The 107,413-nt window shown below is 71.3% G+C and carries 137 protein-coding genes and 2 pseudogenes (2 of these 139 only partly in view); 27 read left to right on the forward strand and 112 right to left on the reverse strand.

Annotated elements, in window-relative coordinates; all coding sequences use genetic code 11:
* The 4 genes from J421_RS26160 to J421_RS26175 all read right to left on the reverse strand — a co-directional run.
* On the reverse strand, positions 1-572 hold the 5' portion of the coding sequence (locus tag J421_RS26160; RefSeq protein ID WP_236646376.1) for an AAA family ATPase. It extends 460 nt beyond the left edge of the window; only the first 572 of its 1,032 coding nucleotides appear in the window; its start codon is at positions 570-572; its stop codon lies off the left edge, out of view.
* Between the two features lie 97 nt (positions 573-669).
* A complete protein-coding gene (locus tag J421_RS26165) occupies positions 670-1,467 on the reverse strand; it encodes a DUF4159 domain-containing protein (protein WP_104023312.1) in 798 nt (265 codons plus the stop codon).
* The gene (locus J421_RS26170) at positions 1,464-4,082 is read right to left on the reverse strand and encodes a tetratricopeptide repeat protein (protein ID WP_025414078.1); all 2,619 of its coding nucleotides are present in this window, start codon (positions 4,080-4,082) and stop codon (positions 1,464-1,466) included. The genes J421_RS26165 and J421_RS26170 overlap by 4 nt, the downstream gene beginning before the upstream one ends.
* A complete protein-coding gene (locus tag J421_RS26175) occupies positions 4,079-4,870 on the reverse strand; it encodes a hypothetical protein (protein ID WP_025414079.1) in 792 nt (263 codons plus the stop codon). The genes J421_RS26170 and J421_RS26175 overlap by 4 nt, the downstream gene beginning before the upstream one ends.
* A gap of 30 nt (positions 4,871-4,900) precedes the next feature.
* Here J421_RS26175 and J421_RS33120 point away from each other — a divergent pair, with 30 nt between their 5' ends.
* A complete protein-coding gene (locus J421_RS33120; protein WP_158508909.1) occupies positions 4,901-5,038 on the forward strand; it encodes a hypothetical protein in 138 nt (45 codons plus the stop codon).
* A 106-nt stretch (positions 5,039-5,144) separates the two neighbouring features.
* Here J421_RS33120 and J421_RS26180 read toward each other — a convergent pair whose 3' ends face one another.
* Positions 5,145-7,466: a VWA domain-containing protein gene (locus tag J421_RS26180; RefSeq protein WP_158508910.1), complete on the reverse strand. Its 2,322-nt coding sequence runs from the start codon at positions 7,464-7,466 to the stop codon at positions 5,145-5,147.
* Positions 7,467-7,928: 462 nt separating this feature from the next.
* On the opposite strand from J421_RS26180, the gene J421_RS26185 reads away from it, so the two are divergent.
* Together J421_RS26185 and J421_RS26190 are read left to right on the forward strand one after the other, a co-directional pair.
* Complete coding sequence (locus J421_RS26185; protein ID WP_148306545.1) at positions 7,929-8,444, forward strand: hypothetical protein; 516 nt, start codon at positions 7,929-7,931, stop codon at positions 8,442-8,444.
* A 152-nt stretch (positions 8,445-8,596) separates the two neighbouring features.
* Complete coding sequence (locus J421_RS26190) at positions 8,597-10,909, forward strand: serine/threonine-protein kinase (RefSeq protein WP_025414082.1); 2,313 nt, start codon at positions 8,597-8,599, stop codon at positions 10,907-10,909.
* 40 nt (positions 10,910-10,949) lie between these two features.
* Here the strand turns inward: J421_RS26190 and J421_RS33125 are convergent, their stop codons facing one another.
* Together J421_RS33125 and J421_RS33130 are read right to left on the reverse strand one after the other, a co-directional pair.
* Positions 10,950-11,219 (reverse strand): SemiSWEET family sugar transporter, encoded by a 270-nt coding sequence (locus J421_RS33125; protein ID WP_025414083.1) that lies wholly within the window; start codon positions 11,217-11,219, stop codon positions 10,950-10,952.
* The gene (locus tag J421_RS33130) at positions 11,216-12,028 is read right to left on the reverse strand and encodes a haloacid dehalogenase-like hydrolase (protein WP_025414084.1); all 813 of its coding nucleotides are present in this window, start codon (positions 12,026-12,028) and stop codon (positions 11,216-11,218) included. The genes J421_RS33125 and J421_RS33130 overlap by 4 nt, the downstream gene beginning before the upstream one ends.
* A gap of 358 nt (positions 12,029-12,386) precedes the next feature.
* Here J421_RS33130 and egtB point away from each other — a divergent pair, with 358 nt between their 5' ends.
* The 3 genes from egtB to J421_RS26215 are packed head-to-tail and all read left to right on the forward strand — an operon-like array spanning position 12,387 to position 16,179.
* Positions 12,387-13,676 carry an ergothioneine biosynthesis protein EgtB gene (gene egtB / locus J421_RS26205; protein ID WP_025414085.1) on the forward strand — a complete coding sequence of 430 codons (1,290 nt, stop codon included), beginning with the start codon at positions 12,387-12,389 and terminating at the stop codon, positions 13,674-13,676.
* Positions 13,673-14,632 (forward strand): L-histidine N(alpha)-methyltransferase, encoded by a 960-nt coding sequence (gene egtD, locus J421_RS26210; RefSeq protein WP_025414086.1) that lies wholly within the window; start codon positions 13,673-13,675, stop codon positions 14,630-14,632. Before egtB ends, egtD begins: the two co-directional genes overlap by 4 nt.
* Before the next feature lie 35 nt (positions 14,633-14,667).
* Positions 14,668-16,179, forward strand: coding sequence for a serine hydrolase (locus tag J421_RS26215; RefSeq protein ID WP_025414087.1), 1,512 nt, complete (start codon positions 14,668-14,670; stop codon positions 16,177-16,179).
* 194 nt (positions 16,180-16,373) lie between these two features.
* On the opposite strand, the gene J421_RS26220 is transcribed toward J421_RS26215, so the two are convergent.
* The 3 genes from J421_RS26220 to J421_RS26230 form a co-directional block, all read right to left on the reverse strand.
* Positions 16,374-16,742: a VOC family protein gene (locus tag J421_RS26220; RefSeq protein ID WP_025414088.1), complete on the reverse strand. Its 369-nt coding sequence runs from the start codon at positions 16,740-16,742 to the stop codon at positions 16,374-16,376.
* Positions 16,739-18,742: a serine hydrolase domain-containing protein gene (locus J421_RS26225; protein ID WP_025414089.1), complete on the reverse strand. Its 2,004-nt coding sequence runs from the start codon at positions 18,740-18,742 to the stop codon at positions 16,739-16,741. The genes J421_RS26220 and J421_RS26225 overlap by 4 nt, the downstream gene beginning before the upstream one ends.
* Before the next feature lie 233 nt (positions 18,743-18,975).
* The gene (locus tag J421_RS26230; protein ID WP_025414090.1) at positions 18,976-19,302 is read right to left on the reverse strand and encodes a hypothetical protein; all 327 of its coding nucleotides are present in this window, start codon (positions 19,300-19,302) and stop codon (positions 18,976-18,978) included.
* 100 nt (positions 19,303-19,402) lie between these two features.
* On the opposite strand from J421_RS26230, the gene J421_RS26235 reads away from it, so the two are divergent.
* The 3 genes from J421_RS26235 to J421_RS26245 all read left to right on the forward strand — a co-directional run bounded on the left by J421_RS26235 (position 19,403) and on the right by J421_RS26245 (position 22,587).
* Positions 19,403-20,482, forward strand: coding sequence for an aromatic ring-hydroxylating oxygenase subunit alpha (locus J421_RS26235; protein ID WP_025414091.1), 1,080 nt, complete (start codon positions 19,403-19,405; stop codon positions 20,480-20,482).
* 128 nt (positions 20,483-20,610) lie between these two features.
* Positions 20,611-21,303, forward strand: a complete 693-nt coding sequence (locus J421_RS26240) for a PEP-CTERM sorting domain-containing protein (RefSeq protein WP_025414092.1) — start codon at positions 20,611-20,613, stop codon at positions 21,301-21,303.
* Positions 21,304-21,624: 321 nt separating this feature from the next.
* Positions 21,625-22,587, forward strand: a complete 963-nt coding sequence (locus tag J421_RS26245) for an ATP-binding protein (protein WP_025414093.1) — start codon at positions 21,625-21,627, stop codon at positions 22,585-22,587.
* Between the two features lie 91 nt (positions 22,588-22,678).
* On the opposite strand, the gene J421_RS34555 is transcribed toward J421_RS26245, so the two are convergent.
* Positions 22,679-23,146 carry a cold-shock protein gene (locus J421_RS34555; RefSeq protein ID WP_025414094.1) on the reverse strand — a complete coding sequence of 156 codons (468 nt, stop codon included), beginning with the start codon at positions 23,144-23,146 and terminating at the stop codon, positions 22,679-22,681.
* 394 nt (positions 23,147-23,540) lie between these two features.
* On the opposite strand from J421_RS34555, the gene J421_RS26255 reads away from it, so the two are divergent.
* Complete coding sequence (locus J421_RS26255; RefSeq protein ID WP_025414095.1) at positions 23,541-23,975, forward strand: OsmC family protein; 435 nt, start codon at positions 23,541-23,543, stop codon at positions 23,973-23,975.
* Between the two features lie 60 nt (positions 23,976-24,035).
* On the opposite strand, the gene J421_RS26260 is transcribed toward J421_RS26255, so the two are convergent.
* From J421_RS26260 to J421_RS26320, 14 genes are all read right to left on the reverse strand, one after another.
* Positions 24,036-26,660 (reverse strand): ADOP family duplicated permease, encoded by a 2,625-nt coding sequence (locus tag J421_RS26260; protein ID WP_025414096.1) that lies wholly within the window; start codon positions 26,658-26,660, stop codon positions 24,036-24,038.
* A gap of 13 nt (positions 26,661-26,673) precedes the next feature.
* Positions 26,674-27,012 (reverse strand): PadR family transcriptional regulator, encoded by a 339-nt coding sequence (locus J421_RS26265; RefSeq protein ID WP_236646342.1) that lies wholly within the window; start codon positions 27,010-27,012, stop codon positions 26,674-26,676.
* 62 nt (positions 27,013-27,074) lie between these two features.
* Complete coding sequence (locus J421_RS26270; protein ID WP_025414098.1) at positions 27,075-27,743, reverse strand: HD domain-containing protein; 669 nt, start codon at positions 27,741-27,743, stop codon at positions 27,075-27,077.
* Positions 27,740-28,333, reverse strand: coding sequence for a hypothetical protein (locus tag J421_RS33135; RefSeq protein WP_025414099.1), 594 nt, complete (start codon positions 28,331-28,333; stop codon positions 27,740-27,742). The genes J421_RS26270 and J421_RS33135 overlap by 4 nt, the downstream gene beginning before the upstream one ends.
* Before the next feature lie 153 nt (positions 28,334-28,486).
* On the reverse strand, positions 28,487-29,089 hold the full coding sequence (locus J421_RS33140; RefSeq protein ID WP_025414100.1) for an orotate phosphoribosyltransferase: 603 nt from the start codon (positions 29,087-29,089) through the stop codon (positions 28,487-28,489).
* 11 nt (positions 29,090-29,100) lie between these two features.
* Positions 29,101-29,358 carry a hypothetical protein gene (locus tag J421_RS33145; RefSeq protein WP_025414101.1) on the reverse strand — a complete coding sequence of 86 codons (258 nt, stop codon included), beginning with the start codon at positions 29,356-29,358 and terminating at the stop codon, positions 29,101-29,103.
* The gene (locus tag J421_RS26285) at positions 29,358-29,624 is read right to left on the reverse strand and encodes a DUF2277 domain-containing protein (protein WP_025414102.1); all 267 of its coding nucleotides are present in this window, start codon (positions 29,622-29,624) and stop codon (positions 29,358-29,360) included. The genes J421_RS33145 and J421_RS26285 overlap by 1 nt, the downstream gene beginning before the upstream one ends.
* Entirely contained in the window at positions 29,614-30,423 is an 810-nt protein-coding gene (locus J421_RS26290; RefSeq protein WP_025414103.1) for a ribosomal maturation YjgA family protein, read from the reverse strand. Before J421_RS26290 ends, J421_RS26285 begins: the two co-directional genes overlap by 11 nt.
* Positions 30,424-30,430: 7 nt before the next feature.
* Complete coding sequence (locus J421_RS26295; RefSeq protein WP_236646343.1) at positions 30,431-30,820, reverse strand: MmcQ/YjbR family DNA-binding protein; 390 nt, start codon at positions 30,818-30,820, stop codon at positions 30,431-30,433.
* Positions 30,817-32,694, reverse strand: a complete 1,878-nt coding sequence (locus J421_RS26300; RefSeq protein ID WP_025414105.1) for an NAD(P)-binding protein — start codon at positions 32,692-32,694, stop codon at positions 30,817-30,819. Before J421_RS26300 ends, J421_RS26295 begins: the two co-directional genes overlap by 4 nt.
* Entirely contained in the window at positions 32,691-33,311 is a 621-nt protein-coding gene (locus tag J421_RS26305; protein WP_025414106.1) for a 3-keto-disaccharide hydrolase, read from the reverse strand. The genes J421_RS26300 and J421_RS26305 overlap by 4 nt, the downstream gene beginning before the upstream one ends.
* Positions 33,312-33,379: 68 nt before the next feature.
* Positions 33,380-34,408, reverse strand: coding sequence for a serine/threonine-protein kinase (locus J421_RS26310; RefSeq protein ID WP_025414107.1), 1,029 nt, complete (start codon positions 34,406-34,408; stop codon positions 33,380-33,382).
* Positions 34,392-35,276, reverse strand: a complete 885-nt coding sequence (locus J421_RS26315; protein ID WP_025414108.1) for a hypothetical protein — start codon at positions 35,274-35,276, stop codon at positions 34,392-34,394. Before J421_RS26315 ends, J421_RS26310 begins: the two co-directional genes overlap by 17 nt.
* Positions 35,273-36,091, reverse strand: coding sequence for a maleate cis-trans isomerase family protein (locus J421_RS26320; protein WP_025414109.1), 819 nt, complete (start codon positions 36,089-36,091; stop codon positions 35,273-35,275). Before J421_RS26320 ends, J421_RS26315 begins: the two co-directional genes overlap by 4 nt.
* Positions 36,092-36,321: 230 nt before the next feature.
* Between J421_RS26320 and J421_RS26325 the strand changes: the two genes are divergently transcribed.
* Entirely contained in the window at positions 36,322-37,533 is a 1,212-nt protein-coding gene (locus J421_RS26325; protein WP_025414110.1) for a DUF2911 domain-containing protein, read from the forward strand.
* Between the two features lie 6 nt (positions 37,534-37,539).
* Here J421_RS26325 and J421_RS26330 read toward each other — a convergent pair whose 3' ends face one another.
* The 11 genes from J421_RS26330 to J421_RS26380 form a co-directional block, all read right to left on the reverse strand.
* The gene (locus tag J421_RS26330) at positions 37,540-39,690 is read right to left on the reverse strand and encodes a S9 family peptidase (protein ID WP_025414111.1); all 2,151 of its coding nucleotides are present in this window, start codon (positions 39,688-39,690) and stop codon (positions 37,540-37,542) included.
* Positions 39,691-39,700: 10 nt separating this feature from the next.
* A complete protein-coding gene (locus J421_RS26335) occupies positions 39,701-40,162 on the reverse strand; it encodes a GNAT family N-acetyltransferase (protein WP_025414112.1) in 462 nt (153 codons plus the stop codon).
* A gap of 30 nt (positions 40,163-40,192) precedes the next feature.
* Positions 40,193-40,363 (reverse strand): hypothetical protein, encoded by a 171-nt coding sequence (locus J421_RS33150; RefSeq protein ID WP_158508911.1) that lies wholly within the window; start codon positions 40,361-40,363, stop codon positions 40,193-40,195.
* Positions 40,364-40,626: 263 nt separating this feature from the next.
* Positions 40,627-41,046 carry a hypothetical protein gene (locus J421_RS26345; protein ID WP_025414114.1) on the reverse strand — a complete coding sequence of 140 codons (420 nt, stop codon included), beginning with the start codon at positions 41,044-41,046 and terminating at the stop codon, positions 40,627-40,629.
* Between the two features lie 6 nt (positions 41,047-41,052).
* Positions 41,053-41,454 carry a hypothetical protein gene (locus J421_RS26350; RefSeq protein WP_148306547.1) on the reverse strand — a complete coding sequence of 134 codons (402 nt, stop codon included), beginning with the start codon at positions 41,452-41,454 and terminating at the stop codon, positions 41,053-41,055.
* A 68-nt stretch (positions 41,455-41,522) separates the two neighbouring features.
* Entirely contained in the window at positions 41,523-42,011 is a 489-nt protein-coding gene (locus tag J421_RS26355; protein ID WP_025414116.1) for a hypothetical protein, read from the reverse strand.
* A gap of 25 nt (positions 42,012-42,036) precedes the next feature.
* Positions 42,037-42,573 (reverse strand): DinB family protein, encoded by a 537-nt coding sequence (locus J421_RS26360; RefSeq protein ID WP_025414117.1) that lies wholly within the window; start codon positions 42,571-42,573, stop codon positions 42,037-42,039.
* Positions 42,574-42,586: 13 nt separating this feature from the next.
* Positions 42,587-43,174, reverse strand: coding sequence for a DUF1801 domain-containing protein (locus J421_RS26365; protein ID WP_158508912.1), 588 nt, complete (start codon positions 43,172-43,174; stop codon positions 42,587-42,589).
* 2 nt (positions 43,175-43,176) lie between these two features.
* Positions 43,177-43,686 (reverse strand): hypothetical protein, encoded by a 510-nt coding sequence (locus tag J421_RS26370; protein WP_148306549.1) that lies wholly within the window; start codon positions 43,684-43,686, stop codon positions 43,177-43,179.
* Positions 43,683-44,255, reverse strand: a complete 573-nt coding sequence (locus J421_RS26375; protein WP_025414120.1) for a dihydrofolate reductase family protein — start codon at positions 44,253-44,255, stop codon at positions 43,683-43,685. The genes J421_RS26370 and J421_RS26375 overlap by 4 nt, the downstream gene beginning before the upstream one ends.
* A 3-nt stretch (positions 44,256-44,258) precedes the next feature.
* Positions 44,259-44,609 (reverse strand): hypothetical protein, encoded by a 351-nt coding sequence (locus J421_RS26380; protein WP_025414121.1) that lies wholly within the window; start codon positions 44,607-44,609, stop codon positions 44,259-44,261.
* A 141-nt stretch (positions 44,610-44,750) separates the two neighbouring features.
* Here J421_RS26380 and J421_RS26385 point away from each other — a divergent pair, with 141 nt between their 5' ends.
* Positions 44,751-46,340 carry a family 43 glycosylhydrolase gene (locus J421_RS26385; protein ID WP_025414122.1) on the forward strand — a complete coding sequence of 530 codons (1,590 nt, stop codon included), beginning with the start codon at positions 44,751-44,753 and terminating at the stop codon, positions 46,338-46,340.
* A gap of 43 nt (positions 46,341-46,383) precedes the next feature.
* Here the strand turns inward: J421_RS26385 and J421_RS26390 are convergent, their stop codons facing one another.
* From J421_RS26390 to J421_RS26415, 6 genes are all read right to left on the reverse strand, one after another.
* Positions 46,384-46,641, reverse strand: coding sequence for a hypothetical protein (locus tag J421_RS26390; RefSeq protein WP_148306550.1), 258 nt, complete (start codon positions 46,639-46,641; stop codon positions 46,384-46,386).
* Between the two features lie 55 nt (positions 46,642-46,696).
* Positions 46,697-47,107, reverse strand: a complete 411-nt coding sequence (locus J421_RS26395; protein ID WP_025414124.1) for a VOC family protein — start codon at positions 47,105-47,107, stop codon at positions 46,697-46,699.
* Positions 47,104-47,589, reverse strand: coding sequence for a VOC family protein (locus J421_RS26400; protein ID WP_025414125.1), 486 nt, complete (start codon positions 47,587-47,589; stop codon positions 47,104-47,106). The genes J421_RS26395 and J421_RS26400 overlap by 4 nt, the downstream gene beginning before the upstream one ends.
* A gap of 78 nt (positions 47,590-47,667) precedes the next feature.
* Positions 47,668-48,072: a GNAT family N-acetyltransferase gene (locus tag J421_RS26405; RefSeq protein WP_025414126.1), complete on the reverse strand. Its 405-nt coding sequence runs from the start codon at positions 48,070-48,072 to the stop codon at positions 47,668-47,670.
* Positions 48,073-48,083: 11 nt separating this feature from the next.
* Positions 48,084-48,491, reverse strand: a complete 408-nt coding sequence (locus J421_RS26410) for a hypothetical protein (protein WP_025414127.1) — start codon at positions 48,489-48,491, stop codon at positions 48,084-48,086.
* 350 nt (positions 48,492-48,841) lie between these two features.
* Positions 48,842-49,141 (reverse strand): antibiotic biosynthesis monooxygenase, encoded by a 300-nt coding sequence (locus J421_RS26415; RefSeq protein WP_025414128.1) that lies wholly within the window; start codon positions 49,139-49,141, stop codon positions 48,842-48,844.
* Positions 49,142-49,283: 142 nt separating this feature from the next.
* On the opposite strand from J421_RS26415, the gene J421_RS26420 reads away from it, so the two are divergent.
* Both J421_RS26420 and J421_RS26425 read left to right on the forward strand, forming a co-directional pair.
* Entirely contained in the window at positions 49,284-50,447 is a 1,164-nt protein-coding gene (locus J421_RS26420; protein ID WP_025414129.1) for a hypothetical protein, read from the forward strand.
* Positions 50,444-51,919: a phenylacetate--CoA ligase family protein gene (locus J421_RS26425; RefSeq protein WP_025414130.1), complete on the forward strand. Its 1,476-nt coding sequence runs from the start codon at positions 50,444-50,446 to the stop codon at positions 51,917-51,919. The genes J421_RS26420 and J421_RS26425 overlap by 4 nt, the downstream gene beginning before the upstream one ends.
* A 59-nt stretch (positions 51,920-51,978) precedes the next feature.
* Here J421_RS26425 and J421_RS26430 read toward each other — a convergent pair whose 3' ends face one another.
* The 5 genes from J421_RS26430 to J421_RS26450 all read right to left on the reverse strand — a co-directional run bounded on the left by J421_RS26430 (position 51,979) and on the right by J421_RS26450 (position 54,722).
* Positions 51,979-52,743, reverse strand: coding sequence for a nucleotidyltransferase domain-containing protein (locus tag J421_RS26430; protein ID WP_025414131.1), 765 nt, complete (start codon positions 52,741-52,743; stop codon positions 51,979-51,981).
* Positions 52,744-52,746: 3 nt separating this feature from the next.
* The gene (locus tag J421_RS26435) at positions 52,747-52,932 is read right to left on the reverse strand and encodes a hypothetical protein (RefSeq protein ID WP_025414132.1); all 186 of its coding nucleotides are present in this window, start codon (positions 52,930-52,932) and stop codon (positions 52,747-52,749) included.
* Positions 52,933-53,011: 79 nt separating this feature from the next.
* The gene (locus tag J421_RS26440) at positions 53,012-53,410 is read right to left on the reverse strand and encodes a DUF2255 family protein (protein WP_025414133.1); all 399 of its coding nucleotides are present in this window, start codon (positions 53,408-53,410) and stop codon (positions 53,012-53,014) included.
* Positions 53,411-53,649: 239 nt separating this feature from the next.
* The gene (locus J421_RS26445; protein WP_148306551.1) at positions 53,650-53,982 is read right to left on the reverse strand and encodes a hypothetical protein; all 333 of its coding nucleotides are present in this window, start codon (positions 53,980-53,982) and stop codon (positions 53,650-53,652) included.
* A 158-nt stretch (positions 53,983-54,140) separates the two neighbouring features.
* A complete protein-coding gene (locus tag J421_RS26450) occupies positions 54,141-54,722 on the reverse strand; it encodes a YdeI/OmpD-associated family protein (RefSeq protein WP_025414135.1) in 582 nt (193 codons plus the stop codon).
* A gap of 530 nt (positions 54,723-55,252) precedes the next feature.
* Between J421_RS26450 and J421_RS26460 the strand changes: the two genes are divergently transcribed.
* The 5 genes from J421_RS26460 (at position 55,253) to J421_RS26480 (ending at position 58,302) form a co-directional block, all read left to right on the forward strand.
* Entirely contained in the window at positions 55,253-55,696 is a 444-nt protein-coding gene (locus tag J421_RS26460) for a MarR family winged helix-turn-helix transcriptional regulator (protein WP_025414137.1), read from the forward strand.
* A 70-nt stretch (positions 55,697-55,766) separates the two neighbouring features.
* Positions 55,767-56,096 (forward strand): hypothetical protein, encoded by a 330-nt coding sequence (locus J421_RS32325; protein WP_148306552.1) that lies wholly within the window; start codon positions 55,767-55,769, stop codon positions 56,094-56,096.
* Entirely contained in the window at positions 56,096-56,560 is a 465-nt protein-coding gene (locus J421_RS34155) for a hypothetical protein (protein WP_025414139.1), read from the forward strand. Before J421_RS32325 ends, J421_RS34155 begins: the two co-directional genes overlap by 1 nt.
* Positions 56,485-57,237: a baeRF10 domain-containing protein gene (locus J421_RS34160; protein WP_236646377.1), complete on the forward strand. Its 753-nt coding sequence runs from the start codon at positions 56,485-56,487 to the stop codon at positions 57,235-57,237. Before J421_RS34155 ends, J421_RS34160 begins: the two co-directional genes overlap by 76 nt.
* A gap of 12 nt (positions 57,238-57,249) precedes the next feature.
* Complete coding sequence (locus J421_RS26480) at positions 57,250-58,302, forward strand: hypothetical protein (RefSeq protein ID WP_148306554.1); 1,053 nt, start codon at positions 57,250-57,252, stop codon at positions 58,300-58,302.
* Between the two features lie 326 nt (positions 58,303-58,628).
* Here the strand turns inward: J421_RS26480 and J421_RS34165 are convergent.
* The 5 genes and pseudogenes from J421_RS34165 to ftsH all read right to left on the reverse strand — a co-directional run.
* A pseudogene (locus tag J421_RS34165) lies at positions 58,629-58,823 on the reverse strand (SDR family oxidoreductase); the annotation flags it as partial.
* A gap of 6 nt (positions 58,824-58,829) precedes the next feature.
* Complete coding sequence (locus tag J421_RS26490) at positions 58,830-59,033, reverse strand: hypothetical protein (RefSeq protein WP_025414142.1); 204 nt, start codon at positions 59,031-59,033, stop codon at positions 58,830-58,832.
* Between the two features lie 268 nt (positions 59,034-59,301).
* Positions 59,302-59,982: a trimeric intracellular cation channel family protein gene (locus J421_RS26495; protein ID WP_104023412.1), complete on the reverse strand. Its 681-nt coding sequence runs from the start codon at positions 59,980-59,982 to the stop codon at positions 59,302-59,304.
* Positions 59,982-61,259 carry an amidohydrolase gene (locus tag J421_RS26500; RefSeq protein WP_025414144.1) on the reverse strand — a complete coding sequence of 426 codons (1,278 nt, stop codon included), beginning with the start codon at positions 61,257-61,259 and terminating at the stop codon, positions 59,982-59,984. The genes J421_RS26495 and J421_RS26500 overlap by 1 nt, the downstream gene beginning before the upstream one ends.
* Before the next feature lie 210 nt (positions 61,260-61,469).
* A pseudogene (gene ftsH / locus J421_RS34840) lies at positions 61,470-63,571 on the reverse strand (ATP-dependent zinc metalloprotease FtsH).
* Between the two features lie 157 nt (positions 63,572-63,728).
* Here ftsH and J421_RS26510 point away from each other — a divergent pair.
* The gene (locus tag J421_RS26510; protein WP_236646344.1) at positions 63,729-66,506 is read left to right on the forward strand and encodes a cation-translocating P-type ATPase; all 2,778 of its coding nucleotides are present in this window, start codon (positions 63,729-63,731) and stop codon (positions 66,504-66,506) included.
* Positions 66,507-66,546: 40 nt separating this feature from the next.
* Positions 66,547-67,122, forward strand: coding sequence for an NADPH-dependent FMN reductase (locus tag J421_RS26515; RefSeq protein ID WP_025414146.1), 576 nt, complete (start codon positions 66,547-66,549; stop codon positions 67,120-67,122).
* Positions 67,123-67,259: 137 nt separating this feature from the next.
* On the opposite strand, the gene J421_RS26520 is transcribed toward J421_RS26515, so the two are convergent.
* The 31 genes from J421_RS26520 to J421_RS26685 all read right to left on the reverse strand — a co-directional run bounded on the left by J421_RS26520 (position 67,260) and on the right by J421_RS26685 (position 85,058).
* On the reverse strand, positions 67,260-67,751 hold the full coding sequence (locus J421_RS26520; protein WP_148306555.1) for a YybH family protein: 492 nt from the start codon (positions 67,749-67,751) through the stop codon (positions 67,260-67,262).
* Positions 67,752-67,878: 127 nt separating this feature from the next.
* Complete coding sequence (locus J421_RS26525; RefSeq protein WP_025414148.1) at positions 67,879-68,229, reverse strand: hypothetical protein; 351 nt, start codon at positions 68,227-68,229, stop codon at positions 67,879-67,881.
* Positions 68,230-68,254: 25 nt separating this feature from the next.
* Entirely contained in the window at positions 68,255-69,058 is an 804-nt protein-coding gene (locus J421_RS26530; RefSeq protein WP_148306556.1) for a hypothetical protein, read from the reverse strand.
* Positions 69,059-69,173: 115 nt separating this feature from the next.
* On the reverse strand, positions 69,174-69,305 hold the full coding sequence (locus J421_RS34410; protein ID WP_260525864.1) for a hypothetical protein: 132 nt from the start codon (positions 69,303-69,305) through the stop codon (positions 69,174-69,176).
* 228 nt (positions 69,306-69,533) lie between these two features.
* Positions 69,534-69,965, reverse strand: coding sequence for a GNAT family N-acetyltransferase (locus J421_RS26535; protein ID WP_158508914.1), 432 nt, complete (start codon positions 69,963-69,965; stop codon positions 69,534-69,536).
* A 181-nt stretch (positions 69,966-70,146) separates the two neighbouring features.
* Positions 70,147-70,443, reverse strand: a complete 297-nt coding sequence (locus J421_RS26540) for a hypothetical protein (RefSeq protein ID WP_025414151.1) — start codon at positions 70,441-70,443, stop codon at positions 70,147-70,149.
* A gap of 122 nt (positions 70,444-70,565) precedes the next feature.
* Positions 70,566-71,066 carry a GNAT family N-acetyltransferase gene (locus J421_RS26545; protein WP_025414152.1) on the reverse strand — a complete coding sequence of 167 codons (501 nt, stop codon included), beginning with the start codon at positions 71,064-71,066 and terminating at the stop codon, positions 70,566-70,568.
* Between the two features lie 19 nt (positions 71,067-71,085).
* Positions 71,086-71,406: a hypothetical protein gene (locus J421_RS26550; RefSeq protein ID WP_025414153.1), complete on the reverse strand. Its 321-nt coding sequence runs from the start codon at positions 71,404-71,406 to the stop codon at positions 71,086-71,088.
* A 455-nt stretch (positions 71,407-71,861) separates the two neighbouring features.
* Entirely contained in the window at positions 71,862-72,401 is a 540-nt protein-coding gene (locus J421_RS26555) for a histidine phosphatase family protein (protein WP_025414154.1), read from the reverse strand.
* A gap of 114 nt (positions 72,402-72,515) precedes the next feature.
* Positions 72,516-72,842, reverse strand: coding sequence for a hypothetical protein (locus tag J421_RS26560; RefSeq protein ID WP_148306557.1), 327 nt, complete (start codon positions 72,840-72,842; stop codon positions 72,516-72,518).
* Positions 72,843-72,950: 108 nt separating this feature from the next.
* Entirely contained in the window at positions 72,951-73,283 is a 333-nt protein-coding gene (locus J421_RS26565; protein WP_025414156.1) for a hypothetical protein, read from the reverse strand.
* A gap of 107 nt (positions 73,284-73,390) precedes the next feature.
* On the reverse strand, positions 73,391-73,786 hold the full coding sequence (locus tag J421_RS26570) for a hypothetical protein (protein WP_148306558.1): 396 nt from the start codon (positions 73,784-73,786) through the stop codon (positions 73,391-73,393).
* Positions 73,787-74,296: 510 nt separating this feature from the next.
* Entirely contained in the window at positions 74,297-74,602 is a 306-nt protein-coding gene (locus J421_RS26580) for a hypothetical protein (protein ID WP_025414159.1), read from the reverse strand.
* A gap of 198 nt (positions 74,603-74,800) precedes the next feature.
* Complete coding sequence (locus tag J421_RS34720; RefSeq protein ID WP_025414160.1) at positions 74,801-75,106, reverse strand: ASCH domain-containing protein; 306 nt, start codon at positions 75,104-75,106, stop codon at positions 74,801-74,803.
* 420 nt (positions 75,107-75,526) lie between these two features.
* A complete protein-coding gene (locus tag J421_RS26595; protein WP_025414162.1) occupies positions 75,527-75,892 on the reverse strand; it encodes a YrdB family protein in 366 nt (121 codons plus the stop codon).
* 111 nt (positions 75,893-76,003) lie between these two features.
* The gene (locus tag J421_RS34845) at positions 76,004-76,336 is read right to left on the reverse strand and encodes a ClpX C4-type zinc finger protein (RefSeq protein ID WP_104023320.1); all 333 of its coding nucleotides are present in this window, start codon (positions 76,334-76,336) and stop codon (positions 76,004-76,006) included.
* A 118-nt stretch (positions 76,337-76,454) separates the two neighbouring features.
* Positions 76,455-76,841 (reverse strand): nuclear transport factor 2 family protein, encoded by a 387-nt coding sequence (locus J421_RS26605; RefSeq protein WP_025414163.1) that lies wholly within the window; start codon positions 76,839-76,841, stop codon positions 76,455-76,457.
* Positions 76,842-76,969: 128 nt separating this feature from the next.
* Positions 76,970-77,350 (reverse strand): ExbD/TolR family protein, encoded by a 381-nt coding sequence (locus J421_RS26610; protein ID WP_025414164.1) that lies wholly within the window; start codon positions 77,348-77,350, stop codon positions 76,970-76,972.
* A 262-nt stretch (positions 77,351-77,612) separates the two neighbouring features.
* Positions 77,613-78,158 carry a P-loop nucleotide/nucleoside kinase family protein gene (locus tag J421_RS26615; protein ID WP_025414165.1) on the reverse strand — a complete coding sequence of 182 codons (546 nt, stop codon included), beginning with the start codon at positions 78,156-78,158 and terminating at the stop codon, positions 77,613-77,615.
* A 950-nt stretch (positions 78,159-79,108) separates the two neighbouring features.
* Positions 79,109-79,429: a hypothetical protein gene (locus tag J421_RS26625; RefSeq protein ID WP_025414167.1), complete on the reverse strand. Its 321-nt coding sequence runs from the start codon at positions 79,427-79,429 to the stop codon at positions 79,109-79,111.
* Between the two features lie 216 nt (positions 79,430-79,645).
* Positions 79,646-80,041, reverse strand: a complete 396-nt coding sequence (locus tag J421_RS26630; protein ID WP_148306559.1) for a hypothetical protein — start codon at positions 80,039-80,041, stop codon at positions 79,646-79,648.
* Between the two features lie 102 nt (positions 80,042-80,143).
* A complete protein-coding gene (locus J421_RS26635) occupies positions 80,144-80,446 on the reverse strand; it encodes a hypothetical protein (RefSeq protein WP_025414169.1) in 303 nt (100 codons plus the stop codon).
* Between the two features lie 166 nt (positions 80,447-80,612).
* Positions 80,613-80,879 (reverse strand): hypothetical protein, encoded by a 267-nt coding sequence (locus J421_RS26640; RefSeq protein WP_025414170.1) that lies wholly within the window; start codon positions 80,877-80,879, stop codon positions 80,613-80,615.
* 605 nt (positions 80,880-81,484) lie between these two features.
* Entirely contained in the window at positions 81,485-81,832 is a 348-nt protein-coding gene (locus J421_RS26650; protein ID WP_025414172.1) for a hypothetical protein, read from the reverse strand.
* Positions 81,833-82,121: 289 nt separating this feature from the next.
* Positions 82,122-82,526 (reverse strand): hypothetical protein, encoded by a 405-nt coding sequence (locus tag J421_RS26655; protein ID WP_025414173.1) that lies wholly within the window; start codon positions 82,524-82,526, stop codon positions 82,122-82,124.
* 116 nt (positions 82,527-82,642) lie between these two features.
* Positions 82,643-82,957: a hypothetical protein gene (locus J421_RS26660; RefSeq protein WP_025414174.1), complete on the reverse strand. Its 315-nt coding sequence runs from the start codon at positions 82,955-82,957 to the stop codon at positions 82,643-82,645.
* A 117-nt stretch (positions 82,958-83,074) separates the two neighbouring features.
* Positions 83,075-83,329 (reverse strand): hypothetical protein, encoded by a 255-nt coding sequence (locus tag J421_RS26665; RefSeq protein ID WP_148306560.1) that lies wholly within the window; start codon positions 83,327-83,329, stop codon positions 83,075-83,077.
* A 143-nt stretch (positions 83,330-83,472) separates the two neighbouring features.
* A complete protein-coding gene (locus J421_RS26670) occupies positions 83,473-83,658 on the reverse strand; it encodes a type II toxin-antitoxin system HicA family toxin (RefSeq protein ID WP_025414176.1) in 186 nt (61 codons plus the stop codon).
* A gap of 13 nt (positions 83,659-83,671) precedes the next feature.
* Positions 83,672-83,893, reverse strand: coding sequence for a type II toxin-antitoxin system HicB family antitoxin (locus tag J421_RS26675; RefSeq protein ID WP_025414177.1), 222 nt, complete (start codon positions 83,891-83,893; stop codon positions 83,672-83,674).
* A 161-nt stretch (positions 83,894-84,054) separates the two neighbouring features.
* Entirely contained in the window at positions 84,055-84,510 is a 456-nt protein-coding gene (locus J421_RS26680) for an SgcJ/EcaC family oxidoreductase (RefSeq protein WP_025414178.1), read from the reverse strand.
* Positions 84,511-84,725: 215 nt separating this feature from the next.
* On the reverse strand, positions 84,726-85,058 hold the full coding sequence (locus J421_RS26685; RefSeq protein WP_025414179.1) for a DUF1963 domain-containing protein: 333 nt from the start codon (positions 85,056-85,058) through the stop codon (positions 84,726-84,728).
* An 80-nt stretch (positions 85,059-85,138) separates the two neighbouring features.
* Between J421_RS26685 and J421_RS32330 the strand changes: the two genes are divergently transcribed.
* Positions 85,139-85,453: a hypothetical protein gene (locus J421_RS32330; protein WP_148306561.1), complete on the forward strand. Its 315-nt coding sequence runs from the start codon at positions 85,139-85,141 to the stop codon at positions 85,451-85,453.
* 754 nt (positions 85,454-86,207) lie between these two features.
* Here the strand turns inward: J421_RS32330 and J421_RS26695 are convergent.
* The 15 genes from J421_RS26695 to J421_RS26775 form a co-directional block, all read right to left on the reverse strand.
* A complete protein-coding gene (locus J421_RS26695) occupies positions 86,208-86,564 on the reverse strand; it encodes a VOC family protein (RefSeq protein ID WP_312845244.1) in 357 nt (118 codons plus the stop codon).
* Between the two features lie 313 nt (positions 86,565-86,877).
* Positions 86,878-87,237, reverse strand: a complete 360-nt coding sequence (locus J421_RS26700) for a hypothetical protein (RefSeq protein WP_025414181.1) — start codon at positions 87,235-87,237, stop codon at positions 86,878-86,880.
* A 261-nt stretch (positions 87,238-87,498) separates the two neighbouring features.
* Positions 87,499-87,888, reverse strand: coding sequence for a type II toxin-antitoxin system death-on-curing family toxin (locus J421_RS26705; RefSeq protein WP_025414182.1), 390 nt, complete (start codon positions 87,886-87,888; stop codon positions 87,499-87,501).
* Between the two features lie 13 nt (positions 87,889-87,901).
* Entirely contained in the window at positions 87,902-88,045 is a 144-nt protein-coding gene (locus tag J421_RS26710) for a DNA-binding protein (RefSeq protein WP_148306562.1), read from the reverse strand.
* Positions 88,046-88,252: 207 nt separating this feature from the next.
* Positions 88,253-89,011, reverse strand: a complete 759-nt coding sequence (locus J421_RS26715; protein WP_025414184.1) for a hypothetical protein — start codon at positions 89,009-89,011, stop codon at positions 88,253-88,255.
* Between the two features lie 757 nt (positions 89,012-89,768).
* A complete protein-coding gene (locus tag J421_RS26725; protein ID WP_148306563.1) occupies positions 89,769-90,029 on the reverse strand; it encodes a hypothetical protein in 261 nt (86 codons plus the stop codon).
* A 257-nt stretch (positions 90,030-90,286) separates the two neighbouring features.
* The gene (locus J421_RS26730; RefSeq protein ID WP_025414186.1) at positions 90,287-90,943 is read right to left on the reverse strand and encodes a hypothetical protein; all 657 of its coding nucleotides are present in this window, start codon (positions 90,941-90,943) and stop codon (positions 90,287-90,289) included.
* Positions 90,944-92,118: 1,175 nt separating this feature from the next.
* Entirely contained in the window at positions 92,119-92,520 is a 402-nt protein-coding gene (locus J421_RS26740) for a hypothetical protein (RefSeq protein ID WP_025414188.1), read from the reverse strand.
* 128 nt (positions 92,521-92,648) lie between these two features.
* Positions 92,649-93,050, reverse strand: a complete 402-nt coding sequence (locus J421_RS26745; protein ID WP_148306564.1) for a hypothetical protein — start codon at positions 93,048-93,050, stop codon at positions 92,649-92,651.
* A 113-nt stretch (positions 93,051-93,163) separates the two neighbouring features.
* Complete coding sequence (locus J421_RS26750; RefSeq protein WP_148306565.1) at positions 93,164-93,616, reverse strand: hypothetical protein; 453 nt, start codon at positions 93,614-93,616, stop codon at positions 93,164-93,166.
* Positions 93,617-93,812: 196 nt separating this feature from the next.
* Positions 93,813-94,172, reverse strand: a complete 360-nt coding sequence (locus tag J421_RS26755) for a hypothetical protein (protein ID WP_025414181.1) — start codon at positions 94,170-94,172, stop codon at positions 93,813-93,815.
* Between the two features lie 260 nt (positions 94,173-94,432).
* Positions 94,433-94,879: a carboxypeptidase-like regulatory domain-containing protein gene (locus tag J421_RS34415; protein WP_104023413.1), complete on the reverse strand. Its 447-nt coding sequence runs from the start codon at positions 94,877-94,879 to the stop codon at positions 94,433-94,435.
* Positions 94,880-95,013: 134 nt separating this feature from the next.
* A complete protein-coding gene (locus tag J421_RS26765; RefSeq protein ID WP_025414192.1) occupies positions 95,014-95,418 on the reverse strand; it encodes a hypothetical protein in 405 nt (134 codons plus the stop codon).
* 148 nt (positions 95,419-95,566) lie between these two features.
* Positions 95,567-95,872 carry a hypothetical protein gene (locus tag J421_RS26770; RefSeq protein ID WP_025414193.1) on the reverse strand — a complete coding sequence of 102 codons (306 nt, stop codon included), beginning with the start codon at positions 95,870-95,872 and terminating at the stop codon, positions 95,567-95,569.
* A gap of 115 nt (positions 95,873-95,987) precedes the next feature.
* Complete coding sequence (locus tag J421_RS26775; protein WP_025414194.1) at positions 95,988-96,350, reverse strand: hypothetical protein; 363 nt, start codon at positions 96,348-96,350, stop codon at positions 95,988-95,990.
* A 225-nt stretch (positions 96,351-96,575) separates the two neighbouring features.
* Between J421_RS26775 and J421_RS26780 the strand changes: the two genes are divergently transcribed.
* The 3 genes from J421_RS26780 (at position 96,576) to J421_RS26790 (ending at position 97,855) form a co-directional block, all read left to right on the forward strand.
* A complete protein-coding gene (locus tag J421_RS26780; protein WP_025414195.1) occupies positions 96,576-97,043 on the forward strand; it encodes a YaiI/YqxD family protein in 468 nt (155 codons plus the stop codon).
* Between the two features lie 169 nt (positions 97,044-97,212).
* Positions 97,213-97,503: a nucleotidyltransferase family protein gene (locus J421_RS26785; protein ID WP_025414196.1), complete on the forward strand. Its 291-nt coding sequence runs from the start codon at positions 97,213-97,215 to the stop codon at positions 97,501-97,503.
* A 37-nt stretch (positions 97,504-97,540) separates the two neighbouring features.
* Positions 97,541-97,855, forward strand: a complete 315-nt coding sequence (locus J421_RS26790) for a HepT-like ribonuclease domain-containing protein (RefSeq protein WP_104023324.1) — start codon at positions 97,541-97,543, stop codon at positions 97,853-97,855.
* 495 nt (positions 97,856-98,350) lie between these two features.
* Here J421_RS26790 and J421_RS26800 read toward each other — a convergent pair whose 3' ends face one another.
* From J421_RS26800 to J421_RS26855, 13 genes are all read right to left on the reverse strand, one after another.
* Positions 98,351-98,665, reverse strand: coding sequence for a hypothetical protein (locus tag J421_RS26800; protein ID WP_025414174.1), 315 nt, complete (start codon positions 98,663-98,665; stop codon positions 98,351-98,353).
* A gap of 119 nt (positions 98,666-98,784) precedes the next feature.
* Entirely contained in the window at positions 98,785-99,348 is a 564-nt protein-coding gene (locus tag J421_RS26805) for a hypothetical protein (protein ID WP_025414198.1), read from the reverse strand.
* Between the two features lie 676 nt (positions 99,349-100,024).
* On the reverse strand, positions 100,025-100,342 hold the full coding sequence (locus tag J421_RS32335) for a hypothetical protein (protein ID WP_148306566.1): 318 nt from the start codon (positions 100,340-100,342) through the stop codon (positions 100,025-100,027).
* Positions 100,343-100,487: 145 nt separating this feature from the next.
* The gene (locus J421_RS26810) at positions 100,488-100,802 is read right to left on the reverse strand and encodes a hypothetical protein (RefSeq protein WP_025414199.1); all 315 of its coding nucleotides are present in this window, start codon (positions 100,800-100,802) and stop codon (positions 100,488-100,490) included.
* Positions 100,803-101,243: 441 nt separating this feature from the next.
* Entirely contained in the window at positions 101,244-101,588 is a 345-nt protein-coding gene (locus J421_RS33160; protein ID WP_025414200.1) for a YggL family protein, read from the reverse strand.
* Positions 101,589-101,712: 124 nt separating this feature from the next.
* Complete coding sequence (locus tag J421_RS33165; RefSeq protein ID WP_025414201.1) at positions 101,713-102,060, reverse strand: hypothetical protein; 348 nt, start codon at positions 102,058-102,060, stop codon at positions 101,713-101,715.
* A 136-nt stretch (positions 102,061-102,196) separates the two neighbouring features.
* On the reverse strand, positions 102,197-102,592 hold the full coding sequence (locus J421_RS26820) for a type II toxin-antitoxin system RelE/ParE family toxin (RefSeq protein ID WP_312845245.1): 396 nt from the start codon (positions 102,590-102,592) through the stop codon (positions 102,197-102,199).
* Positions 102,505-102,771: an addiction module protein gene (locus J421_RS26825; RefSeq protein ID WP_025414203.1), complete on the reverse strand. Its 267-nt coding sequence runs from the start codon at positions 102,769-102,771 to the stop codon at positions 102,505-102,507. Before J421_RS26825 ends, J421_RS26820 begins: the two co-directional genes overlap by 88 nt.
* A gap of 600 nt (positions 102,772-103,371) precedes the next feature.
* Positions 103,372-103,815, reverse strand: a complete 444-nt coding sequence (locus J421_RS26835) for a hypothetical protein (protein ID WP_025414204.1) — start codon at positions 103,813-103,815, stop codon at positions 103,372-103,374.
* A gap of 154 nt (positions 103,816-103,969) precedes the next feature.
* A complete protein-coding gene (locus J421_RS26840) occupies positions 103,970-104,356 on the reverse strand; it encodes a hypothetical protein (protein WP_148306567.1) in 387 nt (128 codons plus the stop codon).
* 181 nt (positions 104,357-104,537) lie between these two features.
* The gene (locus J421_RS26845; protein ID WP_236646345.1) at positions 104,538-104,882 is read right to left on the reverse strand and encodes a type II toxin-antitoxin system PemK/MazF family toxin; all 345 of its coding nucleotides are present in this window, start codon (positions 104,880-104,882) and stop codon (positions 104,538-104,540) included.
* Complete coding sequence (locus J421_RS26850) at positions 104,873-105,124, reverse strand: AbrB/MazE/SpoVT family DNA-binding domain-containing protein (protein WP_025414207.1); 252 nt, start codon at positions 105,122-105,124, stop codon at positions 104,873-104,875. Before J421_RS26850 ends, J421_RS26845 begins: the two co-directional genes overlap by 10 nt.
* 257 nt (positions 105,125-105,381) lie before the next feature.
* Positions 105,382-105,777 (reverse strand): YybH family protein, encoded by a 396-nt coding sequence (locus J421_RS26855; protein WP_158508917.1) that lies wholly within the window; start codon positions 105,775-105,777, stop codon positions 105,382-105,384.
* Between the two features lie 237 nt (positions 105,778-106,014).
* Here J421_RS26855 and J421_RS26860 point away from each other — a divergent pair, with 237 nt between their 5' ends.
* Complete coding sequence (locus J421_RS26860) at positions 106,015-106,305, forward strand: nucleotidyltransferase family protein (RefSeq protein WP_025414196.1); 291 nt, start codon at positions 106,015-106,017, stop codon at positions 106,303-106,305.
* Between the two features lie 37 nt (positions 106,306-106,342).
* Positions 106,343-106,693 carry a HepT-like ribonuclease domain-containing protein gene (locus J421_RS26865; RefSeq protein ID WP_025414209.1) on the forward strand — a complete coding sequence of 117 codons (351 nt, stop codon included), beginning with the start codon at positions 106,343-106,345 and terminating at the stop codon, positions 106,691-106,693.
* A gap of 479 nt (positions 106,694-107,172) precedes the next feature.
* Here J421_RS26865 and J421_RS26875 read toward each other — a convergent pair whose 3' ends face one another.
* Positions 107,173-107,413, reverse strand: the 3' portion of a protein-coding gene (locus J421_RS26875) for a hypothetical protein (RefSeq protein WP_025414210.1). Its footprint extends 56 nt past the window's final position; only the last 241 of its 297 coding nucleotides appear in the window; the start codon falls outside the window, past its right edge — the gene reads right to left on this strand; the stop codon is at positions 107,173-107,175.

The raw sequence follows: 107,413 nt of genomic DNA on the forward strand, positions 1-107,413 counted from the left end.
ATCTCGAACATGAAGCGATCGAGCTGCGCCTCGGGAAGCGGGTACGTTCCCTCGAGCTCGATGGGGTTCTGCGTCGCGAAGACGTGGAACGGCTCGGCGAGCGGATAGACGCGCCCCTGCACCGTGACGCGGTGCTCCTGCATCACCTCGAGCAGCGCGGCCTGCGTCTTCGGCGGCGTGCGATTGATCTCGTCGGCGAGCACCACGTTCGCGAAGATCGGCCCCGGCGCGAACACCATCGAGCGATGCCCGGTGGCGTTGTCGATCTGCAGGATGTCGGTGCCCGTGATGTCGCTCGGCATCAGATCCGGCGTGAACTGGATGCGCGAGAACGTGAGGTCGAGCACGCGCGACAGCGTCTGCACCAGCAGCGTCTTCGCGAGCCCCGGCGCGCCGAGGATCAGGCAGTTGCCGCCCGAGAAGAGCGCGACCAGCGCCTGCTCGATGACCTCCTCCTGGCCGACGATCACGTGCCGCAACTCGCTCATGATCGCGTCGCGCGCCGTGCGCAGTCGCTCGGCGAGGGCCACGTCGTCCTGCTGCGTCTCGAGCTTCGGTCGCTCGGCGGGGATGGTCGTCACTAGGTCCCTCGAAAGGAGAGTTCATTCTCTGCTGCGTTGCTGCGTGGCTGCGTAACGGCTCACGCAGCCACGCAGCCACGCAGCGTCTTCAGTGCGTCATGCCGTAGATCACGTAGTTCACGCCCAGCTTGTACGCCTCGTTCGACTCCGACACCGGGTACGACCCCGTCGCCGAGAACTCCCAGAAGTCGGAGACGTCGGTGTTGAAGTTCGCGATCACCATCAAGCGCTTCGTCGGGTCGTTGTCCTCGAAGATGCCGCGGAAGATCGGCCGTCCGGCGTCGTACGACTGCGGCACGATGCCGAGCGACGGGATCTCGAAGAACGAGTGGTACACGGGCATCGACGGGTCGAGGTCGACCCACCGCGCGTCGGGGAGCACGCGCTTCATGTTCGACTCCACGTGGGCCCACCCGCCGCCGCCGCGGCCGAAGCCGCCGTCGCGGAAGTCGTCCATGATGAGAAAGCCGCCCTTCTGCAGCCACCCGCGCAGCGACACCGCGTCGCTGTCGCTCATCATCCAGAAGCCCCCCTCGGTCATGTACGCGACGGGGTACTTGAAGAACTCCGGGTCGCTCACCGCGAGCACGTTGCTCTCCTCGATGCGCGGCGCGATGTCGCTCACCTCGCCGAGGATCTGCATGAGGTCGCGCTCGGCCCGCGGGAAGCCGTGCGCCCACGCGGGCAGGCCGCGGTAGTAGTAGCCGCCGTCGCCCGTCACGTAGCGCACGCGCGCGAACGTGAAGCGGCCGTCGTACTGCACGTTGTGGATCAGGCTCTCCTCGTCGACGGGGGCGAAGCTGCCGCGGAAGCGCCCTTGCGCGAGCAGCGCGCCGCCGGCGAGCGTGAGCGCGCACAGCGCGACGACGGTCTCGCGCATTCTCATTGCCCGCCCCCCACGAGCTGCAGCAGCAGCTCCTGCGCCGGCGCGAACGTCGGCGCGCGCTCGAGCGACCGCAGCACCTCGCGCTTCGCCTCGTCGCGCTGGCCCGCGTCGAACAGGGCGCGCGCGAGCTGGTACCGCGCGCCGGCCACGTCGACGGGTGCGAGCGCGAGGATCGCGCGCCGCTCCCGCACCTCGCCCGCGCGGTCGCCGAGCCGCGCGGCGAACGTCGCGAGACGGTCGTGCACCGCGGCGTCGTACGGCGAGATCCAGATCGACTCCTCGAGCGCCTTCGCGGCACCCGCGGTGTCGCCCACCTGGGCGCGCAGCTCGGCGAGCTTGAGCTGCGCGGGCAGGTGCGACGCGTTGTGCGCGGTGAGCTGCGCGAGCTCCGCGGCCGCGCCTTTCACGTCCCCCTTCGCCTCGCGAATCGCCGCGATGCGCCAGTACGCGTTGTCCTCGCCCGACGCGAAGTCGGGGAAGATCGCCTTCGCGCGCTCGAGCACGCGGAGCGCCGAGTCGGGCTGCTGCGCGCCGACGAAGGCCTCCGCCGAGTCGAGCCGCGTGACGTACGGGCCCGACGTGCCGCCGAGCGCCGCCCCGATCGCGGTCGCGAAGCGCTGCTTCACGTACTGATCGAAGCGCGCGTCGAGCGTCGGCAGGTCGACCTTGAGCGCACGCTGCACGGCGGCCGGCGTGGCGAGGCCGTCGCGGTACGCACCGAGCAGCGCGTTCACCGCGCCGGGCCCGAAGTCGCGCTCGATGAGCTCGCACAGCAGCGACGCGGCGTAATACGAGAACAGCACCTGCTCGGGGAACGCGGGCCGCACGAACCCATCGTTCAACCGGCTCGGCGGCGGCACCTTGCCCTGCGCGTACGCGGCGAGGAACGCCGGCGTCGGGCCCTCGCCCCAGCCCGGGCGCGCCCGCCGCTCCTCGAGCGTCGAAAGCCCCTCGGAGAGCCACCGCGGCACGCGGTCCTCCGTGACGCCCAGCGTGAACGTGTGCGCGAGCTCGTGCCACGCCGTGGCGCCCCAGTGGAACTCGCCCGCCGCGCGCGCCGACGGCGCGTCCATCGCGAGCACCGGCCCGAAGCTCACGCCCAGCGCGCCGAGCCCCGTCAGGCCCACCGAGCGCACGGAGAAGTCGGCGTGCGTGCGATACAGCTCGAGGCGCACGGGGCGCGTGGGCGTGTACGCGTAGCGCTTCGCGAACTCCGTGTAGCCGCGCTCGAGCAGGTCGCCGAGGTAGAGCGAGAGCAGCGTGGCCTCGGTGCTGTCGGCGACGATCTCGAAGTGCGGCGTGCGGCTCGTGCGGTAGCTCTTCGCGGCGTCGAGCAGGTCGAGCGTGTTCTTCGTCCACACGTCGAAGGGGTCGCCCTTGAACGCGACCTCGAGGCTCGCGCGCGCCGAGTCGACGTGGCCGAGCCGCAGCTGGTTGATGCCGCGCAGCGCGTGGCTGCGCCACGACGCGGAGTCGAGCGCGACGCCGCGCTCCGCGAAGCGCGCCGCGGCGGCGTACTGGCGATGGCGCGCCGCGAGCTCGGCGAGCGTGGCGAACAGCTCCGCGTGCTTCGGGTCGCGCGCGAGCACGCGCCGCGTGACATCGTCGAGCCCCGCGCGGTCGCCCTGCAGGTAGCGCACGGCGCCGAGCAGCGTGAGCGCGTCGAGCGACGTGGAGTCGACGGCGAGCGCGCGGCGCACGCTGGCCTCGGCCGCGATGTAGTCCTCCGCGTCGAGTCGCGCCGCGGCGACGAACAGCAGCGCGTCGGTGTAGCGCGGGTTGCTCCCGAGGCTCGAGTCGGCGAGCGCGACGGCGCCCGGCGCGCCGTCGGCGTCGAGCACCTTCGCGAGACCGAGCAGCGCGCGGGGGTTCGTGGGACTCGCGCGCAGCACCGACTCGAACGACTTGCGCGCCTCGGGGGCGTTGTACTTCTCGAGGAACAGGTCGCCGGCGCGGAGCTTGGGCTCGGGGTCCGCCGGCGCATCGGCAGCGGCGCGGTCGTAGGCCTGGAGCGCGAACCGATAGCGCGCCGACTCCTCGCGCGCGAGCATGCGCTGCGCGTCGCCGACGGCGAGCCACTGGGTTCCCGTGAGCCGCGCGCCGGCCGATGCGGCGCCGACCACGCGTCGGAGCTGCGCGCGAGCGGAGTCGCGCGCGCCGCTCTCGCTCTGGAGCTTCGCGATGCCGACGCGTGCGGTCAGCGAGTCGTCGCTCCGCGCCGCGAGCGCGCGCTCGAACGCGAGGCGCGCCGAGTCGCGCGCGCCTCGCTGGAGGAGCAGCTCGCCCAGCGCGGCCGGCGAGGCCCAGCGGCGCGCGTCCGCCTCGGCACGCGCATCGAGCCCCGCGTCGGCGAACGCGCGCGCGTAGGCCAGCCGCGCGGCCGCGTCGCCGCGGTCCGCCGCGTCGCGCAGGAGGCCGAGCGCGTCGGCCCAGCGCTTCTCGGCGACGGCGCGGTTCGCGGCGGTCAGCGTCGGCGCGTCGAACTGCCGCGACTGCAGCGCCGACGACACCGCGCGGGCGAGCGCGGCGTTCGACGTGTCGGCCGGCGCGTTAGGCGGCTGCGCCGCAGCCGTCGACGCGGCCGCGCTCACGAGAAGAAGCAGCAGGCGCTTCATGGCTGCACCCCGCCCGCCGCGCGGACCGCGTGCGCGGTGCGCGCGAGATCCACGAGCACCGTCTCCATCTGCTGCCAGTACGCGGTGGAGTCCATCGACGCGCGGCGGCGGCGCAGGTCGGCCACCTGCAGCTCGAGCGCGCGGCGCTTCGCGACGAGCGGCCCGACGCGCGGGTCGGCCGACGCGGGGACGCCGCCCAGCACGAGCGACGCCGCCAGCCGCCCGTCCGGCGCGTCGACCGACGGCGTCGTGGACGCGTTGCCGTCGCCGTCGTCGTCGAGCTGCGCGTGCTCGGTCTGCAGCCGGTTCTCCACCTCGTACGAGCGCGCGGTCTCGCGCTGCGCGTACGTGAACGCCTCGAGCAGCGACACACCGCCGTCCTTGTCGAGGTCCGCGGCGCCGGTCGCGAGCGCGGCGGCGAAGTAGCGCGCGAAGCGGGTCGCGTTGCGCTCGCCCGCGGCCTTCGTCGCGGTGACGATCGCGCGGTTCGGGCCGGCGAGCGCCTTCGCGAAGTCGGCGCTCGCGCTCGACGCGTCGACGAACGCGACCGACTGCTGGCGGAACGGCGCGAGCAGCCGCGCGAAGTCGGCGGCGGTCATGTCGGGGCCCGGCAGGTTGAAGCGCGGCGCGTCGCCCTCGGAGCTGCCGTGGCCGACGAGCACGACCCACACCTGGTCGCCGGGCGCGACGCGCGCGGCGAGATCGGTGAACGCGCGCTCCACGTTCTCGCGCGTCGAGCGCGCCGCGATGCGCCCGCGCGCGCGCGCGTCGTGTCCTCGGCCAGCCACACGACCTCCGCGGCGGGGACGCCGTAGCGCGTGCGCGCCGCGCTGTCGATCTGCGCCGCGGCGCGATGGAACGCGTCGGCGTACTGCGGCTCACCCGACGCGCCGACGACGATCACGACATGCGCGGTGCCGGGACCCGGGACTCGGGACTCGGGACTCGTGCGCTGACCGCCCACGAGTCCCGAGTCCCGAGTCCCGAGTCCCGGTCGCTGAGCATGCGCCACGGCCACGACCGACGTCGCGGCGAGCACGCCCAACCATGTTAGGCGCCCTCTCACGCGAGCCCCTCGCGGCGGCGCAGCGCCCACTCCCCGGCGAGCAGTCCGCCGAGCAGGAGGAACGTCGCCGGCAGATCCCAGAGATCCTTGCGCTCGGTGACCGTGACGCCGCCCTTCGCGTAGCGCAGATCCTCGGGGAGCGAACCGACGGTGGCCGGCGTGTAGTAGCGGCCTCCCGTTTGCGTCGCGAGCTGGCGCAGCAGCGGCGCGCGCAGCGCCGACTCGAAGTACTCCTCCCGCGACGGCATCGCGTCGAGGTCGATCGCGGCGGAGTCGGGGCCGCCGCGCGTGGCGGTCACCGTGTACGGTCCCGCCTCCGCGGCGACGAACGAGCCACGATACTCGCCGTCGCGCGCCACGCTCCACGTGAGCGGCACGTCCTTCGCCGCGCCCGTCGGCCCCTGCACGCGCGCGACGACGCTCGCGCCGTTCACCGGGACGTAGAGGGAATCGCGCACGCTCGCGCGCAGCTCCACCGTCTCGCCGGGCGCCGGGTGGTCGTCCGACGCGACGACCTCCACGGGCCGCGGGACGTCGGCCGTGAGCCACCGCAGCAGCTGCCGCCACAGCAGCTCGTGCGTCATGTCCTCGACGGGGATGCTCGCGTGCATCTGCCACAGCCACGTGTCCTGCACCGGGAACGCGACCACCTTGCCGCGCCCGTAGCGCTGGTAGGCGAGCACGACGCGGTCGTCGCCGCCGCGGGTGGAGTCCCTCGTCTGGCCCGTGAGCAGCACCGTCGCGCCGGGGCGCACGCGCTTCACGAGGTTCACGGTCGTGAGCGGCGGGAGCGTGCGCCACCGCTCGAGCGACGCGCGCTCGTCGGGGGCGACCTGCAGCGGCACGTGCGCGGCCCCGGCGGCCGTGAGCCGCACCGCGACCTCGGTGGCCGGGATGCGGTCGGAGCCGGCGCTGCCTAACGGGCGCTCCAGCACCACCGGCATCGCCTCCTCGAGCGGCGTTCCGGCGAACCCCCCCTCGGCGAACGCGCGGCGGCCGCCGAGCAGCACGAGACTCCCGCCGCGCACGCTCACGAAATCGGCCAGCATGCGCAGCTGCTCGACGGTGAACGCGCTCGCCTCGACGGAGCCGAGGATGACGGCCTTGTACTTGAACAGCACGTCGCGGCTCGTCGGGAACCCGCCCACGAGATCGAGGCTGTCCTCGACGCCGAGGCGCAGGTACTTGCCCTCGGCGGTGCGCTGCAGGAGCACGACGCGGAGCCCCTGATCGTCGGCCACCGCACGGCGCAGGAACTTCGCCTCGAACCGCGGCTCGCCCTCGAAGTAGAGCACCTGCTCGCGCTCGTCGCGCACGTCGAGCAGGAGATCGCGCGCGTTGTTCTCCGCCACCGGCTCGCCACCCACCGGCGGCACGCGGACCGTGAGGCGGTGCAGCCCGGCGTCGGGAAGCGGGAGCGGGACGCGCACCGACACGGCATCGCCCGCGTTAGGCAGCACGACCGCGCGGCGCGCGAGGATGCGCCCGTCCTCCTCGACGAGCACCGCCGCCGAGTCGCCGGCCAGCCCGCGGTGCGCGAGCACGACGTCGACCGCGACGGTGGAGCCCTTGAGCGCGCGGCGCGGCGCCTCCACGCGTCGCACCTCGACGTCCTTCCCCGTCGCCTCGGCGCCCACGCCGACGGCGAACACCGGCGTGCCGCGCGCGCGGAGCGCCGTCGTCGCGTCGGCGAGCGCGGACGGCGCGCCGTCGGCGCCGTCGCTCACGACCACCACGCCGGCGAGCGGCACGCCGTCGAGCTCCTCGCGCACGCGGTCGAGCGCGGCGCCGAGGCGCGTGCGGTCGCCCGCGAACGCCAGCGCGCCGACGCTGTCGACCGGCGCGGCGACGTCCGAGAAGCGGTAGACGCGCACGGCGAACTGCTCGCCTAACGCGCGGCGGAGCGGCGACGCGCTGCCGAGCATGGCGCGCGCGAAGTCGGCGCGCGGTCGCCCGTCGAAGTCGCGCACGCGCATGGAGCGCGAGTCGTCCACCAGCACGGCGACGGTGTTGCGGCGCGGCACCGCCGCGTCGAGCACGAGCACGGGGCGCAGCAGGCAGACGACGAGCAGCACGATCGCCGCGGCGCGCAGCGCGGCGAGCAGCGGGTGCGCTCGGCGCCTCACGGGGGATCCCACGGTCGATCCGACGCGGAGCGCGCCGCCGCGATACGCGGTGACGGCGACCGCGACGAGCACCGTGCCGACGAGCGCGAGCGCCCACGCCGCGGGACGCGGCGCGTCGAACGCCAGGCGTCCCTGCGCGTACAGCGCGGGACGGTACTTGAGCAGCAGCTCGAGTGCCCGGTCGAGGCTCACGGTCATCGCTGATGGCCCGGATCGCATTCGACGGCCGCCGTGGTGCAGCCGTCTCCTTAAGACGTATGGCACGGACCGGGCGTTGCCCACCGCCCGCGGCCGGCGCCCTCACGATTCCCGCGCGTACCCCGGGGGGCCGGCGAGGTTCGCGGCCGGCCGAGTTCGGTTTCGGGACGCCCGGTGTCGCTCTCGGGAGAGTCGCTCGCGGTACGAGGCGCGGCAATCCCCTCGGCGCGCGCCGATGGCGACCGTGTGACGGCGACCCATGCACCGCGACCCACACCGTTCGTCACATCGGCCGGCGCGCGGCCGTTAGGACGGCAACCGGTCGACGCGCGACTTTGTCCAATGACGCACGAGCTCCCCGGCCGGGCAGCCCTCGAGGTTCGCGATGACGCACGCGACAGCCGCGTACGTCGCGCGAACGCACACTCGACTTCGTGTCGTCTGATGGAGGGCATCATGGTCCCGTCTTCCGCGCCGCGGCCGGCGTTGGGCACCCGCACGCACGCCCAGCACCTCGCGCGGGTCCTCTCCGCGTGCACCGCGCTCACCGCGCTCGCCACACTCACGGCCTGCGCCACCGGTGCGTCCCGCTACGCGTCCTATGACGTCGCGCCGAGGCGCGCGCCGACGGCGACGCCGGGCACCACCCTGCGCACGCTCGACGCGAGCGCGCTGCGTCGCACGCCGTACGACTTCCTGTTCGACGCGGTGAACGCGTACTGGCCCACCGTGGGCAATCCACCGTTCACCGTGACGTCGCTCGCGACGAGCGCCGCGGAGCCGGTCGGCGTGTACGCGAACGGCATGTTCATCGGCGGCCTCGACGCGCTGCGCGAAGTGCGCGTGAACGAGGTCGCCCGCGTGCGCCGCATCACGACGGCCGAGGAGAACCTCCAGTTCGGACGGCAGCACCGCGCGGGCGCGATCCTCGTGGAGTGGTTGCGGGCGCCGGCGAGCAAGGCACCTCGTTAGGCGCGGCCGCCTGCGGCGGCGAAACGACGGAAGAGGGGCCGAAACGGCGGATCGCCTCCACGCTCCGGCACGAGGCCATCCGCAATTTCGGCCCTTTCCGCCGTTTCCGCTTTCCGCGGAGAGGTATATTTCATCGGAACCCCTGCGTCCCGATGGAATCCCCACCCGCCCCGCCGCTCGATCACTCGCCGCTCGCGCCCGGCGCGCCGTTCGCCGAACGGTACGCGATCGAGCGCGAGATCGGGCGCGGCGGCATGGCCACCGTCTACCTGGCGGAGGAGCGCAAGCACGGGCGCCAGGTCGCGATCAAGGTGCTGCGCCCCGATCTCACCGCGTCGGTGGGGGCCGAGCGGTTCCTGCGCGAGATCGGCATCGTCGCGCGTCTCACGCACCCGCACGTCGTGCCGCTCATCGACTCGGGCGAGGAGCGCGATCCGCGCGGCGCGTCGCTGCTGTACTACGTGTCGCCGTACGTCACTGGGGGCTCGCTGCGCGACCGGCTCGTGCGCGAGGGCGCGCTTCCCGTGGCCGACGCGCTCCGCATCGCGGCGGACATCGGCACCGCGCTCGACTTCGCGCACCGCGCCGGCTTCGTGCACCGCGACGTGAAGCCGGAGAACATCCTGTTCGCCGATGGGCACGCGCTCCTCGCCGACTTCGGCGTCGCGCGCGCGCGCACGGCCTGCGACGAGGACGGGGCCCGCGCGCCTAACGCGAACGCCATCACCGACGTCGGCTTCACGCTCGGCACGCCGGAGTACATGAGCCCCGAGCAGGCGAGCGGCGAGCGCGACGTCGGCGTGGCGAGCGACGTGTACAGCCTCGCGTGCGTCGTCTACGAGATGCTGGCCGGCGAGCCGCCGTTCCGCGGACCGAACGCGCGCGCGACGATGGCGCGCCACGTCACCGCGCCGCCGCCGTCGGTGCGCACCGCGCGCCCGGACGCTCCCGGCGGCATCGACGAGGCGCTCGCGAAGGCGCTGTCGAAGGCCCCCGAGCAGCGCCACCCGAGCGCCGCGGACTTCATCGCCGCGCTGCAGGCCGGCGCCGCCGCCGGAGCCGCCACGCGTCGCGCGCTCGTCGCCACGCGCACCGTCGCCGTGCTCCCGTTCGTGAACGCGAGCCCCGACCCGGAGAACGAGTACCTCAGCGACGGCATCACCGACGAGCTGATCGACGCGCTCGCGAAGCTCGACGGGCTGCGCGTCGCGTCGCGCACGTCGGTGTTCGCGCTCAAGGGCAAGCCGCTCGACGTGCGCGCGATCGGCGCGCTGCTCGGCGCGTCGGCGGTGCTCGAGGGCAGCGTGCGCAAGGCCGGGTCGCGCCTCCGCGTCACCGTGCAGCTCACCTCCACCGACGACGGCCGGCTGCTCTGGTCGCGCCGCTACGACCGCGACGCGGACGACGTCTTCGCGGTGCAGGACGAGATCGCGCAGACGATCGTCACCACGCTGCGCGCGACGTGGCTCGCCGACCTCGAGGATCCGCGGCGGAAGCACTACACGCGCAACCTCGCCGCGTACGGCCTCTACCTGCGCGGCCGCTTCGCGCTCAGCAAGCGCACGCAGGAGGGCGTGGCCGAGGGGATCGAGTACTTCGAGCGCGCGATCGCGGAGGACCCGAACTACGCGCTCGCGTACACCGGCCTCGCCGACGCGTACGCGCTGCACGTCGACTACCGCAGCGTGCCGGTCGCCGACGGCCTCGCCCGCGCGAACGCGTACGCGCGCCGCGCCATCGAGCTCGACGACGGCCTCGCCGAGGCGCACGCGTCGCTCGCCTGGCGGCTGTTCATCTACGACTGGGACTGGGCGGGCGCCGAGCGCGAGTTCCGCCGCGCGATCGAGCTCGACCCGGGCTACGGCCCCGCGCATCAGTGGTACGCGACGCTGCTCGTGTCGCAGCGCCGCAGCGAGGACGCGCTCATCGAGGCGCACACCGCGCTGGAGCTCGACCCAGGCTCGGTCTCGGCGCGGCGCAGCGCGGGGTGGGTGCACTGCTACGCGCGCCGCTTCGACCAGGCCCGGCGGCATCTCGCGCGCGCGATCGAGATGAACCCGACGGCGGAGGAGACGTTCCGCGTGCTCGGGCTCACGCTCGCGTTCGACGGGAAGCACGAGGAGTCGGTGATGGTGCTGCGCGGCGCGCAGCAGATGCCGGGCGCGGGCACGTTCACGACCGCCACGCTCGGCTACGCGCTCGCCCGCGCCGGCGAGCGCGACGAGGCGCTGGCGGTGCGCGACGCGTTGCTCGAGCGACACGCGCGCGAGTACGTCTCCCCCGCGGCCATCTCCGCGGTGCACATCGGCCTCGGCGAGTACGACGCGGCGCTGGACTGGGCCGAGCGCGCGCACGCCGAGCGCCGCGGATGGCTCGCGTACCTCGCGGTAAATCCCATCTTCGACCCGATGCGCGCGATGCCGCGGTTCCAGGCGCTGCTGGACGCGATGCGGCTGCCGCGCTGACCGGCCGCTGCGCCGACGGGCCGCCGGACTGACGCGCTGCCTAACGGTAGCGGATCTTCGCCGCCGCGAGCGCCGCGTTCAGCGCCACCATGCCGCCGTTCGTCGCCACCACCGGCCAGTCAGCGGCGAGCGCGCCGTAGATCATCCACAGGGTGCCCGAGGTGATGAGCAGCGCGAACGTGCCGAGCGACAGGTCGCGCGTGCGCCTCGTACGCCACGCGCGCACGACCTGCGGCACGAACGACGCGACGGTCAGCACGCCCGCCACCGTGCCGAGCAGCGGCGGGCGCGCCGAGGGGCCGCCCGTCATGCGGAGAGCTCGGTCGGCGGCGGCTCGGCGCCGTCGCGGAACGTGAGCCAGTCCGTGCGCACGCGGCCCCACTCCTGGATCGTCACGCCGTGCCGCTCGAGCAGCCGGCGGATCTGGGCGCGCGGATAGCCGGCCAGCTCCTCGAGGACCGGCACGAGCACACTCAGCGCGTCGTCGCTCACCACCGTGCGCCGCGCGATCTGCGCGATGTGCCGCGCCTCGGAGGCGGCAATCGTGAGGCCATCGCCACGGTTGACGTGCAGCATCACGTGCAGATCCGACGAGCCGTCGCCGACGTACACCACACGGTCGGTCGGGATGTTGAGCGCGAGGCGCAATTCCTCCACCGCGGTCACCTTGCCATAGCCGGCGGCCACGCGCTCGACGGACTCGATCTCCCCCGACACCGCGTCGTAGCCGAAGCGCGTGGCGACGATGTGGTCGGGCGGCACGAGGTCGCGCAGCGCGGCGTGCACGACCTCTTCCGGCGCGGCGGACACGACGTAGAAGTCGAAGTGGAAGCCCTCGATCCCCGACGCGAGACACTCGGCGAGCAGCGCGATGTTGGCCTTCAGCCGGATCGCCGCGCCGGCGGCGGAGAGGTCGGCGCGTCGCACGCGTCGGTACTCCGGATCGTGGCGCAGCAGGTACGTCAGCTCCGCACCCTCCTGCACGAGGTTTAGCCGCGACAGCCCGGCGACCTTCGCGTCGAAGCCGTCGATGCCGAGCATCCGGCTCAGCGTGTGCCCCGAGTCGTCGAAGCTGAGCGTCTGATCGAAATCGCTGACGAAGAGATAGCGCTTGCGCATGAGGCAGCCTCCAGAAAATCGAATCGCCCTCGCGTCCACGTCGGACGCGAGGGCGAGATTGCGTGCAGCTCACACTGCTCAACCCGATCGCGTCCGTGGTCGTGGGTGCTGCTGTTGCTGGAGCGGCATGGCGATGCGAGGCGCGGCGTGAGCGGGGTGTCATGACGGACGTCCAACGCAAGCTGACCGGGCTGCAGGGATCGCGCCACGCGTCGCGCGGGCACGCGACGGAATCGTTACGGGGCGGCGCCATTCGTGCACACCTTGCACGAACCGCGGCTCCCGTCCGATACTGCGCGCCCGGGAACCTTCGCGCCTGGCGCGGTATTCTGATTCATCCCGCCCTCGAGGAGCACCGATGACCGTGGTCGACGTGGGACCGGTCGCCGCCCCACCGGCCGGCGCGACGCTCGCGGAGCGCTACGCCGCCGTGCGCGCGCAGACCGAAGCGCTGTGCGCGCCGCTGGAGACGGAGGACTACGTCGTCAGCACGATGACCGACGTGAGCCCGACGAAGTGGCACCTCGCGCACACGAGCTGGTTCTTCGAGACGTTCGTGCTCGCACCGAACGACGACGCGTACGTCTCGCCGAACCCGCGCTACGCGTTCCTGTTCAACTCGTACTACGTGCAGGCGGGCGAGCGGCACTGTCGCGCGAAACGCGGCATCGTCACCCGCCCCACGGTGGCCGAGGTGTTCGCCTATCGCGCGCACGTCGATGCCGCGATGCACCGCCTACTCGCCGAGGTCGGCGACGACGCGTCGCATCCGGCGTACGGCGTGATCGAGCTCGGGCTGCACCACGAGCAGCAGCATCAGGAGCTGCTCGTCACCGACATCAAGCACGTCTTCTGGATGAACCCCTTGCGCCCCGCGTATCTCCCGCGGGTGCCGGAGCGCGCCGCGGCGGCGCCGCTCCGTTGGGCATCGTTCGACGAGGGCGTGCACCACGTCGGCTTCGCCGGGCCCGGCTTCTCGTTCGACAACGAGACGCCCGCGCACCGCGTGCTCGTCGGCGCGTTCCGTCTCGCGTCGCGATGCGTGACGAACGGCGAGTGGCTCGCGTTCGTCGACGACGGTGGCTACCGCAAGCCCGAGCTGTGGCTGTCGAACGGGTGGGCCACGGTGCAGGAGCGCCGCTGGGAGGCGCCGCTGTACTGGGAGCGCACGCCCGACGGCTGGACCGAGTTCACGCTCGCCGGCACCGCGCCGCTCGCCCTCGCGGAGCCGGCGTGCCACGTGAGCTACTACGAGGCGGACGCGTTCGCGCGGTGGGCGGGCCATCGCCTGCCGACGGAGGCGGAGTGGGAGGTCGCGGCCGAGCGCGTGCCGGTCGACGGCCGCTTCGTCGACGCGCGCCGCTTCCATCCCGGGCCGGCGCCGAGCGTGCCTAACGACGTCGGGCTCGCGCAGCTCTACGGCGACGTGTGGCAGTGGACGGGGAGCGCGTACGTGGCGTACCCGGGGTTCCGACCGTCGCCCGGCGCGATCGGCGAGTACAACGGCAAGTTCATGTGCGACCAGTGGGTGCTGCGCGGCGCGTCGTGCGCCACGCCGCGGTCGCACGCGCGGCGCACGTACCGCAACTTCTTCCCGTCGGACGCGCGGTGGCAGTTCACCGGCGTGCGACTCGCGGGGGAGCCGTGACCGCGCCGCTCGCCCGTCCACTCGGCGACGACCCGGTGCTCGTCGAGATCCTCGCCGGCCTGCGCGGCTCGCCGAAGACGCTCCCACCGAAGCTGTTCTACGATGCCGCGGGCGCGGAGCTGTTCGAGCGGATCTGCGAGCTGGACGAGTACTACCTCACGCGCACCGAGCTCACGATCCTGCGCCGCCACGTCGGCGAGATCGCGGCGCTCGCGGGACCGCGCGCGGCGCTCGTCGAGTACGGCAGCGGCGCCGGCGTGAAAGTGCGTCTGCTGCTCGACGCGATGGAGGATCCCGCAGCCTACGTGCCGATCGACATCTCGCGCGAGCAGCTCGCGCGCGTCGCCAGCGAGCTCGCGGCCGAGTACCGGACCGTGCCGATCCTGCCGGTGTGCGCCGACTACACGGCGCCGGTCGTCATCCCCGACCTGCCGCAGCGCGCGCGGCGCGTCGCGTTCTTTCCCGGCTCCACGATCGGCAACTTCCACCCGCCGGAAGCGACGGCGTTCCTCCGCCGCGTGCGCCGCACGCTCGGCCGCGACGGGCTGCTGATCCTCGGCGTCGACCGTCGCAAGGACGCCGCGACGCTGCATGCTGCGTATGACGACGCGCAGGGCGTCACCGCGGCGTTCAACCGCAACATGCTCGCACGGCTGAACCGCGAGTACGGCGCCGACTTCGATCTCGCGCGCTTCCGCCACCGCGCGGTGTGGAACGACGAGGCGAGCCGCGTGGAAATGCACCTCGTGAGCACGGCCGACCAGTGCGTGCACGTCGCGGGGCAGACGTTCCACTTCGCGCGCGGCGAGACGCTGTGGACGGAGAGCTCGTACAAGTACGATCGACAGCGGCTGGACGCGCTGGCGTCGGGCGCGGGGTTCTCGGTCGCGCGGCTGTGGACGGATGAGGGAGAGCGGTTCTGGGTCGCGGCGCTGGAGGTGCGGCCCGACGTCTGAGGGTGCACCTTCATCTCACCCCGCCGCATACCAGCATGCGACTGCACCGGCTCGCGTTTCTACTCGCGCTCCCGTTCACCGCCGCCGCTCAACGTCCGGATCCCCTGCACGGCTTCGACGCCTACGCCGAGCAGGCGCGCAAGGAGTGGCGCGTGCCGGGCATGGCGGTCGTCGTCGTGAAGGACGACAGCGTGGTGTTCATGAAGGGCTTCGGCGTGCGCGAGCTCGGGAAGCCCGACTCCGTCGGCGTGCACACGCGCTTCGGCAACATGTCGACGACGAAGGCGTTCACCGCGATGCTCGTCGCGATGCTCGCCGACAGCGGCCTGCTGCGGTTCGACGACCCGGTCGCCGCGTACGTGCCCGATCTCCGGCTCGCCGACCCGTACGTGACGCGCGAGCTCACCGTGCGCGACCTGCTCACGCATCGACTCGGCTTCCCGGATCCGTACTACCTCTGGGACAACACCACGCTCGGCTTCGACGAGATCGTGCGCCGACTGCGGCTGGTGCCCGTCGCGTCGAGCTTCCGATCGCGCTTCGCGTACAACAACGTCGGCTATGGGCTCGCCGGCACCATCGCGGGGCGCGCGGGGGGGACCACGTGGCAGACGCTGCTCCGTCGGCGGATCCTCGGCCCGTTAGGCATGACCGAGACCGCCGTCGATGGCGCGGAGCTCGCCGCGTCCGGCGTGACCGACGTGACGGCGCCGCACGGGATCGTGCGCGACACGGTGCGCGTGCTCCCCGCCTCCGCGGCGGTCATCGACCCCGTGGCACCGGCGGGATCGATGTTCTCGACGGCGTCGGACATGGGGCGCTGGCTTCGCTTCCTGCTCGACTCGGCACGCGTGAACGGCCGCCGCCTCGTGAGCGCCGAGAGGTTCGCGGAGCTGTTCACGGCGCAGCAGATCGTCCCACCCGAGGAGTTCTATCCCACGATGCGCCTCACGCGGCCGCACGTCGCCGCGTACGGCATGGGATGGTTCCTCGAGGACTACCGCGGCGAGTTCGTCGCGTTCCACACCGGCAGCATCGAGGGACGCTCGGCGATCGTGGGGCTCATCCCCGACCGGCGGCTCGGCGTCGCGGTGTTCACGAACCTCGACCACGCCGAGGTGCGCCACGCGCTCATGTACACCGTGTTCGACCGCTACCTGCCGGCGCAGGCGCGGCCGCACGACTGGAGCGCGGAGCTGCGCACGCTCTACCGCGCGATCGCCGACAGCGCGACGCAGCGGCGACGCGACCGCGACGCGAAGCGCGTGACCGGCACGCGTCCGTCGCTCCCGCTCGATCGCTACGCGGGCACCTATGCCGACAGCCTGTTCGGCATCGCCACCGTGACGCGCGACGGCGACCACCTGACCCTGCAGGTCGGCACGCAGACCGGCACGCTGGAGCACTGGCAGTACGACGTGTTCCGCGTGCACTGGCGCGACCCGTTCCTCGGCACCGACGACGTCGCGTTCGCGCTCGATCCGGACGGAGTGGTCGGGGCGCTGCGGTTCGTGGACGCGCCTAACCGATATCAGAGAAGTCGATGAGGCGGCGCTGGAACGGCGGCGCTGGAACGGCGGCGCTGGAACGGCGGCGCTGGAACGGCGGCGCTGGTAACGCGCGGTATCAGTGCCGTTCCAGCGCCGCCGCACCAGCGCCGAGGTATCAGCGCCGCCGCACCAGCGCCGCGGTATCAGCGCCGCCCCACCAGCGCCGAGGTATCAGCGCCGCCCCACCAGAATCACGCCATGTCGGTATCCGGCAGCGCCGTCGGATGGCGCGGCTCGTAGATCCCGAGCTCCATCCCGCCCGGAAGCCGCAGCGCGGTGACGCGCCCCCATCCCTGATCCGTGATCGGCCGCGTGAACTCCACGCCCTTCGCGGTCAGCTCGCGCACGGTCGCGTCGACGTCGTCGCACATGAAGTAGAGCTCGTGCGTGCCGTGGCCGCCGTCCTCCTCGGGATGGATGCCCAGCTCCGCCGGCGGCAGCGTGAAGATGAGCCATCCCTGGCCGGCGTCGACGTGCGACAGGCCGAGGACGTCGCGGAAGAACGCGCGCACGGCGTCGGCCTGCGGCGTGTAGATGAGAGCGTGCGTGCCGGTGATCATCGCGTCGTGGGGGTGGAGTCCTGGCGCGCGAAGCGCACGTCGCGTACGCGGCCACTCGTCACGCGCAGCGCAGCCGGCCGCCCCGCGGCGTCGCGCTCCACGCGCACCGTGGCGATCGGCCACGCGCCGGCGAACGCGTCGCGCCCGGTGACCGTGAGCGTGACGTCCGGGTTGTGGCGGCGCCGCACGACGAGCGTCGTGCCGTCGGCGACGAGGTCGAGCGCGGCGTCGACCTCGGGGCTGTAGTAGCGGCCCGCGAGCGCGCCGATGTCGGCGGCGCTCGCGACGTACGGCGCGCGCCGTGTGAGCAGCAGCGTGCTGCCGTTCTGCGCGAGCCGCATCGTGTCGACGCCCGCCGCGCGGCGCAGGAACGTGAGCGTGGCGCCGACGTCCGCCACGTCGAACGTGGAGTCCGACGTCGCGCGCAGCACGCGCCGCTGCCCGCCGCGCGACTGCCCGACGAGTCGTTCGCCGTCGCGCGACACGGTGATCGCGAGCCCGTCCGCCGCCGCGAACTCGCCGACGAGCGCGTCGAGCCGCGCCCGATCGATCGTGATCGTCGGCGTCGACGTGTTGGACGCCGCGACCGCGCGCACCGGCGGACGTGCCGGGGCCGCGAACGCGTCGCCGAGGAACGCGTCGGCCACCTGCTGCGCCACGCCCGTCGGGTCGAACGTGCCGAGGTTGCTGAGCACGACCACCCCGGCGTCGATGTCGGGCAGGAACATGACGTAGCTGCGGAAGCCGGCGTCCGCGCCGCCGTGCTCGATACGACGCTGCCCGCGGTACGAGTCGACGGCGATGCCGAGCGCGTACGGCAGCGTGTCGCCCGACGTGCGCACGCCGCGCGTGAGGAGCATCTCGCGCGCCGCGGCGCCGCCTAACGCACCGGTGTGGAGGTTCTCGAGCCACCGCGCGAGATCCTCGACCGTCGTGAACAGGCTCGTCGCGCCGGCGTTCGCGTAGCTCAGTACCGCGTTCTGGTAGCCGCCGCTGGGGCCCGGCGCGTACGAGTACGCGCGCCCGGGGACGATCTCCTGGTGGTCCATGTGCACGCGCGTGTCGCGCATGCCGAGCGGCTCGAACACGCGCTCGCGCATGAACTCCGGGAACGGCTTGCCCCCGACGCGCTCGACGACCTTCGACAGCAGCATGAACCCGCTGTTCGAGTACAGGTACTCCGCGCCGGGCGTGAAGTTGAGCGCGTGCTGGCGCGTCACGAGGCGGAACAGGTCGTCCTGGGTGATGACGTCGTCCATGCGACCACCGGACATCCCCCACAGATCCCACTGGTCGCGGATGCCGCTCGTGTGGTTCAGCAGATGCCGCAGCGTGATCGTCGTGCCGTACTCGGGCAGCTCGGGGATGTACTTGTGCACGTCGTCGTCGAGCGAGAGCTTGCCGTCGCGCGCGAGCAGCACGATGGCGAACGCCGTGAACTGCTTCGACACCGACGCGACGTGGAACGGCGTGCGCGGCGTGATCGGCGCGGGGAACTCGAGCGACGCGCGGCCGTAGCCCTTCTCGAACACGAGCTTCCCGCCGCGCAGCACGCCGATCGCGGCGCCGGGGCCGTCGGCGTCGTACTGCGACATCAGCTGGTCCACCTTCCCCACCGCATCGGTGGCGAGGCGGTCGACGCGGCGGAGGTGCAGCGCGTAGTCGCCGCCGCTGTCGGCTCGGAACGCCGCGACGCGGATGCGATACGTCCCCGCCCGCTCCGCTGTGAAGGCGAACTTCTCGGGCCCCCGCGCAGGACCGTCGAACTGCCGCAGCTCGCGTCCGGCGGAATCGAGGATCGTGACGACGACGTCGAGGCCTCGCTGATCGACGTCCCCTTGCACGAGCGCGGGCGCGGCGATCGGCAGCGTGAACTCGTCTCGCCCGCCCGGACCGAGCGTCCGCTCGACGGTCGCGCCGCGCGACAGCGGCGTTGTCGGTTGTGCGGCGAGCTGCGTGCCTAACGCGAGCGCGACGACGAAGGCGCGGTGCGGCTTCATGGCAGGCGAGGCTGGGGTGAGACGGCCCGCTACGATACCGGCCCGTGCGACCGACGGCAACTCGGCGCGGAGTACGCATCATGCGGGGCTCCACGTACGAGTTTCTGCAGGACTGAAGAGGGACTGAAGGAGGACTGAAGAACGACCAACGACAACTTGTTCGTTGTTTGGTCCTCCTTCAGTCCTTCTTCAGTCCCACGAGCACACGTACGTGGAGTCCAGACTGGCGCGGCTCAGCTGATGATCGTGCCTAGCCCGATCGCCACGACCCCCGCGCCGAGCGCGAGCGCCGCGACGACGCCGAGCGTGGCGGCGGCCGCGCGGAGCGTACGGTTGCCCGCGCGGTCGGCGATCCCCCACAGGCCGAACGCGACGAAGCAGAGCGCGGCGCTCAGCAACAGGACCCACGCGGTCGGTCGCCAGAACAGCGCGGCCGCAGCGACGAGCACGCCGACGCCGACGTCGAGGGCGAGGCGGAGGTCGGAGGCTCGGCGGGCGCGGGCGGCGAGCAGCTCGGGGAGCGTCGCGTCGGCTGCCGGCGGAAGCGCGGAGTCGTTCATGGGTCCGTCTCCGAGAGTGGCGTGCGTGGGCTCATAACCTTCGCAACCCGACGCGCGCGCGGAAGGTCACGCGCGCCGGGGCCGGCGGTAAGTTTGTCGCATGCCCCTCGTCTTCCCGTTCGACCCGCGCATCGAGCGCGCCGCGACGATCCCGGCGCGACTGTACAACGATCCCGTCTACCTCGAGCTCGAGCGCGAGCGCGTGTTCGCGCACACGTGGCAGCTCGTCGGCCGCGCCGAGCAGGTGGCGGAGCACGGGCAGTACTTCACGGCGGAGGTGGGGAACGACTCCATCGTCGTCGTGCGCGACGGCGACGCGCTGCGCGCCTACCACAACGTGTGCCTGCACCGCGCCGGCCCGGTCGCGCAGGGCTGCGGGCGGCGCAACACGCTGCAGTGCCGCTACCACGGCTGGACGTACGCGCTCGACGGCACGCTGAAGCGCGCGCCCGAGATGGACGGCGTCGAGGGGTTCCGGCCGGAGGAGATGCGGCTCGTCCCGGTGCAGGTCGCGCGGTGGGGCCCGCTCGTGTTCGCGAACCTCGACGGCAAGGCGCCGCCGTTAGGCGAGGTGCTCGAGGACGTGCCGGCGCGCGTCGCGCCGTTCCGCTGCGAGGAGATGCGCTACGTCACGCGGAAGCACTGGGACATCGCGTGCAACTGGAAGGTCTACGTCGACAACTACCTCGAGGGCTATCACCTCCCCGTCGTGCATCCGGGGCTGCACAAGGAGCTCGACTACGACAACTACAAGGTCGAGCCGCATCGCTACTTCTCGATCCAGCACGCGCCGCTGCGGCCCGTGCACGGCGGACAGCCCGACCGCAAGTACGACCCGGCGGCGACGGACGTGCCCGAGGCGGTGTACGTGTGGCTGTTCCCGAACGTGATGCTGAACGTCTACATGGGGCAGATGCAGACGAACGTCGTGCTCCCGCTCGCGCACGACCGCACGCGCGTCGTGTTCGAGTGGTTCGCCGCGGAGCCGCCGGCCGCGGACGATCCGACCTGGACGAAGCTCCTCGCGTTCAGCGACGAGATCCAGGACGAGGACATCGAGATCTGCGAGGCGGTGCAGCGCAACCTGCGCTCACGCATCTACGACCGCGGCCGGTACTCGGCGGCGCGGGAGAACGGCGTGCATCACTTTCACGGGCTGCTGCACGAGTTTCTCACCTGAAGGCCTGAACGGCGGGACGAACCACCGCGGGACGTCGTCTGGGTCTTTCGACCCAAGACGCGGGCGCGGGATCGGGCCAGCTTGTCGTCCGCTTCCCCCCCCCGCGCCCACGCCAACCCGCTGGTCCCATGCGACGACTCGTCTCGCTCCTCGCCGCGGCGCTGCTGCTCGCCGCGCGCTCCACGCACGCCCAGGACGTCACGTTCGGCGGCTCCGTCGACGGCACCATCGGGTCGCCGTTCACGTTCTACAACTCGCCGATGCCGAACCGGTATCAGCAGATGTACGTCGGGTCCCAGTTCCCGCAGCCGGTGTGGATCGACGCGGTCCGGTTCCAGAACACGCGGGCGGTCTCGTACGGCACCGCCGGCCCGATCGCGCCAGGCAATTACCTCGTGCGCTTCGCGATCACGGACCGCGCGGAGAACGGCCTCACCGCCGACTTCGACGCGAACGTGACCGGGTACTCGGCCACGTTCTTCAGCGGCGCGATCGTCGGCAACACGCTGCGCATCGCCGGCGCGCCCTACCTGTTCGACCCGTCGCGCGGCAACCTGCTGCTCGACGTCACCGTGCTGTCGCAGGACTACGTGTCCTACTACGGCTTCGACTTCTCGCGGAGCACGACCGACGGCACGAGCCGCGTCTACAACAGCTCCGCGCTCCCCGGCGTCCCGTCCACCGTGCGGACCGACGCGCTCGGCCTGATCACGACGTTCGAGACGCGGCCGTACGTGACCACCCCCGAGCCGGCCACCCTCGCGCTTCTCGCCGGCGGGGTGGGACTGCTCGTCGTCGTCGCCCGGCGGCGGAGGGTCTGAGCCCGGTTCGGTCTCACGCGGAGGCGCGGAGCACGCGGAGAACTTCGACAGCAAAGACCTGGGGATGAAGAGGATCCCGGGATCTCGAGGGATCCTTTTCATCCCCGGGTCGTTGCTGTTCGAAGGGGCGGTTTTCCGCGTGCGCCGCGCGTCCGCGTGAGACGACCATGGCCCGAATCCGCCCGGCGCAGTAGATTGCATCACCACCGAACAGGACCCGAAGCGCCGCAGAGTGTCGCGGGCGGGAGTCGGCTTCGGGCGGTGGACGGATGGATGATCCGGACTGGACGCGTCGCGACGAATCCCGGGAGGACGAACGAGATGACGAAGCCCACGGCGGCCCACGCGGCCGCCCCCCTGCGCACGAGCTTCCTCGACCAGGTCGAGGACAGCACGCAGCTCGCGATGGGGGCCAAGATCCAGGTCTGGGGCGGCCCCGAGACCGGCAAGAGCCACGACGCCTACGAGAACCTCCCCCGGCCGCTCATCGTGGTCGACTCGGACGTCTCCGCGGGGCTGTTCAACGACGACCGGTTCGAGGGGTTCAAGCGCCTCGGGCCGGACAAGATCCCCGACATCGAGACGCTCATCGCGTTCCTCGACGAGTTCACGAGCGACGCGCGCTGGTACCGCACCTACAAGTCGCTCCTCATCGACTCGCTGACCCAGTTCGTGGACCCGAAGGTCGCGCAGCTCGGCATCGACATGACGTCGGCGGCCGAGAAGCAGGACGGGCGGGCGCAGGCCGACTGGGCGCGCGTGGCGAAGGAGCTCACGCGCCTCGTCCGGAAGGTCAGCGCGCTCGGCGTCAACATCTACGTCGTGGCCGAGGAGCGCACGCGGTTCGTCGGGAACCGGCCGGGTGACGGCGAGGAGGGGGCGAAGTCGTCGCTCTCGCCGAAGAAGTTCACGCACGCCTTCGACCTCATCCTGCAGAAGACGTCGAAGGGCGACGTCATCGTCCGCAAGACGCGCTACCGCAAGTGGACGAAGGACCAGAAGCTGGCCGGGTACCAGGCGCCCCGCGACCTCGCGCCGATCCTGCAGGGGACCGAGCAGAAGGCCGCGGGGCTCGAGGACTTCGACCCCGGCACGGCGGCGCACGAGGAGCTCATGGAGCTGCTGAAGGCCCTCGGCTCCGACGTGCGCGGCGGGAAGATCCCGCTCGCGAAGATGCGCGAGTACCTCGCGCTGGCGAAGAACAACGACGCCGGCGAGCCCGAGGTGCGCCGGTCGATCAACGAGATCAAGCGCACGTACGGCGACGCGGCGCGCGCTGCCTAGTCGGGACTCGGGACTCGGGACTCGGGACTCGGGACTCGGGACTCGGGACTCGTGGGCGAACAGCTCCCGAGTCCCGAGTCCCGCTTAGCGACTAGAAGTCGTCGTCGTCGCTGCGACCGCCGCGGCCGCCGCCGCCCCAGTCGCCGCCGCCGCTGCGCTCGCGCCGGCCGCCGCCTTCACCGCCGCGGCCGCCCCCACCGCCGCCGCCATAGCCGCCGCCGCCCCCGCCGCCGCCGTAGCCGCCCCCGCCGCCGCTGCCGCCGTAGCCGCCGCCACGTCCGCCGCGGCCACCACCACCGCCGCCGGCGCCACCGCCACCGCCGGCGCCACCACCGGCGCTCGGAGTGCCGCCGCCGAGGCGGACGACGTTCTCAGCCTGCGGACCCTTCTGCCCCTGGCCGACCTCGAACTCCACGCGCTCGCCTTCGTCGAGCGACTTGAAGCCCGAACCCTGGATCGCCGAGAAGTGCACGAAGCAATCCTTGCCGCCGTCGTCCGGCGCGATGAACCCGTATCCTTTCTCTGCGTTGAACCACTTCACCGTTCCGGTCGTGCGCATCGTGCCTCTCCAGGCGTGGTGTTCGGGTCTCGAGTTCGACGGGTCGGCCCGCGGCCGTGCGGGTGATTCGTCGGGCCCCGCGGATCCCCGTTGCCGATACGGGGGATCCGTCGAGTTGGGGCCAAGGGTTCACGAGACGCAGCTTCCGCTCCACTGGCGCCGAGGTCGGGTGTGACGCGCGGCGCCGTCCCCTCGATCGACTCCCGGGGCACCTGCCGAGAAGATACCAGCCCCGGGCCGGCCGTACAGACGGCGCCGCGTCAGAGTCTGTGACCTGGAGAGCTCGCGGAACATTCCCCGCTCCGTCGCCTAACGCGGTGGCGGTGGCCGCGGCGACCCCGTAACGTCCGCGGGTCTCGCACGACACCACCCTCAGAGCACGGAGCACGTCACCATGCAGCGATCGGGGAACGCCGTCTGGCGCGGCGCGGGGAAGGACGGGTCGGGGACGGTGAGCACGCCGAGCGGTGCGCTGAAGGAGCAGCCGTACTCGTTCCGCACGCGGTTCGAGGACGAGAGCGGACGCGCCGGGACGAACCCGGAGGAGCTGATCGCCGCCGCGCACGCGGGGTGCTTCTCGATGGCGACCGCGTTCCAGCTCGCCGGCGCCGGCTTCACGCCCGAGGAGCTGCGCACCGAGGCGCAGATCACGATGACCCAGGGCGCCGGCGGCTGGTCGATCAGCGCCGTGAAGCTCGTGCTCCGCGCCCGCGTGCCCGGCATCGACGACGCGAAGTTCCAGGAGCTCGCGAACAACGCGAAGGCCGGCTGCCCGGTGTCGCGGGTGCTGAACGCGCCGATCACGCTGGACGCGAAGCTGGAAGGCTGACGCGGCGTGGCTGCGTGGCTGCGTGGCTGCGTGGCGTTACGCATCCACGCAGCCACGCCGCTACTCGTTCCGCAGGACCCGCATCGGATCCACCCGCGCCGCGCGGCGCGCCGGAGCGTACGCGGCGGCGAGGCACGACAGCAGCACGACGGCGGCGCCGCCCACGTAGCCCGCGGCGTCGAACGTGTTCACGATCACGAGCACACTCTCGAAGAGGTGCGACACCGCGATCGCGAGCACCACGCCGGCGCCGAGGCCGACCGCGGCGAGGCGGAGCGACTGTCCGAGGACGCCGCCGACCACGCCCCGCGCGGCCGCGCCTAACGCCATGCGGATGCCGATCTCGCGCGTGCGCTGCGCCACGAGGTACGACAGCACGCCGTAGGTGCCGAGCACCGTGAGCAGGAGCGCGATCGCGCCGATGGCGCCCGACACCATCGAGAACGCGTGGAACGGGTAGCGCTGCACGGCGAGGTAGTCGTCCATCGTGTGGATCTCATCCACCCCGCCCGGCACCACGCCCGAGATCTCGCGATCGAGCCGCTCGCGCGCGTACGTCGCGTCGCCCGCCACCCGCGCGAGCACGCGCACGCCCGGCGCGTCGACGCTCACCGGGAAGTAGACCAGCGGCCGGTCGAGCCCCGTCCCGATCCACCCGCTGACCGCGTCGCCCGCAACGCCGATCACCTCCGCGGTGCGCACGCGGGCGAGCCGGCTCCCCGCCGTCGGCTCGGCGCCGAGCTGCACGTGCTGCCCGATCGGGTCGCGCCCGGGCCACAGCCGGCGCGCCGTCGCCGCGCTCACGACCGCCACCGCGGCGCCGGCGCGCTCCTCCGCGTCGGTGAACGTCCGGCCGCGCACGATCGGGATGCCGAGCACGGGAAAGTAGCCGCCGGATACGAAATCGTACGCCGTCTGCGCGAGCGGGCGTTCGCCGAGGGCGCGCATCGGCGTCGTCGGATAGCTGCCGTCGAGCGGCGCGGACACGGAGCCGGCGAGCTCCAGCACGCCGGCGTCGCGACGCAGAACGTCGAGCGCCGGCGCGCGCGACCGATCGTCGAGCGCCACCTGCACGCCGTGCGCGGTCCGCATCCCGGTCTCCAGATGCCGCGCCTTCTGTGCGCCGCGCAGCAGCACCCCCGTCGCGATGAGCAGCAGGGCGCAGACGGTGATCTGGCCGACGACGAGCGCGCTGCGCAGCCGTCCGGGCCGGAACTCGTTCTCGAAGTTCCCGCGCGCGGCCTGCACGACGCTCGGCCGCGTCGCCTGCAGCGCCGGCACGAGGCCGAACAGCAGCGCCGAGCCCAACGCCGCGGCGAGCAGGAAGAGGAACACGCGCGTGTCCGGCGCCAGCGGCACGACGCGCATGTAGGGCACGAACTCCTGCGGCATCGTCGCGAACATGACGCGCACGCCGGCGTCGATCGACCAGCGCGACAGCAGAAAGCCGAGCACCGCCGCGGGCAGCGCGAGCAGCGCGCTCTCGGTCAGCAGCTGCGCGACGAGCCGCCCGCGGCCGGCGCCGAGCGTGAGCCGGATGCCGATCTCGCGCTGCCGCGCCAGCGCGCGGGCGAGCATCACGTTCATCACGTTCGCGCACGCGATGAGCAGCACGAGCGCGAATGCGGTGAGGATCGGCGCGAACATCGCGATCGTCTCGGCGTTCCGCGGCATCGCGCTGGCGATCGACGTGAGCTCCGCACCGACGGCGCGCAGCGAGTCGGGATTGTCGTGGGTGAGACGCGCCACGAACGGCGCGAGCGTCGCGCGCGCGTCCGCGTCGCTGCGGCCGGGACGCAGGCGCAGCACGACGGTGAGCGACGGCTCGCCCTTCGGCCCGAACAGATCCGGCGCGCCGGTGAGACGGCTCGCGAGCGTGATCGGCACCCAGAAGTCGGGAGGCACGGCACTGATGCCGCCGAATCCCTTGTCCAGCACGCCCACGACCGTGAGCGCGATGCCGCGCACGAGCAGGCGCCGCCCGACGATGCTCGAGTCGCCGCCGAAGTGGGCGCGCCACGTGTCGTAGCTCAGCACCATCACCGGCGCGCCGACGGGGGGCTCGGCGTCCTCGGGCACGAGCGTGCGGCCCAACACCGTCGTCGCGCCGAGGATCCCCAACGCGTCGCCGGTCGTCGCGGCACCGAACAGCGGTCGGCCGTCGATGCGCGTCGCGACGCGCTGGTAGGCGAAGGCCGCGGTCGCGACGGGCAGCGCGCGTGCCGCCTCGTAGCCGGTCCAGGTGAACGCGTGGCCGTGCCCCATGCGGTCGACCCACCCCAGCTCGTACAGCGAGAACGGATCGCGCACGGCGATGGGCCGCAGCACGTACGCGTCGAAGATCGTGAACGCGGTGGTGTTGAGGCCGAGGGCGAGCGCGATCGTGAGCACGACCGTGGCGACGAACGCCGGGGCGCGCCGGAAGCTCCGCAGCGCGAAGCGCACGTCGCGCTGCGCGTCGGCGAGGCGGTGGACGCGCCACACGTCGCGGACGTCCTCCTTGTGCGCCTCCACGTCGCCGAACTCGTGCCGCGCGACGCGCCGCGCGTCCTCCGCGCTCAGCCCGCGCCGCATCAATCGCTCGGCGTCGCGCTCCAGGTGGTAGCGCAGCTCCTCGTCGAGCTCCGTCTCGGTGCGCGCGTGCCGTACGAGTGCGCGGGCGCGCACGAGGAATCGTCGGAGCATGTGCTGCCTGGTCTCAGTCCTGGTCGAGGATCAGGTCGAGCGCGGAGGCGAAGCGCTTCCACTCGTCGCGCTCCACGTCGAGCTGCCGCCGGCCGGCGGCGGTGAGCGTGTAGTAGCGCGCGCGGCGGTTGTTCTCCGACGTGCCCCACCTGGCCGTCACCCACCCCTTCCCCTCGATGCGCCGCAGCGCCGGGTAGAGCGTGCCGTAGTTCACGTCGAGCACGCCGCGCGACACGGCCTGGATGGACTGCGTGAGCTCCCACCCGTTCGCCGGGCCGGCGCGCAGCAGCTTGAGCACGATGAGGTCGAGCGTGCCTTGCAGCAGGTCGGTCTTCTCGCGGTCGCGGCTCACGCGTGCTCCCTTGAGCATCCCATAGGAGCCAACGTGCGGCCCCGCGCGCGTCCTGTCAACTCCTATGGGATGATCAAAGGAACCCCGAGCTCCTCGCCGTACGCGGCGAGCAGCGTGCGCATCACGGCCGCACGCCGCCGGGCCTCGGCACGCCCCGCTTCCGTATGGAACGTGTCGGGGAGGCGCAGAAGTTTCGTGAAGAAGTGGTCGATCGAGTACCGCGCGTCGTCGAGCGGCCGCGACCCGGCCCAGGGGTCGTCGGGGTGGCTGAACTGCGCGCCGAAGCGGACGCCGGTCGCGATGCAGCGGAACGTGCCGATCACGCCGAGCGCCTCGAGCCGGTCGGCGTCCTGCAGCGCGCGGCCTAACGGCGACGCGGGCACCGCGCCGCGCGTGAAGCTGTGGTCGCGCACCGCGTCCGCGACGAGCGTCGTCTCCGCGGCCGAGTAGCCTAACGTCGGCAGCAGCTCGCGCGCGACCGCGGCCGACAGCTCGCTCGCCCGCGCGCGCTCGGGGCTCGTCTTCGGCACGTTCACCACGTCGTGCAGCAGCGCCGCGGCGACGGCGAGCCGCGGATCGACCTCGGGGCCCCCGAGCCGCAGCGTCCAGTGCGCGACACGCAGCAGATGTCCCTCGTCGTGCGCCGCGTCGGTCGCCATGCGCGCGCGCACCTCGGCGAGGATGGCGCGCAGGGCCGGATCGGCGTCGATGACGTCGTGGATGGAGGTCACTGCGCCCCGCGATCCACCTCGGCCACGCGGCGCGCCGCCTCGGCCCAGTCCACCGCGGGCGCGACGTCGAGATCTTCCATCTCGAGCGTGGCGAGCGCGCGCTCGATCACGGGCGCGCCGAGCGCGGGGGGCAGCGCCTGGCCGAAGTCGAGCTCCGCGCGGCGGCAGAGCCGCTCCTCGCGCGGCATCTGCGACGGATCGTCGCCCGAGCCGAACGCCTCGCGCAGCGCGTGCACGCGCGCGTGCATCCCCTCGTGCACGATCGACGCGGCCACCGGCGCGGCGGTGATGTCGCGGCGCGCGAGGAAGGTCAGCTCCGTCAGGCACGCGCGCCCGTCGGGGAAGAACGCGCCGCGACACGGGAACCGCGCGACCCGGAACTCGCGCAGGTCGCGCCGCAGGTGGCGCAGCCGCAGCGGCGCGTGACGCTCGATCAGGGCGAGCGCCTCGTCGAGCCGCGCGATCACGTCGGCCGTCGCGATGTCGGGGCGCGTGTTCTCCACCACGACGCGGAACCCGCGCACCTCGCGCACCTCGGGCTCGGGCGCCGCCGGACGTCCCAGCAGCGCGGAGATGATCTTGGACAGCATGCGAACCTCTGTTGAAGCGGCGCTGATACCTCGGCGCTGATCGTGCGGCTCTGATACGGCGGCGCCGATACCACGCCTTATCAGCGCCGCGGTTCCAGCGCCGAAGTTACAGCGCCGCCGTATCAGCGCCGCCCCACCCACAATATGGCGTCCTCAGCTCGCGGCGTCCTCCAGCGGCGCGCCGGCCGCGCAGAGCGGACACTCGCCGGGGTTCCACAGCGCGTACGCGGAGCGCGCCGGCGACACGACCGGAATTCCCTGCGCGTCGAAGTGCGCTGCGCCCGCGTCGCCGAGGACGAGCAGCGCGCCGACGACCACCGGCTCGGCCCCGTGCGCGCGCAGCTCGGCGACCGTGCCGCGCATCGCGGAGCCGGCGCTCATCACGTCGTCGACCACCGCGACGCGACGCCCGCGCACGCGAGCCGCGAGCGCCGGCGGCAGCCGGTACTGCGCGCGGTACATCCCATGGGAGTCCGTCGGCATGTGCCGCTCGGCGAACGCGAACTCCGCGTCGAGCTCGCGCGCGACGAGCTGGGCGAGGAACGCGCCGCCGAGCAGCGGCCCGCACACGACGTGCGGCGCGTACGGGCGGATCGCGGCGGCGAGCGCGGTGACGAACGGCGCCACGCCGCGCGCGTCGGCGAACAGCGGATCGAGGTCGAGCCACAGCGCACCGTGGTGCCCCGACTCCAATCGGAAGTGCCCGCGCCGCCCGGCGACGAGCGCGAGGAACGCGTCGGCCGAGGCGTCGGGCACGCGCGATCTCGTTAGGCGCCGCGCGGCGCGATGCCGCCGAGCAGCGACTCGATCTGCCGCGCGCAGATCGCCGCGAGCCGCGCCGGCGGCACCCCGCGCTCCACGGGATCGCGCAGCACCTCCGCCACACACAGCAGGCTCGCGCCGAGCGCGGCGCTGAACTGCGCGTCCTGCGGGAGCGCGAGCAGCTCGGCGCGGCTGCGATCGCCGAGGTGGCGCGAGAGCTCGCCGCCGACGCGGTCCGCGAACTCCATCGGATCCGTCGGCATCACGCGAAGCGGCGGCGGTTGCGCTCGCGCGCCTTCTGCAGCTCCGTCTCGCGGTCGCGCGGCGGCGCATGGATCTCGAGCGAGCGCACGAGACGCTCGGCGGCCGCGGCCACCTCCTCGACGGCGCGGTCGAACGCGGCCTCGTTCGCGCGCGACGGGCGTGTCGTGCCGCTCAGCTTGCGCACGAACTGGAGCGCCGCGGCGCGGATCTCGTCGTCCGTCGCCGGCGGCTCGAAGTTCGCGAGCGTTCTGATGTTACGGCACATGCGCGCGGTCCTCGGCGGCGGAGAGGGGAACGTTGGACGGGAGGTTTTGTCCAATACTGCCGGCGCCGCGCGGTTCGCGCCAGCGCACGGTGCCGACGAGCGCGAGCAGCACCGCGAGCGTCATCGGCACGAAGCCCCACGACGGGTGCAGCACGCGGCGCAGCAGCGGGTCGGCGATCGTGCCCGACGGCGCACGCGTGAGCCGCCAGTACACGACGGCCAGCACGAGCGCGGACAGCGCACCCGGCACGCGGCGCCACCATCCGCGCCGCCAGAGCGACACGACCAGCGTGGCCGCGCCGAGCGTGACGAGCGCCACGCCCGCCGTCGGGAGCCGCACGAACGGCACGCCGCCGACGACGCGCGCGTGGGCCGCCGGCGTGAACACCGCCGCGAGCTGGAGGAGTCCGGCGACGAGCAGCACGCGGTCCGCCGCGCGCTCGATCAGCGCGGCGACGAGCACGCCTAACGCGTACGCCGCGAGGTCGCGCGCGTCGAAGCCGGAGCCGAGCACGAGGTGGCCGAGCGTCGTGCCGCGCACCGCGTCGAGCGCGGGCGCGTGATACAGCTGGCTCACCTCGACCACGAAGCAGAGCGCGAGCGCGACGGCGGCGCGACGCGGCAGCGCTACGTCAGGCACCGCCGCGCCGACCCACCACGCGATCATCGCCGCCCACAGCGCGTCGCCGACGAAGTCGCGCGCGGCGGCGGGCATCGCCGACCCGCCGAGGTGCACGGCGAGGCCGACCGCGATCGTGGCGACGGCGAGCGCGACGTACGTGCCGCGAGCGGGCCTCACGCGTCGGTCACTCCACCGTCCGGCGCAGGTCGGCCGGCGCCTGCGTGCGCCACGCCGCGGGGATGAGCGTCTCGAGGTCGGCGACGGTCACCGCATCGAGTCGCACGAGCACGGCGGGAAAGCCCGCGTAGTGCGGCTCGGTGAAGAACTTCTCCGGTTCGGCGGCGATCATCAGATCCCGCTGCGCGAGATTGGGCACGCGGACGGCGACCACGCCGTCGTTGGGCACGCGCGGCTTCTTCGGGATGACGCGCTCCATCCAGACCCAGAGGAAGCCTTTCGGCTTGCCGCGATGGCGGACGCTGAACGCGAAGCGGTCCGCGGCCTCCTCGACCTCGGGCAGCGCGAGCGCGATGCGGCGGACGTCGGCCTGGGTCGCCATGCGGGTCGTCGTCACGCGCCGGCGAGCTGTCGCACCGCGCGGTCCGCCTCGCGGATGGAGTTGCGGTGGTCCGCCGCGCCCGCGAGGTCGGTGTTCGCGAACGCGATGCGGCCGTGCGGCCGGTCGCGCAGCACGTCGCGCGGCGCCGGCTTCCCGTCGACGCCGAAGAAGAAGCCGGGCTGCGGATTCACGTACGCGTGCCCCCATCGGTTCAGGATGATCCCCGCGATGTCGCGCCTCGGGTCGAAGCCGCCGGCCGAGAACATGTCGCCGAGCTGCTCGCGGAACGCGCGCTCGTACTGCGCGAACGACGTGGCGAACAGCTCCGCGCGTCCGCGGCTCCCCTGCTCGCCGATCGGCAGTCCGGGGCGCGCGAACAGCACCTTGATCGTCAGCGCCGTCGGCGAGTCGGGTCCGAAGGTATCGGTGCCGACGAGCGTCGGCATCTTGCGCACGGCGAGGTAGTCGCCGAGCCCCCCGAACCAGCGGCATCCCGTCATGCCCATGCGGTACAGGAAGCGCCAGTTGCGCACCGCGACGTTCGCCATGAGGCACGGCGAGCGGTAGAACTGCGCGTACGCGTCGCGGTGGCTCTGCGGCAGATCGTGCACGACGTGCTTCGTCGTCCAGCTGCCGCCGGCCATGACGACCTTTCGTGCTCTCACGCGAAAAAGTCGGCCGCCCTTCGCGTAGGTGAGCGCGACGTGCGACGCGCTCGTCGGATCACCGGCGTGCTGCACGCGGACCACCGTGGCGCCGAGCCGGATGCGCGTCGGCCGGCCGGCGCGGTCGAGCGCCGCGAAGCGCACGCGGTCGTGCCACACCGCCTCGACGGTGCGCGGCCCGTCGAAGGCCTCGGGCACGAGCGTCTTCACCATGAGCCGCGCGAAGCCCGCGTTGCCGTCCGGGAACATCTGGTCGCCTAACGCGTCGTCGCCGTCCTCGGGGAACTCGGTCTCGATCGCATACGCGCAGTAGCCCGAGAGCGCGTCGGGTCCCAGGCCGTAGCCGCCGCCTTCCACGGGCGACAGAAACGTGCGCACCGTCTCACGGCTGATGCCGTGCCGCTGGATGAGCAGATCCTCGAGCGTGATCGTGTCGAGCTGGCGCGAGATCGCGTCGCCTTCGGTCTTCGGGCGCGGACCGCCGTCGCGTACCGTGCGCCAGCGCAGCAGATCCGCCTTCGCCGCGTCGCTCAGCGGCGCGCCCTCGAGCTTCCGTCCCCACGGGTCGAGCACCCACACGCCCGGCTTCACGCCGAAGCCCGGGCCGAAGTAGAAGCCGTAGTTGCGCGGCTGGTCGTAGGGGCTCTTCGCCAGCGGCATCTCGGGGTCGGGGCCGCGCCAGCGCTGATACTCGAACGCTCGGCGGTCCATCCCGATCGTGTCGTAGAAGCTCTCGGTGTAGCCGCCCTTCCCCGGCACGAGGAAGATGGCCGAGCCCTGGTGCGCGACGACGCGCTGGCCGTCGACGAGGAACTCGTTGCGCTTCGCCTCGCCGCCGAACATCGGGTGGTTGTCGAGCACGAGGCAGCGGCCGCCCTCGCGCTTCTGGAAGAACACCGCCGCGGCGAGGCCGCTGATGCCGCCGCCGACGATCGCGAGATCGTACGTCTCGCCGGTGTCGACGGCGCTCGCGATCGAGCGCTCGTACCTGCCGTCGCGCATCGCGTGCGCGGCGCTCATCACCTCGTAGGTGTTGCCGTTGGAGCGCGCGTAGTCGCCGACGCCGCCGTAGCCGGTCCAGTCGTCGTCGGCGAGCGGCATCGAGAGCACGTTAGGCAGCAGCATCCCCGCGCCGGCGGCGAGCGTGCCGTTGACGAAGTCGCGCCGGGAGATCGGCTCGTGCATGCCGAGCCGATCGTCGCCCCGTCCGTCGTACGCGCTCATCGGCCGAGCGGCCGGATCATGATGTTGCGGTAGTGCACCTCGCTCCCCGGATCGTGCCCCTGCAGCGCGATGGTGCCGCCCGTCAGGCGGGTGGGCGACCCCTCTGGCTCGGTGTAATCCACGAGCTGCCGGTCGTCGACGAAGATCTGCACGCGGCGGCCGCGCACGATGGTGTGGATCGTGAACCACGTGTCGTCGCGCCCCGCCTCGCGGATGTCCCGCACGGCGTAGAGGCTCCCGGTGCGGCGCCAGTCCTGCGCGAACGAGTTGTTGACCTGCACCTCGTAGCCCTTCGACGGCCAGTCGCTCGGCTGATACTCGGTGCGGATGAAGATCCCCGAGTTCGCGCCGGGTCGCGTGAGCACGTCGGCCTTCAGCTCGAAGTCGCGGAAGTCGTGGTTCATCACCGGACCGTCGTAGAACAGGTGCGCCCGCGGCCCGTGCACGACGATCTCGCCGTTCTGCACGCTGAACGTCGCCGGGTTCTCGCTCGCGCGCCATCCGTCGAGCGTGCGGCCGTCGAACAGTGGGACCCAACCGTCGGTGCGGCCCGCCGTCGCGGCCGAGGAGCAGGCGACGATCGCGAGCGCGGAGGCGAGCCGAGTGATGGTCTTCATGCGCGGTGCGGTGAGAGGGTCGGCCGGGCGTCCGACAAGTATGGCACCGGAGCACCGCTCACGCGCGCTCACGCGCGCACCCGCCACTCCACGGTCTCCCGCACGACGGGGAACGCCGCCGCGGCGAGCGCGCGCCACCCCGGCCGCTCGACCGCCGGCGCCGGAAGCAGCGGCCGCAGCTCGGCGCGCGCCGTCGCCGCGTCGGGGCGGTTCGCCCGCGTGCGCGACAGACAGCGCCGCAGCCAGCGCAGGAACGGCTCGCCCATGTGCACGAGCGGCTCGCCGTCGAACGACGGCGTCCCGTGCAGGTGCCCGTGCACCGCGCCCTCGATGTCCGTCGCGTCCACCGGCGGGCGGCCGAACACGAGCTCGTAGAGCGTGCAGCCGAGCGCGTAGACGTCGCTGCGTCCGTCGACCGGCCGGCCGAGGATCTGCTCGGGCGCGCAGTAGCTCGGGCTTCCGACGAGGCGCCGGGAAGGCGCCGCCGCGTCGCGCGGGCAGGCGACGCCGAGGTCGATGAGCACGAGCCGACCCGACGCGTTCACGAGCAGGTTCGACGGCTTCACGTCGCGGTGCACGAGCCCCGCCGCGTGCAGCGCGGTGAGCGCGGAGAGTCCCTCGTCGGCCACGCGCAGCACCTGCTCGCGCGCGAGCGTGGCCGCGCCGTCGATGTGCGCGCGCAGCGTGTCGCCCTCGATCCACGGCATCACCATGAAGAACGTGCCGAGCGCCGCGAAGACGTCGAGCACGCGCACGATCCCCGGGTGGTCGAGCTGCACGAGCAGCCCCGCCTCGCGCACGAACTCGTCGGGCCCGCCCGGCGCGAGCGCGTGCGCGTGCGACAGCATCTTCAGCGCGAGCGGGATGCCGAGCAGCGGGTGACGCGCGCGCAGCACGCGCCCCGACCCGCCCTCGCCGATGATCCCGTCGACGACGAAGCGGCCCGCGAGCGGCGCGGCGCCCGGCGCGCACAGCGCCCGAGCCACCATCTCCGTGACCGCCTGCCCCAGCTGCGCCGCGACGGGGGCGCCGTCTGTCAGGCACTCGCCGCGCAGCAGCGCGTCGGCGAGCGCCCGCGCCTCATCGGCCGAACTCATAGGCGCGCTGCTGCAGTCGCTCGCGTCCCCCGTCGGCGATCTCGAGGCCGAGGTCGAAGCGGTCCAGCAGCGCGCGCACGTCGGGGACGTCCATCGAGCCGTAGCGCTCGAGGCGCAGCGCGGGGCGCCCGTCGACCATGGCCGGCCGGTGGAACGAGATCACGGTCGTCGACATCTCCGCGTAGCCCGGGTAGTTGTCGTGCGCGACGTTCTCCGACTCGTGGCGGATCAGCTGCATGTTCACGATGTGTCGGAAGTCGAAGATGAGCGGCGCCGGCTTCCAGTGCGCGGGCTCCTCGATGCCCGTGCGGTGGTGGCTGAGGTTCGCGGACGTGATGTAGAGGTAGCGCTCCGGGAGCTGCTCGATCGCGCGCGCGACGACCTTGTTGCTCGGGCAGCGGTAGCCGGGGACGATGGTCTGCGCGGTGCGCACGTCGCCGTCGCGGCCCGTCATGTGATCCGGCAGATCCGCGGCCGCCGGCCCGCGAATGCCGATCGGCCCGCGGTTGAGGAACGCCTCCATCACGTCGAGCACGCGCTTCTCGCTCAGCGTGTGCGGCAGCTTCGCGAAGTCGAACAGCGTCGGGATGCGCAGCGTGGTGGTGCCGATCGATCCCGTCTGCGTCGGCGGCCGCCCCTTCCACACGTTCATCTGCGCGACGGTCGCGGCGTCGGCGCGCGTGTAGATGACGTAGAAGTTCGCGAACCCCGCGGCGAGCGGCAGCCCCTCGACGAGCGCCTCCGCGGCGAGCTCGATGTCGGCCTCGTTCGCGAGACAGAGCAGCTTCGTCACATCGAGCTCGTAGCCGCTCTGCGTGCGCGCCACGAGCGTGCTGAGCTCCGCGCGCGGCGTCGTGGAGTGCGTCATCGCGTCACCTCCCGCGGCCGCGTCGCCAGCGCGTCGTACGACGGCACCGGCGCCGCCGGCCGCGCGAGGAAGCTGCCGAACCCCGGGATCGCCGGGTCGAGCTGCAGCGCGCGCAGGATCGACCGCGTGGTCGCCGCGGCGGCCGAGAGACAGGGCAGCCCGACGCGCGCTTCGGCCGGCTGCAGCGCGCGGAGCGACGGCATCTGCACGCAGCTCGAGAGCACGACCGCGTCCGCGCGACGCACGTCGAGCCGCGTGGCGGATAGGTCGACGAGGTCCTGCTGCGGGAGCCGTCCGACCTCGCAGTTGTCCGACACCGAGAGGCTGATCGCGTCGACGACCTCGACGCCGGCGCTCGCCTCGATGTACGAGACGACGATCCGCGTCAGCTCCGGCACGTACGGCGCGACGAGCGCCACTCGCGCGTAGCCGGCGGCGCGGATCTCGTCGACGAGGGCGCCCGCGCTGGTGACGATCGGCGCCGCCCACCCCGACTCGGCGGCCGACGCGTGCAGGCGCTCGGCCACCGCCTCGTGCGCGCGCGGGCCCTGGACCATGACGGCGACGAGGCACGCGTACGCCTGGACGTCGCACTGCGCGTCGGCGAGGTAGGCGGCGCACGCCGCGCCCTCGCGGTCCATCGCGAGCAGCGCCTCGGCGGTCACCTTCTTCATGCGCATGCGCGCGCCGTGGAACGTGAACGCGACGCCCGCGGCGGCCTCGTACGCGCGCAGCAGCGCGGGGACCTCGGTCTCCATCGTGACGTTCGAGCTGGGCACGATGAGCCCGACACGGTAGGGCGGAACGGTCGACACGCACGCCTCCCGAAGGACGAGGGGGCCAAGGTAGCATCGCCCGGAGAACGGAGCGAGCTCGGGCGGCTCGACGGAATCCGTTAGGCGGTCCCCGGCACCGCGGGCGTTCGTCCCGCGCCCGATGCGTCCCATCACTGGTGCACGCGACTCGGCGCAACGGGCGTCGCGGCCGCGCGCGCGCCGAGTATGCTTCCCCGCACCGCCGTCGACCGCCCGCCACCGACCATGCCATGACGCGCCTCCTTCTCGCCGCGCTCGTGCTCCTCGCGCTGCCCGCGTGCCGTCCCGCCGCGCCCGCGGAGCACTACGGCTTCGTCGCCCGACTCGGCCGCGACACCGTCTCCGTCGAGAGCGTGACGCGCCGCGGCAACGAGGTGACCAGCGACGCCGTCGACCGCTTCCCGGTCGTGCGACGCCGGCACACCGAAATCGAGCTCGCCCCCGACGGCGGCATCCGGCATCTCGTGATGGACATCCACACGCCGAGCGAGCCGACGAACGAGCGCGAGCGCCACGTCGTCGCCGACGTGACGCGCGACTCCGTGCGCGTGACGAAGACCGACGGCGCGGGCACCGTGGAGCGCGCGTTCGCCACCGGCGGCGGCACGGCGATGGCGCACGTGCCGCAGATGTACAGCCTCTACGAGCTGTACTTCGACGCCGCGTTGAAGCGCGCCGCGGCGACGCACCGCGCCGCCGGCGACACCGTGCAGATGCGGCAGTTCTACGTCGACCGCGAGTTCGACCGCTTCCCGCTGCACCACGGCATCGTGCGCCCGCTGGCCGGCGGCCGCGCGGAGATCATGCACGACTGGCTCTCCGGCATCGGCGAGGCGACGTTCGACTCCGCGTACCGGATGCAGAGCTACTCCGGCGCGCGCACGACGTACCTCGTGGACGTGCAGCGCGTGACGACGCCGCCCGACGTGCGCGCCGTCGCCGACCGGTTCGAGGCGCTGGAGACGAAGAGCGGCCCGCGCCAGCTCAGCGTCCGCGACGTGCTGCACGCCGACATCGGCGCGGCGACGTTCACGGTCGACTACGGCCGGCCGCTCGCGCGCGGCCGCACGCTGCTCGGCGAGGTCATCCCGTACGACCGCGTCTGGCGCACCGGCGCGAACGCCGCGACGGAGTTCACGACGTCGGCGCCGATCACGCTCGCGGGCCTCGCCGTGCCCGCGGGGAAGTACACGCTGTGGACGCTGCCGCACCCGGGCGGCGCCGTGGAGCTGATCGTGAATCGCCAGACCGGCCAGTGGGGCACCGGCTACGGTCCCGCGCACGACCTCGGGCGCTCGCGCATGACGACGGAGACGCTCGCGACGCCGGTGGAGCAGTTCACGATCTCCGTGGTGCCGGGCGACGCGCGACACGGCACGCTCGCCATGGCGTGGGGGCCGTTCCGGTGGACGGCGCCGATCGAGGTGCGCGGGGGCAACTGACGCGGCCTAACGCGCGCTCCCCGACGCGACGTTCGGGCGCAGGTGCTGCTTGAAGAACGCGTCCACGCGCTGCCACGCGTCGCGCACCACGAAGCTGCGGTCGAAGTAGTGGAACTCGCCCGGGTAGACCATGAAGTCGACCAGGCTGCCCTTCCCTGCCTTCAGCAGGTGGTCGATCAGCAGCACGGAGTGAACGAACGGCACGTTCACGTCCGCGCTGCCGTGCAGGATCAGCAGCGGGCGTTGCAGCCGGTCCACGTGATACATGGGCGCCGCCTGCGCGTAGACCTCCGGATGCTCCTGCGGCGTGCCGATGCGGCTCGTCGTCCACCCGCCGTGGTACGGATCGTCGTAGTAGAGCGTGTAGTCGGCGACGCCGGCGACGTCCACCGCCGCGCGGAACAACGTCGGCTCCTGGGTGACGGCGAGCAACGTGAAGAAGCCGCCGTAGCTCAGTCCCCACACGCCGATGCGATCGCCGTCGACGTAGCCGAGCGACTTGAGGTAGGTCGCGGCCATGCGCGCGTCCTTCGCGTCCTTGCCCCCGACGTCCATGTACACGTCGTTGCGCCAGTCGCGCCCGTACCCGATGCTGCCGCGATAATCCGGTGCGATGACGACGTAGCCCTGCTGCAGCAGGTACTGATGGAACTCGTAGTAGACGGCCTCGTTCCGGTCGGTGTGCCAGCCGTCGTAGTTCTGGTTCACGCCGTCCGGATGGATCCACACGATCGCCGGGTGCTGCGTGGCGCGGTCGAGGTGCTTCGGCACGAAGAGCCACGCCGGCACCGGCTTCCCGTCGGGGCCGGGATAGTGGATCAGCTGCGGCGCGACCAGCTCGTTCTTGTCGATGCTGTTAGGCATCGACGAGGTCAGACGCGTCACGGCCGCGTTCGCGCGGGCGTCGGCGACGTACAGGTCGGCGGAGTTCCGCGCGTCGGTATGCTGGAACAGCAGGCGTCTGTCGTCGGGCGACCACTGCGGGGCGGTGTTCGTGCCGGGGCCCGAGGTCACGGTGACGATGGTCGCGGCGGCCGGGTCATCGCCGATCGTCGCGACCTCGATCTGACGCGTGCCCGGCTTGTCGGCGGTGTTCGCGTCCCACGCGATGCGCTTGCTGTCGTGCGACCAGACGGCGCGCCAGTGCTCGCCCGGTGCCTTCGTGATCTGCACCGGTGTGCCGCCGGCGGTGGACACGACGTAGAGCTGGTCCCAGCCGGTCGCGTCGCTCGTGTACAGCAGCCAGCGTCGGTCCGGCGAGAGCGCGTTGGTCGTCGTGTTCACGGAGCTGAAGAACCGCGCGACCGTGTCGACGTGGAGCACCACCGGTGGGCCGCCACCGACGTCGATCGACTCCGTCGTGCGCATCCGCCCGTCGCTCGAGCTGCGCGTCGACAGGAAGTGCGTGGCATCGATCCACGCACCGCGACCGCCGCGCGCGAGCGGTTGGGGCGTGCCGCCGCTCGCGGGGACGATGAACGTCGTATCGCCACCGCGTCCGCCGAACTCGGTGGCGACGAAGATCAGCTTCGCGCCGACCTCGGGGGGCGACGCGAAATGCTGCCTCGGGCCGCCTCGGCCGCCGACGCTGTACGTGAGGCGCTCGCCGGTGGGCATCCACGCGAGTGCGCCGAGGGTGCTGTCGCCGTGCGCGATCCTCTCGTCCGCGTTCGTCGCGATGGTGTGCACGATCAGGTCGACGCCGCCCGACGACGATGGCGCGAGGAAGGCGACGCGCGTGCCGTCGGGCGAGAGCGCGAATCCGCGCGCCTGCGCCGCCGACGGCCACGCGGTGTGCGGCGTGCCGCCGTTCACCGACACGGCGAGCAGGCCGCCGTCTCGAGGGAAGAAGAAGGTCTGGCCGTCCCTGCTCCAGAAGCTCCCGCCGGCGGTCTGCCCCTCGGCGTAGCTGGTGAGCGCGACCGCTGGACCGCTGCCGTCGGCGGGGACGGCCCACACGTTGTTGATCCCGCCATCGTCGTAGGTGAACCAGACGTGACTGCCATCGGGCGTCCACTGGTGCCCCGACGGATGCTTGATCTGGATCAACTGATCGATCGTGAGCTTCGACGGCGCGCGCGGCGTGGCCGTCTGCGCCGCGGCGGCTCCGGCGAGCAGCGCCGTGGCCGCGAGGAAGAGCGTTCCCGAGGTGTGCATGGCTGCTACGCTAGATCGGTGTCGTGAACCGCCGCCCGGTGTACGCGAGCCCGCAGGCGGGGTAGAACGCGTGCGCGTCGGCGCGCTGCTCGCCGCTCGTCACGGTGAGCCGCACGCAACCACGCGCCGCCGCCCATCGCTTCGCGTCGTCCACCAGTCGGCGTCCGACGCCGCGTCCCCGCGCGGCGCGCGTGACGACGAGCGCGGTGATCAGCGCCACCGGCCCCGCCGCGTGCAGCACCGCATGCGCCGCGATCGTCATGAGGCCGAGCGGCTCGCCGGCCGCGTCGAGCGCGAGCCATGCCGCTCCGCCTTCGGCACGGAGCGCGTCGAGGCGCGCCGGCAGCGGCGCCTCGTCGGTCGGGTGACCGAGCTCGGTGAGCAGTGCCGCGACGGCCGCGGCGTCGGCGGCGGTCACGTCGCGCACGACGACGGAGTCGGTGTCGTCGGTCGACACGGTCTCGATGCGCACGTCAGCGGAGGGCCGCCGGATCGGACCGCGTCACTCGTCGCCGGCGCTCGAGGAGCCGCCGTAGCCCGGCCGCTTGCGGCTGCCCTTCGGGGGCGGGGCTCCGGCCGGTCGTTTTCCCGGCGTGGGCTTCGGCTTGCCGCGGCCGCCGGGTGGACGGCCACCGCCCGGCTTCGGGTCGCGTCCTTTCTTGCCGCCTTTCATGAGGTCTCTCGCGTCGAATGGGTGGGTGCGGCCCGACGTCGCCACGCCGCCTAACGCTAGTTGTCGCCCGCTTCCCGCTGCACTTCCTCGCGACATCGCGTGCACAGCCACGTCCGGCGCGCACCGATCGCCGCCGCGTCGCCATCGGCCGCCGACATGAAGTCCAGCCATGAGCTCCCGGGCCGCGCCCGACAGCGCGCGCACGGCTCGGGCTCGACCGGCCCGCGGTCCTTTCGCTCCGAGAAGATCACGAGTGCGACCCGTTAGGCAGCGTCGGGGCTCGGCGCCGGTGCGCGCCACCGCGCGAGCAGCGCCGCCGCGGCCCGCGCGCCGAGGTACACGCCGAGGTACGAGCACGCCAGATCCGCGGCCGAGAGCGTGCGATCGGGGAAGAACGCCTGCGACGCCTCCTCCATCGTGATCGCGGCGGCGACGAGCACGCTGCCGAGCTGCGGCGCGAGACCGCCGAGCCGGATCCGCCGCCCGCCGAGCGCGAGGTCGACGAGGAGCGTGAGCACGGCGAGCAGCGTCACGTGGCCGACCTTGTCGCCACCCGGCCAGTCGTAGAGGTGCTTGATGAACGGCGGCAGCGTGTTGCGGTCCGCCGCGACGACGATGGCCGCGAAGCCGAGGAGCGACGCGGCGGCGAGGACGGCGATGACGATTCGCCGGGCGTTAGGCACCGGCCGTCAGTGCGGGGTCGGCACGCGGAACTCGCTGCGCGGCGTGACGCGCGCCGCGGCATCCGGGCGTGGCGCGCGCTCCGCGGCGGTGCGCTCGGCGAGCAGCCGCGCCGCGAACCGCTGGGCCTCCGCGACGCGCTCCACCTCGACGGCCGTGCTCTCGACGGTGTGCCGGAGCCCGTCGAGCTGCGGGCGCAGCGCGGCGACGGCGCGCTCGACGGCCCGTTCCGCGACGCGCGCCGCGTCGTCGGCCGCGTGCCCGGCCGCGTCCCGAGCGGCCCGCCGCGCCCCGAATCGCGCGCCGAGCCACGCGGCGATGGTGCTGCTCACCGTGGCGATCGCCCCGGCGGCGCCGAACAGCAGCAGGTAGTGCTCGCGCATGGTGCCGTGCCAGAAGGGAGGAAGCATATGACGGCGGTGTGGGAGCGGAACGGGTGGACCTCGAATGCTAACCGAACGATCGCCGCGCGTGCGGCTCACGCGCGCGCCTGCACCCCCGCGAGGATCTGTCGGATCGCTCCGAGGTGATACGCCGTGTGCGCCGCGGTGGACAGCGCGGCGGGAGCGGCCATGCCGTCCCAGTTCGTGCGCTCGGCGACGACCTTCCGCCACGTCGCGGCCTCGTCGCGGAGCGCGTCGCGCAGCGTGCGCCACGCATCGTCGGTGACGGTCGTGCGCCGCCAGCTCGCGTTCCAGTCGCTGCCGGCCCACGGATTCGCCTCGCCCGCCGCCCATCGGTTCAGCATCGCGAGGCCGAAGTGCAGGTGATCGACGTGCGACGCGATGGTCGATCGTTCGAAACCGGGCCGCTCGGACGCGGTGCTCGCATCGATGCTGTCGAGCTGGCGCAGGAGGCCCGGATCGCCGGGGTTGAGCACGTACGCTTCCTGCCCCGGCGGGCCGTCGAAGATCTCCGTCAGCATTGCGGACAACGCGCGCTGGAAGATCGAGTCCGTCGTCGTCATCGATGCTCCCGTCGAATCGGAATCGTTAGGCATCGGCCTGCGCCCATTCGCGCGACCGCGTCGTCCACTGCCACAGCCCGTCGGTGGCCTCGCGCGGCAATCGGTGTCCGAGCTGGCGGGCGACCATGACGATCTGCCCGCGGTGATGCGCCTCGTGCGCGACGAAGTACGTCAGCACGTGACCGACGTCGAGCGGCAGGTTGCGCCAGACGTACCCCTTCGACGGCGGCACGACGCCGCCCGCGCCGACGCCGAGCGCGATCAGCGACTCGATGCCCGCGCCGCTGCGCCGCAACGCGGCGAGGAGATCGGCTCGCGAGACCCGCCCGCGATCCACCAGCGCCGGTGCGGTGATGCCGTGCTCGCGTCCGAGGGTCTTCAGCCACTGCGCGCGGGCGTTGTGCAGGTGGGCCGCGACGCCGCGCACCGTGCGTCGCGGTGCGCCGGGCACGGCTTCGCTCCAGAGCTCCGGCGGGATTCGCTCCACCAGGAACGCCGTCACGCGGCAGTTCGTCCGCCACGCGCCGAGCAGCGTGTCGCGCAGATCGGGGGCCGGTGCCATGACCGGGTGGTGGCTACTCGCGCGCCGCACGTCGCCGCGGCCGCTGCTTGGCGGATACCGAGCGGATCACGAGCGTCCCGGGCGGCCCGTCGCGCAGCGGCACCGGCGCGGACGTCGCGGCGGCCGTCAGCAGCGCCGCCACCTCGGGCCGCTCGAGATCGGCCGCCGACGAGACGCGAAGGAAGCGCGTCTGCTTGCCCGCACCGTGCAGCAGGCCCGCGGGATCGGCGAGCGCGGCACCGTGAATGAGGCACACGCTGACTCCCTTCGCCGATGCGGCGATCGAGAGCGCCGCGTCCGACGGTCGCAGCGTCGCCGAGTAGCCGATGACGAAGAAGTTGTAGTTGTCGTACACCAGCTCGTGCGCCGCCGGGAAGCGCCGCCGCAGGGCGTCGCGCACGTCGCCGATCAGCGCCCGATGCGCGGGCTCGAACTTGGCGATGAACTCCGCGAGCGTCGCCTCGGCGATGTCCGTCACCGGTATCTCGGGCACCGCGCCGGGGAACTCCGACGACATGGGCGATTCCTCACTGCGAGCGGGGATGCCTAACGCCTCGGCGTTCGTGCCGGCGCGGGCGCTGCGATCGCGTACCCTGTCCATCGTCAGAACGCGCGCTCTCGCAAGACGCGCCGCGGCACCTCGAGCAGCTGCACGACGGCGCCCCGGCCGGCATCGGCCGTCAGCAGCACCCATGCGAGATCCTCGCGCAGGAGCACGCGCGCGGCGGACGGACCGTGCGGCGCCGGCATCCGGAGCGAGGGCACGGCGACCCAGCCGGCCTCGATGCTCGCGCGCTCGACCGCTGCCCGCACCGCCGACGCTTCGTCCCGGCTCGCGCAGGGCCACCGCGCGCCCGGCGACATGCCGCCGTCCCGCGTCTCCGTCGTGAACACCGGCCGATCCGGCAGGAACGGGAGCCGCGCCGGATAGCTCGGCGGCCGCTGCGGCGCCGCCGAGTACTCGGTGACGATCTCCGCGCGGCCGGCGGCCGCGAGGCGCTGCCGGACGTACGGGTCGCTCGGCCGCGCGTCCACCGGCGTGTACGGCGTCGCGGCGACGCCCTCGGGCCCTCGCGTCACGAGGACCATCTGCGGCAGGGATGGCTCGCTCATGTCTGTCGCTTCACCTCGTAGCGGAGCGCCACCATGCCGCTCCGGTATGGCGTCACCTCGAGCAGATGCAGGGCGACCGTCCGGTCGAGGCCCTCGAAGAACGCGATGCCGTGGCCGATCACGACCGGCAGGATGGAGTAGCGAAGCTCGTCGGCGAGGCCGCGGCGCAGACACTCGCCGGCGACCGCGCCACCGCCCACGAACCAGATGCTGCGAAAGCTCGGCTTCAGCCGCTCGTCCACGAAGCGCTGGAGATCGCCCGCGTGGAACTCGACGGTCGGCCTCGTCCGGCGCAGCTCGCGACGGGTCAGGACGAACGTCGCCTTGTCGCCGTACGGCCAGCCGAGGCCCCGGGCCTCGAAGCCTAACGCGGTCTCGTAGGTTCGCGACCCCATGACGTAGCAGTCGATCGTCCGGAGGAAGTCGGCGACGGAATCCGGCGCCATGATCTCGCCGCCGTCGAAGTGGTCGGCGGTCTCCAGCCAGTCGACGCTGCCGTCCTTTCGCGCGATGAACCCGTCCAGGCTCGCCGCCATGTGGATCGTGACCCGAGAGTCCGCGGTCGCCATGCGTCAGCCACCCGTGAAGGGAAGCTCCACTCGGCGCGCCTCTCCGCGAACGTACCGCTCGACGACCTCTCGCGCCGCCGGCTCGTACGCCGCGACCGGCGGCAGCCCGCCGTCGAGCAGCGGCCCGCTGTCCCGCAGCAGCCGCGCGACCGCGTCCACGAGCAACTCCGTGTCGTGGTGGTCGGTCACGCAGGCCTCGACCAGCTCGACGAGATAGCTCGCCAGCTCCTCGGGGCTCGGCTCGCCGACGGCGCGCCACCCGATCGCGGTGAGCGCGGCCGCGAGTCCGGGCAGGGCACCGCCGCCGTGTCGGTCCGCGAGGAAGCGCTCCCGAAGTGAAGTGAAGCTGATCATGAAGGTGCGATGGGTGTCACCGCGGCGCCCACCGGGATCATGGAGCCCAGCCCGAGGCGGAGGAAGACCGTCCATCCGGCCACCCTTCGAGCGATCGGACGGGTGGCGCGGCGGAACGCCGTGCGGCCATCGTTCGCGGCGATGCGTCTCTCCATCCCGATCGCCCTGCTGCCGCTGCTCGCCGCGTGCGCGTCGTCCCCACGCGTGGCGACCGTCCCTCGACACGGGCTCGAAGCGCGAGCCGTGCACGCGACGTCGAACCCGATCCTGTCCGACGGCACCGACTACACGGCCGATCCCGCGCCGCTCGTCGCCGGCGGAAAGCTCTACGTCATCACGGGACGCGACACCGCGGGGCCGCGCGTCAACGACTTCAAGATGCCCGAGTGGCAGATGCTGGTGACGAGCGGCGACCCGATGGCCGGACGGTGGACGCACTATCCGCATTTTCTGAAGCCCGACGAGGTCTTCGAGTGGGCGGCCCCCGGTCGAGCGTATGCCGCGCAGATCGTGCGGGGGCCGAACGGCAAGTTCTATCTCTATGCCCCGGTCATCCATGCCGCCGCGACCACGAGAGACAAGTTCGCGATCGGCGTCGCCGTCGCCGATGCGCCACTCGGCCCGTGGGTCGACGCGCATCCGGCCGGCCCGGTCGTGTCGCAGTCGTATCCGATCGCGAACGACATCCAGAACATCGACCCGACGGTGCTCGTCGACGACGACGGGCGCGTCTATCTGTACTGGGGCACGTTCGGGCACCTGAAGGGGGTCGAGCTCGAGCGGGACATGGTGACGTTCAAGGGCACGCCGATCGACGTGCGCACGCTGAACGGCTTCTTCGAGGCCGCCTGGCTGTTCAAGCGCAACGGCACGTACTACATGGCGTACGCGGCGAACACCGCCGGGCCGACGTCGGAATGCACGGAGGCCGTGTACTACGCCTGCATCGCGTACGGCACGTCGCCGTCGCCGCTCGGCCCGTGGACCTATCGCGGCGTGATCCTCGACCCGGTGTCCTCGACGACGTCGCATCCCGGGATCGTGGCCTACGAGGGGAAGTGGTACATCACGTATCACACGGCCGACGCGAAGGGCGGCGGACACTTTCGTCGCTCGGTCGCCATCGATCGCGTCGAATGGGACGACGGCGTGAGCCCCGCGCGCATTCGCAAGGTCGTCCCGACCGGCGCTCCGCTCGACACCACGCCGATCGCGAACATCGCGTCGCACGCCCGCATCACGGCGTCGAACGTGCCGGTCCCCGTGCAGTACTGGCTGCGCGCCGTCAACGACGGCAAGGTGCGCCCGAATCCACTGCCGCCGGACATGTGGGCCACGTGGTCGCGGAACAACCCGCCGCAGCAGTGGATCGTGTATCAGTGGGAGCAGCCCGAGACGCTCGTCGGGTCGAGCCTCCACTTCTGGGGCGATCATGCGGCGGGCGCCGGCGCCGGCGTCGCGCCGCCGAAGGCGTGGCGGCTGGAATACTGGGACGGCGGCGCGTGGAAGCCGGTCAGCGCGACCTCGCCGTACACCGCCACGCTCGGCGCCGACAACCGCGTGGACTTCGCGCCGGTGACGACGCGCTGTCTGCGCGCGGTGTTCGACGCGTCGACCGATGGGACGAGCTTCGCGGCCGTCGCGCTCCAGGAGTGGGAGGCGTTCTCCACCCGGCCGCGCGCGGCGCGTCGACCATCCGTGAAGGGAGCCGCGACGGCGAACTGCTCGTAGGCGGGCGGGCGCGAGCCGTTAGGCGGCGGCACCGAGCGCGGTGCTAGGGGCGCGTGAGGTCGACGGTGGCGATGCGGAGATCGCCGCACCGCCGGCGCCGGTGGGCCGCCGAGTCCGCGAACGACCGCAGGTCCGTCGACACCGTGTCCGCGTGCGTCCGGGCAGTGGCGTACGCTCGCGCGCACGCCTCGGCGTTCGGCGCCGCGTGGATCGGCGCGAGGGCGAGCCGAGCCGCCAGCACGGCGAGCGCGAGCAGCAGCGCCACCGCGCCGCCGTACGGCACCGCATCGCGACGACGCATCATGTCCTCCGAGCCGAGGGTGGTCGGGCGCGCCTCCGTCAGCTGCAACGATGCGTCACGCGTCGCGCGGCGAGGAGATCGTGAACCGGAAGCCGTCGGGGTCGCGCAGCCGGAAGGCACGCTTGCCCGCCACCGTCATCGGCGCCGATTCGAGCACGCCGCCGCGCGACTCGACTCGCGCGGCGAGGGCATCGATGTCCTGCGCCGTCGTGACCTGCAGCGAGAATCCCTCGCCCCGGACCCGGTCGACTCCTCTCGCGCCGTCGTCCTGGACGAGCAGCAGCTCCACGCTCCCCGCCTGCATCGCGATCGCGATCAGGCGCTCGTCGCGTCGGTACTCGCGCGCCACGGCGAAGCCCACGACGTCGCGGTACCACGCCGCGCTCGTCGAGAGATCGCGCACCGTGAGCGACGCCTCGAGACTCCGCGCCACGAGGCCGTCGGTGGGCGGGAGACGCTCCGTCATCCGCGGCGCGCCGCCTCGATCGCCGCGACGTCGATCTTCGTCATCTGCATCATCGCGTCGAACGCGCGCTTGGCGGCGGCCGGGTCGGGGTCGGTGATGGCCTCCGTGAGCGCGATCGGCGTGATCTGCCACGACAGCCCCCATCGATCCTTGCACCAGCCGCACGCGCTCTCCTCGCCGCCGTTGCCGACGATGGCGTTCCAGTAACGATCGGTCTCCGCCTGATCCGCGGTCGCGACCTGGAACGAGAACGCTTCGGTGTGCTTGAACGCGGGACCGCCGTTCAGCCCGAGGCACGGGATGCCCAGCACGGTGAACTCGACGGTCAAGACGTCGCCCTGCTTCCCCGACGGGAAGTCTCCGGGGGCGCGATGCACCGCCCGGACGGACGAATCGGGAAACGTCTCGGCGTAGAACCGCGCCGCCGCCTCGGCGTCGCGATCGTACCAGAGACAGATCGTGTTCCGTGCGGGCTTCGCCATGGCACCTCTCCATTCGATGGGGATCGGCGCCGAGCCGCGCCGACGCTGCAGTCTAGCACACGGCCCGCGCGGCCGGGTCTAACGTTCGAGCTCGGACAACCGCAGGAGTGCAGCCTCGGTCGGACGGAAGCCGACGGCCGCGTAGAAGCCACGCAGCGCCGGATCGTAGTCGACGTGCAGCCATACCGCCCCCCTGTCGCGTGCGAGACGAGCCGCACGCCGGACCAGCTCGCGGCCGATCCCCCGCCGCCGGAAGCCGGGATGCACCGTGGGGTCGAGGAGGAACGCGTGCGCGCCGCCATCCCACGCCACGTTGACGAAGCCGACGAGCTCCTCGTCGACGAACGCCGCGAGGTAGGCGAGGCTCCGGTCGAGGACCGCGCCGTACGCGCGCGGGGTGTGCGCCGGCCAGGCGGACGCGAACAGCGCATTCAGCTCGTCGTCCTCCAGCGTCGGGCACACGGCGATCGCCACCTGGTTCATGCTGCGAGTCCTCAGTGAGATGCGCGGGCCATCGAGGCAGCCGCGTGCTCGCACCCGGGCACCTCGGACAGCGCGTGATACACGGCCAGGCCGCGAGCCCGCGCCGTCTCGACCATCAGATCCGCGCCCTGCGACGCCCCGCCCACGCGCAGCACCGCGTCGCAGTGCGTCAGCAGCCGCTCGGCGATCGGGTGGAACACCTCGACGAACGCCGCATCACCCGTGTGCCGCGATCCGGCGAGTGCGGCCAGCGGGAGCGCGAGCCACTCGCCGACCACGGGAATGTGGCCCGCGCGGAAGAGCGGCAGCGCGTACGCCTCCATCGCCGCCACGTTGGCCGCGAGCTTCTCCGGGTGGTCGTCCGTCCCCGATCGATACGGACCGGCGACGAGGATCATGAGGGGCGAGGTGCCGGACATGGGTGGGAGCCGGGTGATCGGCGAGACGGGGTGCTGCCTAACGCTGCCTAACGCGCCGCGATCCGTCGGGTCAGAACGTGAGCTGGAACTGGAACGGCTGCTGCACGCGTTGGCGCACCACGACACCCGCGATCCGCGCGGGCTCGAACCGCATCCACCCCAGCGCCTCCTGGCCGCGGTGAACGCCGGGGCCGTCGACCGGAGGGCGTGGAAGGAGCCGGGCTCGACGCGCCCCGCCGTATCCACGATGAAGTCGGCCAGCACCACGCCCTCGACGTTCGCCTGCTTCAGCTCGGGCGGATAGTGCGGCCCGCGATTGCCCGGCAGCGGCACGGCCGGCCGGTCGACGTTCACGGCGTGGGCCGCGGCAGGCCGTCCACCACCTCGAAGATCGAGAGCGCCGGCTCCGCACCGGCGGCGCGGAACATCACGACGCCGGCCGGCGTGCCCGTCCCGCGCATCGCGTCGAGCGCCTCACGGCTGGCCCACCACGTCTGGATCCGCCAGCGCGCGGCGTCCCGGACATCGCGCACCAGCTCCGTGCGTACGAGGCCGGGTGGCAGCGGCCCGGTACCGGCGGCGGCGTACGCCGCCTGCAGCGCCTCCGCGCCGCCGGAGGGAAGCTGTGCTTCGAGGACCGTCAGGATCATGCGCTCTCACCGTCGTCGTGTGTGGGCCGCCTAACACCGGAACTCAGCGCCCGGGCGGCCGGCGGTCGCCCCGGCGCCGATCGGCAAGCATTATCACCCGGAGCGTCGGATTCACCAGACCCGAATGATTGCCCCGTGCCCCATGCACGACATGCATGACGAGCAGGTAAGCCGGCGAGCGTTCGCGACGTCGGCCGTCGGCACGGTGGTCGCGCTGGGCGCGGCGTCCGGCCTGACGCAGGCGTGCGCGCGCCTCCCGACGGCCGCGTCGATGCAGCCACCGCCCCCGCTCCCGGAGAGTCGGCGGGTCGAGCTGTCGGGCGCGGACTTCAGCACGTGGCGCGACATCGATCACCTCGCGCGGCTGGCGCCGACGCCGCACAACACGCAGCCGTATCGCATTCGACCACTCGATCCCAGGACGGCCGACATCGTGGCGCTGGGCGAGCGGTTCCTGCCCGAGGAGGATCACGGCAACCGCTACGTGGCGAGCGCGTTCGGCATCCTCTCGTCGGCGATCGAGATGGCGGCGAGGACGCTCGGCGTCCAGGTCACGACCACGCCGGCATCGTCGGTCGACGTCGCCGGGCTGCACCGCGCTGCAGCGCCGACGACGCTCGGGAGGGTGACGGTCGTCGGGGTCACGGAGCCGTCGCGCGACGCCAGCCTCCTGGACGTCCGCCGAACGTCGCGCATCCCCTATCACGATCGCATCGTCGAGCCGGAGATCTGGAGGGGGCTGCAAGGCATCGCCGCGACGTACGGCCACCGGCTCCTGGAGTACCACGACCGCGACGTCGTCGACGCCACGCTGCGGCTCAACGTCGACGCACTGATCGACAATCTCGGACTGCACCGCGAGCGGGAGGAGATCCGGCACTGGTATCGGACCGGACCGACGCCCCCGTTCGGCGACGGCCTGTGGGAGAAGCCGCTGAACCAGCGCGCGATCGAGATCAAGACGGCGTTCGGCAGCCCGGGATTCTTCCGTCTTCCCGTCATCCGCCCGATCGCCACGCACCAGTACCTGAAGACGCAGCGCGGAACCCGCCACGTCGCGTTGCTCTGTGGTCGGTTCACGACCTGGCCGGACCTCGTCGGCGCCGGCCGCGCGCTGTTCGACGTCTGGATCGAGATGGCTCGGCACGGGGTCTACATGCATCCCATGGGGTCGATGCTCACCAACTCCGTCTACGCGACCGAGATCGCGCGACGATTCGGCGTGACCGATTGCTGGCTCGCGATGCGCGTCGGCTACAGCGACGCGCCGCCGAGGGCGCCCCGCCTCGCGTCCATCCTCCTATGAACGAGATCTTCGACCGGGCGTTCGGCTTCGTGGCGAGCAAGACCGGCAGCGCGACGAACGCGTCGTGGCTCGCGTACCGCATGCTCTTCGCTCCGGGGATGATCGGCCGCACGAGGGAGTGGATCAGTCGCCACCGTGCGACGGCGGCGTTCTACAACGCACGGCGTCGTGTGCCGGCGTATCGGGAGTTCCTGACGAGGCACGGAGCGACCGATCCGCGTCGCTTCGAAGAGATCCCGCCGATGGACAAGCGCAACTACATCACGCAATGGCCGATCGAGCTGCGCTGCCAGGGCGGCCGGCTCCCGTTGCGCGACGCGGTCATCGACGAATCGTCGGGCTCGAGCGGCACGGCGACGAACTGGGTGCGGGGCGCCGCCGAGCGCGCGGCGACGCGGCGACTGATCCAGTACTCGACCCGAGCCACGCTCGGTGACGACGGCTTCATCCTCCTGAACTGCTTCGCGCTCGGGCCGTGGGCGACGGGGATGAACGTGTCGATGTCGCTCGTCGAACGGAGCCTCGTCAAGTCGATCGGGCCCGACGCCGCGAAGGCGCTCGCGACGCTCGAGCTGTTCGGACCGACGTACAAGTACGTGATCGCGGGCTACCCGCCGTTTCTCAAGTCGCTTGTCGACTCGACCGACTTCGACTGGGCGCCGTACGACATCTCGGCCATCGTCGGTGGCGAGGGGATGTCGGAGCCCCTGCGCGCGGCGCTCAACACGCGCTTCCGGAGGACGATCTCGTGCTTCGGGGCCTCCGACCTCGAGATCAACCTGGCGGTTGAGACGCCGTTCACGATGGCCTTGCGGGAGTCGATCGCATCGAACGAGCGTCTCGCCGGCGACATCTATGGAAACGAGGGGCTGCCGATGGTCTTCCAGTACGACCCGCTGCTGACGTACGTGGAGAGCGACGCCGAGCGCAGTCTCCTGTTCACGCTCAACCGGTTGGAGAACGTCAGCCCGCGGATCCGCTACAACCTGCACGATCGCGGCGTGGTCCGGACGGTGGCCGAGCTCGAGCCGATCCTGCGAGACCACGGGCTGACCCCGCGCGCGATGGGGCTCACGGTGGCGCTGCCGGTGATGTTCCACTGGGGCCGGCAGGATTCGTCGGTCGCGTTCTACGGATGCAAGATCACGCCGGAGGACGTGCAGCACGCGCTGCTGCGTCTCGCGCCGACGATGGGCGCGGTGGCCAGCTTCGCGCTGCACCCGTTCGAGGACGCTGCCGCGAACAAGCGCCTGGAGGTGTGGATCGAGATGGAGCGCGGCGTCGCGCCACCGGTCGACCGCGATGCCGCGACCGCGGACGTGCTGCGCGAGCTGGCGGCGGTGAACCAGGACTTCAGGGAGTCGGCGAAGATGATTCCGGCGGCGCTCCAGCCGACCGCGGTGTTCTACGCGTTCGGCGACGGTCCGATGTCCGGCCAGGACGTTCGCCTCAAGCGGCGGTACATCATGTAAGCCGACGTCGCCGCCGCCGCCTAACGCCACACCGATTCGTTAGGCGGCCGTGCGATGCGCTACGCGCTCAACACGCGCGCGACCTCGTCCACCCAGCGGCCCGTCTCGCGCGCCGGCGCCCGCGTGAACACCTCGCCGACGTCGCCGAGTCCGGCCGCGACGAGCAGGCGCTTCTCGTTCAGCGTCCACTGCCCGCGCTCGCAGACCCGCGCGTGCGCCTCCTCCATCGCCGCCTTCGCTGCCTGCCCCACCGCGCCCACCACGTTGCCGCGCGCCGCGTGCATCCGCGCGTACTCCAGGCTGAAGTCGCGCGCGAAGCGCCAGCGCGGCGGCGCGGTCGCGACGAGCTTCGCCGGCACCGGCCCGACCGCCGGCAACTCGCCGACGAGGACGCGGCCCGACGCCAGCTCGGCCGCGAGGCTGTACGTCGGGATCCCGGCGAGGTAGCCGAGGAGCGCGTCGAGCTCGAACACACCTTTCTCCGCCTGCCGCGTCCAGTGCAGGGCGACGTCGAGGTCCCGGAGGATCACGTCGACGTCCGCGTCGCCGACGCGCAGCCACGCCCCGCCGTTCATGAGCCGGCCCCACGCGCCCGGCGGGTGCACCTCCCCGTACGCCTCGAGCGCGCCGAGCTCGATCCCGCCGCGGTAGTACACGGCGAGGTCCCAGTCGCTGCCGCCGTCGGCGCCGCCCGCGGCGCGCGATCCTCCGAGCGCGACGCCGACCGCACCGGGCAGCGCCGCGAGCGTCCGCACGAGCGCCTGCACTCCGGGAGGGAGCAGCGCCAGCTCGTGCCGCGCCGGTGCCGACGCAAGGAACGTCATCGATCAGACTCGGCGCTGTCTGCCTGCGACCAGTAGGCCGACGCCCACCAGCAACAGCAGCCCGCCATACACCGCCCACTTCGACTGGCCCGTCATGAAGCTGCCCGGGAGCACGCCGATGCCCTGGAGCAGCCAGACGCCGCCCATCAGGCAACACAGCGCGCCGACGACGTACCGTACGATCCGCATCGGTCGATCGGGAGAAGGTGGATTCGGTAGCCGCCTAACGTCAGAGATCGACTGGCAACGAGCGAACGTGACCGCTGCCCTACTCCGCCGGGACCAGCTCGAGCGTCGTCGCCTCTCGCGCCGGCTCGGCGAACCCGCGCACCCACTGCTGCGACGCCGGCGTCCGGTACTTCCGGGCGTACGCCGCCGTCACCGCTGCCCGGAGGCGCGTGCTGCGCACCGGCCGGGCGCGGACCGCGATCTCGCGCGCGTCGACCCCGCGCCGTCCGCCGAACGCGATCGTGCCGCGCGGCTCCGCTCGCAGCGCGCGATACCACCCGGTCGGCTTGTCGTTCCAGGAGCGCACGAACACACGACCCTCGACGACGACGACCCAGACGCCCGTGTGCTTGTGCGACGTCCCCGAGCGCACGCCGAGGATCGACGCCCGGTCGAGTGCTTGCACGTCCGATTCGGGGAACCGTGGGGTGTTGGCCATCGCCCGCTCACTGTGCGTGCCGCGCTGCAGGCTGCTCCGCTACTTCTTCGCCGGTGGGGAGCGGGAGCGGGTGGAATCTCCGAGTGGGCTCCGAGCGCAAAGATGTGCGGCCCCGGGTGTGCGGCAAGGTTCGGGTCAGGCGACGGTGCGCGCGCTTCCGGCAGGCCGGCACCGTGATGCGGCGCCGGCGCCGGGTTCGGAAGCCGCGCCCCACGTCAGCTGCAGCGGTTCGTTAGGCGTCAGGGCGCGGCGGCCATCACCTGCGAGGTGGTGCAGTCCGCGCGCACTCGAGCGGCGCTCGCCGGCTCGGTCCTCGCCCGCTCACCCGTCGTGCCGGACGCGCTGGTCGGCGCGTACTCCCCGAGGGCGCTCCGGAGCACCCCGGTCGTCACGCCCTGTGAGCGCCGGGAGTCGTGCGTGATCTCGGAGCGCATCAGGAGGTACTCCTGCCCGGTCACCGTGTCCCGCAGCCGCATCGCGCAGGCTCGATCGAACCCGGAGGTGCCGGGACCCACGGGGACGCCCGGCGGCGTCGGGAGCTCCGCCACGCGCGCGAGCCGGGTGCCTGGCACGGGCGTCGCGGGCCGAGCGGATCGTCCACACGCGCCGAGCACGGCGGCGACGGTCGCGGTGAGCGGGAGCGACGAACGAAGTCTGCTACTCAATCTCCTATCCATGTGCGAATGATGACGCGTTGGCGCCTAACGCCGGAGCTCAGCTACGGAGCCTGCTACGGATGCAGTGTCTCCCTTCGCTGAAGCATCGCGATGAACTCGGCGATCCGGCGCGCTCTCGTCTCGGCTTTCACGGCGGTCTGGATCCGGTAGAGGATGCTGTATCGGTGCGCGCCCTTCAACGTCTCGAAGAAGGCCTTCGCCTCCGGATGCTCGGCGAGTGCCGCTTGGAAGTCCGCCGGCACCGTCACCGTGCCCGGTGAATCATAGGCGCGGTCCCACCGACCGTCCGCCTTCGCTGCGTCGACGGCCGCCAGTCCCGCGGCGTGCATCTCGCCCGCTGCGAGCAGCCGCTCCACGTGCTCGCGGTTCCGCTTCGACCAGGGACTCCGCTTCTGCCGAGGGGTGAACTTCTGGAGGAAGGAATCCGCATCGTAGCTCCGTTTCTGTCCGTCGATCCAGCCGAAGCAGAGCGCGAGATCGAGCGCTTCGGCATAGGTGACGGATCGGAGGGGCGAGTCGGCCTTCGCAATCCGTAGCCAGAGACCTGGCTGTGAGGCGTGATGCGCGGCGAGCCACGCTCGGAACGCGGTGCGGTCAGCGAAGAGAACGATCGGGTAGTCGGACGCGGGTGCCACGTTCGGTCAACGGAGAGTCGCTGGAGTCAATTGCGGAGCGCCGTCAGCTGCAACGATTCGTGAGCCCGTCGCGAGGTATGATCCGGGCCCATAGGTAACGGAACATTGTCGGGTGATGGGTGACGCTCGCCAGCCTATGGGCACCGGCCGGGACGGAGGCGCCCATGCCGTGGAGCGATCACCCCGATGGACGCGCGGCTGCGCTGCATCGCCGACGGGCGCGGCGGGGCGGCGCGACTGATTCACGACGGGGCATACGAGTGGATCGTCGTCGACCGACGACTGCTTGCGCGCCTCGTCCGGCGCGCCTCGTCCGGCCCGCCTCGGCGACACTCGCGTTCGCGATCGAGTTCGTGGTGCCGGACGTCGCGGCGTGGGACGTGCGCCTGACGATCGCGCGAGAGCTGCGCCGCGTGCTCGGGTCCCGAGCGGCGTCCGCGTTACGAATGGACGCTTGACATTACTCGTTATCACAACTATCCTTATAAGGGAATCAGACAGGTCGCGATCACGAACCTGGGAGCCGAGCCATGCCGAAACGTCGATTCGAGACGCCGCCGTTGCTGGCGTTCGACCTGCTCCTGCGGACGGCGCTCGAGCTCGACCTGCAGCTCGGTCAGGCGCTCCGGCCGGCCGAGGTCACGCCGGCGCAGTACAACGTGCTCCGCATCCTGCGCGACGCGGGGCGGCAGGGCACGGCGTGCAGCGAGATCGCCGAGCGCCTCGTGCGCCCCGACCCGGACGTGACGCGGCTGCTCGATCGGCTCGAGGCGCGGGGGTTCGTCACCCGCGCGCGGGACACCGAGGACCGCCGCGTGGTGCTCGCCCGGATCACGCCCGAGGGGCTCGCCGTGCTCGACAAGCACGGCGCCGCGATCGCCGCGCTCCACGCGGAGCAGTTCAGCCGGCTCGACGCGGACGAGTTCGATACGCTCGGCGCGCTCCTCGAGAAGCTGCACGGCGGGGATCGCTGATCCCACATGTATTCGGCGCGCCGTCCCATTTATTCGTTATCACGACAAACCCTACAAGGAGGGATAGCCGATGTCAGCCATCCACGCCACGCACCACGCGCACGCGCCTGACGGTCCCCGCTTCTCGGCGAGCGACCGGCCGCTGCCGCCGACCGAGTCCCGTACCACGTGGAGAGCCCGGGCATGGCTATGGGGGTCGATCGTCGTGGTCTACGCGCTCGCGGCGCTCGCCATCGTGGCGCCCACGATGACGCTCGCCCTGCTGTTGGGCGCCGCCGTCGCCGGCGCCGTGATCTGGATCATGTTCCGACTGCTCGACCGACGGGTGAAGTCGCTCGGTGCGGAGCCGTCCCGCGCGCGCCATGCCTGGCCCCATCGCGCCACGCGGAGGGACGCATGATGACGCCGCGCGAGCTGGCCGCTTTCGCACGCGAGGGCGCAGGGGCCCGGACGCTCTCCGTCTATCTCGACGCGCGCGTGACCGACCCGGCGATGCGAAATGCCTGGCGTCCCGCGCTGACGACGGCGCTGCGCGACGCCCGGGCCGCGGTCGCCGACGAGCGCGAGCGCGCCGCGTTCGACCGGGCGGCGGCGTTCCTCGAGCAGCCGCTGACCGCACCCGGCGGCGTCTGGGGCGCACGTGGCTGGGTGGCGATCGCGACCGCCGACGGGCTCCGGTACGCGGCCGAGCTGCCCGTCCGGGTGCCGACGCTGGCGGTCTGGCGTTCGGGGCCGGTCGTGTCCCCGTACGTGCGCGTGTTGAAGGAGCACGTCCGGTCATCGTCGCGCTGGTCGACTCGCGCTCCGCGCGGTTCTTCCGCTACACCTGGGGCACGCTCGCGGCGCTGCCCGAAGCGACGCTGACGGCGCCGAGCGACCTCGCGGCCGCGACGCCCGGTAGCTCCGAGCTGCGCGCGACGTCGTCGCCGGCGCCGCGGGGCGCGCTCGACACCGAGCGGGCGGACCGACGGCGCGGCGCACTGTTCCGCCGCCTCGCGGCATCGATTGCCGCGCGGCTCGCGGAGCTCGCCGGCGACGACGGCTGGATCCTGATCGGCGGGACGCGCGAGTGGGCGCGGCTCGCCGCCGGGACGCTCGCGCCGCGCTTCGCCGACCGGCTGCTCGTGAGCGCGTCGCTCGACCACGACGCGACCGACCGCCAGATCGTGGATGCGGCGCGGGAGGCGGCGAGCGGCCTGCGGGCGATGCACGGCCGCGCCCTGCTCGACCGCCTGCTGGAGCGGATGCTCCCGCAGGGGCGTGGCGAGGTGGGCGTGCCGGCCACGCAGCGCGCGCTGCACGCTGAGGCCGTCGACCTGCTGCTCCTCTCGCCGCAGTTCCTCGAGACGGACGCGCCGGTCGCGGAGAACGCCGTGCATGCAGCGCTCGCACAGGGCGCCGACGTCGAGGTGCTCTCGGGCGAAGCGGCGGCGCACCTCGATCGGGCAGCGGGCGGGATCGCGGCGCGTCTTCGCTTCGCCATCGACGGCTCGCCCCGGCCGGACACCGGACGTGACGACAGACCTGACACCCTGAGCTGAGGAAACCCTGCCATGCACGAACACCACGGCACCACGATCGCCCGGACGCCGTCGCGACTCCCGACACCGCCGCCACTCGCCCTCGATCTCAGTCACGCGGGACGACCAGTCGGCTGGGTGCGCGGCGACACGATCGGCTTCCGTGGCTTCGCGAGCAACGTGGAGGCGGCGCACGCCGCGTGGGTCGCATACCGCGCCGTCGCGCTGCGGCTCGCCAAGACCGACGGCCGCCGGCCGATTCCCGTCGACATCGGGCGCCTAACGCTGAGCGCCGGCGACGACGGCGACGACGGCGACGACCGCACCGTCGTCATGGCCAGCGGTCAGCCGATCGCGACGCTGCTGCCGCCCGACCCCGGGAGCCGTAGCGGTGACTCGTTCGGCTTCGAGCTCCGCGTCCCCGCGCCGACGTACGAGACGAGGATGCGCGCGATGGCGTATCTCGCGCACCGCGCGCTCCGGAAGTCGGGGGTCCGCTGGGCCCTCTGGGCGCGCGACGGTCAGCCGAGAGAGCGCCGCGGCGATGCGGTCCCGGCAGAGGCCATCACGTCACCTCGTCCGCCCCGCGCGGAGGCTCGTAGCGCGCGGCGCGCCGTGGACCGGGGCTTCGCCCTGCTCTGTCTCGCCCTCGTCGTCTCTGTCGCGCTCATCGTGCCTCGCAATGCGGTGCTCCCGCTCGGCGCCATGGTGCTCGCGGCGCTGGTGCTCGTCGGCGCGATCGAGCTGCCGCGCCGCTGGTGGGTGCGTCGCGTGCGTGCCGCCGAAGCGCGCGCGGGACTCGTCACCGTCGACCACGCCACCGCCACGCGGCGCGCGCCGGCAGCCGAACCGCAGACGCGAGGCGGTGCGCTGCGGCGGCCAGTGGCGGTCGCGGTGACCGTGACGGCGAGCGTCGCGGCGCTGCTGCTCGCGTTGGTGATGCCGGATCACCTTGCAGGCCCGGTGGGCGTGCTGGGACTGACGGGTCTCCTCGCCAGCCGGCTGTTGGCTCCGCGGCCTGGGATCCACGAGCGGGAGGAGATCGAAGCCCGACGAGAGCCTGACGAGGGCCTAACGAGAGCCTAACGGGGCGAATCGCGCCTCATGGGTCGTTGGCATCAGTGCCGTCATTCACGTCAACCACGGGAGGCTCGCATGCACGCCATCCGCGCATTCATTCGCTCGCACCTGTACGGGGCCCATGCGACGCCCCACACCACGCGTGACGCGGCCAGATCCCACACGCCCGTCGTCGCGACCAGGCCCGACGCCATGCCGCGCCGCCGCCGCGCGCGTGCGCTCACCAGGGCGCTCGTACGGGCGCTCCGGTCGTTCGATCCGCGGCACCACGGCGCGCACGCGGACTGGCCGGCGCCGGTCCCGCGCTGACGCCGAGACGGCCGGCATCGGTCACGCGCGACGAGCATCGTGCGGAGCTCCTCCGGCAGATTGGCCAGGAGCGGCGTCCCGATGTGCGCGGGCCCGACGCAGTTGATTCGTGGCCCCTGGGGTCCGTATTCGGCGGCCGCATTCTTGGTGAGGCCGACGACGCCGTGCTTGGCGGCCGTGTACGCGGCGTTGCCGATGGCCGCGACGGCTCCGTCGATTGGCCGTCAGCCGGCCACGCGGGCGAACGCGGGCTCGGACGGGCGGCTTGCCGGGGGACCGATGCGCAGCGGGCTCCACGAGGGCGCGTCGCTCGCCGGGAAGCTGTCCAGCGCCGCGTCGTGCACCTCGTCCCGGTCGCGCGTCGCCGGCGTCGATGCCGGCTGCTCAGCGCGCGTGGCCAGGTCGACGGCGCGGAGGGCCGCCGTCACGGCGGCCCCGTAAGGCAGGCGTCACCCTTCGGACCGCCGCCAGGTACGTGTGTTGGTGTGCATCGGGTCTCCAGTTTCTCGAGTGAAGTACGATCTCGTAATCGCGCTTACGATTGTCGTTATCACGACTATAAGAACCGCGGGGCTGGCATTTCCAGCACACGCGGCGCAGCTGAGTTCTACCTTGTGAGTATAGTCGTTATAACACTTAAATGGAAGGCCGGACGCGCGTCCGCGTCGCGCGAGGCGGCGATCCGGCGCCGTGGCCTCACGGCGTCTGATCGCGCGTCGCGCGCGGCAGCGGCGCCCGCCAGCCGCGGTAGATGGCCATGAGGCGGAGAAACAGGCAGACCGCCGCTCCGAGCAGCGTGTAGAGCGTCGGCGGGCCGTGGATGGCGTGGCCGATCGCGACGACCACGCCGCCCGCGAGCGCCGCGACCGCGTACAGGTCGCTCCGAAGCACGAACGGCGTGTCGCGGGCGAGCACGTCGCGCACCATCCCGCCCCCGATGCCCGTGAGCATGCCCATCAACGCGGCCATCGCCGGATGAATGCCGTACACGACCGCCTTCTGCGCGCCGACGACCGCGAACAGCGCGAGGCCGATCGCGTCGACGAGCAGAATCGGCCGCTGCCACAGCGCGATCTGCTGCGCCCAGTAGAACGTGATCACCCCGGCGGACATCGAGATGGCGAAGTAGTGAATCTCCCGCATCGCGGCGGGCGGCGTGGCGCCGATCAGGACGTCGCGCATCATCCCGCCCGCCACCGACACGACGAACGAGAGAAACAGCACGCCGAACAGGTCGAACCCCTTGCGCACGCCGAGCATCCCGCCGCTCAGCGCGAACGCGAGCGTCCCGACCCAGTCCAGCACCACGGCCGTGCGCGCGAGCAGCGCGTCGACCTCACGCGGCGCGAGCGGCAGTCCGATCCTCGGCTCGAGCATCATGTGGGACCGAGTGTCGGACCGAGTGTCGGACCGGCATCCGTGGCGCCCGTCCACGCGCCCACGGCCGCGAGCATCGCTTCGATGCCGGTACGCAGCGTGGGATCGATCACCGGCGCGAAATCCGGCGCGTGGTTGGCCGGCAGCTGGTCGAGCGTGCCGGCCGCCCGCGCCCGCTCGTACGTGGCGGGGTCGATGCCGCCGATCACCCAGAACACCGTCGGGACGTTCCACGCGGTGCCGAACAGCCCGAAGTCCTCGCTCGCCGTCGCGGGCGTGATCTCGTGCACGCGCGCCTCGCCGAACCGCGCCGCCAGTGCGGCCACCACGCGCCGCGTCGCCGCCTCGTCGTTGTGCGTGAGCGGGAACTCGCTGAGCACCGAGAACTCCGGCGACTTGGGCGCCCCCGAGGCGGCGGCTTCCGCTTCCAGAATGCAGCGGATCGCCGCGAGCACGCGCGTGCGCACCTCCGCCTTGAACGTCCGCACGTTCAGCCGGAGGAGCGCACGATCCGGGATCACGTTCTCGTTCATCCCCGCGCTCAGCGTGCCGACGGTCACCACGGCCGAATCGGTCATCGCCACCTCGCGCGACACGACGGCCTGCAGGCGCATCACCGCCGATGCCGCCATCACGACCGGGTCGACGCTCTTCTGCGGCATCGAGCCGTGCGCGCCACGACCGAACAGCGTCACCTCCCAACTGTCGCCCGCCGACAGCATGGTGCCGGCACGCCAGCCGATCTGGCCGGCGGAGAGCGGCATCACGTGCTGGGCGAGCGTGACGTCGGGCTTCGGGAATCGCTGCACCATCCCGTCCTCGATCATCGCGCGGGCGCCCTGCCCGGTCTCCTCACCAGGCTGGAAGACGGCCATGAGCGTGCCGTGCCAGGCATCGCGGTTGCGCGCGAGGATCTCGGTCGCGCCGAGCAGCCACGCCACGTGCATGTCGTGCCCGCAGGCGTGGCTGATGTACGTCGTCTGTCCGAAGCGATCCGTGCCCGTCGCCTGGCTCGCGTAGGGCAGCCCGGTGCTCTCGCGGATCGGGAGCGCGTCCATGTCGGCGCGGGCCAGAACGGTCGCTCCGTCGCCGTTGCGCAGCACGCCCACCACGCCAGTGCCGCCGACGCCCTCGGTCACCTCGTAGCCACGCTCGCGTAGCCACGAGGCGGCGATGCCCGACGTGCGATGCTCCTGCATGGAGAGCTCGGGATGCGCGTGAATGTCGCGGTAGATGCCCTCGAGCGTTGCGAGCAGCTCATCGGACGGTCCGGGCAACGGTCCGGGCAACGGGCCGGACGCTACGGCATGAAGTTCCGCATGGGAAGTCATTCGTACCGCCACGCGCGATGCGCGAGCTCGCGATCCGACCCGTCTGCACGGTGCGGACACATGAAAGCCTCCGGTTTCGAGAGGTCGAGTGCGCCGACATGGCTTGCTCCGTCAGGCGTGCCTGACTGACACGGTGATCGGCTCGTTCGATGCCTGTCAGGCGGGCGCGCGTGCCGTCGCGAGCGCGGGCGCGGGCGGCAGCCCGGTCACCTCGAGGATCTCGCGCTCGTCGAGCGTCTCGCGGGCGAGCAGCGCCGTGGCGAGCGCGTCGAGCGCCCCGCGATGCTCGGCGAGCAGTCGCTTCGCGTCCTCGTGGCACTCCGCGATGATGCGGTGCACCTCGGCGTCGATCGTGCGCGCGGTCTCCTCGCTGAACGGGCGCGATGTGCCGTCGAACCCCGCCGCGCCGCTCGGGCCAGCGAGGTACGGGTTCGCGCGCGGCGCGAGCTGCACGAGCCCCAGCCGGTCGCTCATGCCCCACCGCGTCACCATGTTGCGCGCGAGGCTCGTCGCCTGCTCGATGTCGCTCTCCGCGCCCGTCGTGCGCGTACCGTAGACGATCTCCTCGGCGGCGCGGCCGCCCAACATGCCGACGATTCGCGCGCGCAGGTACGCCTCCGGGTAATTGTAGCGGTCGGCGTCGGGGCGCTGGTAGGTCACGCCTAACGCCTGACCGCGCGGCACGATCGTCACGCGGTGTACGGGATCGGCGCCGGGCACGACGAGGCCGAGGATCGCGTGCCCCCCCTCGTGATACGCCACGCGCTCCCGGTCCGCCTGGCTCAGGAGCAGCGCCCGCTCGGGGCCCAGCACGATCTTCTCGAGCGCGTCGAGGAAGTCCTTCTGGTGCACCGCGTCCTGCCCGCGCCGCGCGGCGAGCAGCGCTGCCTCGTTCACCAGGTTGCGCAGGTCGGCGCCCGCGAGCCCCGGCGTCGCCGCCGCGACCTCGGGGAGGCTGACGTCGGGCGCCAGCGGCACCTGCCGCGTGTGCACGGCGAGGATCGCCTCGCGCCCGTTCCTGTCGGGGAGGTTCACCACCACGCGGCGGTCGAAGCGACCCGGCCGGAGCAGCGCACGATCGAGCACGTCGGGCTGGTTCGTCGCCGCGAGCACGATGATCCCCTCGCGGCTCGAGAAGCCGTCCATCTCCGTGAGGATCTGGTTCAGCGTCTGCTCCTGCTCGCTCGACCCGCCTAACGCGACCTGGCCGCGCGCGCGCGGCCGATGGAGTCCAGCTCGTCGATGAAGATGATCGCGGGCGCATGCTCCCTGGCCTGCTTGAACAGGTCGCGCACGCGCGCCGCGCCGACGCCGACGATCATCTCCACGAACTCGGAGCCCGACATCGAGAAGAACGGCACGCCCGCCTCGCCCGCCACCGCGCGCGCGAGAAGCGTCTTGCCCGTGCCCGGCGCGCCGACGAGCAGCACACCCTTCGGCGCGGTGCCGCCCAGCCGCGTGTACTTCTTCGGGTCGCGGAGGAAGTCGACGATCTCGACGAGCTCGTTCTCGGCCTCGTCGATCCCCGCCACGTCCTCGAACGTGACTTTCCCTTCGACGTTCTGATCGAAGCGCCGCGCCGTGCTCTTCCCGAGGCCGGTGAACATGCCGCCGATCCCGCCGCCCTGCTTCGCGGCGCGACGGAAAAGCCACACGTAGAGCCCGACGATCACCAGCGTGGGCGCGAAGCTCGCGAGCAGGCCGAGGACTCCGCCGCCCTGCTGGATCGGCTGCGCGCTGATCTCCGCGCCGCTCGCGATGAGCAGCGTCTCGAGGCCCGGATCGACGAAGGCCGGGAGCTCGGTCGCGAAGTCGGTCACGGGCCGCGGCGCGGGCCGCGACCTGGCGAAGAACGTCGTGCGCCTCGCCGTGTCGCGCCTCGAGGAGTCGCGCGGCGTGGAGTCTCGCGTCGCCGCCGAGTCGCCGCGCGGATACATGACCGGCGTGCGGAAGCGGCCGGTGATGCTCGTGCCGCGGCTATAGATCGCCTGAACGTTGTGCCTCGTGATCTCCTCGCGGAACAGCGTGTACGGCACCTTCACCGGCGCGTTGCCGCTCGGGAACAGGAACCGCGCGAGCAGGAAGTTGACGAGCAGGATGAACAGGAACGACAGCCACGTCCGGCGGGGCGGCATCCGCCGCTGCGCCGCGGGCGGCTCCCCGGCGCTGCCGGGGCTTCCGGTGCTGGGCGGCGTCCGCGTCGGCACGCTCGGGGCGGGGGCGCCACGGGCTCCTGGCTCTGCCTGCCGACTCGCCATCGTTCCCCCGTCGTGACGGGCGCGCGTGCCCTCATGGCGCCATGTCGCCGACATGGCGGCGTAGTACGACACGGCACATTGTGGTACATCGTCGCGCCGCACAACTCGACGGTCCCCACGCGGCCGCAAACCGCCAGGTCTGGTGCGGAGGATCGACGTGACAGCAGTCCACCATCAGTCGGTGGCGGTCGTCGCCGCGGCGCTCGACGTCGATCCGCGCCGCGGCCTCTCCGAGACCGAGGCGCGGGCGCGGCTCGCGCGTGCGGGGCGCAACGAGCTGGAGGCGGCGCCGGCGGCACCGGCGTGGCGCCGATTCCTCGCGCAGTTCCAGGACGTGCTCGTGCTCCTGCTGCTCGCCGCGACCGCGATCTCGACGGCGCTCTGGCTCTACGAGCGCGACACCGCGCTGCCGTACGAGTCGATCGCGATCCTCGCCGTCGTGCTGCTCAACGCCGCGATGGGATACATACAGGAGGCGCGAGCGGAGGCGGCCGTGGCGGCACTGCGCGCGATGTCGGCGGCGGAAGCGACCGTGGTCCGTGATGGTGAGCGACGGCGCGTCCCCGCGGCGGAGCTCGTGCCCGGCGACGTCGTGCTCATCGAAGAGGGCGACACGATCCCCGCCGACGCGCGGCTCGTCGAGTCGACGGCGCTGCAGACCGCCGAAGCGGCGCTCACCGGCGAGAGCCTGCCAGTCTCGAAGGACCCCGCGCCGCTCGACGCGGACGCGCCGTTAGGCGACCGGCACGACATGGTGTTCAGCGGCACGGCGGCGACCTACGGGCGCGGCCGGGCCATCGTCACGGCGACCGGGATGCGCACCGAGATGGGGCACATCGCCGGCCTGCTGAAGGGGACGCGCGACGAGGCGACGCCGCTGCAGCGGGAGCTCGACCGCACGGGGAAGCTGCTCGGCCTCGTCGTCGTCGTCATCGCCGTGGTGATGATCGCGACCATCATCCTCGTCGAGGACGTGCGGGGGTTCGGAGCGATCGTCGACGTCCTCATCCTCGGCGTGGCGCTCGCGGTCGCCGCGGTGCCGGAGGGGCTGCCGGCGGTCGTCACGGCGGTGCTCTCCATCGGCGTGCAGCGCATGGCGCGGCGGAACGCGGTCGTCAGGCATCTCGCGGCCGTGGAGACGTTAGGCTCGGCGAGCGTGATCGCGTCGGACAAGACGGGGACGCTCACGCGCAACGAGATGACGGTACGGGTGGTGGCGACGGCGAGCGGCCGTGTGACGTTCGGCGGCACCGGCTACGCGCCACTCGGCGAGGTGACGCGGGACGGCGGCGGCCCGGTCGACGGCGCGCTCCGTCACGAGCTCGAGCGCGCGCTCGCCGCGGCCGATCGCGCGAACAACGCGGCGGTGACGGAGCGTGACGGACGGTGGACGGTACAGGGCGATCCGACCGAGGGCGCGCTGCTCGTCGCGGCGCGCAAGGCCGGGCTGCGCGCCGACACGTTAGGCGCGCGCTTCCCGCGCGTCGCCGAGGTGCCGTTCTCGTCCGAGCGGAAGCTCATGAGCACCGTGCACCGCGACACCGAGCGCGCCGAACGCGTGCTCGTCTTCACCAAGGGCGCGCCCGACGTGCTGCTCGGCCGGTGCACGCGCGAGCTGGTCGGAGACGACGTGCGGCCGCTCACGCCCGAGCGACGCGCCGAGATCGCCCGGGCCAACGAGGCGCTCGCCGGCGAAGCGCTCCGCACGCTCGGCGTCGCCGCGCGCTTCCTGCCGTCCGACGCCCTCGACGGGGATGGCGATCCGGACCCCGAGATCGAGCGGGACCTGGCGTTCGCGGGACTGATCGGGATGATCGACCCGCCCCGGCCCGAGGCGCGGCAGGCGGTCGCACGCGCGCGGCGCGCCGGTGTGCGGCCCGTCATGATCACCGGCGATCACCCACGCACGGCGTCGGTCATCGCGCAGGAGCTGGGCATCGCCGACGACGACCGCGTCGTGACGGGCGCGGAGCTGGAGGCGCTGCCCGAGGCGGCGCGCGAGCACACCGTGCGCGACGTCTCGGTGTATGCGCGCGTCGCCCCCGAGCACAAGCTCCGCATCGTGAAAGCGCTGCAACGCGGCGGGGCGATCGTCGCGATGACCGGCGACGGCGTGAACGACGCGCCGGCGCTCAAGACGGCCGACATCGGCGTCGCGATGGGCATCACCGGCACCGACGTGTCGAAGGAGGCGGCCGACATCGTGCTCGCCGACGACGACTTCGCGACGATCGTCGCCGCCGTCGAGGAGGGGCGCGCCATCTTCGACAACATCCGCAAGTTCCTGCGCTTCCTCCTGTCGTCGAACATCGGCGAAGTCCTCACGATGTTCTTCGGCGTCCTCCTCGCCGAGCGGATCGGGCTCCGCACCGGGGGCGACGGCACCGTGCTGCCGCTGCTCGCGACGCAGATCCTGTGGGTGAACCTGCTGACCGATGTCGCCCCGGCGCTGGCGTTAGGCGTGGACCCGGCGGACGCAGGTTTGATGGAGCGCCCGCCGCGGCCAGCAGGGGAGCGCGTCATCACGCCGCGGATGTGGCGCGGCATCGCGTTCGTCGGCGTGGTCACCGCGGCCGTCACGCTGCTCGTGCTCGACGCGTCGCTGCCGGGAGGCTTCGTCGCCGGCACGGGCACGGTGCCCTACGCGCAGACGATGACGTTCACCACACTCGTGCTGGCGCAGCTGTTCAACGTGTTCAACGCGCGGTCCGACGAGCGGAGCGCGTTCAGGCGTCTCTTCACGAACCGCTGGCTGTGGGGCTCGATCGGCGCGGCGCTCGCGCTGCAGGCGCTCGTGCTCTACGCGCCGCCGCTACAGCGCGCGTTCGGCACGGTACCGTTAGGCGCGGGCGACTGGCTGCGCTGCGTCGCGGCGGGGAGCGCGGTGCTCTGGCTTCGGGAGGTCGCCAAGCTCGTCGGTCATCGGCGGGTGTGAACCTTGCCGGCTCATCCACGATCCCATTGCCCGTGGAGCGATCACCATGTTCACGGTCGGCTACTTCGTCGGCAGCCTCGCGCGAGCGTCGATCAATCGCAAGCTCGCGCTCGCCCTCACGCGTCTCGCGCCGCCGGAGCTCGCCCTGCGCGAGATCCCGATCGGCGACCTGCCGCTGTACAGCTACGACTACGACGCCGACTACCCGCCGCCGGCGCGCGCGCTCAAGGACGCCATCGCCGCCGTGGACGCGGTGCTGTTCGTGACCCCCGAGTACAATCGCTCGATCCCGGGTGCGCTCAAGAACGCCATCGACTGGGCCAGCCGGCCATGGGGCAAGAACTCCTTCACCCGAAAGCCGTCGGCCGTGATCGGCACGTCGCCCGGCAAGATCGGCACGGCGGTCGGCCAGCAGCACCTTCGCAGCATCATGGCCTTCTGCAACTCGCCGCTGTTCAACGCCATCGAGGCGTACATCCAGTTCGAGCCGGGGCTCATCGGCGACGACGGCGAGGTGACGAACAAGTCCACCGCCGAGTTCCTGCGCAACTATCTGGCGGAGTTCCACGCCTACATCACACGCGTCTACACCGCCCTGCCGCGCGGAGGCGGGTGAGGCGGGGCCGCGGGAAGCGTGATCGCCCGCGCGTCGTGCAGGTCGTCGAGGAAGATCGCGTCCATGCGCGCGCAGAACGATGATGCGTGACGGACCGCGTCAGCTGCAACGATTCGTTAGGCCGGCCAGTAGACCGGTCATCGAGGCGTGGGCGTACCCGAGTTTCGAATGTGTCGTGAGATGAGCCAGTGACCGTCGGGCTGGCGGCGGAGGATGTCGAGATGTCGGACCGCCTGGTTGCTGATCTGTCCCGTGCGACGGTTTCGGAAACGCGACGTCGAGGTGCCTCGCGAATACGCGAGGTCGCCGGCAACGACAATCTCACCCGGATCGAGGTCGAATACCTCGAGCGAGTCGTCAGCTTCGCGCGATGTCCACCACGCGCGCAGCGCGGCCTTCCCGGCAACGTCGGGCATGCCGGGCGGCGTGTACACGGCATCATCCGTCACGAAGCTCAATTCCCTCTCGACATCCCGGGCAAGCTTCGCCGCGACGAAGGCCGGGTAAATCTGCCTGATGGCATCCGCGTCTGTCGCCGAACTCGGCGAAGTCGTCGCGGGTCGTTGCGTCGTCGCCTGGGAGCAGGCAACGCAGGCAAGAACCAGCATCGGGTGGATTCGAGAAATCACGCTCCAGACCTCCTCTCGAGCGGAAGGGGTAGTGCGGCCTAACGCGGGATCTCAGCTGCGGAGCGGCCATCACGGGGCCGTCACGCCAGGTCGAGCGGCGGGCCGCTCCGTCAGCTGCAACGATTCGTCAGCCGTCGGTTTCATCCGCGCCCGCTCGCCGAACGCTGCGGGCCCACGCCGGGACTGACGTACCGTCGGCATCGAACAGCGTGAACACCAGCAGCTCGCCGGGGGCCGCGAGCCACACGTCGACGCGGGCCGCCACCACGACCGCGCCCAGCGCGTCGCGCCACTCCACGCCGTCGCTCAGACCCCCTGCGCCGACCGCCGTCACGCCCGCCGCCTTCCAGCGCGGCACCGAGCGCTGCAGCACCTCCAGGCTCGCCAGCGGCGACGCGTGCACGACGCCGAGGCCCGCCGGCCCCGACGCCTCGACGCTGCCGAATGGGACTCCGTGGTGGAAGAGCGTGTACAGCATGTGGGCGAGACGCGGGTGCCGGGCTTCACGAGGACCGATCGAGGAGTGCCACGACGCTGGCGGTTTGCACGTGGCAGTCCGCGCCGCGTGTGACCGCCACGTTCTGCTTCGTCCAGCGCTCGTACCCGGGCGTGTCGACGCTGACCTGATACGTACCCGGTCGTTCGGCCACGCCGTAGTAGCTCGGGGGAGCGGCGACGCCCGGCATGCCCGGCCCCGGCGACAGGACTTCCTGAAAGCTGCCGTCCGTTGCTACCACCGTCGCCGGCAGCCACGCACCGGTGGCGGCGTCTCTCACGGCCACGCTCACCGCATAGTGGATGCTGGGGTCGGTCGCGGGACACGTGACCGCGTTCCGCACCACGAGCGGCCGCGCGACGACAGGCGACCGCCCAGCCGGGTCCACGTAGCTCGCCTCGAGCTGCGATCGCGGGCTTGCGCCGACTCCCAGGTCGGCACCGGTGAGCGTGGCGATCAGCGAATCGTTAGGCGCCAGCGTCGCGGGGCCGGCGACCGCGCCGCCACAGGGGCCGGCATCCAGATCCCGCGCATAGCCGGACGACACCACGCGAACCCGGAACCCCTGCTCGGCGCACGGCGACAGGATCGTCACCACGCCGCGGGTGCGATTGTACGCCGCGACGGTCACGGTGAACGCCCCCGCGAACCCGAGCGTGTCCGGAGCGCGCACGAATGCGACCTGGAGCGACTCGGGACCAAACGTGGGCAGGCGGCGAAGCTCCTCCGATGCCTCACGGCAGCCCCCGATACCGAGGGCAACGGGGAGGAGGACTGCGGCAGCGACAGCAGACCGACGAATCAGGGCCATGCAGTATCTCCGGCAAGAAGGTGGCGGTCCGCCCAACACCAGCGTTCAGCCGCGGCGTGGTTGGGCCTTTGAATCTCGAGGGACGCTGCGCGGCTCCGCCAGCTGCAACGATGCCTTAGCCGGCGGGCAGGAGGCCGAGCGCGCGTGCGGCGAGGAATGCGCCGGCGACGGCCGCTCCGATCAGCGCGAAGATCAGCAGCTGCACGACGCGGCCGCGGGCGGTGATCTGGATCTCCACGGTCGACACGACCGCGCCTCGCTCCCGCGCGGCCTCCCGCTCGGCGAGCGCCCGCGCGACATGATGCCCAAGACCGGGCCGGCGATCAAACGGAGCATGAAGCGGCTGCCTCCTTCTCGAGGATGGCCAGATAGGCCGGAGGAAGCGGGGCTCGACCTCCAGCTCCGCGATTCGAACCATCATCGGCGGCGGCCAGCGGGATGGTGAACGCTCGGTCCGCTCGGCTTCGACGTTTCGTTAGGCGGCGTGCACGGGAGCGGCGAGCGCAAGACTCAAAAGGAGGTGCCCGCTGTCCACGTACCCGGCACGTGCGTACAGCCGACGCGCGACCGCGTTCCCCGGCCCGACCTCGACGTGCAGCGCACGGACGCCCCGCGCGGCGGCCCCGGCCCGCGCCGCCGCCAGGAGGCCCGCGCCCGCGCCGCGGCCGCGCGCGGCAGGCCGCACGTACAGGTCGTCGATGAACGCCCGCAGCCCGCCGTACTCCATGCTGAAGCACACCGTCAGCACGACGTGCCCCACCGCCTCGGCGCCCTCGACGGCGAGCCAGGCCCCGCCGAGCCGCGGCTCGGAGAGCAAGGCCTCGAAGGCGTGCGCGGCCGGCCCGGCCGACAACGGGAAGTCCGCCTCGGCGTAGAAGGCCTGCATGAGCGCCACGAGGGTGGCCACATCCGGGAGGCCCGCCGGCCGGACTTCGACAGCCATTCGGATTCACCCCCCGAACTGAGGTTGGTGCCGCCTAACGCTGGAGCTCACTCGCGGAGCGCCTGGAGCCGGCGCGTCGGTACGGGACGCTGCGCCGCTCCGTCAGCTGCAACGATTCGTTGGCCCGCGGGACGGGCTGCATGCATCACCACCGGCCAACGCGCCAGCTCCATACCCCGTACAGGAGCGCCGCCACCCCCAGCGGGCACCAGATCGTGAAGATCCGGCCGAGCCCGACGAGCGGGTCGCGGGTGGGGGTCAGGACGTACACCACGGCCGCCGCCGCCACGGAGAGCCCTACCGCGCTGCGCCGCACGATGGCGCCGACGAACGGGGGCCATGCCGGCGCACTCGCCGCCCCGATCAGCAGCACCAGCGCGAGCGCCACCAGGAGGAACAGGAGCGACTCGTCGTACGGCGTCGAGACGGAGGAGCCAAGCATCGCAGGGCGCGGACCTCGATTGGCTGTGAGCGGGCTAACGCTGGAGTTCTGCGGCAGAGCCGCAAATCGGAGTCATGCGTGCATTCGGAGCGCCGGGCGGCTCCGCCAGCTGCAACGATTCGTTAGGCAGCCGGTGTCGGCGGATCCCGCTGGGCGTCCGATCCCACGGTCCCACAATCCACCGTCACGGTCGCGAGATCGCGCCACCCGTAGCCCCCGTGAAACTCGCCGCCCGCGGAACACAACCGCTCGGCGTGCAGGTGCTCGTAGAACCCGTTGGATCGACTCCGCGCGTCGCCAAACAGCAGCATCGAGCGCACCCCGAGACTCAGGAAGCGCTCAGCCACTCGCCGAACGAGAAGCCGCCCAAGTCCGTGCCCCTGGTGCCGCCTCAGCACGTAGATCTTGTTCAGCTCGCCCCCGAACCCGGGCACGCCGCCGTCGTGCGGAGCTCCGCGGGCGAAGGCCACCAGCCTGCCGTCGGCGTCCTCGACGAGGAACGTGAAATCCTGCGCGTCGGCCCGGCCGAGGATCGCTTCCCACTGGGCCTGGCGTACGGCGACGCTGGGACCGCCGCCGTGCGTCTCCTGGAACGCGCGGACGTGGAGGAGCGCGAGGGTCACCGCGTCACTCGGGGTCGCGTCACGAATGCGGTATGTCATGCGACTCCTTCGGTGGCTGCCTAACGCCGGAGTTCGGGTGCGGAGCGGCGGCGCCGGAGCGCGGCTGCCAGTGCGGGACGCCGCGCCGCTCCGTGAGCTGCAACGATTCGTTAGGCCGCGGATCAGCGGGGGACGGCCGAAACTGCTTCACCAGCCTCCGGAGCGTTCCCACGGGGACGGCGAGCGTGAGCGCGCCATAGCCCGTCAGAAAGATGATGCCCGGAATGCCGCCGCGCACGACGCCGGGCACGTACCGCGCGCCATTCAGGCCGAGCACGGTGCCCAGCAGCGCGAGCGGCATCGCCGGCTCGCGGTAGTCGCCACGCCGGCTGCAGGGCGGCCGCGCTCGGGCCCGAGCACGGCGAGCACCGCCAGCTGCGCCGCCACCGTGGTTCCAATCAGCAACCAGGCCAGCTTCACAAGAATCCTCCGTCCGTACGAACGACTCCGTCGCGGCCCAACGCGGGAGTTCAGTCAGCCGCCACCAGCGTCTCCGGGGGCGTCTTGGCGAGCACACGCTTCGGCGCGTACCCCAGCACCACGCCGGTGTCGCCATACACCGCTCCCGTCGCCGGATCGCTTCGCACGGGAACCGGTTGCCGCACACATCCACTGAGGAGAAGGCTGCCGGCAACGAGTACGTGTGAAGTGCGCACGCGATTCCGTCCCGGCGATGGATTCATGCCGTACGAAGGCGCTCGTCACTACGTTGCGCGTCTTCGTCAGCTGCAACGATTCGTCAGGCCGCCCGCGCGATCACACCCAGATTCGACGGAATCGCGTCGGCCCATCGTTGTCGACGTCGACCACGAAGGCATCAGGATTCGAGAGACTCGACCAGACGTCGAAGCCCACCGTGGCGTCGATCGAGTTCAGGATCAGTGCCAGCAGGTTGCCGTGTGTCACCAGCACACACAGCGCCCCCGACGCCAGGGCCGACCGCACGACCGAGGTCCCGCGCGCCTGCGCGGCTCGAGCGGATTCCCCACCGTCCAATCGATAGTCCAGGTCTTCGAACGACCGACGCAGGTGCCCGCGCCAATCCACCAGCGGTCGCCCGCTGAGCACCCGCTCGACCAACCGACCGTCCGTTTCCAGGCGCAGGGTGGCGCGGTCGCAGAGCGGTCTGATCGACTCGGTTGCCCGAGCGAACGGACTCGAGATCACTCGCTGAACCCGATAGGGGGACAGCAAGTCGGCTAGCATGTGCGCCTGGCGTTGGCCCTCGCCGGTGAGGGCTGCCGCCGGGTCCTGGCCGGTCGCGGCCGCGTGCCGCACGAGGATGATCTCTTGCATTCGGTCGACGTCCGACTGGGTCGGTCTAACGCTGGAGTTCAGCTGCGAGGCGGTAGGGCCAGGGCTTCGGGCGTCGGTGGAGTCATGCGCCGCCTCGTCAGCTGTAAGGATTCGTTAGGCTGCCGGCGAGTCCGGCGTGGCCGTCCCGAGCACCAGCGCGTGGATTGCCTCGGCGAGCGCCCACCGCTCCGCCGCCGTCGATCGCGGGAACACGAAGCGGTCCTCCTCGGCGCGCCGCAGGTAGCCCACGACGTCCGCGAGCGGGCCGCCGCCGCCCAGCACCCCGAGGACGGCCCCGGCGTGCGCTGCCGGCTCGCAGGTGCCGTCCGGCGCGGCCAGCTCCGCGCCCGGGTCCCAGCGCTCGGCCAGCAGCACGGCGACTTGCCGTACGATCTCGGGGTTCGTGCCCGCTCGGGCCAGGCGATCAAGCGGTCGGTCCATCGATGATCCGTGTGGCGGCGTAACGGTGGAGTTCAGCTGCGGAGCCGCGCGGCTGGAGTGTTGAATGCAGTAGGAACGCTGCGCGGCTGCATCAGCTGCAACGATTCGTTAGCTGGGGGGACGCCGACGCCCACGCCGTGAGAACCGCAGGGACTCGCGTACCCGCTCCTCGTGCACCTCCGACCGCACCTGATGGACGAACACCATCGCGTACGCCAGCACCAAGCCGCCGAGCGCCAGAAGACCGGACAGGCGCGGCGCGGTATGGGCCGTAACCACGCCGCCATACCAGCACCCGACCTCGCCCGCGACCAAGAGGGCCCAGGAAATCCGAGCGACAGCCACCGACCAGGCGCGGATGGCGCGCGCGACCGGGCCTTCCGTGAGAGCCCTGGGGATGCCGTAGACGAACGCGCGGGCCAGGAGGCGATCAAATGGCATGCGTAGATGCGTGTGAGCCAGCTAACGCGGGAGTTCAGCGGCCGGCGGAGACAACCAATGCGAGCGAAGCGAGCTTCCATCGCCCGCCGGTCAGCTGCAACGACTCGTTAGATCTCAGGAGTGCGATGCTTGGCCGTCCGAGCCCCGACCCAGCCGAGGCTCCGGAGCGCCGCGCACACCTCGGGTCGCAGTCGGCACGCAAACTCCCCGAGCTCGTCAATCGCCGGCGCCGGCCACGTCGCCAGCACCCAGATCTCGAACTTCGGCCGCGGCACGTCGAGCTCGCGCCGTACTCGCGCCGCGAAGCTCCCATAGACCCAGTTCGCCAGCCGATGATCCGGCTTCCCGTACACGTCGCGCGCCAGATGCCGCATCGTCGTGATGCGGTCCGGCTTCCCGTAATGCGCGACCAGCATTGCGCGTCCGGCCGCGAAGATCTCGCGTTGCGCCAACATCTCGAACACCGCCTCGTAGGCGTCGGCCGGTGCCAGGGGTGCGTACACGGGAGCGTGGTTGAGGTCCAACGCTGGAGTTCAGCTGCGGAGCGGCGTGGCTCGAGCTAGGCTGCCAGCGCGGCGCGTTGCGCCGCTGCGTCAGCTGCAACGAATCGTTTGCCGGCGGCGGCGTTACGGGTCGCTAGCCGGTAGTGCATATGACTCCAGCCAGCCGCAGCGGGAGCAGCGAAACGTCACCACCGGCAACACCTGGCGCTCGCCGAGCTTCAGACCCGTCCAGATGCTGCTCTCCGGCGCACCCTCGATCCACTTCGTGACCGACCGCGCGCCGTGATCGCCGGATTCGAGCAGAAAGCCGCGCTCCATTTCGTGGTGACACCGCAGACATTCGGGAGAGGACGCTCGCATGTGCACCAGAAGCAGGAGGGAACGTGGTGACCGGCTAACGCCGGAGTTCAGCTGCGGAGGCTTGGGATTGGCGCTCTGGATGCCGTCGGAGGCTCGCACGCCTCCGTCAGTTGCAACGATTCGTTAGGCCGCGCCGCGCGGCGGCCGCGGTCAGCGCAGCCCGATGGGCGCCAGCATGAGACACCCGACGCCCACCACGCCCCCCATTGCCGTTCCAACGATGAGGAAGAGTGGGAGGGCGAGACCGAACATGCCCAGCCCCTGCCCGCGCCGCGCGTCCCACAGGAAGCTGACGATGACCACCAGACCCGCCAGCGCACCGCCGGCCGCTCCGGCGCCGACCGACCCCCAGGCCCCGGCGTGCCAGTAATGCCGCGCCAGCCAGTACCCTCCTGCTGGAAGCGCCAGGACTAGCGTGGTGAAGACTTCGAGTTGGTAGGGCCCGTCGAGGTGCACGCAGTACCCGTGATGGGGGACTTCGTTGCGGCCTAACGCCAGAGTTTAGCTGCAAGGCCGCGGGGCTGGAGCCGTGCTCTGCCGATGGCCGCTGCGCGGCCTTATCAGCTGCAACGATTCGTTAGGCCGACGGTGGGGAGAGCCTCCTTCGGCGAGCGCCCGCGAGCGGCGTGGCCGCGACCCTCGGGTGGACGCCACCTAGGGCCGCGCCCGAGATTGCACTGGCGGGTCGGCCTCATAGCGAAACTCTACCACGAACACGCGCCGCCCGGGCCCATGCTTGGCCACCTTCAGTAGATCAACGAGCCCCGCGAATCCGGAAGCCCGGGCGAGATCGGGTGTTATGTCAGCCAGGGACACCTCGGCAATCTTGGTCACGACGACCGCCCCGGGCCGCAACGCATAGCGACCGCCGACCCTCACGTGAGGGCGCTGCCACAGGCGAACGGTCGTGGTGATCTCGCCGCGGCGGATACGATCCCGAAGTGGTTCCAAGAATTGCATGTCGGTCGGCCTAACGGCAGAGTTCAGCTGCGGGCGGATTCCAACCCTCGCAGGCGTAGCCCGCCATCCGAAGACCACCCGTCAGCTGCAACGATTCGTTATGCCGCGGCTGAGAGCTCAGTGCGCGCGTGGGCGGCGCATCCTGCTCGCCAGCCAGACGCCCGCGGTGAGGTACAACGCGGCATCAACCCAATCGCCGCCGCGCGTACCGCGTAGGAGCCAGCTGCTAAGCACCAGCATCAGTGCCCACACGGTCGCGATGGCGTACGGGTGGATTTGACGTCGCGACATGGGCACCACCGTTTGGGAGTGAAGCATCGGTGAGTCGGCCTAACGCCAGAGCTACGCTGCGAAGGCGCGGGGGTTGGAGCTGTGAATGCGGTTGGAGCGCTGCGCGCCTTCGTCGGCTTCAGCGACTCGTTAGGCCGCACCGCGCCGGATGATGTGGTCCTGCCGCCACCGCAGCATGAGTGCCGCATTCAGCAGCGCCAGCCCGGCGAACCCGAGACCGAGCCGCCCGTGGCCCCGGTCGCCGAGCGCCAGCGCCGCGCCCGCAAGCACCAGCAGCCCGAGCGCCATCCGCGCGCCGGTCGGCAGCACCACCCGGGCCCGCGGCGCGACGAACATACCCCAGAACACCGCCGCGGCCAGCGGCAGCCCGACCGCAAGCGCCGTCTGCGCGGCGGCGCCGGTGGGTGCCGTCCCGCCCCAGTACCCTAGCGAGGCCAGGGCGGCCAGCTCGAGGAGGAAGCGGAGGGCGAGGTTCGCGGCCTTGGCGGCTGCCATACGTTCGAGTCTGCTTGCGGTCTAACGCTGGAGTTCAGCTGCGGAGGCGCAGGGTTGGAGCGGTGCCGCCGGCGTGGAGCGATGCGCGGCTTCGTTAGGTGCAACGATTCGTTAGGTGGCGGGTCGTGAACGCCGATCGCCCTCGGCCAGAATGCCGCGTGCGAGTTCGAGGCATGCCGCACAGATGGCGAGTGACGGCCACGCACTCGGGATCGGCACGTCGCGCCGCCCGCAGAACGAGCACCGCTTGGCGGTGCCGGCCGCCGACTCTCGGGTGGCGATCGAGGCGATACATGACTCACAGATGTAGACGCTGGGGCCGGCGATCAGCCGCCGACCTTCGGCGCTGGGCAGGCGGCAGACGCGACAGCAGGGGACGCGATGCGCGAAGCGACGGACCCGCTCAGTAGTGTTTGCCACAGACCCTCCTTTCCGAGAATGCATGTCGCCATCTAACGCTAGAGTTCAACTGCGGAGCGGCGGGGTTGGAGCCCTGGATGCTCGCGGGAGCCTGCACGACTCCATCAGCTGCAACGATTCGTTAGGCCGCGCCCCCGCGGCCTCAGCTCTCGTCGACCAGCTCCGCGATCAGTCCGTCACGGAACACGAAGGTTGAGCGCCCGGTCAGACGGAGCGTGTCGCCCGCCCGCAGCTCCGGGCCGAGGTCGGCCGCGAGCACGCCCTCGTACTCGACAGTAATCCACGCCCGCTCTCCCTCCGCTCGGTACCCGCGCACCGCCTGCCGCCGGCTGCGGAAGAGCGTGACGGCGCGCTCGGCCAGCGCGCGGAACTCCGCGCGGCCGTGTGCCTCCGCCGTCACCTCGCCGCCGGCAAGGTTCCGGAACTCCACCTCCGGGTGCAGGACCTCGAGCATGCCCGGGACGTTGAAGCCGTTGTACGCGGCCAGGTAGCGGTCGATCACCGCGCGGTGCGGGTCGGGCGGAGCCATGGCACCTCCTTGAATGTCTCTGCCGGCCTAACGCTGGAGTTCACCTGCGAAGGCGCGCACGTGATCTGTGCTGCCGGCGCGGAACGATGTGCGCCTTCGTCAGGTGCAACGATTCGTTAGCCGGCGGCTCAGTGATGTTGGCCCAACGACTTGCGCGGGTCCAGGCCGACGACGGTGACGCCGGCGCCCCGCGCGATGTCGATCGCGGTCACGACGTCCTGATACCTCGCCGCGCCGTCCCCGCGGACCGTGATCGTCTTGTCCGGACGCCCAGCGTACACCGCCCGCAGCCGAGCGCCGAGATCCCCGAACGTCAACGCTTGCTGGTTCAGAGCCAGCCGGCCGCCAGGCCCGACCTCCAGGACAATGGGCGTCCCCGGCCCGCCGGGCTGCTCCACCGGCAGCTGCACGTACGTCGCCCGCTGGCTCATGGGGACCATGAACATGAAGATGATCAGCAACACCATCAGCACATCGATCATCGGCGTCACGTTCGGCTCCGCCTGCATCGTCACCGCCCTCGATCCTAGCTCGCGCATACCGTCCCCCGGCGGGTGTCGCCCGGAGGCTACGCCGCGCTCGTGAGGCGCTCATGAACGCGAGATTGCGGGACGGTGAAGGCGCGATGACGTCTGGATGAGCGCGCCGGCGCTCGGCTGCCCCCGAGGCGCGTGTGAGCCGGCTAACGCTGGAGTTCAGCTGCGGAGCGGCGGGGCTGGAGCCGTGGACGCGGCTGGAGCGCTGCGCTGCTCCGTCAGCTGCAACGATTCGTTAGGCGGCGCCGCGCGGGCACCCGTCGGCTTCCGGCCTCCCCTGCGCCTCATTCTGTTCGGCCGCGAGGCCCGCGTCCACCGGCGGGTCGAACAGCCCCCGCTCCTCCTCGGTCGGTACTTGGAACGCGTCGCTCCACCGCAGGATGTCCGCTAGCTCCATGGGCGGGTCCTCCCGTCCCCGGCGCCGCACCCGCTCCAGGAGCACGTGCGGCGGCGCGGTGAGGTAGTGCAACTCCACGGTGGCGCCGAGCGCCCGGGCGCCGAGCCGGAGCGCGTCCCGCTCCGCGCGCCCCCACGTGCCCCACTCGATGACCACCGTGAGCCCCCGCGCGAGCAGGGTGCGAGCGAGATCCCACTGCAGCGCCTCGACCCTGGCGCGCGCCTGCTCGTCGTAGAGGTCCAGCGCGAGGGCCTCCATCCACTCGTCGGGGGCTAGCCGCACGGCCCCGAGGGCCGCCTCCAGCTGCCGGGCGCGCGTCGTCTTGCCCGATCCGGGCAGCCCACAGATGATGATCAGTCGCGCACCGCTACTGGGCGTGCTCATCGGAATAGGTGAGGCGAGGGCCGGACTCGGTACACCACGGAGGCCGATGCCGCCTAACGCCAGAGTTAAGCTGCGTGGCCGACGCGTGCCGGCATGATAGAGATCGCTCCGCTCGATGCAGACGGCGGGCGCTTCAACAGTTTGCGTGACGGGCCACGTCAGCTTCAACGATTCGTTAGGCGGCGATTCGGACGTCCGCCCCGTCAGCGCGGAGTGCGCCGCGCTTTGCGGAGCGTCACGAGCCCGAGGACTTCGAGCCCCAGGCAGACGCCGAGCCAGACGCCGTGCGCCGCATCACCGGCGAGGGCCGCGGGGAGGCCGGCGCGGGCCGCGACCGGGTAGAGGGCCGCGCCGAGGAGGCCACCGGCGAGGAGGGCGAAGGGCAGACGAGGACGAGGCTGAACGACCATCGTGAGTTCTCCGGAGGGGTAAGCCGCCTAACGCCAGAGTTAAGCTGCGGAGGCGCAGGGCTGGAGCTATGCTGCCGGGCCGGGACGATACGCGCCTCCGTCAGCTTCAACGATTCGTTAGCCAGCGGGTTGACGGACTATGCTTGCGGACGCGCTGGGTCGGCGTCACTCCGAGCCGATTCTCGCCACAGGTTGTTGGGGAGCAAGCGATTGATCTCGGCCAAGAAGCCCTCTCGGTACGCCGGCTTCGAGAACCGGAACGTCACTCGGTGACCGTCTCGCTCCCAGTCCTTGTCCTTGGTGCCACCCCAGCAGATCCGGTTGTTGCCTGTCTTCTGGCTGAACTGGCTGAGCGATCGCAAGCAGTTCACCAGCGCCGGGTCATCAGACTGAATCGTGATGCTATAGCGGTAGTCTGCGTGGTCGCCCATGGGAGGAAACGGGTTGCGATTCGAGGATGCGCGTCGCTGGCTAACGCTCGAGTTCAGCTGCCGGCGGATACAACCAATGCGAGCGAAGCGAGCTTCCATAGCCCGCCGGTCAGCTGCAACGATTCGTTCGGCCGCAGCCCGTCGAGTTCAACCTACTCGACCACCGGCCGCAGCCGACGCGGCGCTCCCGGATGCGCCACCCCACCGACCATAGCGCGTAACCGAGGCCCAGCGCCAGCGTGTCCACCACCACCCCAGCCACCGCGCCGAGCGCGTATGAGTCGTTGCCCGGCGCGAGCCGTCCGTCCGCCGCGGGCGGCCCGCTCCACCAGAGATAGCCCAGCATCACAACGCCCCCCGCCGCGAGCGCCAATAGCATGGCACCGAGCAGCAGCGAGAGGCACGCGGCCGCGCGGTGCAGCGGGGGCACGGGTTTTTGCCACGGCGATGCGTGAGAGATCAGTGGGCTGGACTGTGCCGGAGACAATGCGTGTATGCGGCCGAACGCTGGAGTTCACCTGCGGAGGCGCGAGCGTGAACCATGCGGCCGGCGCGGAGAGTTGCGCGCCTCCGTCAGGTGCAACGATTCGTTAGACACCGGCCTCGCTGGAGAGTCCCCACACCTCGCGGGCCCGTAGTCGGGCTTTCAGGATTGCGTGCACGGCGCCGAGGGAGGCCGCGCAGCAGAGTAGCCCGATGCCGCCCCCGGTGTCCCGAACATCGAGGCCGTTCGGCAGGAGCCACGCGCGGCGAAGCACGCCGCCGCGAGCCACAACCCGGGCCGCCCGATGCCGGGGACGGCGAGCGCGAGCCAGATCCACGTCAGCCCGAGACCGAACACTCCGCCCCAGAGGCTGATCCCGAGCAGGGCGAGCACCGCCATCGCGCCGAGCTGCCCCTGCCCGCCGGGCGACGGCGCGGCCCGGGCGACCCTGGCGGTGGTCACGGCGGTCCAGAGGAAGAGCGCCGCCCACGGGACCAGCAACCAGAGCACCGGCACCGGGCGGAGGGGACGCGAGTCGAGCGGCGAAGTCCAGGCCATGCTCTACAAAGGGGCGTGTCGGTGTCTAACGCCAGAGTTAAGCTGCAAACGCGCGAGCGTGATCTCTGCTACCACGAGGAGAGTCGCGCGCGTTTGTCAGCTTCAACGATTCGTTAGGGAGCGGGTGGATCCGGCCTGGCTGCCACGTCGTCGGCGCCACGCGCGGAGGGCGATTGCCACGACGCCGACGACGAGCAGGAAGCTGCCGCCGGCCATGCCGTAGAGCGCGAGGACGAACCGGCCCATCCCACATTGGCCATCCCGATCGCCCGGACCGCATGTATCGAAGCGGCCGATCGCCGCCATCGTCAGCGCGAATAGCACCGCGACCGCGAGCGTCGCCCTCAACTGCAGCGTTACGTTCTCAGCAAGGCGGCGCCGGAACCGGTCGATGGGCGAGGTCACTGTGAGTGTGGACGATGGGGGTCGCTCCCTAACGCCAGAGTTCAGCTGCGTGGCCGACGTATGCCGGCGCGACGGTGGTCGCTCCGCTTGATGGAGGCGGCCGGCGCAGCACAATCATGCGTGACGGGCCACGTCAGCTGCAACGATTCGTTGGGCAGCTGCTGGATTACGGATGCGTGATACCCGCCGCTTTGAGCGCCTGGTGGATCAGCGCGCGAGCCTCCGAGACTACCGCGCGCTCCTCGTCCGTGAGCGCATCAGGCCCCAGTCCGCGCAGGTCGTCGACGGCCTGGGCGAGGTCCAGCCAGGCATCGGTCAGCCCGCTGAACGCGAGGTACGCCGGCAGCAGTACCGCCAGCGGCTCGAGCGCGCGCCGCGCACACCAGCCGTCGACCAGGGCGCCGAGGAGTTCAGCGAGTCGGGACTCTGTCATGCCGAAGGGGGACGTAAAGCTGCCCAACGCTGGAGTTCAGCTGCGGAGCGGCAGGGCCGGAGCTCGGCAGCCGGCGCGGAGAGACGCGCCGCTCCGTCAGCTGCAACGACCTGTTGGTCAGCGGCGCACGGGCTCAGTCCAGCACCTCGACCGAAGCGTAGCGCCGCGTCCCCTTCTCGAACAGCCGGAGGTGCGTCCCAGGCTGAAGCCGCTCATGCGGAGCATGCGCCATCCAGAAGCTGACGCGGGCGACGGAGGGGTTTCCTTGCTCCGAGGGCGGGACTGCGAACCGACAGACCAAGCTCCAGCCGTCGGCCCCTGGTGGGTCATCGACGAACCACGCCGGATCGACCGTCTCGCGCACCGATGGCAGCCCGCGCGCGACGTATTCGGGTGTCCAGTGGATACGCGCTTGGTGCTCCCGTTCCATGCTGCCGGTGAGTGGGTCGTTTGCTGCCCAACGCCAGAGTTCAGCTGCGGAGGCGCGGGGCAGGAGCTGTGGACGCCGTCAGAGCCTTGCGCGCCTCCGCCAGCTGCAACGATTCGTTAGCCGGCGGCGCACCGTACCTCGCACGCCGGGCCGACGAATGCTGTGCCAGCGGCCACTACGGGAGCTCGAGGTCCACGCGGACGCTGTCTCGGACCTGCGGCGGCGTGGTCAGGGTGGAGATTCTGAATGGCACCGCGTCGACACGCGACTCGGCGAGCACGGCACCGCCGGACCCGATCGCCTGCACCGTGACGCAGAGCGTCATCGACCGGGGTGTGTTCAGCACCGTGGCGTAGCGTCCCGCGCTATCGGTTAGAACAATGCGTTCGCTGCGGTACGCATATCGCTCGCCGATTCCGCAGGCGCCAAACACCCACCCGGCGGCCTCTATCTCGACGCCAGCGCGCACAGCGCCCGAGGGGGCATGGACCTGGCCGTAGATCAGCGCCAGCGACGGGTACACGGTTGCCTCAGTGGGCGCATCGCCACACGCTGCCAGCGGCAACGCGAGCGCAAGCAGCCCGACATGCGCTGCGACGCTGCTCCGAGCGGAAAGAGAGGATGAAGGATGCGACATTCGTGTTGCTAGGACTGGAAGGCAGCTAAACTCGAGAGCGGAACTGGGCGGCCGGCTAACGCCAGAGTTAAGCTGCGAAGGCGCGAACGTGGTCTCTGCTGCCGGGTGGGAGCCGCGCGCGCCTTCGTCAGCTTCAACGATTCGTTAGACCGCGGGCCATTCCCGATCGCTCGTCCTAGGTCCGTGGCGCGATGCTTTGCCACCAGCTCACGCCGATGAAGGTGCCGCAGAGTACCGCCACGCCGACCACTCCGAACCAGTCCAGGCGCTGCCCATCCACGATAGTGAAGAGTGTCCCGACCGTTAGACCGAGCGGCAGCGCCGCGAGCACGCCGATCGCCACGCACCGCGCCCGGGACGCGCCGAGCGGCCGCATCAGGCCGAGGACCGCCCCCACTGCGAGACCTGAGACGAAGTAGACGGCGACCACGCCGAGGACCCGCCCGAGCGCCGGCGGCCCGAGGCGCAAGAGCACGATGCCGCCTCCGACGATCGAGTAGAGGGCCGCGTACAGGATTCCGCCGCCGATGCGCCATCGCAGGTCGGCGGTGAGTGAGCGCTGCGGCGGCGGATCAGCCATGAAGCGGCGAAGAATTATGTCGCGGTCTAACGCTAGAGTTCAGCTGCGGAGCCGCAGGGTTGGAGCCGGGCTGCCGGGTCGGGATGTTGCGCGGCTCCGCCAGCTGCAACGATTCGTTAGACGCCGGCGCGCCGAATCAGCGGCGCGATCGCGAACAGCAGCGCTAAGGCAATCACTGCCGCGGCGGCCCAGCGCCAACCGGAACGACGCAGACGCTTGCCCCTCGCGGAAAGTAGCGCCCCCGGCGGCGGCACGTAGTCCCGGCTCAATGGCGCCCACCAACGGCCGGCACGGATGTTCGCGTGGTCAGCGTCCGAGAACCCCGCGTTCGTGTCCGCCCGCGCAAACTGAACCACGGCCGCCAGCCCAGACACACCCGCAATAGCGGCGAGGATGCCGGCAAGGACGATAAGGATCGATCGAAAGCTCACTCAGCTACTTGGCAATGGTGGTTGTGCGTCTAACGCGGGAGTTCAGCTGCGGAGGCGCGGGGCTGGAGCTGTGAGTGCCGGGGAGCGGCGCGCGCCTCCGTCAGCTGCAACGATTCGTTAGCCGGCGGTGCCATTGGGCCACGGGTGCGCGGGCACCCGGCGGTTCCGCTGTCGCCACTCCTCGGCTAGCGCCGGCAGCTCCTCCACCGGCATGCCGTCCGGGACGGTCCGGAAGAACTCCAGAGCGTCCTCCTCGCCGAAGCCGGGCAGACAGAACGAGAACGAGGCCGTCTCCAGGTTCCCGAGAACCCGCGTCAGCTCGCGGTACATCGGATCATTGCGGTAGTCACCGGAGCCGGGCGAGTCAGACATATCGGTGTAATGACTGGTGTGTGTCCGGCTAACGCTGGAGTTCAGCTGCGAAGCCGCAGGCCTGGAGTCTTGGATGTCGCCGGAGAGCTGCGCGGCTTCGTCAGCTGCAACGATTCGTTCGGCAGCAGCACGCAGATGCGTGTCTACGGCGGCGGCACGTCGAGGTCGCGGCAGATCTTCCGCGCGAGGAAGTCGTCGACCTCGCGGTGCCGCGGTACCGTCGACGTCTTGCGCGCCGCCGGGTTCACGTAGACGGAATGGCTGCCGCCCTCGCGCAGGAGGCGGCAGCCCTGTGACTCCAAGTGCCGGATCAGGTCGACGCGCTTCACCGCGCCGTCGGCCTCACGCCGAGAGGCGGAGCGGCTCCCGGATGACCTCCGCGCCGGCCAGCTCCTCCTCGGCCAGCGCGCGGTTCGCCTCGATCACCAGCGCCACGGCCTCGCGTAGGTTCTCGCGCGCCTCCTCGAGGGTCGCCCCCTGCGTGTTCGCGCCGGGGAGTTCCTCGACGTAGGCCACGTACCCCTGGGGGCCGGGGCGGAAGACAGCGGTCAGTTCCAGCTGCATGGCGGGGCTCGGGAAGCGGTGGACTCTGAATCTACGTCGGAGGCCGGTGTGCTGCCGAACGCTGGAGTTCAGCTGCGAAGGCGCGGGGTTGGAGTTCTGCTGCCGGGTCGGGGCGACGCGCGCCTTCGTCAGCTGCAACGATTCGTTATGCAGCCAAGCGCTCAACTCGCCGGCCCGGCGGCCGCCGCCGGGCAGTTCTCGCGCAACATGGCCTCGCCCGTCCGGGGATTCGCCAGCGTGACATTCTCGAGCGCCTGGATACGCCACTGGCCATCCCGGCGCGTGATCACCGTGAGGATCAGCGTATCGATGTCGTGCGCGCCCGCCGGATGCGCCACACCCGTACGGAGCCGGCTCCAGAAATGGACGATCGCGGCGTCGGCGCTGATCGCGGTCGCCTCGATCAGCTCGTTCTCGAGCGCGGAGTCGCGGTAGATGGTCTCGTGGAGGGGCCGGCGGAGGGCCACGATCGCGTCGACGCCTAGCACGTAGTGGGCGAACCGGTTGACGAACGTCGCGTCCGCCTGGAAGAGGCGAGCGAAGGCCGACATGTCGTGCGCGTTCCAGGCGGACTGAAAGGCCGCTGGGACCTCCTCAGGTGAGTCGATCGCGCTCATGGGGCTCGGGCGGGTTGCATGCTTGAGGGTTTGCTGGAACGGGCCTACGGCGATCGAGCGTTGTTATGTCACCGCGGTTCACGCCGACAACGGCGCGGATGATCGTGCCTGCATAACGCTAGAGTTCAGCTGCGGAGCGGGCTGCGTGATCTTGGCTGCCGCGAGGAGCGGTGGCCCACTCCGTCAGCTGCAACGATTCGTTAGCCAGCGGCGCGTCACCCCGATTGTATGACCGTCGCGCCCTCGCCGCACGTCAGGCAGAGGAAGACGTAGACCATGCCGACGTCGCCGAACATGTATTGCTGGTCGTCCGAGAGGGCGTCGATCGCGTGCGGGTTCTTCGGGTCCTCATGCTCGATCGAGTCGATCTGCGCAAGGAACGACATCGGCTCGCTGCACCGGGCGCAGGCTGGCGTTTGGCCCCCGTGCTCCCACGTCGGCTTGCCGCCGAGCTTACTGCGCCGGCCCAGGGCGCGGCGGTCGACCGCACGCGTCCCCGGTGGGACGCGCTCGAACTGCATGCGATACTCGCGGAATTCGAATGCCATGAGGGAGTGTGCAATCGCTGGCTAACGCTAGAGTTCAGCTGCGAGCGCGCGGGGCTGGGGCTCTCGGTGCGGTTGGAGCGGTGCGCGCGCTCGTCAGCTGCAACGATTCGTTAGGCCACCGCTCATTTCTGTTCGAATTGCGCGAACGGCACTCGACCCGGCCCGCGCTCGTCCCGGAAGAGGCTTCCGGGCTCGGCGGACAAGAAGAGGTTGATCTTGTCCTCTCCGAGGATCGCCAGTTCGTCTATGTGCTGCTGGAAGTACTCGGCGGGGACTCAGAGGTGACGGAACCGCGCGGAGCCCGGCGCGGCCTCGCAGAGGATTTCGATCGTCTTCTCGGAGCGGATCGCGGCAGAGGGTATCTGGACCCACCAGGCGTTCTCCTTCGTCCATGACTCGTCCGGTGTGTACCACTTCGAGGTCACAACGTGACCCCTCGGGCCGGGACGCCTGGTGGCTAGCCAGCTGAGGGCCTGGGAGCGAATGGTCATGGACGCCGTAAGCCTCTACGTTGCGGGACGATCGCGATGGTGGCCTAACGCTTGAGTTCACCTGCGAAGCCGCGGGGCTGGGCCTGTGGATGCTCGCGGAGGCCCGCGCGGCTTCGTCAGGTGCAACGAAACGTTAGGCCGCGGGCTGCCGGGCGCGAGGACGCCTCACAACGCGACGACGGCAAGGTGCGGCGCCGCGAGCCACGGCGCCACCCGCGCCCCGCCCGACGCCCGCCCGGCGCGCCGCACCTCGCCCGGCGCGGCCGGCCGCCACTACCTGATGCCGCAGTCGCCGGTGCCGGCCGCGCCGCTCCCCTCGGGCCCCGGCCCCGCGGCGCGCCCGTCTCGGCGCCGCGCGCCCGCCCCGCGCGCTACCTGATGCCGGGCGCCGCCAGCCGCTCGCCCGCGCGCCCCGTGCACCTCACCACCTGATGCCTGGGCGCGCCACCTCGTCCGCGGCTCCGGCCGAGCACCCAACTCCCGCCGCGCACCCTGGCGGTGTCACCCGCACACGTGCGTGGCCTGAGTGCCTACGCGGCCTAACGCTGGAGTTCAGCTGCGAGGGCGCGCGGCTGGAGATGTGAGTGCGGCTGGAGAGATGCGCGCCATCGTCAGCTGCAACGATTCGTTAGCCCGCGGCTGGGCCGCGCCCGCATACCTACGTGCCCGGCGTGAGGAGTTCCCCGCCCCACGTGGCGGGGTCGACGTCGGCGACCGTCGCGGAGAACGTCCAGCGGTGCCCCCCGAGGTCCCGCGCGTGGTACTGGCGCTCGCCGAACGGGAACGTCGTTGGGGGCTGCAGGATCTCCGCGCCGGCCGCCGCCGCCCGGGCGCAGTGCGCGTCGGCGTCCTCCACGCGGACGAGCACCCCGTGCTGGCCCGACCCGCGGCGCCCGGTGCTTCGCGCGATTGGTCCGTGACCACGACCGCGCCGACGCCGGCGCCGGCGAGGAGCTGTACCCGGTGGTCGCCGATGCGCAGCCGCTCCACGAACCCGAACGCCCGGCACAGCCACGCCGCCGCCGCGGGCACGTCCGCGTACGCTAGTTCCGGCATCACGCCGACGTCGGGGATGGACCGATTTGCGCGCATGGATCGCTGAGGGCGAGGTGTGCGATGAAACGTCGGACTTCGTCGCGGGCTAACGCTGGAGTTCAGCTGCGAACGCGCAGGGCTGGCGTTGTGGGTGCGGCTGGGACGATGCGCGCGTTCGCCAGCTGCAACGATTCGTTAGGGAGCGGACTCTCGGACGACGGCTGGGGCACCGCGAGCGGCGAGTTCTCCCGGGACTGGCCGCGGAACGTTCTGACTCTCCGCTTCAGGTTGCGTCAATGGTAACGCCTGGCGGAGCCACCGGTTCGCAGCTTGGACCACTGAAGCAGGACACCGGCGGTCATGAGGATCACGTTGCTCTGCCAGGGCGAAACGAGCGCGAGATGCGAGTCTGCGTAGGACTGGGCGAGCCAGCGCACCACCACGACCGCGGGGAGGAAGATGAGCGCCCGGCCCGGTCTCAAGAGGTCAAGCAGGTAGGCCGGCAGTCCGAGCAAGAAGCCGATCGCAAGCCACGCCTCGTGGGGTCGACTCCAATCGAACCATCCGCTCAATGCGCCTCCCCAGAGCGTGTCGCAGAGTGCCAACGCCCACCCGGCCCAAAATGCCGCGCGTTCGCCGACGCTAGTGTTCATTGGAGGATGCGCACACGATGAGCGGATGACACGCTGCGGCGGAGATGAGAAGCCGCCCGCACCAGCGCAACCTCCCGCTGTCCGGGGACAGGCCCTGCCCAACCGATCTCGTACTCCGGCGCTATCCCTCGGAGAATGTGTGTCGCTCCCTAACGCTAGAGTTCAGCTGCAAGGCCGCAGGGTTGGAGCCATGCGCCGGTGAGGAACACTGCGCGGCCTTGTCAGCTGCAACGACTCGTTAGGTGGCCGCGCGTTAGGCCCTCAGGCCGGCAGCGGCGTGACATGCTGCGCCACCCATTCGGCCAGCCCCTCGCGCGACAGCTCGCCGGCCGCCAGGGCGAGCATCGTCGCCTCCGCCTCGTCGACGCTCGCCGCCAACTCGTACCCGTTCAACATCAGGAACGTCTCCAACGCCGCGTGCGCCACGCGCTTGTTCCCGTCGACGAACGCGTGGTTCAGCGCGAGCGAGTAGCCGAGCGCCGCCGCCTTCGCCGCCAGCGTCGCGTAGAGATCCGCGCCGTCGAACGTCGCGCGCGGCTGCGCCACCGCCGACTCCAGCGCGCCCAAATCCCGCAGCCCCGCCGCGCCGCCCGCCTGCTCGACCACCAGCCGGTGGAGCTCGATCACCTCGGCGAGGCTCAGGTACCGCACCGCGGCCCTCGCCTCAGGCGAGGCGCCGGTACAGCTCCCGGTTCTTCTCGAGCACCCGCCCCGCCGCCGCCTGGAAATCCGCCTCCCGCTGCGCGAGCAGGTCGCGCAGCGCCGCGGCGGCCAGGTCCTCGGCGCTCACGTTTAGCCGCGCGGCCACGGCGGCCAACTGGGCTTCGAGGGCGGGGGTCAGCTCGACAGAGAGGCGCATAGGTGGAATCTGTCCGGGGACCCGGGCGCCGGGTAGGGCGCCTGCCCAGGCCACCTAACGCCGGAGTTCAGCTGCGGAGGCGCAGGCGGAGCTTTCCCGTTCATGGAGCCTTGCGCGCCTCCGTCAGCTGCAACGATTCGTTAGGCCGCCGCCATGTCAGCGCGTGCCCCACTCGTGCAGGGCAGCGTATCCGTCTTCACCATGACGACGGAAGAATATTTCGAACGCCCGAAGCAGCTGGATAGCCCAGAGGCGTGCCGCGCCGACCGGGTCCATGAAGTCAGCGAATCGCGGATCGTCGGGGTCGCGCTGATAGTGGAATACGCCGTGGCGGAACCGGAAAAGCGTGCTGCGATGGCCGGCCTCCTTCCCGCTTGCAAGAAGGGCGTCGATTCTTTCATCGGCCAACTTCAATTCTTCCCACCCTTCGATCACGGGACAGAGCGCCGCGAGCCAATGCCCCAGCAGGCCGCCGATCCGGTACTCCGGGAGGTCGATCGCTAGAGTATCGGAGGGGGAGGAACGCTCACCCTCCTCACCTACCAGCCGATCCGTCGCCTCAAGCAGGCCCTGGCACCAAGCGAAGTAGCGCTCAAGCATCAGGTAGCCACGCATGCGACTTTGACGGACTTGCTTCTGGTCTGGCGTCTCAACGCATGCGCCGATCGCGATCACCGCGGCCCTTCCCAGCTCCTCAGCCGAGGCGCCGCAGAACGGTTCGAGGATCCTAGCGTCGCGCTTCGGGTCGATTCTCCGGTCTTCGGGGAGTTGGGCATTGAGTTCGGCCGCCCAGTGTACGAGGGCGGGTCGAATCGCCAACCCACCGAAATGCGGATCCGCGTTCGCGAGCCGGAGAAGGTACAGGACCGCATCGGGAGTACTTCGATCTGGGAGGCCCTCGGGATGAAAGGACATTGTGTGCGATCCGATGATCCTTGTAGCGGCCTAACGCCAGAGTTCAGCTGCGTGGCGGCCCACCAGGAGCCGTCCGGCCACCTGGAGGGTTGGGCCGCCACGTCAGCTGCAACGATTCGTTAGGCCGCAGGGAGGCGGCCCCACCCTCGGAGGCGCAGTGCGGGTCACTCTGGCCGACCAGGTACCCGCCGAGCGCCCCGGCCGCGGCGCCGGCGAGGATCTGCCCCGCACTCGCCCCGTGCCCGCCCAGGGTGCCCAGCCGGACGGCAAAATCCACCCCGCCCCCGATAATCACAGCTCCCCAGAACGCGTCTCGCAACTTCGCGCCCCGACACGTCAGCCCCGTGTCGGGCTGCCTTGGCTGGGCCGCTGCCGCGGTCGCGCGCCGGCGGACGCGCGGCCCCGGGAGCAAGGCGCTGCCCGCCGTTCGTTCTTCAGGCACGGTCGACGGCTGCGCAAGCGCGGGCACGCTCGTCGTGACCGTCAGCGCGAGCATGACCCATCGGCGCCAGGGCATCCGGGGCATTGCTCAATCCCTCGCTATGAGTTGATTGCGGCCTAACGCTGGAGTTCAGCTGCGGAGCCGCAGCTTCGGAGCTGCGTAGGCGGTTGGAGCGTTGCGCGGCTCCGCCAGCTGCAACGATTCGTTAGGCCGCGGCTATGCGATGTGACCGCCGCCATGTCCCGTGAGAGCGGTCAGAGCGGCGATGTGCTCACTGACAGCGGACCTCATCACATTGCTGCACCACGCCGCGCCTCAGGCCCTCCAGCCCGGGACCGACTCCAACCGCGCCTCGACCGCGCGCATCAGCGGGAGCGTGGCGTCGACCGCCGCCTGCGACGGGTCGCCAGTACCTGCGTCTGAGATGGCGTGCGAGAAGTACACGGAGTCTCGCACCGGCGTGCGGCCGAACTGGACGATCGCCCGGGCCCCGTCACGCCCCCAGTATATATAGCCGACGTACTCGCTCGAGTCACGATGCGGCGGTAGGCGCGAGAGGTCCTGGACGCTGTCCACGCCCGGGGTCCCGCGGATCGCTGCCTCGACGAGGCCACGCGATGGCACGCGCGTCACCCGCCCCTCGCGAGTCACCCCACGGATAGGGGGCTCGCACCCAGTGAGCGACGCCGCGAGCAGGAGCATCGGGAGGGTCGGCCGTCGGGACATGGTCGAGTGTGAGAGCGGCCTAACGCTGGAGTTCAGCTGCGAAGGCGCGAGCGTGATCCAGGCTGCCGCGAGGGGTGCTGCGCGCCTTCGTCAGCTGCAACGATTCGTTAGCCCGCAGGCTCGGGATCCCCCGCTTCCTGCAGGGCGGACTTGAGTGCGTCGATTAAAGACGTGACGAACTCGCACGCGTTGTCCGGTAAGCCTGCGTCGTTGAACGACGCCGGCGCACTCGCGCGGCGGAGTGACCCAAGGCGTGGACCAGACACTGATATTACGGTGCTTACGATCTGATTCCCACCGGGCTTGTTCGAGTGCTCCAAAACGTTGTTTCGGACGCGACCGACGCCCTCAGCTCGAACCCTGCCAACGCCCGGCAGCCCAGCACCACACTGGCGCAGCACGACGAGGATCCTGTGCGCGATGTAGTAGAAGGACTCTGCGTAGGTTCGCACCGCCTCATCCTCAGCGAACGGCTGGTCGCCGAAGATCGTCGCTATGAGCCCAGGCGGAAGCTGGGGCAGTTGGTCGTACGGCTCGGTATGGATCGCGACGCGCTGCACGCCCTCTTCCTCGTCATTGGGCTGCTTCTGTGCATCCCATAGTCGGTCGTGCACTTCCATAGCCTGCTCGTACAGGAACTTGGCCTGTCGAAGTCGAACTCTGAGCTCGAGTACGACGGTGGGGTCGGCCCGCCCGACGTACGACTCATAGTATCGCCCGAGCAGTAGCAGTGCCTCGGTGAACGGAACGTCAGGTCGTGCCATTGCTCTTCGTCGCGATGACGTCTGTTGCGGGCTAACGCTGGAGTTCAGCTGCGGAGCGGCCGACACAGATCCGTCCCGCCACGAAGATGGCTGGGCCGCTCCGTCAGCTGCAACGATTCGTTAGGCCGGCCGGTTGTCGGAGGCCGGTGGCTCGGCCAGAACGTGGGCCGCGGCGAGGAGCTGCGCGAGGGCGCCGCGGCACCCGGCGCGCAGGCTGAGCTGCGGTGCCGGCATCGGCTCGCCACCCTCGGGCGCGCCGGCGCGCATCCAAGCCTCGAGTGCCCGGCGTGTCGCCCGGACCTCTTCCCGAAATCCATGCCGTGCAGCCCGCCGGGCGGCGGGCCAGCAGCGGAAGCAGTACCGTGTCTAGGCCATTGCATCCCCCTCCCCCCGCTCGATGACGCCGACCGTTCCCCGCCGGCCACACCGTCCGCACCGCCCATCGCGCGTCTCCGGCGGATCCGCGTTCACAATCGAAACGGAGGCCCGGCGCCCAAAGGAACTTGTGGAGACGTGTCTCATCGACGGTTACGCTTCTTATCTCACGTGGGCTGTGGCGGCCTAACGCTGGAGTTCAGCTGCGTGGGCGCGGGGCTGGAGCAATGAATTCGCGAGGGACGCCGCGCGCCCACGCCAGCTGCAACGATTCGTTCGGCAGCCGCGCAACTACGGCGTGCTGGTGGCCGCGGCGCCGTCCAGCACGAGAGTGTCGGCGATCGCCTGCCCCGGGTCGGTCACCACGAAGTCCCCGCTAATCCACGCCCGGAGCGTGGCCCCCACGCCAAACTCCGACAGCGCTGCGCGCGAGCCATCTCGGTGCAGCAAGACCGTCGACGCGCTGACACCGAGCCACGTGCGGCCTGTTTGGATCGGTGGCAGCGGCGCGCGACCCTGGACAAGGAGCCGGGGGCGGGCGCCAGTGTCGCACGCGACGACGGGGCCGGCGAGCGTGGCGGCGCTCCGCGGCAGCGGTCGCACGTCGGGCGCATCAGGCCCCGCCTCCGTCCCGCAGGCACTGGCGGCGAGGAGGATGGCGACTAGGCGATATAGGGGCACAACTCTTTGCATCTTGGGATCCTGTTGCTGCCGAACGCCAGAGTTCAGCTGCGAGGGCGCGACCGTGATCTCTGCCGCCGCGAGGGACGCTGCGCGCCCTCGTCAGCTGCAACGATTCGTTAGGTAGCAGCGTGTACGCCGGCACGATGCGCCGCCCACCCAAAGCGCGCGAGGACCACCCCGACTACGAGCGCGACGGCCGCGCCCAGCGCCAGTGGCCAGGCCGGCGCGTTCGGCACCTGTCGGTAGGCATAGGCGAGCGCCGCTAGAACGCGCGCCACGCCCGTGGCGAGACCGAGGAGCCACAGCCTAGGCGCCCAGCGACGCCCGAGCGCTCCCCCAGCGGCCGCGACCACGAGCAGCGCGCCGGCGGCAGCGGCGAGCGCGCACTCCGGCACCTGGTCTCCAGCACCGAGCGCGAGACGGGCGGCGCCGTGCACGAGGTTCAGCGCGGCTATCGGCGAAACGATGAGCGCCAGCATGCGGAAGCGCCGCATCGCGAGTGAGGCGGAGGACTCCATCCAGTTCTCGTGGGTAGGGTGCTACCTAACGCTGGAGTTCAGCTGCGAAGCCGCAGGGTTGGAGCTATGCCGCCGGCGAGGAGCGCCTGCGCGGCTTCGTCAGCTGCAACGCTCGTTAGGCCGCACGGTCATTGAAACCGTGCGATGACCGCGACCCACACGGAATCCGTGAGCGTCCGCCCGCCGACAACTACCGTGCCGACGACCCAGGTCTGCCCGAACTGGTCCCCGGTGGTCAGGATCGCCGTCCCGGGCTCGGCCGCCAGCAAGTCCACCCGGGCAATCCGCGCGTCCCGGACCGTGAAGGTCGGCTGGACGAGGCTGTCGACGCCGCGCCGCGCGTCGATAAACCGCGCTCTGAGCACGATCTGTGCTCGGGTGCCACTGAAGATCGAGTCGGCGTCCAGTTCGAGGCGCAATGGCGGAATCCCGGGCTCGGACGCCGAGTCTTGGCACGCGAGGGCGAGGGCGAGCACCGCTACGGAACCCGCTCCCATGCAATGGATACGGCGGCTTGAGAGCTGCTTCATACGACGGAATCCTATGGTGGCGGCCTAACGCTGGAGTTCAGCTGCGGAGGCGCAGGGCCGGAGCCATGCTGCCGAGAGGAGCATTGCGCGCCTCCGTCAGCTGCAACGATTCGTTAGGCGTCCGCACGACCGTCTTGGTCGCGCCGTGCGGACAATCGCCGCACCCCTGCCGTGGCGAGCGATACGCCCGTGCTCAGGACGAGCACCGCCAGTAGGGCCCAGACCCACAAGGCATGCCACGTGAGATAGGCGGGCGCGTGCAGAAAGCCAAGGAACGTTGACGGGACTGTCCACACCGCGAAGGCGGTAGCGCCGAGCGCTCCCCGGCGCCAGAGCGGGCCTTCGGGTCGCGGGTCCAGCGCGGTCAGGACCACAAGGGCCTCGCCGAGCATGAGTAGACAGACGAACGCGAGGGCCAGCCACGGCACCGTCCACGTCGCGCGTTGCTCCGGTGTGGAAAAGAAGTAGGTCCGCGGATTGAGGCCGAGCCGGACGACGAAGCCGGCGCTGGCCACGTAGGCGAGGCCGAGTAGCAGTGTGATGCGGTGGTACGGCACTCGTGGCATGGTGGACGCCTAACGCTGGAGTTCAGCTGCGAACGCGCGCGGCTGGAGCCGTGAAGGTACTCGGCGGGATGCGCGCGTTCGCCAGCTGCAACGATTCGTTAGGGAGCGGACTCTCGGACGACGGCTGGGGCACCGCGAGCGGCGAGTTCTCTGGGGACCGGCCGCGGAACGTCCTGACTCTCCGCTTCAGGTTGCGTCAATGGTAACGCCTGGCGGAGCCACCGGTTCGCAGCTTGGACCACTGAAGCAGGACACCGGCGGTCATGAGGATCACGTTGCTCTGCCAGGGCGAAACGAGCGCGAGATGCGAGTCTGCGTAGGACTGGGCGAGCCAGCGCACCACCACGACCGCGGGGAGGAAGATGAGCGCCCGGCCCGGTCTCAAGAGGTCAAGCAGGTAGGCCGGCAGTCCGAGCAAGAAGCCGATCGCAAGCCACGCCTCGTGGGGTCGACTCCAATCGAACCATCCGCTCAATGCGCCTCCCCAGAGCGTGTCGCAGAGTGCCAACGCCCACCCGGCCCAAAATGCCGCGCGTTCGCCGACGCTAGTGTTCATTGGAGGATGCGCACACGATGAGCGGATGACACGCTGCGGCGGAGATGAGAAGCCGCCCGCACCAGCGCAACCTCCCGCTGTCCGGGGACAGGCCCTGCCCAACCGATCTCGTACTCCGGCGCTATCCCTCGGAGAATGTGTGTCGCTCCCTAACGCCGGAGTTCACCTACGAAGGCGCAGGGCTGGAACTCGGCTGCCGGTGCGGCGTGCTGCGCGCCTTCGTCAGGTGCAACGATTCGTTAGGTGGCGGCCCGGCGATCTTAGGGGCGTTGCACGGGGACAGCGTTGCCACAGTCGTCGATGGCCTGCACGGCCAACTCGATCCTGAGACGATAGCCTCCCCGTTCAACGACCAGCGTATCCGTCACCAGCCGCGCATAGCCCAGTCGCCGGACATCGATGACATACCGACCCGAGGGCAGCGAGTCAAACCGGAATCGGCCCGCGCTGTCCGTATTTGTCCGGCGCGGTAGCGACGCGATGCTCACGCTCGCCATCCCGACAGGACGCCCGGACCCACGCTCGACCACCGTGCCCACCAGGACGCCCGACTCGCCTGGGAGCGCATTCCGGGAGGCAACGCGGGACACTTCGTGGGGCACCGGACAAGCACCCGAGGCACCGCTGCTCGCGCAGCCGAGCGCACCGCACACCGAGAGCGACAACACTACAACTGCGGGATTCCTGGTTCGAGGATTCGGCGGCATGCCCTCCTGACGACCGAGGATGCCCGTCGCCACCTAACGCCAGAGTTCAGCTGCGGAGGCGCGGGGCTGGAGCTGTGGATGCGGTCGGGACGCTGCGCGGCTCCGTCAGCTGCAACGATTCGTTGGGCGGCGGCTCACTGGACTGCGTTGATCATCTGGAACTCAGGCAGGACCTCCGCGGCGAACCGGCCGCCCGGGACGGCGACAACGAGGCCCGCCGCGACCGCCGCCACCGCCGCGCGCCAGCGGGACCGAGTGGCCCAACGCCGCGCCGCCCGGCGCCCGGCCCACCCGGCAGCCAGGGCCGGAGCGGATAGCGCGGCGAAATAGGCAGCGCCGGTCTGCCACCACGGGGCGAGCGCGCCGAGGCCGGCCGCGTGCGCCGCCGCCAACATCGCCACGCCAACCCCCGCGCTCAACACGCTGTGGGCGAACCAGGCACGTCGCCCGGCCCCACAGTACGTGAGCACGATCGCGGCCCCGGCGAGGACCGCCGCCGCTGCCATGAGGCACCGCGCTTGCCAGAAGAAAGTCTCCATACTCGAGGGACGCGCGAGCGACATAACCGCCACCACTCGCGCCGGCGCGTGTGAGCCGCCCAACGCCAGAGTTCACCTGCGGAGGCGCAGGGTTGGAACTATCCGGCCGTGAGGAGCGTTGCGCGCCTCCGTCAGGTGCAACGATTCGTTAGACATCCGATTCGGAAGTGCCTGCTTCGTCGGCGTCCGGCGCGATCAACCCGAACGCGTTCAAGCTCCCGAATCGTTCCCTGAGCCGCTGCTCCAAGCCGGCCAGCCCCAGCCCCGTCGGAGCGGCGTAGAGTACGTCGAGGACCTCGCCCTCGTCGATCGTCGGCAGAAGCCAGTTGAACGTCACGGCATCGGGCCTGTCCAGCGGGCCGAGGACCCGCTCCAACTGCGCGATGAGGGCCGCCGCGAGGACCGGATCCTCCCAGCCCCGTGCCGGAATGCGGTCGTCGGGAGAGTCCGCCATGCGTTACGAAGATGCGTGTGGATGTCTAACGCTGGAGTTCAGCTGCGGAGCGGCGGGGCCGGAGCCATGCTGCCGGAGTGGGACGCCGCGCCGCTCCGTCAGCTGCAACGATTCGTTAGGCAGCCGGCGGCGCAGGCTTCCCATCGGCGAAGGGCAGCCCGCCACACGAGACACCGCCTGGGCGGAAGTGAAGCACCGGCACCGGCGCGACCCCACAGCCTCGTGCCGCCGGCTGGCCGCCCACCTCGCACGCGAACTCGGCGACCACCGGCCGCGCCGGGTCGCGGGGTCGGACCACGACCGTAACCTCGCCGTCGGGAACTGCCAGCTCGAACGGCGTCTCGCCCACAACGGCCCGCATCTCGCCGCCGCGTGCGCCGCCGAGCACCAGGAGCGCGTCGAACGTCGCTGGTGCGCCGGCGCTTCGGATGCGGAGGGTCGCCCGCCAGCGATCCTCGGGGGCGGAAACGGGATCCATGCTCGTCCTCAGATGTGTGTGGGATGCCTAACGCTGGAGTTCAGCTGCGGAGCCGCGCGGTTGGAGCCGTGCGCCAGCGAGGGCCCCTGCGTGGCTCCGTCAGCTGCAACGATTCGTTAGGCCGCCGGCGCGGGGCTCCGGACCGGCGGGGCCCGTTGATTCTTGCGCTCCACGCTAGTTTCCACCGGCGCGCCCGGTAGTACCAGCACCCGGAATTCGGCCTCAATGACGCTCTGGCTCGACGCTGACGCCACCCCGCGCGACGTGAAGGACATCTGCCTGCGGGCGGCTGAGCGCCTGCGACTCGAGACGATCCTGGTCGCCAACCAGCGTGTGCCGCTGCCGCCGGGCTACGCGCACGTCTTGGCCGTGCGCGTGGAGGGCGGTCCCGACGCGGCCGACCGCTACATCGTCGAGCACGCGGCGCCAGGCGACGTGGCCGTGACCGCCGACATCCCGCTCGCCGCGCTGCTCGTGCCGAAGGGCGTCGCCGTCATCGACCCGCGCGGCGAGGAGTACACCAGCGAGAGCGTCGGCGAGCGGCTCTCGGTGCGGAACTTCATGGACGGGCTCCGGGGCGCCGGGGTCGAGACGGGTGGGCACGCCGCCTACGGCCCGCGCGAGAAGCAGGCGTTCGCGAACACGCTGGACCGGGTGCTCACTCGGGCGCTCCGGCGGGGCGGAGCCCGGTAGCGGCCTAACGCTGGAGTTCAGCTGCGGAGCCGCAGGGTTGGAGCTCTGGAGCTCGAGGAGCGCCGCGCGGCTCCGTCAGCTGCAACGATTCGTTAGGCCACCGGCGCGCGACTCGCCAGCCACGTGCCCGCTGTCGCCCGCTTGCTCGGGTGGCTAAGTTACCGGCGCTATGCGACTTCGCGACAGACTACCCGAACTCCGCGACGAGATTCGCCGCGCCGCCGCGGAGAGCGGCGCGCGCGACGTCCGCGTGTTCGGCTCTGTAGCGCGCGGGGAGGAGCGAGACGATAGCGACGTGGACTTCCTCGTCGCCTTGGAGCCCGGTCGCTCCCTCCTCGACCTGGCCCGCCTAGAACTCCGGCTCGAGCGGCTCTTCGGCCGCCGGGTCGACGTCGTGACGGAAGCGGGGCTCCGGGAGCCCATCCGCGCAGCCGCGCTGCGCGACGCCATCGGTGTCTGAGCGCGGGCCCGCAGCTGCGCGGAACCGTCTCCGCCACATGGCGGACGCCGCGGACGCGATCGCCGGCTATGTGGCGCGCGGGCGAGAGGCGTTTGACGCCGATCCGGCTGTCCGCGACGCGATCCTCTACCAGATCATCGTGCTCGGGGAGGCCGCCAAGGCGGCCCTCGCGGCGGACCCCGACCTTGAAGCCGCCCACCCCAGTGTGGACTGGTCGCCCGTGGCCCGCATGCGCGACCGGGTGGCGCACCACTACTGGGCGACCGACGGCGAGGTCGTCTGGGCCACGGCGCGCGACGCCGTGCCAGCCCTGCGGCGGGCGGTGGCAGCGGCGCTCGCGGCCGCGGGATGACTCTGCGTTCCACGAACTTCGTGGTGGCCTAACGCTGGAGCTAAGCTGCGAAGGCGCGAGGCTGGAGCCATGCGCCGGGTCGGGACGATGCGCGCCTTCGTCAGCTTCAGCGATTCGTTAGACAACGGCCTCGGTGATGTCAGCGAGGCGGCGGTCCGGGAGTCCACTCACTGAGGTCTCGCGGCGCCTGCGCTCCTCGCAGCAGGTCCCAGTCCGACCACCCGGTGACCTGGTCGCCCATGTCGCTCGCGGCTGCCTCGGGTGAGTGGTACGAGCCAAGCGGCATCTCGTCCCCGACACCGAGCCACCACCGGCCATCGCTGTTCGGCTGCGGCCGAATCCAGAACACGCCAACGGGTGTGCGATAGTGCCAGATGGTCGTCATTCGAAGATGGGTGTCGTTGTCTAACGCTAGAGTTCAGCTGCGGAGCCGCAGGGTTGGAGCCGGGCTGCCGGGTCGGGATGTTGCGCGGCTCCGCCAGCTGCAACGATTCGTTAGACGCCGGCGCGCCGAATCAGCGGCGCGATCGCGAACAGCAGCGCTAAGGCAATCACTGCCGCGGCGGCCCAGCGCCAACCGGAACGACGCAGACGCTTGCCCCTCGCGGAAAGTAGCGCCCCCGGCGGCGGCACGTAGTCCCGGCTCAATGGCGCCCACCAACGGCCGGCACGGATGTTCGCGTGGTCAGCGTCCGAGAACCCCGCGTTCGTGTCCGCCCGCGCAAACTGAACCACGGCCGCCAGCCCAGACACACCCGCAATAGCGGCGAGGATGCCGGCAAGGACGATAAGGATCGATCGAAAGCTCACTCAGCTACTTGGCAATGGTGGTTGTGCGTCTAACGCTGGAATTAAGCTGCGAACGCGCAGGGCTGGAGCCGCGCTGCCGGCGAGGAGAGTTGCGCGCGTTCGTCAGCTTCAATGACTCGTTAGCTAGCAGGGGGATGGACTCTGCTCGTCACCCGCTGCTTGCGCTGCGCCCACGGGGGCCGGCGCTTCGGCCGCGCCTCCAACTCGAAGCCGGCCAGGATCGACCCGAACAGCACGCTGAGGGCGACCACGATGACCCACTCGACCGGGTCGCGTAGCGCGAAGTGGTGCCTCGGGTCGACCTCATCCCTGCTCAGGAGCGCGAACGCGGTGGCCATGTACACGGCGACGGCGAGCCACCACTTCACGTAGGTCCCCGGCCGGCCAACACGGCGGGGCGCCGTGCGGGCCAGCGACCACGCGGTGCCGCCGGCGAGGCCGGCCAGCCCGCCGACAATCGCGACCCACAGCGCCTGCAGCACGAACTCCGGTCCCTTCACCAGCACGCCGATGGCGAGCAACGGCAGCAGCAGGATCGCGCGGCCGGCCATGAGCGCGTAGACGAAGAACGCGCCGTAGAACGGCGGGCGTGCCCACTCCGGCAGGCTCTCGACGTTCTTGAGGACCTCGTCGAGTCGCGATGGCGGCGGCTTCGGCTCCTGCTCCTGCTCTGTGTCGGTCACGGATGCTTGGTTGCTAGCTAACGCCGGAGTTCTGCTGCGAAGGCGCGAACGTGATCTGTGCTGCCGGTGCGGAGAGCTGCGCGCCTTCGTCAGCAGCAACGAATCGTTAGGCTGCGGGATGACCGGCGCTGCCGCGCTCCGACAAGCGACAGCGGAAGGGTGCGGCGCCGCGCGCACCGCCGCCAGCGCCGCGCCGGGTTCGCGGGCATCGCGCCGCCGAGCGAGCCGCCGGCACCGGGCTCCGCCCCCGCGGCGCACCTCTCTCTCCCGCCACGCGCCGTCGCGTCCACAACCTGATGCCCGGGCGCGACGACCCGCGGCGCGCCGGCGGCGGCTCGACACCGCGCCACCGGCGTCGCGCCCAGCCGATCACCGCCGCTGCCCCCCGCCGGCCAGCGGCTCACGCGCTCCAATGCGCCGCACACGTGAGATGCGTGCATGGTCCACGCGGCCTAACGCTGGAGTTCAGCTGCGAAGGCGCGAACGTGATCTCGGCTGCCGGTGAGGGACGATGCGCGCCTTCGTCAGCTGCAACGATTCGTTGGGCGGCACGCGCTCGGGGGTCACAGCAGGCCACCAGGCCGAGCGACTCGGCGCTCCCACCTGACCGGCGGATCCGTAGCGCGTGACGGGTGAGCGACTGTCTGGCTACGCGCATCCCCACGGCCGCGGACGATCATCGCCGCGCGCGTCGCGATGCCAGTCTTGCCATCGTCTCAGCGGATGCTGGAAAACAGAACGCTGCTTTCTTGCGCGAGGGTCCCTCCCCGAACTCCGCATTGTAGTGCGGCCCCTTGGCGGGGTCGTCGTCAATGCGCAGGCGCCAGAACGGCTTCGACCTCGGGCTGACCCCGACTTCTGCTCCCTCGAAGGTTCCAAGCCGGCCAATCTCGACGTTGTGATTGAGGCTGAAGTGCGCACCCTTCGCCTCTAGCCACGCAATCGCAGCATTGCGCGCCTGCTCGAGATGCTGATAACGGAAAATTTCCTCCATCTCATCACCTCCATGTTTGACGTCCGCCCAACGCTGGAGTTCAGCTGCGAGGCGGCAGGGTCGGAGCCATGCTGCCGGCGAGGAACGCCGCGCCGCCTCGTCAGCTGCAACGATTCGTTAGACCGCGGCTGCGTGAAGTGTGCGGTCAGGCGCTGTCCGTGACAACCACGCTGGTGACACGGCCGGCACGGGTCACGTCCACGACGCCCATGCCGTCGAGCGTGTGCGGGTTCGCCGGCACCGTCACGACGCGGAACCCGTCGGCGGTATGCTCCACCCGGAACACCCGCGACGGCAGCCGCGCCCCGCGGGCCAGCGTATCGAGCGCGACGCACACCGCCCGCGCACTGTCGCCCGCCGCGCGCGAGCAGTCCGCAGCCCGGCGCGCAGTCCGCCCGCAGGCCGCAGCCGCTCCGGCGAGCGTGAAGATGGTGAAGAGGATGGCGGCTCGTCCGACCATGGATGTCGCGGGCTAACGCTGGAGTTAAGCTGCGAAGGCGCGGGCGTGATCCATGCCGCCGGGGAGGAGCGATGCGCGCCTTCGTCAGCTTCAACGATTCGTTAGCCAGCTCGGCGTAGGACTCGACGGCGCGCGATCGCAGCCGTGAGTCCGGGGCCAAGAGTGATGAATAGCAGAAGTGGCGCGTGCCACCAGCGCTCCCCGTCCCACGTACAACTCGGGTCAGCAGCGCACTGCATCTGCGGGCCAATATGGAAAAGGGCGTAGACCCCGGCGACAAGACCGAGGCCCCAGCATGCGGCGACGAAGAGGCGGCTGCGGACCATGCTTAGAAATGATGCGTGCTAGCTGGCTAACGCTTGAGTTCAGCTGCGAAGGCGCAGGGCTGGAGCTGTGCATGCGGCTGGGCCGCTGCGCGCCTTCGTCAGCTGCAACGATTCGTTATGCCGCCGGCGTGCGGACCGGTGCTCCGTCATGCCACGCGTCCTCGAGCGGGCCGGCGCGTACGTCGGACACGCCCGGCTGTGCAGCGAGCCAGTCGAGGAGCGCGTCCCGCTGGGCCGGCGAAACCGTCCCACGCTCCGCGAGAGACGAGACGTACACGTCCCAGCACGTCCCGGTCCCGCCGCCGATTGCGAGGCCGAGCGCCTCGATCTGCGCGATGGCGGCATCCCAGAAGTCAAGCTGCTCGTCGTCGGACCAGTCCGCGGGCGTGCAAAACCCCAGTTCGAACCCGAGCTCCTGAAATTCGCCGAGGCGATACTTCTTCCGCTGACGCTTGTTCACGCGAGGTATCCAGGCCGTAAGAGTTTGGTGGTCGGCATAACGCTGGAGTTCAGCTGCGAGGGCGCGAGCGTGAATTATGCGGCCGCGAGGAGCGCTGCGCGCCCTCGCCAGCTGCAACGATTCGTTAGCCGGCCCTCGAGGGTGCGTCGGGCTCGCGAAGCACAGCACCCCGGCGCACCTCCTCCAGCAATTGGCGTTGGGCGGTGGCGTTCGCGTCGAACGCCACCCTCTGCGCCTCGGTGGCGAGCAGCGCCCGGAGCTTGACGTTGCGCTCGACCATCGAGCGGAGATCGCGCTCCCAACCATCTTCTCCCGGGGCCGGCGGCTCGCTCCGCGCGAGCACATCGGCGCGGATGACTGCCTCCGCGCCCTCCCGCTCGGCGTCGCTCAACGCCACGCCGCGGAAGAGCGCAGCGAGCGCGAAGTCGACCTGCTGGTCCGGCGTCGCCCGAATCTCGAGTATCGGGGACATGGCGTTTCCTCCCAGAGTCTCTGTGAGCTTGCGCGTCCGGCTAACGCCGGAGTTAAGCTGCAAACGCGCGGGGTTGGGACTATGGATGCGGTTGGAGCGGTGCGCGCGTTTGTCAGCTTCAACGACTCGTTAGGCATCAGCGCGCCGGCGGGCGCCAGGCGTCTAGGTCCTGTCGGTGATGGAGGCACGCGAGCACAACGATCTCGGCGCTCGTGACCCGGTACACGACGCTGTACGGGAACCGTCGGAGGAGGGCGCGCCGATCGCCGCTGCTGTCCGCGATCGCCTGGTACATCTCTGGGCGCTCGACAATGTGGGTCATCGTCGCGTCGAGGTCCGCTAGGAACCGGCGCCCCAATCCCGCCACGCGGGCCTCATACCACCCACGGGCCTCCCGAATCTCGGCCCGGGCGCCCGGCCGGAAGACCAGGCGCCGGCGCGGGCTCACCCCTCCCGCCCGGCAGCGCGCTCGGCGGCCGCCCGCTCGTCGGCCTCCTGGTCGGCGAATAGCTCCGCGCGGACGACGTCCCACGGGACCGCGCTCCCCGGGTCGCGCTCCTGCTCGGCGCGCCGCTCGGCGACAAGCGCGAGCTGCGCCGGCGTGAGCGGGAGCAGGTCGGGACGGGCCGCGAGCGAGGCCCAGAGCTCCTCGATGAGCTCGAGCCGCTCAGCCACGGTCAGCTGGGCGATGTCGAAGGCGGGGCGGACCATGGCCGAAATCTGCTCCCCGGCGCTCCGGCAAGCAACTCGGCAGCGGGAGACGGCGCAGGCAGTGACGCGCGCGGAACGCCGATACCTGCGATGATGCCTAACGCTGGAGCTAAGCTGCGAAGGCGCGAGGCTGGAGCCATGCGCCGGGTCGGGACGATGCGCGCCTTCGTCAGCTTCAGCGATTCGTTAGACAACGGCCTCGGTGATGTCAGCGAGGCGGCGGTCCGGGAGTCCACTCACTGAGGTCTCGCGGCGCCTGCGCTCCTCGCAGCAGGTCCCAGTCCGACCACCCGGTGACCTGGTCGCCCATGTCGCTCGCGGCTGCCTCGGGTGAGTGGTACGAGCCAAGCGGCATCTCGTCCCCGACACCGAGCCACCACCGGCCATCGCTGTTCGGCTGCGGCCGAATCCAGAACACGCCAACGGGTGTGCGATAGTGCCAGATGGTCGTCATTCGAAGATGGGTGTCGTTGTCTAACGCTAGAGTTCAGCTGCGGAGCCGCAGGGTTGGAGCCGGGCTGCCGGGTCGGGATGTTGCGCGGCTCCGCCAGCTGCAACGATTCGTTAGGCGACGGCCAGCGTGTAGCCCGGATGCCACCCCTAAACCGACTCACACGGCCGCTCGCGGGCGGCGCGCGCCCATGCGACCCTCGATAGGCCAGACTCGCGGCGTAACCGCGCCTGGGCACGCCGGATCGCGGTCGAGGAGACATGCTCGCACAGCACCAACTCCCACGTGTCGCCGGTGACCCGATTGACCGCGTAGAACCCGCGGTTCACGCTCGTCCCGCCCGACGTCTCCGGCACGATGAGCTGGTAGGCCACGAACCACTCGGGGTAGCCGATCGACGGCGCCCCGGCCAGCGCCTGCGGCTCGCAGACCAGCCGCGGGAGGGAGACGGGGCGCCCGTTCACCGAACGGGCCAGCGTACATGCCTCCGCCTCGCTCAGCCGCCGATGGCTCACGGACTGCGCGGTGACAGTCGGCACGTACGTCCAACTTGTCGCCACAAGGATCAAGGAGAGGGCCAGGGAGATTTTCATTGCGTGACCGTGGACGCGTGTCGTCGCCTAACGCTGGAGTTCAGCTGCGGAGGCGCAGGGCTGGAGCTGTGAATCCGGAGGAGCGCTGCGCGCCTCCGTCAGCTGCAACGAATCGTTAGGCGGCTCGGGAGACCCGGGCGGGCGCCGCGCCGCCCTAGCGCACGTCGACCGTGTCTGAGACTACACGCGACGCAAACGTGTGCCGGAACGTGACGACCGCCCGTCCTCGCGCCACCGTGCGCAAACGGAAGCGCTGCGTCGGCCCGCCGGGCAGCGCGCCTACGTACGACATCTCGACGAACTCCAGACTGGGCGAGCTGATCTCGGGTGGGCTGGCGAATTCCCCGGGCCGAACGGTTCCCAGCGTGATCACGACCTCGGTCCCGACGCCGGCCGAGACGCGCCGATTCTCGCCCGACACCGAAACGGGGTCGTCACACCCTCCGACGATCCCCACAAACAGCAGCAGCGCAGCGGCGCCGGCGGGCTGAGGGACACGCGCAACCAGCCTGCCATGTGGGCTGACTCTGCACTTCGACATCGGGACAACCTCGAGGCACGAGCGGGACGGCATCCAAGCGGACCAATGGACGCTATGTCGGCCCAACCAGGCTTGCAAGCCGCCTAACGCTGGAGTTCAGCTGCGGAGGCGCAAACGTGATCTCTGCTGCCGCGACGAGCGCTGCGCGTCTCCGTCGGCTGCAACGATTCGTTCGGCGGCGCTACGGCGCGAAGAACTCGGTGAGGCGCTCCAACACGGCGAGCACCGTCGCGTCGGGCAGCGCGCCGAGCCGCTGCACCAGTCGCTCGCGATCCACGGTCCGGAGCTGATCTACGGCGACGGTGCCCGCCTTATTGCGGAACCGACACGGCACGCGCCACGGGTACGGTTGCCCCGCGGTGGTCATCGGCGCGACGATTACCGTCCGCAGGTGGTGGTTCAACTCGTCCGGCGACACCACGACGCACGGCCGCGTCTTCCGGATCTCGCTCCCGCGCGTCGGGTCGAGCTCGACGAGGTAGACGGCCCCGCGGTCGGCCGCGTGCCGCACCGCCTTTAGCGCCACTCCCACTCCTCGTCGTCGAACCGCGTCGGCGTCGGCGCGTCGAGCAGCGCATCGTCGCCGCGCGCCGCCATCCGCCGCGCCGCCTCCGCCCAGCCGTCGCGCGGCCGCTTCACCGCCTCGATGACGATGCGGCCGGGCTCCGCATGAAGCTCGACGTGCTCAGCGAGCCCCGCCTGGTCCAGGAGGGGCTTCGGGATGCGGATGCCACGCGAGTTACCGACGCGGACGATGCGGGCCTTCATGGCAGCCTGCCGGCGAGAGGGGTGTGCATACATTGTAAGCACTCTCGCCGGTGCCCACCAGGGCGTGAGTCCGCCGAACGCTGGAATTAAGCTGCGAACGCGCGAGCGTGATCTATGCTGCCGCGAGGAGAGCTGCGCGCGTTCGTCAGCTTCAATGACTCGTTAGGCGGCGGTGTCCGGGCGTCGGCGTCACATCTCTGGTGCGGGGCGGAGCGTGTTCGCCGAGAGCGCCGCGATCCGCCACGCCCCGCCGGGCCCTACCGGGCGCCACACTGCCACGTAGCGGCCCCCACATCAGTAGCAGGCTGCGTGCCTGCCGCCGGCGCGCTCAAGTGCCAGCGCCCGGTCACGTAGGCCAAGTCGCCCGACCGCGCGACGACGACCGAGTCGGTCGTGAGCGGGTGCAGCGCGCCGGGCCGGGCGAACAGCGTCACCCACACTGCGGTGTTCGCGGCCCGCCCGACCGTCGGCTGCGGCCGCGGATACATCACGAAGGCGTCCTCGGCGAAGTACGCACCCATCGCCTCGCCGTCGCGCTCCGCGGCGGCGCGTACCCACTCCGCCGCCGCGGCCCGCACCGCGCGCTCGGTGGAGGTCGGCGGCGCGGTGGAGACGCGTGCGCCGCGGGCGCAGCCACCCCCGCACAGGGTCACGGCCGCAATCGTTACGATCGAGCGGCCGAGTCGCTCTAGCATGCGTCCTCCCTTGATGGAGTCCGGTGCCGCTTAACGCTGGAGTTCAGCTGCGGAGCCGCAGGGTTGGAGCTCTGGAGCTCGAGGAGCGCCGCGCGGCTCCGTCAGCTGCAACGATTCGTTAGGCCACCGGCGCGCGACTCGCCGGCCACGTGCCCGCTGTCGCCCGCTTGCTCGGGTGGCTAAGTTACCGGCGCTATGCGACTTCGCGACAGACTACCCGAACTCCGCGACGAGATTCGCCGCGCCGCCGCGGAGAGCGGCGCGCGCGACGTCCGCGTGTTCGGCTCTGTAGCGCGCGGGGAGGAGCGAGACGATAGCGACGTGGACTTCCTCGTCGCCTTGGAGCCCGGTCGCTCCCTCCTCGACCTGGCCCGCCTAGAACTCCGGCTCGAGCGGCTCTTCGGCCGCCGGGTCGACGTCGTGACGGAAGCGGGGCTCCGGGAGCCCATCCGCGCAGCCGCGCTGCGCGACGCCATCGGTGTCTGAGCGCGGGCCCGCAGCTGCGCGGAACCGTCTCCGCCACATGGCGGACGCCGCGGACGCGATCGCCGGCTATGTGGCGCGCGGGCGAGAGGCGTTTGACGCCGATCCGGCTGTCCGCGACGCGATCCTCTACCAGATCATCGTGCTCGGGGAGGCCGTCAAGGCGGCCCTCGCGGCGGACCCCGACCTTGAAGCCGCCCACCCCAGTGTGGACTGGTCGCCCGTGGCCCGCATGCGCGACCGGGTGGCGCACCACTACTGGGCGACCCCCCGACCGCGAGGTCGTCTGGGCCACGGCGCGCGACGCCGTGCCAGCCCTGCGGCGGGCGGTGGCAGCGGCGCTCGCCGCCGCGGAATGACTCGGCGTTCCACGAACTTCGTGGTGGCCTAACGCTGGAGCTAAGCTGCGAAGGCGCGAGGCTGGAGCCATGCGCCGGGTCGGGACGATGCGCGCCTTCGTCAGCTTCAGCGATTCGTTAGACAACGGCCTCGGTGATGTCAGCGAGGCGGCGGTCCGGGAGTCCACTCACTGAGGTCTCGCGGCGCCTGCGCTCCTCGCAGCAGGTCCCAGTCCGACCACCCGGTGACCTGGTCGCCCATGTCGCTCGCGGCTGCCTCGGGTGAGTGGTACGAGCCAAGCGGCATCTCGTCCCCGACACCGAGCCACCACCGGCCATCGCTGTTCGGCTGCGGCCGAATCCAGAACACGCCAACGGGTGTGCGATAGTGCCAGATGGTCGTCATTCGAAGATGGGTGTCGTTGTCTAACGCTCGAGTTCAGCTGCGTGGGCATCTCAACCAATGCGAGCGAAGCGAGCTTCCGAAGCGCCCACGTCAGCTGCAACGATTCGTTGGGCAGCGGCGGGACGACTAGAGGTGCCGGCCCCGACCAATTACCTCGTCACGGCGATCCTGGTACACGGCCCGGTAGCGGCCTTCCTCGACCTGCTCGAAGAACACCGGGTTTCCGGGACGATAGCTCGTCGCTTGGGGGCATGCGGACTGGATCGCCTGACGGATGGTGCCTTGAAACGATTCCTGGCTCTCGTAGCGGGCGAGGAGATCCGGGTATAGCACGGCAAACTGCTTGTATATGTCCTGCAGGTTGGCG

This window comes from Gemmatirosa kalamazoonensis (assembly GCF_000522985.1).
Lineage (GTDB): Bacteria > Gemmatimonadota > Gemmatimonadetes > Gemmatimonadales > Gemmatimonadaceae > Gemmatirosa > Gemmatirosa kalamazoonensis.

Bases quoted from the DNA above. Each gene is read 5' to 3' on its own strand.
- J421_RS26165 (WP_104023312.1), bottom strand. From the start codon at position 1,467: ATGAGAATGCGCGAGACCGTCGTCGCGCTGTGCGCGCTCACGCTCGCC.
- J421_RS26170 (WP_025414078.1), bottom strand. From the start codon at position 4,082: ATGAAGCGCCTGCTGCTTCTTCTCGTGAGCGCGGCCGCGTCGACGGCT.
- J421_RS26185 (WP_148306545.1), top strand. From the start codon at position 7,929: ATGGTCCCGTCTTCCGCGCCGCGGCCGGCGTTGGGCACCCGCACGCAC.
- J421_RS26190 (WP_025414082.1), top strand. From the start codon at position 8,597: ATGGAATCCCCACCCGCCCCGCCGCTCGATCACTCGCCGCTCGCGCCC.
- J421_RS33125 (WP_025414083.1), bottom strand. From the start codon at position 11,219: ATGACGGGCGGCCCCTCGGCGCGCCCGCCGCTGCTCGGCACGGTGGCG.
- J421_RS33130 (WP_025414084.1), bottom strand. From the start codon at position 12,028: ATGCGCAAGCGCTATCTCTTCGTCAGCGATTTCGATCAGACGCTCAGC.
- egtB (WP_025414085.1), top strand. From the start codon at position 12,387: ATGACCGTGGTCGACGTGGGACCGGTCGCCGCCCCACCGGCCGGCGCG.
- J421_RS26215 (WP_025414087.1), top strand. From the start codon at position 14,668: ATGCGACTGCACCGGCTCGCGTTTCTACTCGCGCTCCCGTTCACCGCC.
- J421_RS26220 (WP_025414088.1), bottom strand. From the start codon at position 16,742: ATGATCACCGGCACGCACGCTCTCATCTACACGCCGCAGGCCGACGCC.
- J421_RS26225 (WP_025414089.1), bottom strand. From the start codon at position 18,742: ATGAAGCCGCACCGCGCCTTCGTCGTCGCGCTCGCGTTAGGCACGCAG.
- J421_RS26230 (WP_025414090.1), bottom strand. From the start codon at position 19,302: ATGAACGACTCCGCGCTTCCGCCGGCAGCCGACGCGACGCTCCCCGAG.
- J421_RS26235 (WP_025414091.1), top strand. From the start codon at position 19,403: ATGCCCCTCGTCTTCCCGTTCGACCCGCGCATCGAGCGCGCCGCGACG.
- J421_RS26240 (WP_025414092.1), top strand. From the start codon at position 20,611: ATGCGACGACTCGTCTCGCTCCTCGCCGCGGCGCTGCTGCTCGCCGCG.
- J421_RS26245 (WP_025414093.1), top strand. From the start codon at position 21,625: ATGACGAAGCCCACGGCGGCCCACGCGGCCGCCCCCCTGCGCACGAGC.
- J421_RS34555 (WP_025414094.1), bottom strand. From the start codon at position 23,146: ATGCGCACGACCGGAACGGTGAAGTGGTTCAACGCAGAGAAAGGATAC.
- J421_RS26255 (WP_025414095.1), top strand. From the start codon at position 23,541: ATGCAGCGATCGGGGAACGCCGTCTGGCGCGGCGCGGGGAAGGACGGG.
- J421_RS26260 (WP_025414096.1), bottom strand. From the start codon at position 26,660: ATGCTCCGACGATTCCTCGTGCGCGCCCGCGCACTCGTACGGCACGCG.
- J421_RS33135 (WP_025414099.1), bottom strand. From the start codon at position 28,333: ATGCTGTCCAAGATCATCTCCGCGCTGCTGGGACGTCCGGCGGCGCCC.
- J421_RS33145 (WP_025414101.1), bottom strand. From the start codon at position 29,358: ATGCCGACGGATCCGATGGAGTTCGCGGACCGCGTCGGCGGCGAGCTC.
- J421_RS26285 (WP_025414102.1), bottom strand. From the start codon at position 29,624: ATGTGCCGTAACATCAGAACGCTCGCGAACTTCGAGCCGCCGGCGACG.
- J421_RS26300 (WP_025414105.1), bottom strand. From the start codon at position 32,694: ATGAGCGCGTACGACGGACGGGGCGACGATCGGCTCGGCATGCACGAG.
- J421_RS26305 (WP_025414106.1), bottom strand. From the start codon at position 33,311: ATGAAGACCATCACTCGGCTCGCCTCCGCGCTCGCGATCGTCGCCTGC.
- J421_RS26310 (WP_025414107.1), bottom strand. From the start codon at position 34,408: ATGAGTTCGGCCGATGAGGCGCGGGCGCTCGCCGACGCGCTGCTGCGC.
- J421_RS26315 (WP_025414108.1), bottom strand. From the start codon at position 35,276: ATGACGCACTCCACGACGCCGCGCGCGGAGCTCAGCACGCTCGTGGCG.
- J421_RS26325 (WP_025414110.1), top strand. From the start codon at position 36,322: ATGACGCGCCTCCTTCTCGCCGCGCTCGTGCTCCTCGCGCTGCCCGCG.
- J421_RS26330 (WP_025414111.1), bottom strand. From the start codon at position 39,690: ATGCACACCTCGGGAACGCTCTTCCTCGCGGCCACGGCGCTGCTCGCC.
- J421_RS33150 (WP_158508911.1), bottom strand. From the start codon at position 40,363: ATGAAAGGCGGCAAGAAAGGACGCGACCCGAAGCCGGGCGGTGGCCGT.
- J421_RS26350 (WP_148306547.1), bottom strand. From the start codon at position 41,454: ATGCTTCCTCCCTTCTGGCACGGCACCATGCGCGAGCACTACCTGCTG.
- J421_RS26355 (WP_025414116.1), bottom strand. From the start codon at position 42,011: ATGACGACGACGGACTCGATCTTCCAGCGCGCGTTGTCCGCAATGCTG.
- J421_RS26360 (WP_025414117.1), bottom strand. From the start codon at position 42,573: ATGGCACCGGCCCCCGATCTGCGCGACACGCTGCTCGGCGCGTGGCGG.
- J421_RS26365 (WP_158508912.1), bottom strand. From the start codon at position 43,174: ATGGACAGGGTACGCGATCGCAGCGCCCGCGCCGGCACGAACGCCGAG.
- J421_RS26370 (WP_148306549.1), bottom strand. From the start codon at position 43,686: ATGAGCGAGCCATCCCTGCCGCAGATGGTCCTCGTGACGCGAGGGCCC.
- J421_RS26375 (WP_025414120.1), bottom strand. From the start codon at position 44,255: ATGGCGACCGCGGACTCTCGGGTCACGATCCACATGGCGGCGAGCCTG.
- J421_RS26380 (WP_025414121.1), bottom strand. From the start codon at position 44,609: ATGATCAGCTTCACTTCACTTCGGGAGCGCTTCCTCGCGGACCGACAC.
- J421_RS26385 (WP_025414122.1), top strand. From the start codon at position 44,751: ATGCGTCTCTCCATCCCGATCGCCCTGCTGCCGCTGCTCGCCGCGTGC.
- J421_RS26390 (WP_148306550.1), bottom strand. From the start codon at position 46,641: ATGCGTCGTCGCGATGCGGTGCCGTACGGCGGCGCGGTGGCGCTGCTG.
- J421_RS26395 (WP_025414124.1), bottom strand. From the start codon at position 47,107: ATGACGGAGCGTCTCCCGCCCACCGACGGCCTCGTGGCGCGGAGTCTC.
- J421_RS26400 (WP_025414125.1), bottom strand. From the start codon at position 47,589: ATGGCGAAGCCCGCACGGAACACGATCTGTCTCTGGTACGATCGCGAC.
- J421_RS26405 (WP_025414126.1), bottom strand. From the start codon at position 48,072: ATGAACCAGGTGGCGATCGCCGTGTGCCCGACGCTGGAGGACGACGAG.
- J421_RS26410 (WP_025414127.1), bottom strand. From the start codon at position 48,491: ATGTCCGGCACCTCGCCCCTCATGATCCTCGTCGCCGGTCCGTATCGA.
- J421_RS26415 (WP_025414128.1), bottom strand. From the start codon at position 49,141: ATGATCCTGACGGTCCTCGAAGCACAGCTTCCCTCCGGCGGCGCGGAG.
- J421_RS26420 (WP_025414129.1), top strand. From the start codon at position 49,284: ATGCACGACATGCATGACGAGCAGGTAAGCCGGCGAGCGTTCGCGACG.
- J421_RS26425 (WP_025414130.1), top strand. From the start codon at position 50,444: ATGAACGAGATCTTCGACCGGGCGTTCGGCTTCGTGGCGAGCAAGACC.
- J421_RS26430 (WP_025414131.1), bottom strand. From the start codon at position 52,743: ATGACGTTCCTTGCGTCGGCACCGGCGCGGCACGAGCTGGCGCTGCTC.
- J421_RS26435 (WP_025414132.1), bottom strand. From the start codon at position 52,932: ATGCGGATCGTACGGTACGTCGTCGGCGCGCTGTGTTGCCTGATGGGC.
- J421_RS26440 (WP_025414133.1), bottom strand. From the start codon at position 53,410: ATGGCCAACACCCCACGGTTCCCCGAATCGGACGTGCAAGCACTCGAC.
- J421_RS26460 (WP_025414137.1), top strand. From the start codon at position 55,253: ATGCCGAAACGTCGATTCGAGACGCCGCCGTTGCTGGCGTTCGACCTG.
- J421_RS32325 (WP_148306552.1), top strand. From the start codon at position 55,767: ATGTCAGCCATCCACGCCACGCACCACGCGCACGCGCCTGACGGTCCC.
- J421_RS34155 (WP_025414139.1), top strand. From the start codon at position 56,096: ATGACGCCGCGCGAGCTGGCCGCTTTCGCACGCGAGGGCGCAGGGGCC.
- J421_RS26480 (WP_148306554.1), top strand. From the start codon at position 57,250: ATGCACGAACACCACGGCACCACGATCGCCCGGACGCCGTCGCGACTC.
- J421_RS26495 (WP_104023412.1), bottom strand. From the start codon at position 59,982: ATGCTCGAGCCGAGGATCGGACTGCCGCTCGCGCCGCGTGAGGTCGAC.
- J421_RS26525 (WP_025414148.1), bottom strand. From the start codon at position 68,229: ATGCTGTACACGCTCTTCCACCACGGAGTCCCATTCGGCAGCGTCGAG.
- J421_RS26530 (WP_148306556.1), bottom strand. From the start codon at position 69,058: ATGGCCCTGATTCGTCGGTCTGCTGTCGCTGCCGCAGTCCTCCTCCCC.
- J421_RS26540 (WP_025414151.1), bottom strand. From the start codon at position 70,443: ATGCTTGGCTCCTCCGTCTCGACGCCGTACGACGAGTCGCTCCTGTTC.
- J421_RS26550 (WP_025414153.1), bottom strand. From the start codon at position 71,406: ATGCCGCTCGCGCTGCTGGGCACCGTGCTCGGCCTGAATGGCGCGCGG.
- J421_RS26555 (WP_025414154.1), bottom strand. From the start codon at position 72,401: ATGCAAGAGATCATCCTCGTGCGGCACGCGGCCGCGACCGGCCAGGAC.
- J421_RS26560 (WP_148306557.1), bottom strand. From the start codon at position 72,842: ATGGACCGACCGCTTGATCGCCTGGCCCGAGCGGGCACGAACCCCGAG.
- J421_RS26565 (WP_025414156.1), bottom strand. From the start codon at position 73,283: ATGCCATTTGATCGCCTCCTGGCCCGCGCGTTCGTCTACGGCATCCCC.
- J421_RS34720 (WP_025414160.1), bottom strand. From the start codon at position 75,106: ATGCAATTCTTGGAACCACTTCGGGATCGTATCCGCCGCGGCGAGATC.
- J421_RS26595 (WP_025414162.1), bottom strand. From the start codon at position 75,892: ATGGCAGCCGCCAAGGCCGCGAACCTCGCCCTCCGCTTCCTCCTCGAG.
- J421_RS34845 (WP_104023320.1), bottom strand. From the start codon at position 76,336: ATGCATTCTCGGAAAGGAGGGTCTGTGGCAAACACTACTGAGCGGGTC.
- J421_RS26605 (WP_025414163.1), bottom strand. From the start codon at position 76,841: ATGGCTCCGCCCGACCCGCACCGCGCGGTGATCGACCGCTACCTGGCC.
- J421_RS26610 (WP_025414164.1), bottom strand. From the start codon at position 77,350: ATGCAGGCGGAGCCGAACGTGACGCCGATGATCGATGTGCTGATGGTG.
- J421_RS26615 (WP_025414165.1), bottom strand. From the start codon at position 78,158: ATGAGCACGCCCAGTAGCGGTGCGCGACTGATCATCATCTGTGGGCTG.
- J421_RS26630 (WP_148306559.1), bottom strand. From the start codon at position 80,041: ATGGCCTGGACTTCGCCGCTCGACTCGCGTCCCCTCCGCCCGGTGCCG.
- J421_RS26640 (WP_025414170.1), bottom strand. From the start codon at position 80,879: ATGACAGAGTCCCGACTCGCTGAACTCCTCGGCGCCCTGGTCGACGGC.
- J421_RS26655 (WP_025414173.1), bottom strand. From the start codon at position 82,526: ATGGCTGATCCGCCGCCGCAGCGCTCACTCACCGCCGACCTGCGATGG.
- J421_RS26665 (WP_148306560.1), bottom strand. From the start codon at position 83,329: ATGTCTGACTCGCCCGGCTCCGGTGACTACCGCAATGATCCGATGTAC.
- J421_RS26675 (WP_025414177.1), bottom strand. From the start codon at position 83,893: ATGCAGCTGGAACTGACCGCTGTCTTCCGCCCCGGCCCCCAGGGGTAC.
- J421_RS26680 (WP_025414178.1), bottom strand. From the start codon at position 84,510: ATGAGCGCGATCGACTCACCTGAGGAGGTCCCAGCGGCCTTTCAGTCC.
- J421_RS26685 (WP_025414179.1), bottom strand. From the start codon at position 85,058: ATGGCATTCGAATTCCGCGAGTATCGCATGCAGTTCGAGCGCGTCCCA.
- J421_RS26700 (WP_025414181.1), bottom strand. From the start codon at position 87,237: ATGAACACTAGCGTCGGCGAACGCGCGGCATTTTGGGCCGGGTGGGCG.
- J421_RS26715 (WP_025414184.1), bottom strand. From the start codon at position 89,011: ATGTCCTTTCATCCCGAGGGCCTCCCAGATCGAAGTACTCCCGATGCG.
- J421_RS26730 (WP_025414186.1), bottom strand. From the start codon at position 90,943: ATGGCACGACCTGACGTTCCGTTCACCGAGGCACTGCTACTGCTCGGG.
- J421_RS26740 (WP_025414188.1), bottom strand. From the start codon at position 92,520: ATGGAGTCCTCCGCCTCACTCGCGATGCGGCGCTTCCGCATGCTGGCG.
- J421_RS26745 (WP_148306564.1), bottom strand. From the start codon at position 93,050: ATGAAGCAGCTCTCAAGCCGCCGTATCCATTGCATGGGAGCGGGTTCC.
- J421_RS26750 (WP_148306565.1), bottom strand. From the start codon at position 93,616: ATGCCACGAGTGCCGTACCACCGCATCACACTGCTACTCGGCCTCGCC.
- J421_RS26755 (WP_025414181.1), bottom strand. From the start codon at position 94,172: ATGAACACTAGCGTCGGCGAACGCGCGGCATTTTGGGCCGGGTGGGCG.
- J421_RS34415 (WP_104023413.1), bottom strand. From the start codon at position 94,879: ATGCCGCCGAATCCTCGAACCAGGAATCCCGCAGTTGTAGTGTTGTCG.
- J421_RS26765 (WP_025414192.1), bottom strand. From the start codon at position 95,418: ATGGAGACTTTCTTCTGGCAAGCGCGGTGCCTCATGGCAGCGGCGGCG.
- J421_RS26770 (WP_025414193.1), bottom strand. From the start codon at position 95,872: ATGGCGGACTCTCCCGACGACCGCATTCCGGCACGGGGCTGGGAGGAT.
- J421_RS26775 (WP_025414194.1), bottom strand. From the start codon at position 96,350: ATGGATCCCGTTTCCGCCCCCGAGGATCGCTGGCGGGCGACCCTCCGC.
- J421_RS26780 (WP_025414195.1), top strand. From the start codon at position 96,576: ATGACGCTCTGGCTCGACGCTGACGCCACCCCGCGCGACGTGAAGGAC.
- J421_RS26785 (WP_025414196.1), top strand. From the start codon at position 97,213: ATGCGACTTCGCGACAGACTACCCGAACTCCGCGACGAGATTCGCCGC.
- J421_RS26790 (WP_104023324.1), top strand. From the start codon at position 97,541: ATGGCGGACGCCGCGGACGCGATCGCCGGCTATGTGGCGCGCGGGCGA.
- J421_RS32335 (WP_148306566.1), bottom strand. From the start codon at position 100,342: ATGGAGGAAATTTTCCGTTATCAGCATCTCGAGCAGGCGCGCAATGCT.
- J421_RS26810 (WP_025414199.1), bottom strand. From the start codon at position 100,802: ATGGTCGGACGAGCCGCCATCCTCTTCACCATCTTCACGCTCGCCGGA.
- J421_RS33165 (WP_025414201.1), bottom strand. From the start codon at position 102,060: ATGTCCCCGATACTCGAGATTCGGGCGACGCCGGACCAGCAGGTCGAC.
- J421_RS26825 (WP_025414203.1), bottom strand. From the start codon at position 102,771: ATGGTCCGCCCCGCCTTCGACATCGCCCAGCTGACCGTGGCTGAGCGG.
- J421_RS26835 (WP_025414204.1), bottom strand. From the start codon at position 103,815: ATGAAAATCTCCCTGGCCCTCTCCTTGATCCTTGTGGCGACAAGTTGG.
- J421_RS26840 (WP_148306567.1), bottom strand. From the start codon at position 104,356: ATGTCGAAGTGCAGAGTCAGCCCACATGGCAGGCTGGTTGCGCGTGTC.
- J421_RS26850 (WP_025414207.1), bottom strand. From the start codon at position 105,124: ATGAAGGCCCGCATCGTCCGCGTCGGTAACTCGCGTGGCATCCGCATC.
- J421_RS26860 (WP_025414196.1), top strand. From the start codon at position 106,015: ATGCGACTTCGCGACAGACTACCCGAACTCCGCGACGAGATTCGCCGC.
- J421_RS26865 (WP_025414209.1), top strand. From the start codon at position 106,343: ATGGCGGACGCCGCGGACGCGATCGCCGGCTATGTGGCGCGCGGGCGA.